At 61.8% G+C, this 104,058-nt stretch carries 114 protein-coding genes, 1 tRNA gene and 3 pseudogenes; 86 read left to right on the forward strand and 32 right to left on the reverse strand.

Translation table 11 applies throughout. The features are described 5' to 3' along the window. The 38 genes from NKI47_RS23950 to NKI47_RS24135 form a co-directional block, all read left to right on the forward strand. Positions 1–102, forward strand: a 102-nt coding sequence (locus tag NKI47_RS23950; protein ID WP_152536282.1) for an EF-Tu C-terminal domain-related protein, incomplete at its 5' end; no start/stop codon positions are given. A 63-nt stretch (positions 103–165) separates the two neighbouring features. Further along, a complete protein-coding gene (gene rpsJ, locus NKI47_RS23955; protein ID WP_006205468.1) occupies positions 166–474 on the forward strand; it encodes a 30S ribosomal protein S10 in 309 nt (102 codons plus the stop codon). A 96-nt stretch (positions 475–570) separates the two neighbouring features. Then, positions 571–1,299 (forward strand): 50S ribosomal protein L3, encoded by a 729-nt coding sequence (gene rplC / locus NKI47_RS23960; RefSeq protein ID WP_023675141.1) that lies wholly within the window; start codon positions 571–573, stop codon positions 1,297–1,299. After that, on the forward strand, positions 1,299–1,919 hold the full coding sequence (gene rplD / locus NKI47_RS23965) for a 50S ribosomal protein L4 (protein ID WP_023675140.1): 621 nt from the start codon (positions 1,299–1,301) through the stop codon (positions 1,917–1,919). The genes rplC and rplD overlap by 1 nt, the downstream gene beginning before the upstream one ends. Continuing rightward, a complete protein-coding gene (locus NKI47_RS23970) occupies positions 1,916–2,209 on the forward strand; it encodes a 50S ribosomal protein L23 (protein WP_023675139.1) in 294 nt (97 codons plus the stop codon). Before rplD ends, NKI47_RS23970 begins: the two co-directional genes overlap by 4 nt. 22 nt (positions 2,210–2,231) lie before the next feature. Continuing rightward, entirely contained in the window at positions 2,232–3,065 is an 834-nt protein-coding gene (rplB, locus tag NKI47_RS23975) for a 50S ribosomal protein L2 (protein ID WP_023675138.1), read from the forward strand. Between the two features lie 16 nt (positions 3,066–3,081). Continuing rightward, complete coding sequence (rpsS, locus tag NKI47_RS23980) at positions 3,082–3,360, forward strand: 30S ribosomal protein S19 (protein WP_006205463.1); 279 nt, start codon at positions 3,082–3,084, stop codon at positions 3,358–3,360. A 2-nt stretch (positions 3,361–3,362) separates the two neighbouring features. Beyond that, the gene (rplV, locus tag NKI47_RS23985) at positions 3,363–3,752 is read left to right on the forward strand and encodes a 50S ribosomal protein L22 (RefSeq protein ID WP_006205462.1); all 390 of its coding nucleotides are present in this window, start codon (positions 3,363–3,365) and stop codon (positions 3,750–3,752) included. Continuing rightward, the gene (gene rpsC, locus NKI47_RS23990; RefSeq protein ID WP_023675137.1) at positions 3,752–4,477 is read left to right on the forward strand and encodes a 30S ribosomal protein S3; all 726 of its coding nucleotides are present in this window, start codon (positions 3,752–3,754) and stop codon (positions 4,475–4,477) included. The genes rplV and rpsC overlap by 1 nt, the downstream gene beginning before the upstream one ends. 27 nt (positions 4,478–4,504) lie before the next feature. After that, positions 4,505–4,918, forward strand: coding sequence for a 50S ribosomal protein L16 (gene rplP / locus NKI47_RS23995; RefSeq protein ID WP_006205460.1), 414 nt, complete (start codon positions 4,505–4,507; stop codon positions 4,916–4,918). Between the two features lie 13 nt (positions 4,919–4,931). After that, entirely contained in the window at positions 4,932–5,132 is a 201-nt protein-coding gene (gene rpmC, locus NKI47_RS24000; protein WP_006205459.1) for a 50S ribosomal protein L29, read from the forward strand. An 11-nt stretch (positions 5,133–5,143) separates the two neighbouring features. After that, positions 5,144–5,383 carry a 30S ribosomal protein S17 gene (gene rpsQ / locus NKI47_RS24005; RefSeq protein WP_023675136.1) on the forward strand — a complete coding sequence of 80 codons (240 nt, stop codon included), beginning with the start codon at positions 5,144–5,146 and terminating at the stop codon, positions 5,381–5,383. A gap of 82 nt (positions 5,384–5,465) precedes the next feature. Beyond that, positions 5,466–5,834, forward strand: coding sequence for a 50S ribosomal protein L14 (gene rplN, locus NKI47_RS24010; RefSeq protein ID WP_006205457.1), 369 nt, complete (start codon positions 5,466–5,468; stop codon positions 5,832–5,834). Between the two features lie 12 nt (positions 5,835–5,846). Beyond that, entirely contained in the window at positions 5,847–6,161 is a 315-nt protein-coding gene (rplX, locus tag NKI47_RS24015; protein WP_254817150.1) for a 50S ribosomal protein L24, read from the forward strand. Then, positions 6,154–6,732 carry a 50S ribosomal protein L5 gene (gene rplE, locus NKI47_RS24020; RefSeq protein WP_008875670.1) on the forward strand — a complete coding sequence of 193 codons (579 nt, stop codon included), beginning with the start codon at positions 6,154–6,156 and terminating at the stop codon, positions 6,730–6,732. Before rplX ends, rplE begins: the two co-directional genes overlap by 8 nt. A gap of 26 nt (positions 6,733–6,758) precedes the next feature. Then, a complete protein-coding gene (rpsN, locus tag NKI47_RS24025; protein ID WP_023675134.1) occupies positions 6,759–7,064 on the forward strand; it encodes a 30S ribosomal protein S14 in 306 nt (101 codons plus the stop codon). 12 nt (positions 7,065–7,076) lie between these two features. Further along, on the forward strand, positions 7,077–7,475 hold the full coding sequence (rpsH, locus tag NKI47_RS24030; protein WP_006205453.1) for a 30S ribosomal protein S8: 399 nt from the start codon (positions 7,077–7,079) through the stop codon (positions 7,473–7,475). A gap of 89 nt (positions 7,476–7,564) precedes the next feature. Further along, positions 7,565–8,098, forward strand: a complete 534-nt coding sequence (gene rplF, locus NKI47_RS24035) for a 50S ribosomal protein L6 (RefSeq protein WP_352572482.1) — start codon at positions 7,565–7,567, stop codon at positions 8,096–8,098. An 84-nt stretch (positions 8,099–8,182) separates the two neighbouring features. Beyond that, the gene (gene rplR / locus NKI47_RS24040; RefSeq protein ID WP_023675132.1) at positions 8,183–8,542 is read left to right on the forward strand and encodes a 50S ribosomal protein L18; all 360 of its coding nucleotides are present in this window, start codon (positions 8,183–8,185) and stop codon (positions 8,540–8,542) included. A gap of 155 nt (positions 8,543–8,697) precedes the next feature. Continuing rightward, positions 8,698–9,261, forward strand: a complete 564-nt coding sequence (gene rpsE / locus NKI47_RS24045) for a 30S ribosomal protein S5 (RefSeq protein WP_006333394.1) — start codon at positions 8,698–8,700, stop codon at positions 9,259–9,261. A gap of 24 nt (positions 9,262–9,285) precedes the next feature. After that, positions 9,286–9,483, forward strand: a complete 198-nt coding sequence (gene rpmD, locus NKI47_RS24050) for a 50S ribosomal protein L30 (protein ID WP_006205449.1) — start codon at positions 9,286–9,288, stop codon at positions 9,481–9,483. Between the two features lie 22 nt (positions 9,484–9,505). Then, positions 9,506–9,979 carry a 50S ribosomal protein L15 gene (gene rplO / locus NKI47_RS24055; RefSeq protein ID WP_352572484.1) on the forward strand — a complete coding sequence of 158 codons (474 nt, stop codon included), beginning with the start codon at positions 9,506–9,508 and terminating at the stop codon, positions 9,977–9,979. Positions 9,980–10,170: 191 nt separating this feature from the next. After that, positions 10,171–11,511, forward strand: coding sequence for a preprotein translocase subunit SecY (secY, locus tag NKI47_RS24060; protein ID WP_023675130.1), 1,341 nt, complete (start codon positions 10,171–10,173; stop codon positions 11,509–11,511). After that, entirely contained in the window at positions 11,508–12,119 is a 612-nt protein-coding gene (locus NKI47_RS24065; RefSeq protein ID WP_352572486.1) for an adenylate kinase, read from the forward strand. Before secY ends, NKI47_RS24065 begins: the two co-directional genes overlap by 4 nt. Before the next feature lie 198 nt (positions 12,120–12,317). Next, entirely contained in the window at positions 12,318–12,686 is a 369-nt protein-coding gene (gene rpsM, locus NKI47_RS24070) for a 30S ribosomal protein S13 (protein ID WP_006205445.1), read from the forward strand. A 139-nt stretch (positions 12,687–12,825) separates the two neighbouring features. Continuing rightward, positions 12,826–13,215: a 30S ribosomal protein S11 gene (gene rpsK, locus NKI47_RS24075; protein WP_006205444.1), complete on the forward strand. Its 390-nt coding sequence runs from the start codon at positions 12,826–12,828 to the stop codon at positions 13,213–13,215. A gap of 104 nt (positions 13,216–13,319) precedes the next feature. Beyond that, the gene (locus NKI47_RS24080; protein WP_023675128.1) at positions 13,320–14,330 is read left to right on the forward strand and encodes a DNA-directed RNA polymerase subunit alpha; all 1,011 of its coding nucleotides are present in this window, start codon (positions 13,320–13,322) and stop codon (positions 14,328–14,330) included. A gap of 116 nt (positions 14,331–14,446) precedes the next feature. Next, on the forward strand, positions 14,447–14,878 hold the full coding sequence (gene rplQ, locus NKI47_RS24085; RefSeq protein WP_023675127.1) for a 50S ribosomal protein L17: 432 nt from the start codon (positions 14,447–14,449) through the stop codon (positions 14,876–14,878). A gap of 193 nt (positions 14,879–15,071) precedes the next feature. Beyond that, the gene (locus tag NKI47_RS24090) at positions 15,072–16,559 is read left to right on the forward strand and encodes a DegQ family serine endoprotease (protein ID WP_352593855.1); all 1,488 of its coding nucleotides are present in this window, start codon (positions 15,072–15,074) and stop codon (positions 16,557–16,559) included. A 43-nt stretch (positions 16,560–16,602) separates the two neighbouring features. Further along, entirely contained in the window at positions 16,603–17,913 is a 1,311-nt protein-coding gene (locus NKI47_RS24095; RefSeq protein ID WP_352593856.1) for a replication-associated recombination protein A, read from the forward strand. A gap of 136 nt (positions 17,914–18,049) precedes the next feature. Next, complete coding sequence (locus tag NKI47_RS24100; protein WP_352593857.1) at positions 18,050–18,880, forward strand: aspartyl/asparaginyl beta-hydroxylase domain-containing protein; 831 nt, start codon at positions 18,050–18,052, stop codon at positions 18,878–18,880. A 31-nt stretch (positions 18,881–18,911) separates the two neighbouring features. Then, positions 18,912–19,298 (forward strand): fluoride efflux transporter CrcB, encoded by a 387-nt coding sequence (crcB, locus tag NKI47_RS24105; RefSeq protein WP_352593858.1) that lies wholly within the window; start codon positions 18,912–18,914, stop codon positions 19,296–19,298. Positions 19,299–19,423: 125 nt separating this feature from the next. Then, positions 19,424–19,795, forward strand: a complete 372-nt coding sequence (gene crcB, locus NKI47_RS24110; RefSeq protein WP_245274632.1) for a fluoride efflux transporter CrcB — start codon at positions 19,424–19,426, stop codon at positions 19,793–19,795. Continuing rightward, on the forward strand, positions 19,792–20,130 hold the full coding sequence (locus NKI47_RS24115; RefSeq protein ID WP_254817158.1) for a DUF190 domain-containing protein: 339 nt from the start codon (positions 19,792–19,794) through the stop codon (positions 20,128–20,130). Before crcB (NKI47_RS24110) ends, NKI47_RS24115 begins: the two co-directional genes overlap by 4 nt. A 62-nt stretch (positions 20,131–20,192) precedes the next feature. Continuing rightward, positions 20,193–21,173, forward strand: a complete 981-nt coding sequence (locus NKI47_RS24120; protein WP_352593859.1) for an RluA family pseudouridine synthase — start codon at positions 20,193–20,195, stop codon at positions 21,171–21,173. Between the two features lie 68 nt (positions 21,174–21,241). Next, positions 21,242–22,099, forward strand: a complete 858-nt coding sequence (locus NKI47_RS24125) for a DMT family transporter (RefSeq protein ID WP_502898074.1) — start codon at positions 21,242–21,244, stop codon at positions 22,097–22,099. Positions 22,100–22,101: 2 nt separating this feature from the next. Next, complete coding sequence (locus NKI47_RS24130; RefSeq protein ID WP_352593861.1) at positions 22,102–22,893, forward strand: ATP12 family chaperone protein; 792 nt, start codon at positions 22,102–22,104, stop codon at positions 22,891–22,893. 187 nt (positions 22,894–23,080) lie between these two features. Continuing rightward, entirely contained in the window at positions 23,081–24,970 is a 1,890-nt protein-coding gene (locus NKI47_RS24135) for an MFS transporter (protein WP_352593862.1), read from the forward strand. Positions 24,971–25,055: 85 nt separating this feature from the next. Here NKI47_RS24135 and NKI47_RS24140 read toward each other — a convergent pair whose 3' ends face one another. Then, complete coding sequence (locus tag NKI47_RS24140; protein WP_352451032.1) at positions 25,056–25,250, reverse strand: DUF2735 domain-containing protein; 195 nt, start codon at positions 25,248–25,250, stop codon at positions 25,056–25,058. A 319-nt stretch (positions 25,251–25,569) separates the two neighbouring features. Here NKI47_RS24140 and NKI47_RS24145 point away from each other — a divergent pair, with 319 nt between their 5' ends. Next, complete coding sequence (locus NKI47_RS24145) at positions 25,570–26,610, forward strand: glutamine synthetase beta-grasp domain-containing protein (RefSeq protein ID WP_352451031.1); 1,041 nt, start codon at positions 25,570–25,572, stop codon at positions 26,608–26,610. A 115-nt stretch (positions 26,611–26,725) separates the two neighbouring features. Here NKI47_RS24145 and glnA read toward each other — a convergent pair whose 3' ends face one another. Together glnA and NKI47_RS24155 are read right to left on the reverse strand one after the other, a co-directional pair. Next, complete coding sequence (glnA, locus tag NKI47_RS24150) at positions 26,726–28,135, reverse strand: type I glutamate--ammonia ligase (protein ID WP_352577835.1); 1,410 nt, start codon at positions 28,133–28,135, stop codon at positions 26,726–26,728. A 54-nt stretch (positions 28,136–28,189) separates the two neighbouring features. Then, positions 28,190–28,528 carry a P-II family nitrogen regulator gene (locus tag NKI47_RS24155; protein WP_019857988.1) on the reverse strand — a complete coding sequence of 113 codons (339 nt, stop codon included), beginning with the start codon at positions 28,526–28,528 and terminating at the stop codon, positions 28,190–28,192. 354 nt (positions 28,529–28,882) lie between these two features. Here NKI47_RS24155 and NKI47_RS24160 point away from each other — a divergent pair, with 354 nt between their 5' ends. Continuing rightward, entirely contained in the window at positions 28,883–30,412 is a 1,530-nt protein-coding gene (locus tag NKI47_RS24160) for an NAD(P)H-hydrate dehydratase (protein ID WP_352593863.1), read from the forward strand. Then, positions 30,409–32,412, forward strand: coding sequence for a hypothetical protein (locus NKI47_RS24165; RefSeq protein ID WP_352593864.1), 2,004 nt, complete (start codon positions 30,409–30,411; stop codon positions 32,410–32,412). Before NKI47_RS24160 ends, NKI47_RS24165 begins: the two co-directional genes overlap by 4 nt. A gap of 44 nt (positions 32,413–32,456) precedes the next feature. Here the strand turns inward: NKI47_RS24165 and NKI47_RS24170 are convergent, their stop codons facing one another. Both NKI47_RS24170 and NKI47_RS24175 read right to left on the reverse strand, forming a co-directional pair. Further along, positions 32,457–33,527, reverse strand: a complete 1,071-nt coding sequence (locus tag NKI47_RS24170) for a M48 family metallopeptidase (protein ID WP_352593865.1) — start codon at positions 33,525–33,527, stop codon at positions 32,457–32,459. Between the two features lie 7 nt (positions 33,528–33,534). After that, on the reverse strand, positions 33,535–35,067 hold the full coding sequence (locus tag NKI47_RS24175) for an acyl-CoA carboxylase subunit beta (RefSeq protein WP_352593866.1): 1,533 nt from the start codon (positions 35,065–35,067) through the stop codon (positions 33,535–33,537). A gap of 387 nt (positions 35,068–35,454) precedes the next feature. Here NKI47_RS24175 and NKI47_RS24180 point away from each other — a divergent pair, with 387 nt between their 5' ends. Beyond that, positions 35,455–36,873 carry a DEAD/DEAH box helicase gene (locus NKI47_RS24180; protein WP_023675109.1) on the forward strand — a complete coding sequence of 473 codons (1,419 nt, stop codon included), beginning with the start codon at positions 35,455–35,457 and terminating at the stop codon, positions 36,871–36,873. 102 nt (positions 36,874–36,975) lie between these two features. On the opposite strand, the pseudogene NKI47_RS24185 reads toward NKI47_RS24180, so the two are convergent. Continuing rightward, positions 36,976–37,131 (reverse strand): annotated as a pseudogene (locus tag NKI47_RS24185) (alpha/beta hydrolase); the annotation flags it as partial. Between the two features lie 25 nt (positions 37,132–37,156). Continuing rightward, complete coding sequence (locus tag NKI47_RS24190) at positions 37,157–37,978, reverse strand: SDR family oxidoreductase (protein WP_352457508.1); 822 nt, start codon at positions 37,976–37,978, stop codon at positions 37,157–37,159. A 215-nt stretch (positions 37,979–38,193) separates the two neighbouring features. On the opposite strand from NKI47_RS24190, the gene NKI47_RS24195 reads away from it, so the two are divergent. The 6 genes from NKI47_RS24195 to NKI47_RS24220 all read left to right on the forward strand — a co-directional run bounded on the left by NKI47_RS24195 (position 38,194) and on the right by NKI47_RS24220 (position 42,929). After that, positions 38,194–39,228 (forward strand): cysteine synthase A, encoded by a 1,035-nt coding sequence (locus NKI47_RS24195; protein ID WP_023675106.1) that lies wholly within the window; start codon positions 38,194–38,196, stop codon positions 39,226–39,228. Continuing rightward, positions 39,228–39,971: an alanyl-tRNA editing protein gene (locus NKI47_RS24200; protein ID WP_023675105.1), complete on the forward strand. Its 744-nt coding sequence runs from the start codon at positions 39,228–39,230 to the stop codon at positions 39,969–39,971. Before NKI47_RS24195 ends, NKI47_RS24200 begins: the two co-directional genes overlap by 1 nt. A gap of 35 nt (positions 39,972–40,006) precedes the next feature. Beyond that, on the forward strand, positions 40,007–40,858 hold the full coding sequence (sseA, locus tag NKI47_RS24205) for a 3-mercaptopyruvate sulfurtransferase (protein ID WP_023675104.1): 852 nt from the start codon (positions 40,007–40,009) through the stop codon (positions 40,856–40,858). Between the two features lie 5 nt (positions 40,859–40,863). Next, positions 40,864–41,427 (forward strand): GNAT family N-acetyltransferase, encoded by a 564-nt coding sequence (locus NKI47_RS24210; RefSeq protein ID WP_023675103.1) that lies wholly within the window; start codon positions 40,864–40,866, stop codon positions 41,425–41,427. A gap of 150 nt (positions 41,428–41,577) precedes the next feature. Then, positions 41,578–42,384 (forward strand): 4-hydroxy-tetrahydrodipicolinate reductase, encoded by an 807-nt coding sequence (gene dapB / locus NKI47_RS24215; protein WP_023675102.1) that lies wholly within the window; start codon positions 41,578–41,580, stop codon positions 42,382–42,384. A gap of 77 nt (positions 42,385–42,461) precedes the next feature. Continuing rightward, a complete protein-coding gene (locus tag NKI47_RS24220; protein WP_023675101.1) occupies positions 42,462–42,929 on the forward strand; it encodes a DUF1203 domain-containing protein in 468 nt (155 codons plus the stop codon). A gap of 248 nt (positions 42,930–43,177) precedes the next feature. On the opposite strand, the gene ald is transcribed toward NKI47_RS24220, so the two are convergent. Continuing rightward, positions 43,178–44,293 carry an alanine dehydrogenase gene (ald, locus tag NKI47_RS24225; RefSeq protein ID WP_023675100.1) on the reverse strand — a complete coding sequence of 372 codons (1,116 nt, stop codon included), beginning with the start codon at positions 44,291–44,293 and terminating at the stop codon, positions 43,178–43,180. Positions 44,294–44,449: 156 nt separating this feature from the next. Here ald and NKI47_RS24230 point away from each other — a divergent pair, with 156 nt between their 5' ends. After that, a complete protein-coding gene (locus NKI47_RS24230) occupies positions 44,450–44,923 on the forward strand; it encodes an Lrp/AsnC family transcriptional regulator (RefSeq protein ID WP_023675099.1) in 474 nt (157 codons plus the stop codon). A 13-nt stretch (positions 44,924–44,936) separates the two neighbouring features. Here the strand turns inward: NKI47_RS24230 and NKI47_RS24235 are convergent, their stop codons facing one another. Continuing rightward, complete coding sequence (locus tag NKI47_RS24235) at positions 44,937–45,539, reverse strand: 5-formyltetrahydrofolate cyclo-ligase (protein ID WP_036238135.1); 603 nt, start codon at positions 45,537–45,539, stop codon at positions 44,937–44,939. A gap of 234 nt (positions 45,540–45,773) precedes the next feature. Here NKI47_RS24235 and NKI47_RS24240 point away from each other — a divergent pair, with 234 nt between their 5' ends. From NKI47_RS24240 to NKI47_RS24270, 7 genes and pseudogenes are all read left to right on the forward strand, one after another. Beyond that, a complete protein-coding gene (locus NKI47_RS24240) occupies positions 45,774–47,039 on the forward strand; it encodes an NAD(P)/FAD-dependent oxidoreductase (RefSeq protein WP_352593867.1) in 1,266 nt (421 codons plus the stop codon). Between the two features lie 131 nt (positions 47,040–47,170). Continuing rightward, positions 47,171–49,150 (forward strand): annotated as a pseudogene (locus tag NKI47_RS24245) (bifunctional 2',3'-cyclic-nucleotide 2'-phosphodiesterase/3'-nucleotidase). Positions 49,151–49,518: 368 nt separating this feature from the next. Further along, positions 49,519–49,653, forward strand: coding sequence for a hypothetical protein (locus NKI47_RS24250; protein ID WP_292655342.1), 135 nt, complete (start codon positions 49,519–49,521; stop codon positions 49,651–49,653). Between the two features lie 103 nt (positions 49,654–49,756). Further along, complete coding sequence (locus NKI47_RS24255) at positions 49,757–50,044, forward strand: Dabb family protein (protein WP_254817185.1); 288 nt, start codon at positions 49,757–49,759, stop codon at positions 50,042–50,044. Between the two features lie 96 nt (positions 50,045–50,140). Further along, a complete protein-coding gene (locus NKI47_RS24260; protein ID WP_352568594.1) occupies positions 50,141–51,028 on the forward strand; it encodes a VOC family protein in 888 nt (295 codons plus the stop codon). Beyond that, the gene (gene kdsA / locus NKI47_RS24265; protein WP_352568595.1) at positions 51,025–51,876 is read left to right on the forward strand and encodes a 3-deoxy-8-phosphooctulonate synthase; all 852 of its coding nucleotides are present in this window, start codon (positions 51,025–51,027) and stop codon (positions 51,874–51,876) included. Before NKI47_RS24260 ends, kdsA begins: the two co-directional genes overlap by 4 nt. Positions 51,877–51,998: 122 nt before the next feature. Further along, positions 51,999–52,364, forward strand: coding sequence for a PRC-barrel domain-containing protein (locus NKI47_RS24270; protein ID WP_023675091.1), 366 nt, complete (start codon positions 51,999–52,001; stop codon positions 52,362–52,364). Positions 52,365–52,440: 76 nt separating this feature from the next. On the opposite strand, the gene NKI47_RS24275 is transcribed toward NKI47_RS24270, so the two are convergent. Continuing rightward, positions 52,441–52,563: a hypothetical protein gene (locus tag NKI47_RS24275; protein WP_084642452.1), complete on the reverse strand. Its 123-nt coding sequence runs from the start codon at positions 52,561–52,563 to the stop codon at positions 52,441–52,443. 214 nt (positions 52,564–52,777) lie between these two features. On the opposite strand from NKI47_RS24275, the gene eno reads away from it, so the two are divergent. The 11 genes from eno to NKI47_RS24330 all read left to right on the forward strand — a co-directional run bounded on the left by eno (position 52,778) and on the right by NKI47_RS24330 (position 62,996). Then, positions 52,778–54,052, forward strand: coding sequence for a phosphopyruvate hydratase (eno, locus tag NKI47_RS24280; protein ID WP_352568598.1), 1,275 nt, complete (start codon positions 52,778–52,780; stop codon positions 54,050–54,052). Between the two features lie 135 nt (positions 54,053–54,187). Further along, a complete protein-coding gene (locus NKI47_RS24285; RefSeq protein ID WP_352523806.1) occupies positions 54,188–54,508 on the forward strand; it encodes an FtsB family cell division protein in 321 nt (106 codons plus the stop codon). A 170-nt stretch (positions 54,509–54,678) separates the two neighbouring features. Continuing rightward, positions 54,679–55,719 (forward strand): pyruvate dehydrogenase (acetyl-transferring) E1 component subunit alpha, encoded by a 1,041-nt coding sequence (pdhA, locus tag NKI47_RS24290; RefSeq protein ID WP_352568599.1) that lies wholly within the window; start codon positions 54,679–54,681, stop codon positions 55,717–55,719. 15 nt (positions 55,720–55,734) lie between these two features. After that, a complete protein-coding gene (locus tag NKI47_RS24295) occupies positions 55,735–57,138 on the forward strand; it encodes a pyruvate dehydrogenase complex E1 component subunit beta (RefSeq protein WP_352593868.1) in 1,404 nt (467 codons plus the stop codon). An 18-nt stretch (positions 57,139–57,156) separates the two neighbouring features. Beyond that, positions 57,157–58,533, forward strand: a complete 1,377-nt coding sequence (locus tag NKI47_RS24300) for a pyruvate dehydrogenase complex dihydrolipoamide acetyltransferase (RefSeq protein WP_352593869.1) — start codon at positions 57,157–57,159, stop codon at positions 58,531–58,533. 18 nt (positions 58,534–58,551) lie between these two features. Next, entirely contained in the window at positions 58,552–58,971 is a 420-nt protein-coding gene (locus NKI47_RS24305) for a hypothetical protein (RefSeq protein ID WP_023675084.1), read from the forward strand. Continuing rightward, positions 58,968–59,606, forward strand: a complete 639-nt coding sequence (locus tag NKI47_RS24310; RefSeq protein WP_023675083.1) for an SGNH/GDSL hydrolase family protein — start codon at positions 58,968–58,970, stop codon at positions 59,604–59,606. The genes NKI47_RS24305 and NKI47_RS24310 overlap by 4 nt, the downstream gene beginning before the upstream one ends. 11 nt (positions 59,607–59,617) lie before the next feature. Next, positions 59,618–61,063 (forward strand): dihydrolipoyl dehydrogenase, encoded by a 1,446-nt coding sequence (gene lpdA / locus NKI47_RS24315; RefSeq protein WP_023675082.1) that lies wholly within the window; start codon positions 59,618–59,620, stop codon positions 61,061–61,063. A gap of 98 nt (positions 61,064–61,161) precedes the next feature. Next, positions 61,162–61,419 carry a GlsB/YeaQ/YmgE family stress response membrane protein gene (locus NKI47_RS24320; RefSeq protein ID WP_023675081.1) on the forward strand — a complete coding sequence of 86 codons (258 nt, stop codon included), beginning with the start codon at positions 61,162–61,164 and terminating at the stop codon, positions 61,417–61,419. 137 nt (positions 61,420–61,556) lie between these two features. Beyond that, positions 61,557–62,522 (forward strand): lipoyl synthase, encoded by a 966-nt coding sequence (gene lipA, locus NKI47_RS24325; protein ID WP_023675080.1) that lies wholly within the window; start codon positions 61,557–61,559, stop codon positions 62,520–62,522. A 12-nt stretch (positions 62,523–62,534) separates the two neighbouring features. Then, positions 62,535–62,996, forward strand: a complete 462-nt coding sequence (locus NKI47_RS24330) for a type II toxin-antitoxin system RatA family toxin (RefSeq protein ID WP_352593870.1) — start codon at positions 62,535–62,537, stop codon at positions 62,994–62,996. On the opposite strand, the gene NKI47_RS24335 is transcribed toward NKI47_RS24330, so the two are convergent. Together NKI47_RS24335 and NKI47_RS24340 are read right to left on the reverse strand one after the other, a co-directional pair. Beyond that, complete coding sequence (locus tag NKI47_RS24335) at positions 62,972–63,481, reverse strand: CinA family protein (protein ID WP_352593871.1); 510 nt, start codon at positions 63,479–63,481, stop codon at positions 62,972–62,974. The genes NKI47_RS24330 and NKI47_RS24335 overlap by 25 nt on opposite strands. Further along, positions 63,478–64,698 carry a bifunctional 2-C-methyl-D-erythritol 4-phosphate cytidylyltransferase/2-C-methyl-D-erythritol 2,4-cyclodiphosphate synthase gene (locus NKI47_RS24340; RefSeq protein WP_352593872.1) on the reverse strand — a complete coding sequence of 407 codons (1,221 nt, stop codon included), beginning with the start codon at positions 64,696–64,698 and terminating at the stop codon, positions 63,478–63,480. The genes NKI47_RS24335 and NKI47_RS24340 overlap by 4 nt, the downstream gene beginning before the upstream one ends. A 181-nt stretch (positions 64,699–64,879) precedes the next feature. Here NKI47_RS24340 and dusB point away from each other — a divergent pair, with 181 nt between their 5' ends. The 8 genes from dusB (at position 64,880) to hflX (ending at position 75,001) form a co-directional block, all read left to right on the forward strand. After that, positions 64,880–65,905 carry a tRNA dihydrouridine synthase DusB gene (dusB, locus tag NKI47_RS24345; RefSeq protein ID WP_352593873.1) on the forward strand — a complete coding sequence of 342 codons (1,026 nt, stop codon included), beginning with the start codon at positions 64,880–64,882 and terminating at the stop codon, positions 65,903–65,905. After that, positions 65,902–67,044 carry a two-component system sensor histidine kinase NtrB gene (locus NKI47_RS24350; RefSeq protein ID WP_023675075.1) on the forward strand — a complete coding sequence of 381 codons (1,143 nt, stop codon included), beginning with the start codon at positions 65,902–65,904 and terminating at the stop codon, positions 67,042–67,044. The genes dusB and NKI47_RS24350 overlap by 4 nt, the downstream gene beginning before the upstream one ends. After that, positions 67,041–68,501 (forward strand): nitrogen regulation protein NR(I), encoded by a 1,461-nt coding sequence (gene ntrC / locus NKI47_RS24355; RefSeq protein WP_023675074.1) that lies wholly within the window; start codon positions 67,041–67,043, stop codon positions 68,499–68,501. Before NKI47_RS24350 ends, ntrC begins: the two co-directional genes overlap by 4 nt. Before the next feature lie 83 nt (positions 68,502–68,584). After that, the gene (locus NKI47_RS24360) at positions 68,585–70,915 is read left to right on the forward strand and encodes a sensor histidine kinase NtrY-like (RefSeq protein WP_502898073.1); all 2,331 of its coding nucleotides are present in this window, start codon (positions 68,585–68,587) and stop codon (positions 70,913–70,915) included. After that, complete coding sequence (gene ntrX / locus NKI47_RS24365) at positions 70,905–72,266, forward strand: nitrogen assimilation response regulator NtrX (protein WP_023675072.1); 1,362 nt, start codon at positions 70,905–70,907, stop codon at positions 72,264–72,266. Before NKI47_RS24360 ends, ntrX begins: the two co-directional genes overlap by 11 nt. A gap of 88 nt (positions 72,267–72,354) precedes the next feature. Continuing rightward, on the forward strand, positions 72,355–73,218 hold the full coding sequence (locus NKI47_RS24370) for a D-amino-acid transaminase (RefSeq protein WP_023675071.1): 864 nt from the start codon (positions 72,355–72,357) through the stop codon (positions 73,216–73,218). A 145-nt stretch (positions 73,219–73,363) separates the two neighbouring features. Next, positions 73,364–73,609: an RNA chaperone Hfq gene (gene hfq, locus NKI47_RS24375; protein ID WP_006202172.1), complete on the forward strand. Its 246-nt coding sequence runs from the start codon at positions 73,364–73,366 to the stop codon at positions 73,607–73,609. Further along, on the forward strand, positions 73,610–75,001 hold the full coding sequence (gene hflX / locus NKI47_RS24380) for a GTPase HflX (RefSeq protein ID WP_023675070.1): 1,392 nt from the start codon (positions 73,610–73,612) through the stop codon (positions 74,999–75,001). A gap of 6 nt (positions 75,002–75,007) precedes the next feature. Here hflX and mazG read toward each other — a convergent pair whose 3' ends face one another. Further along, positions 75,008–75,832 (reverse strand): nucleoside triphosphate pyrophosphohydrolase, encoded by an 825-nt coding sequence (gene mazG / locus NKI47_RS24385; protein ID WP_352593874.1) that lies wholly within the window; start codon positions 75,830–75,832, stop codon positions 75,008–75,010. 136 nt (positions 75,833–75,968) lie between these two features. Further along, entirely contained in the window at positions 75,969–77,153 is a 1,185-nt protein-coding gene (locus tag NKI47_RS24390; RefSeq protein ID WP_352593875.1) for an amino acid aminotransferase, read from the reverse strand. A gap of 218 nt (positions 77,154–77,371) precedes the next feature. Here NKI47_RS24390 and NKI47_RS24395 point away from each other — a divergent pair, with 218 nt between their 5' ends. Genes NKI47_RS24395 through NKI47_RS24410 form a run of 4 tightly spaced genes read left to right on the forward strand, consistent with a single transcriptional unit; the run spans position 77,372 to position 79,994 of the window. After that, the gene (locus tag NKI47_RS24395) at positions 77,372–77,905 is read left to right on the forward strand and encodes a sigma-70 family RNA polymerase sigma factor (RefSeq protein WP_502897431.1); all 534 of its coding nucleotides are present in this window, start codon (positions 77,372–77,374) and stop codon (positions 77,903–77,905) included. After that, a complete protein-coding gene (locus tag NKI47_RS24400; RefSeq protein ID WP_352471852.1) occupies positions 77,902–78,675 on the forward strand; it encodes an anti-sigma factor family protein in 774 nt (257 codons plus the stop codon). The genes NKI47_RS24395 and NKI47_RS24400 overlap by 4 nt, the downstream gene beginning before the upstream one ends. A gap of 24 nt (positions 78,676–78,699) precedes the next feature. After that, the gene (locus tag NKI47_RS24405; RefSeq protein WP_352593877.1) at positions 78,700–79,407 is read left to right on the forward strand and encodes a Bax inhibitor-1/YccA family protein; all 708 of its coding nucleotides are present in this window, start codon (positions 78,700–78,702) and stop codon (positions 79,405–79,407) included. Positions 79,408–79,430: 23 nt separating this feature from the next. Beyond that, positions 79,431–79,994, forward strand: a complete 564-nt coding sequence (locus NKI47_RS24410) for a DUF2076 domain-containing protein (RefSeq protein WP_245274627.1) — start codon at positions 79,431–79,433, stop codon at positions 79,992–79,994. Positions 79,995–80,151: 157 nt separating this feature from the next. Here NKI47_RS24410 and NKI47_RS24415 read toward each other — a convergent pair whose 3' ends face one another. From NKI47_RS24415 to NKI47_RS24455, 9 genes are all read right to left on the reverse strand, one after another. Beyond that, positions 80,152–80,742 (reverse strand): hypothetical protein, encoded by a 591-nt coding sequence (locus NKI47_RS24415; protein WP_352593878.1) that lies wholly within the window; start codon positions 80,740–80,742, stop codon positions 80,152–80,154. Between the two features lie 203 nt (positions 80,743–80,945). Beyond that, the gene (locus NKI47_RS24420; RefSeq protein ID WP_352593879.1) at positions 80,946–81,764 is read right to left on the reverse strand and encodes an MBL fold metallo-hydrolase; all 819 of its coding nucleotides are present in this window, start codon (positions 81,762–81,764) and stop codon (positions 80,946–80,948) included. Positions 81,765–81,767: 3 nt separating this feature from the next. Then, on the reverse strand, positions 81,768–82,562 hold the full coding sequence (locus NKI47_RS24425; protein ID WP_352593880.1) for a TatD family hydrolase: 795 nt from the start codon (positions 82,560–82,562) through the stop codon (positions 81,768–81,770). Next, positions 82,562–84,112, reverse strand: coding sequence for a methionine--tRNA ligase (metG, locus tag NKI47_RS24430; RefSeq protein ID WP_023675060.1), 1,551 nt, complete (start codon positions 84,110–84,112; stop codon positions 82,562–82,564). The genes NKI47_RS24425 and metG overlap by 1 nt, the downstream gene beginning before the upstream one ends. A 153-nt stretch (positions 84,113–84,265) precedes the next feature. After that, entirely contained in the window at positions 84,266–85,321 is a 1,056-nt protein-coding gene (locus NKI47_RS24435) for a DNA polymerase III subunit delta' (protein WP_352593881.1), read from the reverse strand. Next, positions 85,318–85,992, reverse strand: coding sequence for a dTMP kinase (gene tmk / locus NKI47_RS24440; RefSeq protein ID WP_352448921.1), 675 nt, complete (start codon positions 85,990–85,992; stop codon positions 85,318–85,320). Before tmk ends, NKI47_RS24435 begins: the two co-directional genes overlap by 4 nt. Before the next feature lie 64 nt (positions 85,993–86,056). After that, positions 86,057–87,187 carry a D-alanyl-D-alanine carboxypeptidase family protein gene (locus tag NKI47_RS24445; protein ID WP_352593887.1) on the reverse strand — a complete coding sequence of 377 codons (1,131 nt, stop codon included), beginning with the start codon at positions 87,185–87,187 and terminating at the stop codon, positions 86,057–86,059. Positions 87,188–87,297: 110 nt separating this feature from the next. After that, the gene (locus NKI47_RS24450; RefSeq protein WP_352593882.1) at positions 87,298–88,521 is read right to left on the reverse strand and encodes a septal ring lytic transglycosylase RlpA family protein; all 1,224 of its coding nucleotides are present in this window, start codon (positions 88,519–88,521) and stop codon (positions 87,298–87,300) included. Positions 88,522–88,794: 273 nt separating this feature from the next. After that, a complete protein-coding gene (locus NKI47_RS24455) occupies positions 88,795–89,679 on the reverse strand; it encodes a GNAT family N-acetyltransferase (protein ID WP_352593883.1) in 885 nt (294 codons plus the stop codon). Between the two features lie 307 nt (positions 89,680–89,986). Here NKI47_RS24455 and NKI47_RS24460 point away from each other — a divergent pair. From NKI47_RS24460 to rimO, 4 genes are all read left to right on the forward strand, one after another. Then, positions 89,987–90,076, forward strand: a tRNA-Ser gene (locus tag NKI47_RS24460). A 282-nt stretch (positions 90,077–90,358) separates the two neighbouring features. Next, on the forward strand, positions 90,359–90,766 hold the full coding sequence (locus NKI47_RS24465; RefSeq protein WP_352456770.1) for a DUF930 domain-containing protein: 408 nt from the start codon (positions 90,359–90,361) through the stop codon (positions 90,764–90,766). Between the two features lie 171 nt (positions 90,767–90,937). Further along, entirely contained in the window at positions 90,938–91,597 is a 660-nt protein-coding gene (locus NKI47_RS24470) for a TerC family protein (protein ID WP_352568620.1), read from the forward strand. 152 nt (positions 91,598–91,749) lie between these two features. Further along, positions 91,750–93,063, forward strand: coding sequence for a 30S ribosomal protein S12 methylthiotransferase RimO (rimO, locus tag NKI47_RS24475; RefSeq protein ID WP_352593884.1), 1,314 nt, complete (start codon positions 91,750–91,752; stop codon positions 93,061–93,063). A 63-nt stretch (positions 93,064–93,126) separates the two neighbouring features. Here the strand turns inward: rimO and NKI47_RS24480 are convergent, their stop codons facing one another. The 8 genes from NKI47_RS24480 to NKI47_RS24515 form a co-directional block, all read right to left on the reverse strand. Continuing rightward, on the reverse strand, positions 93,127–94,194 hold the full coding sequence (locus tag NKI47_RS24480; protein ID WP_352568622.1) for a BMP family ABC transporter substrate-binding protein: 1,068 nt from the start codon (positions 94,192–94,194) through the stop codon (positions 93,127–93,129). 47 nt (positions 94,195–94,241) lie between these two features. Next, complete coding sequence (locus NKI47_RS24485; RefSeq protein ID WP_352568623.1) at positions 94,242–95,216, reverse strand: ABC transporter permease; 975 nt, start codon at positions 95,214–95,216, stop codon at positions 94,242–94,244. Next, positions 95,216–96,328, reverse strand: a complete 1,113-nt coding sequence (locus NKI47_RS24490) for an ABC transporter permease (RefSeq protein ID WP_352568624.1) — start codon at positions 96,326–96,328, stop codon at positions 95,216–95,218. The genes NKI47_RS24485 and NKI47_RS24490 overlap by 1 nt, the downstream gene beginning before the upstream one ends. Further along, positions 96,325–97,917 (reverse strand): ABC transporter ATP-binding protein, encoded by a 1,593-nt coding sequence (locus NKI47_RS24495; protein ID WP_502893792.1) that lies wholly within the window; start codon positions 97,915–97,917, stop codon positions 96,325–96,327. Before NKI47_RS24495 ends, NKI47_RS24490 begins: the two co-directional genes overlap by 4 nt. Positions 97,918–98,069: 152 nt before the next feature. Then, positions 98,070–99,047: a quinone oxidoreductase family protein gene (locus tag NKI47_RS24500; protein ID WP_352456767.1), complete on the reverse strand. Its 978-nt coding sequence runs from the start codon at positions 99,045–99,047 to the stop codon at positions 98,070–98,072. An 18-nt stretch (positions 99,048–99,065) separates the two neighbouring features. Beyond that, entirely contained in the window at positions 99,066–99,842 is a 777-nt protein-coding gene (pcsA, locus tag NKI47_RS24505; RefSeq protein WP_502896505.1) for a phosphatidylcholine synthase, read from the reverse strand. 35 nt (positions 99,843–99,877) lie between these two features. Beyond that, on the reverse strand, positions 99,878–100,492 hold the full coding sequence (locus NKI47_RS24510) for a DUF1326 domain-containing protein (RefSeq protein ID WP_352471871.1): 615 nt from the start codon (positions 100,490–100,492) through the stop codon (positions 99,878–99,880). Between the two features lie 13 nt (positions 100,493–100,505). Next, on the reverse strand, positions 100,506–101,033 hold the full coding sequence (locus NKI47_RS24515) for a DUF2182 domain-containing protein (protein ID WP_352593885.1): 528 nt from the start codon (positions 101,031–101,033) through the stop codon (positions 100,506–100,508). 103 nt (positions 101,034–101,136) lie between these two features. On the opposite strand from NKI47_RS24515, the gene NKI47_RS24520 reads away from it, so the two are divergent. Together NKI47_RS24520 and hspQ are read left to right on the forward strand one after the other, a co-directional pair. Beyond that, positions 101,137–102,345 carry a UbiH/UbiF family hydroxylase gene (locus NKI47_RS24520; protein ID WP_352593886.1) on the forward strand — a complete coding sequence of 403 codons (1,209 nt, stop codon included), beginning with the start codon at positions 101,137–101,139 and terminating at the stop codon, positions 102,343–102,345. 221 nt (positions 102,346–102,566) lie between these two features. Next, a complete protein-coding gene (gene hspQ, locus NKI47_RS24525; protein ID WP_023675043.1) occupies positions 102,567–102,890 on the forward strand; it encodes a heat shock protein HspQ in 324 nt (107 codons plus the stop codon). A gap of 122 nt (positions 102,891–103,012) precedes the next feature. On the opposite strand, the gene NKI47_RS24530 is transcribed toward hspQ, so the two are convergent. Beyond that, positions 103,013–103,642, reverse strand: a complete 630-nt coding sequence (locus NKI47_RS24530) for an invasion associated locus B family protein (protein WP_023675042.1) — start codon at positions 103,640–103,642, stop codon at positions 103,013–103,015. 231 nt (positions 103,643–103,873) lie between these two features. On the opposite strand from NKI47_RS24530, the pseudogene NKI47_RS24535 reads away from it, so the two are divergent. After that, positions 103,874–104,058 (forward strand): annotated as a pseudogene (locus NKI47_RS24535) (ABC transporter substrate-binding protein); the annotation flags it as partial.

Below are 104,058 nucleotides of genomic sequence, written 5' to 3' on the forward strand. Positions count from 1 at the left end.
GAGCTGATCGTGCCGATCGCCATGGAAGAGAAGCTGCGCTTCGCCATCCGTGAAGGCGGCCGCACCGTCGGTGCCGGCATCGTCGTCACCATCAAAGAGTAATTTGGCCTTAAACCGATCTGTCGCGGGCGCTGCCCGCGCCGCGCCAGAACAAGGAAGTGACGCATGAACGGACAGAATATCCGCATCCGCCTGAAGGCGTTTGATCACCGGGTGCTCGACGCCTCGACACGGGAAATCGTGTCGACCGCCAAGCGCACCGGCGCCAACGTCCGCGGCCCCATTCCGCTGCCGACGCGGATCGAAAAGTTCACGGTCAACCGGTCGCCTCACGTCGACAAGAAGAGCCGCGAGCAGTTCGAGATGCGCACGCACAAGCGTCTGCTCGACATCGTCGACCCGACCCCGCAGACGGTCGATGCTTTGATGAAGCTCGACCTGGCCGCCGGTGTCGACGTCGAGATCAAGCTCTAAGGAACCAGAGGTCAGCGGGGCGACCCGCAACTCTGAAGGAACAAGAGGCGTGGAGGGGCGACAGCCCCGACAGGGAACTCTAAAGGAATTGAACCGATGCGTTCAGGTGTGATTGCAAAGAAGGTGGGAATGACCCGCATCTACAACGATGCCGGGGAACATGTTCCCGTCACTGTTCTCCAGATGGAGAACTGCCAGGTCGTGGCGCAGCGCACGCAGGAGAAGAACGGCTATACCGCCGTCCAGCTCGGCGTTGGCCTTGCCAAGGTGAAGAACACGTCGAAGGCGATGCGCGGCCATTTCGCGACCGCTTCCGTCGAGCCCAAGGCCAAGGTTGCCGAGTTCCGCGTCTCCGCCGACAACATGATCGACGTTGGCGCCGAGATCACCGTCGAGCACTTCGTCGTCGGCCAGAAGGTCGATGTGACGGGGACCACGATCGGCAAGGGCTTCCAGGGCGTCATCAAGCGGCACCACATGGGTGGCGGCCGCGCGACGCACGGCAACTCGGTGTCGCACCGTACACACGGCTCGACCGGCCAGCGCCAGGATCCGGGCAAGGTGTTCAAGGGCAAGCATATGGCCGGCCACATGGGTGACACCCGCGTCACCACGCAGAATGTCGAGGTCGTCTCGACCGACGCCGATCGCGGCCTGATCCTGATCCGCGGTGCGGTCCCGGGTTCGAAGGGTGCATGGATCCTGGTCCGCGACGCGGCCAAGGTGGCGCTTCCGGCCAATGCGCCGAAGCCCGCCGCGATCCGCGCCGTTGCGACTGACGGTGCCGCCACGAACGAGGCCCCGGCCACAGAGGGAGCGGAATAATGGACCTCAAGATTACAACGCTTGGCGGCAAGGACGCCGGCAAGCTGAAGCTCTCCGAAGAGATTTTTGGCCTTGATCCGCGTGAGGACATCCTGCAGCGCGTCGTGCGCTGGCAGCTTGCCAAGAAGCAGCAGGGCACCCACAAGGCCAAGGGTCGCGCGGAAATCGCCCGCACCGGCGCCAAGATGTACAAGCAGAAGGGTACTGGCCGCGCCCGTCACCATTCGGCTCGCGCTCCGCAGTTCCGCGGCGGCGGCAAGGCCCATGGCCCGGTCGTTCGCAGCCACGAGCACGATCTGCCGAAGAAGGTGCGTGCACTCGGCCTCAAGCATGCCCTGTCGGCCAAGGCCAAGAGCGCGTCGATCATCATCATCGACGAGCTGAAGCTGACCGAGGCCAAGACCAAGGCACTGATCGCGAATTTCGCGACGCTGGGCCTGAGCAACGCCCTGGTGATCGGCGGCGCCGAGCTTGACAAGAATTTCAAGCTGGCGGCGACCAACATCCCGAACATCGACGTGCTGCCCATCCAGGGCATCAACGTCTACGACATTCTGCGCCGCGGCACGCTGGTCCTTTCCAAGGCCGCCGTCGAGGCTCTCGAGGAGCGCTTCAAATGACCGACCTTCGTCATTACGACGTGATCGTCTCGCCGGCGATCACCGAAAAGTCGACCATGGCTTCCGAGCAGAACCAGGTCGTCTTCAATGTCGCCAAGAAGGCGTCGAAGCCGGAAATCAAGGCCGCCGTCGAAGCGCTGTTCGGCGTCAAGGTGATGGCCGTGAACACGCTTGTCCGCAAGGGCAAGATCAAGCGCTTCCGCGGCACGATCGGCCGCCAGAGCGACGTCAAGAAGGCGGTTGTGACGCTGGCCGAAGGCCAGTCGATCGACGTCGCGACGGGTCTCTGAGCAAGGTCGCGAGGACAGAACAATGGCACTGAAAAAATTCAACCCGGTAACGCCGAGCACCCGTCAGCTGGTCATCGTCGACCGCTCGGGCCTCTACAAGGGCAAGCCCGTCAAGGGCCTGACCGAAGGCCTGACCAAGTCGGGCGGCCGCAACAATTACGGCCGCATCACGGCCCGCTTCATCGGCGGCGGTCACAAGCGCACCTACCGTATCATCGACTTCAAGCGCCGCAAGTTCGACGTCGTCGGCACGGTCGAGCGTATCGAGTACGATCCGAACCGCACCGCCTTCATCGCGCTGATCAAGTATGACGATGGCGAGCTGTCCTACATCATCGCCCCGCAGCGTCTGGCTCCCGGCGACAAGATCGTGGCCGGTGAATCGGTCGACGTGAAGCCGGGCAACGCGATGCCGCTGGCTTCGATGCCGGTCGGCACGATCGTCCACAATATCGAGCTGAAGCCCGGCAAGGGCGCTCAGGTCGCCCGTTCGGCCGGCGGTTATGGCCAGCTCGTCGGCCGCGACCAGGGCATGGCGATCCTGCGCCTCAATTCGGGCGAGCAGCGTGTCGTCCACGGCTCCTGCATGGCCACTGTCGGCGCCGTGTCTAACCCGGACCACGGCAACATCAATGACGGCAAGGCAGGCCGCACCGTGTGGCGCGGCAAACGTCCGCACAATCGCGGCGTGACCATGAACCCGGTCGACCATCCACATGGCGGCGGCGAAGGCCGCACCTCGGGTGGCCGCCATCCGGTTTCGCCCTGGGGCAAGCCGACCAAGGGCAAGAAGACGCGGTCCAACAAGGCGACCGACAAGTTCATCCTGCGCTCGCGCCATCAGCGCAAGAGCTAAGAAGAGGTAACGCCAAGTGACTCGTTCGATTTGGAAAGGCCCCTTCATCGACGGCTACCTTCTGAAGAAGGTGGACAAGGTTCGTGAAGGTGGTCGCAATGAGGTGATCAAGATGTGGAGCCGTCGCTCCACCATCCTGCCGCAGTTCGTCGGCTTCACCTTCGGTGTCTACAACGGCCAGAAGCACGTTCCCGTCTCGGTGAACGAGGACATGGTCGGTCACAAGTTCGGTGAATTCGCTCCGACCCGGACCTATTACGGTCACGGCGCGGATAAGAAGGCGAAGAGGAAATAATCATGGGCAAGGCCAAAGCTCCGCGCAGGCTTGCTGACAACGAAGCGCGCGCCGTGTTGCGCACGATCCGTATCAGCCCGCAGAAGCTGAACCTGGTTGCCGCGTTGATCCGCGGCAAGAAGGTCGCGACAGCGCTTTCCGACCTCGAATTCTCGGCCAAGCGGATTTCCGGCACGGTCAAGAAGACGCTGGAATCGGCGATCGCCAACGCGGAAAACAACCACGACCTCGACGTCGATGCGCTGATCGTGGCGGAAGCCTATGTCGGCAAGTCGATCGTCATGAAGCGGTTCCATGCCCGTGGCCGTGGTCGCGCCAGCCGTATCGAGAAGCCGTTCTCGCACCTCACGATCGTCGTTCGTGAAGTCGAAGAAAAAGGGGAGGCCGCATAATGGGCCAGAAAGTCAATCCGATCGGTCTGCGTCTCGGCATCAACCGCACCTGGGATTCGCGCTGGTTCGCGAACACCGGCGAGTACGGCAAACTGCTGCACGAGGACATCAAGATCCGCAAATATCTTGAGAAGGAACTCAAGCAGGCTGCGATCTCGAAGGTCGTGATCGAGCGTCCGCACAAGAAGTGCCGCGTCACCATCCATGCGGCGCGTCCGGGCCTGATCATCGGCAAGAAGGGCGCCGACATCGAGAAGCTTCGCAAGAAGCTGATGGAGATGACCAAGTCCGAGACGCATCTGAACATCGTCGAAGTGCGCAAGCCGGAGATCGACGCGACCTTGGTCGCCCAGTCGATCGCCCAGCAGCTCGAGCGCCGCATCGCGTTCCGCCGCGCCATGAAGCGTGCCGTGCAGTCGGCGATGCGCCTCGGTGCCGAAGGCATCCGCATCAACTGCGCCGGCCGTCTCGGCGGCGCCGAGATCGCGCGCATGGAATGGTATCGTGAAGGCCGCGTGCCGCTGCATACGCTGCGTGCCGACGTCGACTACGGCACGGCCGAGGCGAATACGGCCTACGGCATCTGCGGCGTCAAGGTCTGGGTGTTCAAGGGCGAGATCCTCGAGCACGACCCGATGGCTTCGGAGCGCCGCGCCACCGAGGGCGATCATGCGCATGGCGGTGGTGGTGAGCGCGAACGCGGTCGCCGTCGCGAAAACGCGTAAGACATTTAGGAATTTGGAGTTAGAACGATGCTGCAGCCAAAGCGCACAAAGTTCCGCAAGCAGTTCAAGGGCCGCATCCACGGTACCGCCAAGGGCGGCACCAACCTGGATTTCGGTGGTTTCGGGCTGAAGGCGCTTGAGCCGAACCGCGTCACCGCGCGTGAGATCGAGGCGGCTCGCCGCGCGATCACCCGCGAGATGAAGCGTGCCGGCCGCGTGTGGATCCGTATCTTCCCGGACGTGCCGGTGACGTCGAAGCCGACCGAAGTCCGTATGGGTAAGGGCAAGGGCGCGGTCGACTACTGGGCGGCACGCGTCAAGCCGGGCCGCATCATGTTCGAGATCGACGGCGTCAACGAGGAAACCGCCCGTGAGGCGCTGCGTCTCGGCGCGGCCAAGCTCTCGGTCAGGACGCGCTTCGTACAGCGCATCGCAGAATAAGGACGGGCTGATCATGAAAGCCGAAGACATCCGGACCAAGACCCAGGACCAGCTGACCGACGACCTGGCCAGCCTGAAGAAGGAGCAGTTCAACCTGCGCTTCCAGAAGGCCACCGGCCAGCTTGAGAAGACCGCCCGCGTGAGGCAGGTCCGCAAGGACATTGCGCGTATCAAGACCATCGCTGCGGAAAAGTCCGCGGCCAAGAAGGCTTAAGGACGAAAACCATGCCAAAGCGCATTCTGCAGGGCACCGTCGTCAGCGACAAGAACGAGAAGACGGTTGTCGTCAAGGTCGAACGGCGCTTCACGCATCCCGTGATGAAGAAGACCGTGCGCATGACCAAGAAGTACAAGGCGCACGACGAGAACAACGCCCACAAGGTCGGCGATCAGGTGTTCATCCAGGAATCGAAGCCGATTTCCAAGGACAAGCGCTGGGTCGTGGTGTCTTCGGACCAGGCCTGATCAGGGCCAACGAAACGAATTTTGGACAGACCGGGGAGGGGTGAGAGACCCGTCCCGCTAGAAAAGAAGAAGGCGGCCAGTCATGATTCAGATGCAAACAAACCTCGACGTCGCGGATAATTCCGGCGCCCGTCGTGTCATGTGCATCAAGGTGCTGGGCGGCTCGAAGCGGAAATACGCTTCCGTGGGCGACATCATCGTGGTGTCGATCAAGGAAGCCATCCCGCGCGGCCGCGTCAAGAAGGGCGATGTGATGAAGGCGGTCGTGGTTCGCACGGCCAAGGACATCCGCCGCCCGGACGGCAGCGTGATCCGTTTCGACAAGAACGCAGCCGTTCTCGTCGACAACAAGAAAGAGCCGATCGGCACGCGTATCTTCGGACCGGTTCCGCGCGAACTCCGCGCCAAGAACCACATGAAGATCATCTCGCTCGCGCCTGAAGTGCTGTAAGGAGCCGGACCAATGCAAAAGATTAGAAAAGGCGACAAGGTCGTCGTGCTGGCCGGCAAGGACAAAGGCCGTTCGGGCGAAGTCCTTTCGGTACAGCCGAAGGATGACACCGCGCTGGTGCGCGGCGTCAACCTGATCCGTCGTCACCAGAAGCAGTCCCAGTCCCAAGAGGGCGGGATCATCACCAAGGAAGCGCCGATCCAGCTGTCGAACATCGCGCTGGCCGACCCCAAGGATGGCAAGCCGACCCGCGTCGGCTTCATCTTCCAGAAGGACGGCAAGAAGGTGCGCGTCGCCAAGCGCTCGGGAGAAGTCATCAATGGCTAAGGCTCAAACCAAGCAGGCAACTGCCCAGAACACGCCGCGCCTCAAGCAGGTCTACAACGAGACCATCCGCAAGGCGCTGCAGGAGCAGTTCGGCTACGAGAACGAGATGCAGGTTCCGCGCATCGACAAGATCGTGCTGAACATGGGCGTCGGCGAGGCGACTGGCGATTCGAAGAAGCCTTCGATCGCGGCGGAAGACCTTGCGATGATCGCCGGCCAGAAGGCCGTTGTCACCCGCGCTCGCAACTCGATCGCCGGCTTCAAGGTCCGCGAGAAGATGCCGATCGGCGCCAAGGTCACGCTACGCAAGGAACGCATGTACGAGTTCCTCGACCGCCTCGTGAACATCGCACTGCCGCGCGTCCGCGACTTTCGCGGACTTAATCCGAAGAGCTTCGATGGCCGTGGCAACTATGCCATGGGCATCAAGGAACACATCGTGTTTCCGGAGATCAACTACGACAAGGTTGATCAGATCTGGGGCATGGACGTCATCGTTTGTACGACTGCGAAGACGGACGACGAAGCCAGGGCATTGCTCAAGGCCTTCAACTTCCCCTTCCGCCAGTAACGGCAGCGAGAAAAGGAAAATCTGAAATGGCAAAGACCAGCTCAGTCGAGAAGAACAACAGGCGCCGCAAGCTTGCGGACCAGTTCGCTGCCAAGCGCAAGGTGCTCAAGGCGATCATCATGGATCAGTCCAAGCCGATGGAAGAGCGCTTCCGCGCCCAGCTGAAGCTTTCGGCGCTGCCGCGCAACTCGGCCAAGACCCGCATCCGCAACCGCTGCGAAGTCACCGGACGTCCGCGTGCCTATTATCGCAAGCTCAAAGTATCGCGTATCGCGCTTCGTGATCTCGGCAATAACGGCCAGATCCCGGGCCTGGTCAAGTCGAGCTGGTAAGGAGGACATAACATGTCATTGAGCGATCCTCTCGGCGATATGCTGACCCGCATCCGCAACGCGTATGGCCGCAAGAAGTCGAGCGTTTCGACGCCGGCCTCGCGCCTGCGTACCCGCGTCCTCGACGTGCTGAAGGCGGAAGGCTATATCCGCGACTACAGCCAGACCGACTTCGACAACGGCAAGTCCGAAATCGAGATCGAGCTGAAGTATTTCGATGGTGCGCCGGTGGTGCGCGAAATCGCTCGGGTCTCGAAGCCCGGCCGCCGCGTCTACGTTTCGGCCAAATCGATACCGCACGTCGCCAACGGCCTCGGCATCGCCATCCTTTCGACGCCGAAGGGCGTGATGGCCGACCACGAAGCGCGTGAACAGAATGTCGGCGGGGAAATCCTCTGCCAGATCTTCTGATCTGGTATGTGACCCGGTTGGAAACAGGCTTTCGGGATCTAGTCCCGAAAGCCGAGACCTGAAACAAGAGAAGTGACGAGGACAACAAAATGTCTCGTATTGGAAAGAAACCCGTTTCGCTGCCGCAGGGCGTGACCGCGACCGTCAACGGCCAGACCGTGACGGCGAAGGGTCCGAAGGGCGAGCTGAAGTTCGTGGTGAACGACGAAGTGCTGGTCAAGATGGAAGGCAGCGAGATCGCTGTCCAGCCGCGCGACCAGACCAAGACTGCCCGTTCCAAGTGGGGCATGTCACGCACGCAGATCGTCAACATCCTGCAGGGCGTCAAGGCCGGCTTCGAAAAGAAGCTCGAGATCACCGGCGTCGGCTATCGTGCCGCCATGCAAGGCAAGAACCTGCAGCTGGCGCTCGGCTTCAGCCATGACGTCGTCTACGAGACGCCGCAGGGCGTGACGATCTCGGTGCCGAAGCCGACGGAAATCACGGTGACCGGCATCGACAAGCAGCAGGTCGGCCAGGTCGCCGCCGAGATCCGCGAGTATCGTAGCCCCGAGCCCTACAAGGGCAAGGGCGTTCGCTATGCTGGCGAGAAGATCGTCCGCAAGGAAGGCAAGAAGAAGTAATTTTAACGCCGCGGGGAGCGGTCGCGGGAGGCTCGTCCTACCGCATATGGTTGCCCCCGTTTTTGAAGGCAAGGAACTGATATCATGGGCTCGAAAGAATCCACCCAACGCCGCGCCCAGCGCGTCCGCCGCCAGATCAAGAAGGTTGCCGGCGATCGTCCGCGCTTGTCGGTCCATCGCACGTCGAAGAACATCTATGTCCAGGTGATCGACGACGCCAAGGGCCACACCATCGCGGCTGCTTCGACGCTCGAGAAGGAGCTCAAGGGCTCGCTCAAGACCGGCGCCGACACCGCGGCTGCAGCTGCCATCGGAAAGCTGATCGCCGAACGCGCCTCGAAGGCCGGCGTCAAGGAAGTCGTCTTCGACCGCGGCGCCTATATCTACCACGGCCGCGTCAAGGCGCTGGCCGAGGCTGCCCGTGAAGGTGGTCTGAGCTTCTAGAGCATGATCCCGAACCGAAGGTCAGCGCAGCAAAAAGTTGCAGACTTTTCGGATAAGATCATGCGAAGGAAAAAAGAGTTTTCGCCCCCGGCGACCCGCAGAGGTGCCGGATATCATCATCAACCGTGCTTCCGGAAAAAAACAAGGAACAGGATATGGCACAGGAACGTAGGGATGGCGGCCGCGGCCGTGATCGCGAAGAGCGCGACGACGGCATGGTCGACAAGCTCGTCCACATCAACCGTGTCGCCAAAGTCGTCAAGGGCGGCCGGCGCTTCGGCTTTGCGGCACTTGTCGTCGTCGGCGACCAGAAGGGCCGCGTCGGCTTCGGCCACGGCAAGGCGCGCGAAGTGCCGGAGGCGATCCGCAAGGCGACCGAATCGGCCAAGCGCGACATGATCTTCGTGCCGCTGCGCTCAGGCCGCACGCTGCACCACGACGTCGAGGGACGCTGGGGCGCGGGACGCGTTCTGCTGCGCGCCGCCAAGCAAGGTACCGGCATCATCGCCGGCGGCCCGATGCGCGCCGTTTTCGAGACGCTCGGCATGCATGACGTGGTCGCCAAGTCGATGGGTTCTTCGAACCCCTACAACATGGTTCGCGCCACTTTCGACGCGCTGAAGAGCCAGATGCATCCGAAGGATGTGGCTGCCGCGCGCGGCATCAAGTATTCGACCCTTCAGGCCCGCCGCGGCACCGCCGTTGCGGCTGAAGAATAGTCGACGCTGACCAGGGATCTGACCATGGCCAAGAAAGCAACCAAGACCATCACCGTCGAGCAGATCGGTTCGCCGATCCGCCGGCCGAAGGAGCAGCGCGCAACGCTGGTCGGCCTCGGCCTCAACAAGATGCACAAGCAGCGCACGCTGGAGGATACGCCCTCGGTGCGCGGCATGATCGCTGCCGTCCAGCATCTCGTCCGCGTCGTGGACGAGGGCTGAGCCAGAGCGCAGGAGAACCCAGATGAAACTCAATGATCTGCGTGACAAGGACGGCGCGACGCACTCCAAGAAGCGTCTCGGCCGTGGCATCGGTTCCGGTTCGGGCAAGACCGCCGGTCGCGGCGTCAAGGGCCAGAAGGCGCGCTCCGGCGTCGCCGTCAACGGCTTCGAGGGTGGCCAGATGCCGCTCTACCGCCGCCTGCCGAAGCGCGGCTTCAACAATATCTTCGCCAAGAGCTTCACCGTCGTGTCGCTGGCCCGCATCCAGGCGGCGCTCGATGCCAAGAAGCTCGACGCTAAGACAGTTGTAACAGCCGAGGCGCTGGTTGCGGCAGGTGTCATCCGTCGCGTCAAGGACGGCGTGCGCATCCTTTCAGACGGCGACATCAAGGCCAAGCTTGCCTTCGAAGTGGCCGGAGCCTCCAAGGCCGCGATCGAGAAGATCGAAAAGGCCGGCGGCTCGGTGAAGCTGCCTGAGAAGGCAGCCGCCGAGTAACGGCAATTTGAAGCACGGCCGGCAAAGGTGGAATTCGGTTTTGCCTGCGGTCGTGCTTTGATCTGACAGATGTGGCGGCCGCATCAACGCGGCCGCTTGCATGTTTGCAGTCCGGAGCTTATCTCGTGAGCTTCGGTGACACGCGCCGCCTGAGCTGCGGGCATCGAGCGTGACCAAGCGGAGAATCAGGCATGGCTTCGGCTGCTGAACAACTAGCCTCGAATCTGAATTTTTCGGCCTTCGCCAAAGCCGAGGATCTGAAGAAGCGCATCTGGTTCACCATCGGCGCGCTGCTCGTCTACCGCCTTGGCACCTATATCCCGCTGCCCGGCATCAATCCCGACGCTTTCGCCCAGGCCTTCTCGTCGCAGAGCAAGGGCGTGCTCGGCATGTTCAACATGTTCGCCGGCGGCGCCGTGCAGCGCATGGCGATCTTTGCCCTCGGCATCATGCCCTATATCTCGGCCTCCATCATCATGCAGCTGATGACCTCGGTCATTCCGTCGCTGGAAGCGCTGAAGAAGGAAGGCGAGCAGGGCCGCAAGATCATCAACCAGTACACGCGCTACGGCACCGTGCTTCTGGCGCTGGTTCAGGCGTACGGCATTTCGGTCGGGCTTGAGGGCGGCAACGGCATCGTCAACGATCCCGGCATGTTCTTCCGCATCTCTACCGTCGTCACGCTGGTCGGCGGCACCATGTTCCTGATGTGGCTTGGCGAGCAGATCACTGCTCGCGGCATCGGCAACGGCATTTCGCTGATCATCTTCTCCGGCATCGTCGCCGGCCTGCCGCGCGCCATCTCCGGCACGCTGGAGCTTGGCCGCACCGGCGCCTTGTCGACCGGCCTGATCCTGGCGATCATCGTGCTGGCCATCATCGTCATCGCGCTGATCGTCTTCTTCGAGCGCGCCCAGCGCCGCCTGCTGATCCAGTATCCCAAGCGCCAGGTCGGCAATCGCATGTTCCAGGGCGATACCTCGCATCTGCCGCTGAAGCTTAACACCTCCGGCGTCATTCCGCCGATCTTCGCCTCGTCGCTGCTGCTGCTTCCGGCAACGGTTGCCGGCTTCTCGCAGACCACCAATATGCCTGCATGGGCCAGCACCATCCTGGCGGCGCTCGGCCACGGCCAGCCGCTCTATATGGCCTTCTACGCGGCGATGATCGTGTTCTTCGCCTTCTTCTATACGGCGATCGTCTTCAATCCGAAGGACACCGCCGACCAGCTCAAGAAGCATTCGGGCTTCATCCCGGGCTATCGTCCGGGCGAGCGCACTGCGGACTATATTGACTATGTGCTCACCCGCATCACCGTCGTCGGCGCCATTTATCTGGTGCTGGTGTGCCTGCTGCCCGAGTTCCTGATTTCAGCGACTGGCGTACCGTTCTACCTTGGTGGCACTTCGCTCCTGATCGTGGTCAGTGTAACGCTCGATACGGTGGCGCAGATTCAGGGTCACCTGATCGCGCACCAGTATGAGGGCCTGATCAAGAAGTCGAAGCTGCGCGGGGGGAAAAAGGCCAGATGAGGTTGATATTGCTTGGACCGCCGGGGGCGGGCAAGGGGACACAAGCACTAAGACTGGTAGAACGACACGGCATCCCACAGCTTTCCACGGGGGACATGCTGCGTGCTGCTGTCCAGGCTGGCACCGAAGTCGGCAAGCGCGCCAAGGCGGTGATGGACGCTGGCGAACTGGTGTCCGACGCTATCGTCAACGCCATCGTGGCCGAGCGCATCGATCAAGCTGATTGCGCAAACGGCTTCATCCTTGACGGGTATCCCCGAACTCTGGTGCAAGCGGACGCCGTTGAGGAAATGCTGTCGGATCGCGGACTGGAGCTAGACGCTGTCATCGAATTTGTCGTCGATGACAAGGCGCTGGTTGGCCGAATCGTCAAGCGCGCCGAAGACGCCAAGGCCGCAGGCCTGCCGGTGCGCAAGGACGACAGCCCAGCGGTGTTCGAGGAACGCTTGAGGGAATATTACAAGAAAACCTCGCCGCTGATCGGCTACTACTACGCCAAGGGCAAACTCAGGGGCGTCGATGGCATGGCCGACATCGATGCGGTGACGCAGCAGATCGAGGCGGTGCTCAGGGCGACGACCCGGACAGTCGGCCAGGCGGCCGGCTAGAGAATCGAATGATTGCGCTTGACTGGAGCGGTCCGCTGGGGTATGGCGGCCCGTCTTCCTATCAGGCATGAGGCTTGCTTGTCCGCAAGGGCAAGGCAGGCCGCTTTGAACTGGAAACTCCCGCAAGGGCCGGCCTCCACCGGACGCGGGGCAACTTGAAGCGCCGGCTCGTCCGGCCTATATGGAGAAGAGAAGAACATGGCTCGTATAGCCGGCGTCAATATTCCGACCAACAAGCGCGTCGTCATCGCGCTTCAATACATTCACGGCATTGGCAAGAAGTTCGCCCAGGAGATCGTCGACAAGGTCGGCATCCCGGCCGAGCGCCGCGTCAACCAGCTGACCGACGCGGAAGTGCTGCAGATCCGCGAGACCATCGACCGCGACTACCAGGTCGAGGGCGATCTGCGCCGCGAAGTGTCGATGAACATCAAGCGACTCATGGACCTCGGCTGCTACCGCGGCCTGCGTCACCGCCGCTCGCTGCCGGTTCGTGGTCAGCGCACGCATACCAATGCGCGCACCCGCAAGGGCCCGGCTAAGTCGATTGCCGGAAAGAAGAAGTAATTTAGGGCAGTAAGGGAGTAGGGCAGTAAGGCAATAGGAACGGCAGACATACTGCCCTACTGCCATATTCCCCTACTGCCTTCTCCCTGGTGGAGCCGCTGGCATTACGGCGGTGTAGAGATCAACTGAAAGGACCATCATGGCCAAGGAAGCCGCTCGTGTTCGCCGTCGCGAACGCAAGAACATCTCGTCGGGCGTTGCCCACGTCAATTCGACCTTCAACAACACGATGATCACCATCACCGACGCGCAGGGTAACTCGATTGCCTGGTCGTCGGCCGGAGCCCAGGGCTTCAAGGGATCGCGCAAGTCGACCCCGTTCGCTGCCCAGATGGCCGCAGAAGATGTTGCCAAGAAGGCCCAGGAACACGGCATGCGCATGCTCGAGGTCGAGGTCTGTGGACCCGGCTCCGGTCGTGAATCGGCGCTGCGCGCGCTGCAGGCTGCCGGCTTCACCATCACCTCGATCCGTGATGTGACGCCGATCCCGCACAATGGCTGCCGCCCGCGCAAGAAGCGCCGCGTCTAAAGAATTTACCGAACGCCGCGCGAGCGCCTCAAGGGCGCTCCTCCACGGCATTCCAGGTCGCCCGCCACGATTGGATGGTGGCGGGACAACGGAAGGAAAGCACTATGATCCAGAAAAATTGGCAAGAACTGATCAAGCCGAACAAGATCGAGTTCTCGTCGAAGAAGAAGACGCTGACCACGCTGGTCGCCGAGCCGCTCGAGCGCGGCTTCGGCCTCACCCTCGGCAACGCGCTGCGCCGCGTGCTTCTGTCTTCGCTGCGTGGCGCGGCTGTAACCGCCGTGCAGATCGACGGCGTTCTGCATGAATTCTCGTCCATCGCCGGCGTCCGCGAGGACGTGACCGACATCGTTTTGAACATCAAGGAAATCGCCATCCGCATGGAAGGCGACGGCCCCAAGCGCATGGTCGTCCGCAAGCAGGGACCGGGCGCGGTTCTCGCCGGCGACATCCAGACGGTCGGCGACGTCGAGATCCTCAATCCCGACCACGTCATCTGCACGCTGGACGAGGGCGCTGAAATCCGCATGGAATTCACCGTCGATACCGGCAAGGGCTATGTCCCGGCCGACCGTAACCGCGCCGAGGACGCGCCGATCGGGCTGATCCCCGTCGACAGCCTGTATTCGCCGGTCAAGAAGGTCTCCTACAAGGTCGAGAACACCCGCGAGGGCCAGGTTCTCGACTATGACAAGCTGACCATGACCATCGAGACCGACGGTTCGATTTCGGGCGAGGACGCGGTGGCCTTCGCCGCTCGCATCCTGCAGGACCAGCTCGGCCTGTTCGTCAATTTCGACGAGCCGCAGAAGGAAGTCGCCGCCGAACAGGTTACCGAGCTTGCCTTCAACCCGGCGCTGCTCAAGAAGGTCGACGAGCTCGAGCTTTCGGTGCGTTCGGCCAACTGCCTGAAGAACGACAACATCGTCTATATCGGCGACCTGATCCAGAAGACCGAAGCCGAGATGCTGCGCACCCCGAACTTCGGCCGCAAGTCGCTGAACGAGATCAAGGAAGTCCTGGCGGCGATGGGCCTGCATCTCGGCATGGAAGTGCCGGACTGGCCGCCGGAAAACATCGAAGACCTCGCCAAGCGTTACGAAGACCAATATTGAGCATGATCCCGAACCGAAGGTCAGCGCAGCAAAAAGTTGCAGACTTTTCGGACAAGATCATGCGGCTAACCAACTGGGGCTCAGGCCTCTTGAAACCGCAATGAAGGAGAAGAGCCATGCGCCACGGATTTAAGGGCCGCCGGTTCGCCCGCAGCATAAGCCATCGCAAGTCGATGTTTGCCAACCTTGCCGTGTCGCTTATCGAGCACGAGCAGATCCTCACCACGCTGCCGAAGGCGAAGGATTTGCGTCCGATCGTCGAGAAGCTGGTGACGCTCGGCAAGCGCGGCGACCTGCACGCCCGCCGCCAGGTTATTGCCCAGATCGGCAATGAAGGCGTCGTCAAGCGCCTGTTCGATACCATCGCGCCACGTTATGCCACCCGCAACGGCGGCTATCTGCGCATCATGAAGGCCGGCTTCCGACACGGTGATAACGCGGCAATGGCGGTCATCGAGTTCGTCGACCGCGACACCTCGGCCAAGGGCGCCGGCGATCGCGCCCGCATCGAGGCCGAAGGCACCGAAGAGGAAGCCGCAGCCGCATAAGGCTTGGTTTTTCTGAGAAGTTCAAAAGGGGCCTCCGGGCCCCTTTTTCTGTTTCCGAAGGTACCGGGCAGGGCTGGTAGGGGTTTTGTCACCGGTTTTTGCGGCGACTACCCAAAATAATCCGATTTCAGCGGCTTAGCCTTTCATTTTGCACAATCGTCAGGACAATGGCGCCCGACTTGGAGGATTCGGAATGCGCGTTAAACGGCTGTCCATTGTTCTGATCTGCGCCTTGATGGCGTTGGCCGTCGTGCCGGCGGCCAGGCACGCGCTGGCGGAGGAGGCCAAGCCAGATCCCGGTCTGTCCGACGTGCTAACCGATCTGCTGCATGGCGTCGAAGGCGAAAACGCCACTTCAGGCCCCGACAAGCGCGTGCCGTTCGGCCGCGAGGAGGTGCAACTGTCCTTCGCGCCGCTGGTCAAGCAGACGGCGCCGGCCGTGGTCAATGTCTACGCTTCGCAGACCGCCAAGGTGACGTCGCCCTTCGACGGCGATCCGTTCTTCGAGGAGTTCTTCGGCCGCTCGCAGCCGCGCGCGCAGTCTTCGCTCGGTTCGGGGGTGCTGGTCGATCCGACCGGTGTCGTGGTCACCAATTTCCACGTCGTCAAGGACGCTGACCAGGTCAAGGTCGCGACCGCCGACGGGCGCGAATTCGACAGCAAGGTGCTGCTCAAGGATGAGACGCTCGACCTCGCCGTGCTCAAGATTTCTTCTGACAAGCCGTTCCCGGTGATCGCCATCGGCGATTCCGACGCGCTCGAGGTCGGCGATCTGGTGCTGGCGATCGGCAATCCGTTCGGTGTCGGCCAGACCACCACCAGCGGCATCATTTCGGCGGTGGCGCGCAGCCATATCGGCGTCTCCGATTCCAGCTTCTTCATCCAGACCGACGCCGCCATCAACCCCGGCAATTCCGGTGGCGCGCTGGTCAACATGGGAGGGCAGCTGATCGGCATCAACACGGCGATCTATAGCCGTAGCGGCGGCTCGATCGGCATCGGCTTTGCCATCCCTTCGAACATGGTTCGCGCCTTCGCCGACGCGGCTAAGGCCGGGCTCGACTTCTTCGAGCGGCCGTATGCCGGTGCCGAGTTCGAGGCGGTGACGCCGCAGATTGCCGAATCGCTTGGCATCGACAAACCGACCGGTGCGCTGGTTTCTTCGGTCGAAGAGGCGGGACCCGCCGCCAAGGCAGGGCTCAAGCCGGGCGACGTGGTGCTGTCGCTCAACGGCAAGCCGGTCGAGAGCGTCGGGGCGCTGGACTACCGGATGGCGACGCTCTCGATTGGTACGAATGCCAGCTTCGGCGTTCTGAGCAAGGGTCAGCAGGTGACGATGGACATCGCGCTGGAACGGCCGCCTGAGGGCGCCAAAGCTGCGGAACTCACATTGCGCGGCCGCAGCCCGTTTTCCGGTGCCAAGGTTGCTGAACTGTCGCCACGGCTTGCCCAACGGCTCGGTCTGCGCACCGATGTCAAAGGCGTCACCGTGGTCGACATCAACCGCGATTCGCCTGCTGCCGATTTTGGCTTCCAGCCAGGCGACATCGTGCGTGAGGTCAATGGCCTGACGATCGACAAGGCGGCGACCCTGGAACAGGTAGCCCAGCAGGATACGCGCTGGTGGCGCTTTACCGTCGAGCGCGGCGGGCAGATACTGCGCCAGGTGTTGCGTTACTGAGCCCGAACGTCAGCATGATCGGGCTCCAGGCAGAAGAAGTTGCATGGCCGATCTGTTCAGTGTCGATGAACCGGAAAAGACGCCGCCCGGCAGGCCGCTGGCGGACCGTCTGCGCCCGAAGAACCTCGGCGAGGTCGTCGGCCAGGAGCATCTGACCGGATCCGACGGCGCGCTGACGCGGCTGATCGGCTCCGGCTCGCTCGGCTCGATGATCTTCTGGGGCCCGCCCGGCACCGGCAAGACCACGGTCGCACGGCTGCTTGCCGGCGAGACAAGCCTCGCCTTCGAACAGATCTCGGCGGTGTTTTCCGGCGTTGCCGACCTGAAGAAAGTGTTCGAGGCAGCGAAGCTGCGCCGCTCCAACGGCCGCCAGACACTGCTGTTCGTCGACGAGATCCATCGCTTCAACCGCACCCAGCAGGACAGTTTTCTGCCCGTGATGGAAGACGGCACCGTCGTGCTGGTCGGCGCCACCACCGAGAACCCGTCCTTCGAGCTTAACGCCGCGCTGTTGTCGCGCGCGCGTGTGCTGGTCTTCCACTCGCTCGGCGAGGACAGTATCGCCAAGCTGCTGGCGCGGGCCGAGGAGGCAGAGGGCAGGGCGCTGCCGCTCGATGAAGACGCGCGGGCGATGCTCATCCGCATGAGCGATGGCGACGGCCGCGCGGCATTGACGCTCGCCGAAGAGGTCTGGCGCGCAGCGAAATCAAAGGAGGTGTTCGGCGCCGAAGCCCTGCAGCGTATCGTCCAGCGCCGCGCGCCGATCTACGACAAGGGACAGGACGGCCACTACAATTTGATCTCCGCCTTGCACAAATCGGTGCGCGGCTCCGACCCCGATGCGGCACTCTACTATCTCGCCCGCATGTTCGACGCCGGCGAAGATCCGCTTTATCTCGGGCGCCGGTTGGTGCGCATGGCGATGGAGGATATCGGGCTGGCCGACCCGCAGGCGCTCGTCGTCGCTAACGCCGCCAAGGACGCCTATGACTATCTGGGCTCGCCCGAGGGCGAACTGGCCTTCGCCGAGGCGACCGTCTATCTCGCCACCGCGCCGAAATCCAATGCAGTTTATACCGCGTTCAAGGCCGCCACACAGGCGGCGAAGGAATTCGGTTCGCTGCTGCCGCCCAAGCACATTCTCAATGCGCCGACCAAGCTGATGAAACAGGAAGATTACGGCGCCGGCTATCGGTACGACCACGACGAGCCCGACGCTTTTTCCGGCCAGGACTATTTTCCGGAGAAGATGGGAAGGCAGACATTCTACAACCCGCCCGAGCGCGGCTTCGAGCGCGATATCAGGAAGCGGCTGGATTATTGGGCGAAGCTGCGCAGCGAGCGGGAAAAGTAGCTGCCAGTCGCACACTGGTGTGATCGCCGTTGTCTGGCGGGATAAAAAACCCTATCAAGATGCGCCTTCGGCCGGCGGACAGGCCAGAAACGTACCGACGATATTCAGAACGGAATCGCGCCTGGCGCGTGGAAAAATGACAAAAAAAACTCGCAAGACCCTCCGGAAGTTCGCCATAGCGATCCCGATGCTGGCGCTCGGCTTCTATTTCATTCCCATCCTGACGACAATTTTCATTGTCCTCGGCCTGATCGACGTGTTGCGCAACGACAACAAGAACTGGGCCCTGTTCAGTGGTTATTTCCTCGGCAACGGCATCTTCACCTGGCTGCTTTCGCCCTTCAATCTGCTGGTCGATCTGCTGTGCTACAGAAACCGCGGTGTCTGGAAACTGGACCAGTTTCCTCCGGACTATCAGCGTGAGGTCAACGAGGTTCTCGACGTCTTCAAGGCGCGCAAGGACGAGATCATCGCCGATATCGACGCCAATTTCGGCAGCAGCCGGCGCGGCATGTATGTCTACCAGTGGTACGGCAAGCACAAGATCGACAACGTCGCCGAATTCAACAAGGATTTCAAATATATCAAGACCATCGCCGTGTCGGTGTTCAGGGGCAAGGAATCGACCTCCTGGCATTTCGGACCGCTGCGGCTCAGCCTGCGCATTCTCTACAATCTTCTCCCGGTGAAGGCCGAGGTTTTCGTCGAGTGCAACAACGCCAGGAACTACTGGCACGACAATCCGCTCTATATTTTCGACGACACGCTGCTGCACCGCTCGGTCAACGAATATGATGGGCGCCGCTACTGCGTGTTCATGGACATCATCCGGCCATCGCCATTCCCCGGCCTGATCGCCGCTCTTCTCGCCATCGTTTCGGTCAGCGTCGAGCGCATCAATGCCATGTTCTACAAGAACTGGAAGATGATCGGCTCCAGCAAGCCGAAGAAGGCCGGAGCCGCCTGACACCGTGGTGTGACCGGCGCGAGGGAGCACGATGTATCATCTGTTGCTTGTCTGCCTTGGTGGCGCGATCGGTGCAATGGCCCGCTTCTTCCTGTCCGGCTTCGTCGCCCGCCGGGTCGGCGAGACCTTTCCCTGGGGCACTATGGCCGTCAACGTCTCGGGAGCGTTTGCAATCGGTGTCGTTGCGCATGCGGTGGCGCGCGACGGCATGCCCGCCATCTGGGCCTTTACCGTTACCGGCGGCCTCGGCTGCTACACCACGGTTTCTTCCTTCAGCCTGCAGACGCTGGCGCTGGCGCGCGAGGGCGAATGGCGGCGCGCCGGCGGAAATGTGCTGCTTTCGGTTTTTCTGAGCCTCGGCGGCGTGACGCTAGGCTTTGCTGCGGGAAGTCTTCTGATTGGCGGCGGGGCGCCGTGAGCGGCCCGCGGAAGCTCCGCCACGACGGGACGGACACTGCCGCGGCAGGGCATACGGCGCGCCTCATTGGCCGTCGCAGAACCAACGAAACGGTTCGGCTCTATGCGACCGTAGCCGCAGGCAGCATGATCGGCGGTGTGTTGCGGGCGCTTGCCTCATCGACGAGCACTGCCCTGTGGGGCGCTGGATTTCCCTTCGGCACGCTCCTCGTCAACATTGTTGGCTCGTTCCTCATCGGCTTCTACGCGACATTGACGGGACCGGATGGTCGCGTCTTCGCCGGTCCGCTGCAACGTCAATTCTTCATGGCCGGCTTCTGCGGCGGCCTGACGACCTTCTCCGCTTTCAGCCTTGAAACACTCACCCTCGCGCAAGGCGGGAGGCTTGTGGCGGCGGGACTCAATATCGCGATCTCCGTGGTGGCCTGGCTTGCCGCCGTCTGGCTTGGCCACATCTTTGCAGTTCGGCTCAACCGGCTGAGAGGGTCCAGGCAATGAAGATACCAACACAGGCACAATTGCTGCGCATATTTATCGGCGAAAACGACAAGGCAGATGGCCGTCCGCTGTATGAGGTTATCGTGCTGAGGGCCCGCGAAATGCAGATCGCCGGCGCGACCGTCCTGCGCGGCGCGATGGGGTTCGGCCATTCCAGCCGGCTTCACACCACGAAGATCCTCCGCCTATCGGAGGATCTGCCACTCGTCATCGAGATCGTCGATGACGAGGAAAAATTGGCCGCTTTCCTGCCCGTGCTTGAAACAATCATGACAAGTGGTTTGATTACGCTGGAGAAAGTTCAGGTTCTGCAATATGGAACCGACAACGAATAACCGAGTGAGATTGCGGGTACCGGCGAATGCCGTTGCATGCCTGCAAAACGGCGATTGGAATCATGGCAGGCGTTGAACAGATCACAGTGGACGCCGGCGAGGCGGGCATGCGGCTCGACCGCTGGTTCAAGAGCCATTTCCCCGGTCTCGGTTTCGGTCATCTGCAGAAGCTGCTGCGTTCCGGCCAGATCCGCGTCGACGGCGGCAGGGTGAAGGCCGATACCCGCGTCGAAGCCGGCCAGACGGTCCGAGTGCCCCCGCTCGAAGTCGACAAGAAAGGTGAAAGCCCGCTCACCGGTCATTCGATCCGCAACCAGGGCGACGCCGACGTTTTGGCAATGATGCTGATCCATGAGGACCCGAAGGTCTTCGTCTTCAACAAGCCGGCCGGCCTAGCGGTCCAGGGCGGCTCTGGCGTCACCCGCAATGTCGACGACATGCTGGAAGCCTGGCGCAACCAGAAGGGCGAGAAGCCGCGTCTGGTGCACCGGCTCGACCGCGACACGTCGGGTGTGCTGGTTGTCGCTCGTACAAGGCTCGCCGCCATGAAGCTCGCCGAAGCGTTCCGGGCGCGTGAGACGAAGAAAACCTACTGGGCGCTGGTCAAGGGCGTGCCGCCGAAGCGCGAGGACAAGATCTCGACCTGGCTGATCAAGGAACCGACGCCCGACGGCGATCGTGTGCGCATCGCCAAGCATGGCGAAAAGGGCGCCGATCACGCCGTGTCCTATTACCGCATCGTCGAGCAGGCGGCGCAGACGCTGTCCTGGCTGGAAATGGAACCCTATACCGGGCGCACCCACCAGCTTCGCGTCCATGCCGCCCATATCGGTTGCCCGATCATCGGCGACCCCAAATATTTCGAGGCCGACACCAATTGGGATTTTCCCGGCGGCATGCAGAACCGGCTGCATCTGCACGCGCGCCGCATCGTCATCCCGCATCCCGACAAGGGCTTTGTCGACGTCACCGCACCGATGCCGCCGCATATGCGCCAGAGCTGGAACCTGCTCGGTTTCGACGACGCGAGCGCGGAGGACTAGCGGCGGTGGGCGTCGCCACAGATACGCTCGACCGCCGTGACGCGGTCGATCTGGCGGCCGCCGCCATCATGGTTGGGCTGACCTTTTCCTGGGGACTGAACTACGTCGCCGCCAAGATCTCCTATGCCGACTACGATCCCGTTTTCCTGTCGATCGCACGGTCGGTCATCGGCGGCTTGTGTGTTTTCGGCTGGTGCCGCTGGCGCGGCATTGCGCTGTTCACGCCCGACAAGACCCTCGTCGCCGGCATTCTGGCAGGCGCGCTTTTCGGTCTCGAGTTCCTGTTCCTGTATGTCGGGCTCGAGCATACCACTGTCGTGCGCAACACCTTGCTGGTCAACACCATGCCGTTCTGGATGTTGGTCGGCGGTCATTTCCTGCTGGGCGAAAGCATCACGGCACGCAAGCTCGTTGGTCTTCTGCTCGCTTTCGCCGGACTGATCGCGGTGTTTTCAGACAAGCTTAGCGCCAGTGGCGGCGCGACGCTGAGCGGCGATTTGCTCAGTCTCGGTGCCGGCATTCTGTGGGCAGTGACCAATATCGTCATCAAGCGGTCGAAGCTGGTGACGGCCAGCGCCGAAAAGCTGCTGCTCTATCAGCTGGCCGGGGCCGCCGTCGTCGGCATTTTGGTGATGCCTTTTGCCGGGCCGCCCGTCCGCAACTTTACCGTCTTGCCAACCTTGGCTCTGCTGTTCCAGGCCGTGTACGTTGTCGCCTTCACCTATGTGCTGTGGTTCTGGCTGCTGCGGCGCTACCCTGCATCTGGACTGTCGAGCTTCACCTTCCTGTCGCCGGTGTTTGGTGTGCTGTGCGGCGCCGTGTTCTTGAACGAGCCGCTGACCGTTCGTATCTTCCTGGCACTCGCCCTGATCGCCGCCGGACTCATCATCGTCAACCGGCCGGCCCGAAAACAAAGTCCCGGATGAGCATGCGCGATATATTGAACGACCTCGAAGCTGGAAAGCAGCTCTCCGATCCGGACCCGGTGCGTCGCGCCCAGATCCAGATGAAGACGCCGCTGCCGAAGCGCTTCTACAAGACCGTCGCGGTAGCACCGGTCGAAGACGGTTTTGCCGTCCATCTCGATGGCAAGCCCGTCCGCACGCCGGCCAAGGCGCTGCTGGCGCTGCCGACCGAAAAGGCGGCTGCTCTCGTCGCCGAGGAATTCGCCGCACAGGAGGAGACCATCGACCCGGTGACGATGCCGGTGATGCGTCTGGTCAATACGGCAATCGATGGCGTCGCCAGTGATCCCCAGGCGGTGCTGGAGGATATCCTGCGCTTTGCCTCGTCCGACCTGCTCTGCTACCGCGCCGATGCGCCCCAAGGACTCGTCGACCGGCAGAACGAGCATTGGGATCCGGTCATCAACTGGGTGCGCAGCGCGCTCGGCGCCCGGTTCCATCTTGCCGAAGGCGTGATCCATGTCGAACAGCCGCGCGAGAGTATCGCGCTGCTTGGCCAGCATCTTGCCCAACGTGCCGATCCGCTGCGCCTTGCCGCCATCCACGTCATGACGTCGCTGACCGGATCGGCGCTGCTGGCGCTGGCCGTCGACTTCGGCGAGCTCGACGGCGAGGCGGCCTGGGCTGCCGGTCATGTCGACGAGGACTGGCAGGCCGAGCAATGGGGCCATGATGCCGAGGCCGTCGCGCACCGCGCGGCCCGGAAGCGCGACATGATGGCGGCAGTCACGCTGCTCGAAGCTCTCAAAGGCTGACCGCACCGTCGTTTCTATTTCGCACTGCACATTAGACCAAAGTCATAATCCCAAAGACGGTCTGCCTCTGGACGGCGCTTTCTGTCATTTTTTGCACTGGTGGCTGCACTGAGTCTGCGTTGCGAGGAAACGCGGACGATGACGCGCAGCATCGAGGACTGACGGAATCACACGGGAGGATACACTCATGGCAATGGCATCGACCGCCGGCAAAACAAGCCGCGGCATGACGCGCGAGGAGAAGAAGGTCATCTTCGCTTCCTCGCTCGGCACCGTTTTTGAATGGTACGATTTTTATCTCTACGGCTCGCTGGCAGTATTCATTGGTTCGACTTTTTTCAGTCCAACCATTCCGGAAGCGACGCGCAATATTTTCGCGCTGCTGGCGTTTGCCGCTGGCTTCCTCGTGCGCCCGTTCGGCGCATTGCTGTTCGGCCGCATCGGCGACCTTGTCGGCCGTAAATACACTTTCCTTGTCACCATGACGATCATGGGCCTGTCGACCTTCCTGGTCGGCTTGCTGCCTGGCTATGCGACTTTGGGCATCGCCGCTCCCGTGATCCTGATCATCTTGCGCATGTTGCAGGGCCTGGCGCTCGGCGGCGAGTATGGCGGTGCCGCCACCTATGTCGCCGAGCATGCACCCGACGATCGCCGCGGCTACTACACGTCGTGGATACAGACGACGGCAACGCTCGGCCTGTTCCTGTCGCTGATCGTCATCCTGATCGTCCAGGGGTCGATGACCAAGGAAACCTACGCCGCCTGGGGCTGGCGCATTCCGTTCATCGTTTCCTTCCTCCTCCTCGGCATTTCGATCTGGATCCGGCTGTCGCTTTCTGAATCGCCGACCTTCCAGCGCATGAAGGACGAAGGCAAAGGCTCCAAGGCGCCGCTGTCAGAAGCCTTCGGTCAGTGGAAGAACGCCAAGATCGCGCTGCTGGCGCTGCTCGGCCTCACAGCCGGTCAGGCCGTAGTTTGGTACAATGGCCAGTTCTACGCGCTGTTCTTCTTGCAGAACGTGCTCAAGGTCGATCCGCAATCGGTCAACATCATGATCGCGATTGCTCTGGCTGTTGGCTCGATCTTCTTCGTCGTGTTCGGCTGGCTCTCCGACAAGATCGGCCGCAAGCCGATTATCATGGCCGGCCTTGCACTGGCGATCGTCTGCACCTTCCCGTTGTTCAAGGCGCTGACCTGGGCAGCCAACCCGGCGCTCGCCACCGCGCAGCAGAACACCCGTGCGACGGTGACCGCGGCACCGGGAGACTGCAAGTTCCAGTTCAACCCGGTGGGCACGGCGAAGTTCACCACGTCCTGCGATATCGCCACCTCGTTTCTGACCAAGAACTCGGTGCCTTATGACGTAGTGGCCACGGCAGCGCCCGGCACTGCTGCGTCGGTCAAAATCGGCAACGAGACGGTTGAGTCGTATGACGCCACCGCAGCCGGCGATCAAGCCAAGGCCAAGGACGCTGTTTTCGCCAAGGCGGTAAACACGGCGCTTCAGGACGGCGGCTATCCGCTGAAACGGGCAGCGGCGAAGGTGCCGGATCAGAAGCTCGAAGCCTTCATCGCGGCCAATCCCGAACTGAAGCTCGATGCGGCCGCGATCCGCGCCGGCGAGAAGGCCATGGTTCCGGCCGACCAGGCGATCAAGGACAAGCTGCTGACTGCCGATGAGGCTGCGGGAGCTCCCGAGGTCACCGTCTACACCGTACCAGGCGGCGGTCCCTTTGCCATGTTCGCCGACCCGGCGGCGGTCAACTGGCCGATGACGATCGGCATCCTGCTCATCCTCGTGATCTTCGTCACGATGGTCTACGGGCCGATTGCCGCGATCCTGGTCGAGATGTTCCCGACCCGCATCCGCTACACCGGCATGTCGCTGCCCTACCATATCGGCAACGGCTGGTTCGGCGGGCTGCTGCCGGCGACGGTGTTCGCGCTCAGCGCCTACAAGGGCGATATCTACTACGGACTCTGGTACCCAGTGGTGATCGCGGCGATGTCGCTGATCATCGGCATGATCTTTGTCAGGGATACGCTCGGAACGGACCTGCACACCAAACAGTAGCCGGCCTGTCCGGTTCAAAGCAAAGCCCGGCGCGAGCGATCGCGCCGGGCTTTTCCAATCTATCGACTACATGGAGGGGAAGGGCTTAGCTCTTCCGATCCTGATTCGCTTCCTCGATCGCTGCCTCATGATACCAGGCACTTCCGAAATCCGTGCGGTTGCGCAACGAAGCAAGTTCTGCCGCGAACTTAGCCTTTCCGCTTAAATTTGAGGCAGAAGCGCGCGCTGCCACCGGGAACATCAGGATTTTGGCCGACTGACGAGTGGAAGTGATTTCCATTGTCGGTTTCCTTTCTTCGACAGAACCTTGCCGATTCAACCTTTCCCCAACATAGGTTCAGCAACGGAAATAGGCAACATGATTACGAAAAGATCAGTACTTGCACATTATATGTGCAAAATGTGCTTGTGGATGATCCGAACGCAGCATGACGGCGGACCAGCGATTTTGGGCGGATACAACCTCACTTTTGCCGCATCCGTCGCCGGCGAGAATGGCACACGAATTGCATTTTAGTAATCCGGCAGGTCGGCTGCTGGATAGGCCGGCTCGCCCCGGCGCCATCCAGGGTTCGGTGATCAAGCAACGAGAGGCTAGAATGACGAAATACAAGCTCGAGTACATTTGGCTCGATGGATACACCCCGGTTCCCAATCTCCGCGGAAAGACGCAGGTCAAGGACTACGCCGAGTTTCCGACGCTCGACCAGCTTCCGCTGTGGGGCTTCGACGGTTCTTCGACCATGCAGGCCGAGGGCCACAGCTCCGACTGCGTTTTGAAGCCGGTCGCCGTTTATCCCGATCCCGCCCGCACCAATGGCGCTCTCGTCATGTGCGAGGTCATGATGCCGGACGGAGTGACGCCGCATGCGTCCAACAAGCGCGCCACCATTCTCGACGACGAGGGCGCCTGGTTCGGCTTCGAGCAGGAATATTTCTTCTACAAGGACGGCCGCCCGCTCGGCTTCCCCGAGAGTGGCTATCCGGCGCCGCAAGGCCCGTACTATACCGGCGTCGGCTACAGCAATGTCGGCTCCGTCGCCAGGCAGATCGTCGAGGAGCATCTCGATCTTTGCCTTGCCGCCGGCATCAACCATGAAGGCATCAACGCCGAAGTGGCCAAGGGCCAGTGGGAATTCCAGATCTTCGGCAAGGGCTCCAAGAAGGCCGCCGACCAGATGTGGATGGCACGCTATTTGATGCAGCGCCTGACCGAGAAGTACGGCATCGATATCGAATATCATTGCAAGCCGCTCGGCGACACCGACTGGAACGGCTCCGGCATGCATGCCAACTTCTCGACCGCCTATATGCGCGAAGTCGGCGGCAAGGGCTATTTCGAGGCGCTGATGGCAGCCTTCGACAAAAACCTGATGGATCACATCGCCGTCTATGGGCCGGACAACGACAAGCGTTTGACCGGCAAGCACGAGACCGCGCCCTGGAACAGGTTCAGCTACGGCATCGCCGACCGCGGCGCCTCGATCCGCGTGCCGCATTCCTTTATCAATAACGGCTACAAGGGCTATCTCGAGGATCGCCGCCCGAACTCGCAGGGTGACCCCTACCAGATCGCCTCGCAGATATTGAAGACGATCGCCTCCGTCCCTACCAGCGCCGAAGTTTCGGCCGCGGCTTGAGCATTCGTCCCGGCGTAGACCTCAGGTCTGCGCCGTGACTTTCTCTCCAATCGCATCACAATAAAAAACCCCGGCGTCTCTGCCGGGGTTTTTTTGTTGGCTGCAACGATCTGGATCAGACCGAATAGTACATATCGTATTCGACCGGATGCGGCGTCATTTCGAAGCGCATCACCTCGGCCATCTTGAGCTCGATATAGCTGTCGATTTGGTCGTCGTCGAAGACGCCGCCGGCCTTAAGGAACCCGCGGTCCTTGTCGAGGCTCTGCAAAGCCTCGCGCAGCGAGCCGCAGACGGTCGGGATTTTCTTCAATTCCTTCGGCGGCAGGTCGTAGAGATCCTTGTCCATCGGCTGTCCCGGGTGGATCTTGTTTTTGATGCCGTCGAGGCCGGCCATCAGCATGGCGGCGAAGGCGAGATAGGGGTTGGCACCAGGATCGGGGAAGCGGACCTCGACGCGCTTGGATTTCGGCGACGAGCCGAACGGAATGCGGCACGAGGCCGAGCGGTTGCGTGCCGAATAGGCGAGCAGCACCGGCGCTTCATAGCCCGGCACCAGGCGCTTGTAGGAGTTGGTCAGCGGGTTGGTGAAGGCGTTGATCGCCTTCGCATGCTTGATGATGCCACCGATGTAGAACAGGCAGCTCTCGGACAGGCCGGCATATTCGTTGCCGGCAAAGGTCGGCTTGCCTTCCTTCCAGATCGACTGGTGGACGTGCATGCCCGAGCCGTTGTCGCCGAACACCGGCTTCGGCATGAAAGTGGCCGTCTTGCCATACGCATTGGCGACCTGGTGCACGACATATTTGTAGATCAGCATCTTGTCGGCGTTTCGGACCAGCGTGTCGAACTTGATGCCGAGCTCGTGCTGGGCGGCGGCCACTTCGTGATGGTGCTTTTCAACGCGCACGCCCATTTCGGCGAGCACGGTGAGCATTTCCGAGCGCATGTCCTGTGCCGAATCGATCGGCGGCACCGGGAAATAGCCGCCCTTGATGCGCGGCCGGTGACCGAGATTGCCGGTCTCGTAGTCGGTGTCGTCATTGGACGGCAGTTCGGTGGAATCCAGCCTGAAGCCGGTGTTGTAGGGATCGGCTTTGTACTTGACGTCGTCGAACACGAAGAACTCGGCTTCAGGACCGACGAAGATCTGGTCGCCGATGCCTTCGGCCTTCATGTAGGCCTCGGCTTTTTTAGCGGTGCCGCGCGGGTCGCGATTGTAGGACTCCCCGGAGATCGGATCGAGGATGTCGCACAGGATGACCATGGTCGACTGCGCGAAGAACGGGTCCATATGCACCGTATCGGAATCCGGCATCAGCACCATGTCGGACTCGTTGATCGCCTTCCAGCCTGCGATCGAGGAACCATCGAACATGACGCCATCGGCAAACATGTCTTCCTCGACCTCGACGACATCCATCGTAACGTGCTGCAGTTTGCCCTTCGGATCGGTGAAGCGCAGATCGACGAACTTAACGTCGTTGTCCTTGATCTGCTTCATGATGTCTTTGGCTGTCGTCATGTCCCTGCTTCCCTATGTGATGACGTTTTGAACATGGCCTTTTAACGGGAAAATTCAGACGGCGTCCATGCCGGTTTCGCCGGTGCGAATGCGCACCACTTCCTCGATATTGGAGACGAAGATCTTACCGTCGCCGATGCGGCCGGTCTGGGCCGCCTTGCGGATGGCTTCGATCGCGGCTTCGACCGCATCGTCGCCGAGCACGACCTCGATTTTCACCTTCGGCAGGAAGTCGACGACATATTCGGCGCCGCGATAAAGCTCGGTATGGCCCTTCTGGCGGCCAAACCCTTTGGCCTCGGTAACGGTGATACCTTGCAGGCCGGCCTCCTGAAGCGCTTCCTTCACTTCGTCTAGCTTGAACGGCTTGATGATCGCTTCGATCTTTTTCATGTAAAAAGTGGCCTCCACTGCCAAAAAAGACGGGTTGTGAGCCCCGCTTGCGCCTCAATCAAGCACGAACTGTGCCAATTGATGGGGTGCCGAACGGGCTCACATGATTTGGATACCATGCTACGCGGGAATGTACATTCGCGTCATTCCATGCGCCATGAACGCCGCGAGCCTACACACCGCCGGTCCCGTCGTCCGCACAAAAAATGGGCAGATCGGATATTTCATGGGCAGCTGCGCGCCGTCGTCCCGAACGATGTGCGCCGCCAAATTGCTTGGCGACCTTCGTTGTTTGCGTCGGATCAAAAACTGGACAATGCTTGGGAAAATGATGTGCATGTCGCCTGATATTCCATGAGCAATGAACTTCTGTCTCCGTCCGAAATGGCCGAGGCCGACCGGCTGGCGATTGCCGCTGGTCCGTTCGACGGCATCGGCCTGATGCGCAATGCCGGTGCTGCGGTTGCTGCCGTGGTACTCAAGCGCTACCCGAACGCAACGCGCGTCCACGTGCTTTGCGGCCCCGGCAACAATGGCGGCGACGGCTATGTCGTGGCGCGCATCCTTCGGGAGAGCGCCGTCGACGTCTCGGTATGGGCGTCCGGATCGCCTAAAGGAGGCAGCGATGCAGCAGTCGTTGCCTCGGAGTGTCCGGTTGAAGCTCGGCCGCTGTCGGATTTCGTTGCCGAGACGGGCTCGATCGTGGTCGATGCGCTTTACGGGGCGGGGCTGTCCAAGCCGCTTTCCGGCGACCCCGCCAAGGCGATCGACAATGTGGCGGAGTTGAATTTGCCGGTCGTCGCGGTCGACCTGCCGTCGGGCGTCTCCGGTGAGAGCGGCAATGTCCTCGGTCAGGCTTTCCACGCCCGAATCACCGTGACCTTTGCGCGAAAAAAGCCAGGCCATCTTTTGTTGCCGGGGCGCGAGCTGTGCGGCGAAATCGTGCTCGCTGATATCGGCATAAGCGACAGTGTTGTTGCGCAGCTTGAACCACGAACATTCGAGAACATTCCGGCGCTCTGGCTTGGCCGCTTTCCGGTTCCGGCCGTCGACGCCCATAAGTATAAACGCGGCCATGTCGGCGTCTTTTCCGGCGGGCCGTCGGCGACGGGTGCTGCGCGGCTGTCGGCGCTTGCCGCGGCCAGGAGCGGGGCAGGGGCCGTCACCTTGCTGTCGCCGGCGAACGCCATCCATGTGAACGCGGCGCATCTGACCTCGATCATGCTGCGCAAGCTAGACACTGTCGCGGATGTGGACGAATTCGTCGGCAGCCGCCGGCCATCGGCCTTCGTGCTCGGCCCGGGATTTGGCATTGGTGAGAAGACGCGCGAATTCGCCCTGGCCGTGCTGAATGGCGCCCATGGGCAGGGCGGCGGGATTGAGGGCTTGGTGCTCGACGCCGACGGCGTCACCTCGTTTCGCGACGCGCCGGATGCCCTGTTCGAAGCCGCCAGCCGGCCGAGCGCGCCGGCTCTGGTGATGACGCCGCATGACGGCGAATTCGCCAGGCTTTTTTCAGATATCGCCGAGGACAAGGACCTGTCCAAACTCGCCAAGGCACGCGCCGCAGCCGAACGGGCCAACGCCACTCTCGTCTACAAGGGTGCCGACACTGTGATTGCGGCCCCCGATGGCCGGGCAGCGATCAACGGCAATGGCGCGCCTTGGCTGGCCACCGCCGGTTCGGGCGACGTGCTGTCGGGTATCATCGCCGCGCTGCTGGCGCAGGGCATGCCGGCCTTTGAAGCGGCCTGTGCGGCAGTCTGGATCCATGCCGAGGCCGGCAGCCGTTTCGGGCCGGGGCTGATCGCCGAGGACCTGCCGCCGGCGCTAGTGCCGGTCCTGCGCGAGCTTATCGAAAGTCGCGGGATAGCTGCCGAATGAACCGCATGTTCACGCTGCTCGTTGCGATCGTCAGCGCCGTATTCATGGCGCAGGCTGCGAACGCCGAAACTCCGCTGACGATCGTCGACGACCCGGCCGTTCTCGCCGCCCTCGACAGCAACGGTTACGGGTTCGCCGGCATTTTCGGCGTCGATGGCAAGGGCGATTTGAAGACGCTTTATGACAAGGCTCCGGCCTATCACGCGATTGTCGAAACGATTGCAAGCGACGTCGCAGCATTGCGGGCCGAGATGAAGGCCGGCGGTCGGCCGCTCTACGAGGTGACCGACGGCAATGTTGGCCGTGTCATGGACATGCGCTGGCTGAGGACCGAGGCCGCACGCTTCCGCCTTGTCGGCGTGGTCAACCGGCTCGACCGGCGCGACTTCGCCGCGTTGCAAGGCGACACGAGTTGCGGCGAAGTGCGCTTCATCTATCGCCTCGCCTACAGCTTCAAGAAGAACGGCAAGGTTTTGGCCTCGCGCCTGCCGTTCAATTTCAGTGCCGTCTACAATGCCGCGCCGGATGCCGATGGCGGTTGTGTCGGCGTCGCCGGACGCTGGGCACCACAGCTCGACGAGAACGTCGATGCTGGGTGGCTGACCGGTGGCCCGCTGGAAATGTCGGCGCTCACCTTCAAGCAGCTCGAGCTCAATGCGCAAGTGGTGCGCTTCCCCTCCGGCCAGGAGACCGAATTCGGCGGGCAGGCTGCCTATCTCATGCGAATTTTCGGCATGGACGGAGCGGCTGCCAGCGAAAAGCCGCTGGAAAACACGCCCGATACGGTACGTCTCGCCGAAGACGCTGCGCTGAAAGCAAGACTTGCCGACTATGTCCGCACCAATGTCGCGGCGGTCGATCTCGGCGTCTACCAGATTCCCGAGGAATTCCTGGCAAGGAAGGTCATCTCTTGGTCGACCTTCGGCAGTGCGAGGCAGGCCAACCACCTGTTCACGCCACTGTTCCAGTCCGCGGATTTCGCTGGTGTCGATTTCTCTGCAATGAAGCTGGTGCGCACGCCGGAGGCACTGGTCGAGCGGCTGGACAACGGCGCCTGCCAGGGCTGCCATCAGGCGGGCTCGACCGCCGGCTTCCATTTCATCGGCCTCGACGACAAGACGACCTCGCCGCTCAACCGCATCGAGGTCGGCATCTCCCCGCATCTCCACGCCGACATCCCGCGCCGCGTCGCCTGGCTGCGCGCGACTGCCGACGGCAAGGAACCGAACCGCTTTCGCCCGTTATCGTTCGCGCCGCCGGCGACCTGGAACGATGCCGGCGAAATCGCCTATTCGCCGGCCGAGATGGCGATGCCGTGCCTGATGCCGGCGGATGCGGCCCGCTTCGGCGCGACCTGGCAATGCGGCGCCGGCACCGTCTGCACGCCGCTGGCGACCTCGTCCGGCGTACGCACCAAGCTGGCGCAATGCCTGTTGCCCAAGCACAGCGAAGACATGTTTTCCGGCCACCCCTGTTTAACGGGATCCATCGCGAGTAACCCGGCACAGCCTTTCAATGACCGGTATACCATCACCGGTCAGTTCGCGGCGTTCGCGCCAAGCATTTCGCGCGCCGCCTACACCTGCCGACCGCCGAAGATCGGTGTGCCGGCGGGTATCGCCTATCGCGGCTGCGACGACCGGGATCGCAGCTTTGCCGCCTTCAAGACGGGCAAGCCGATGCCGAACGAGATTTGCGGACTGGTCGGCGGCAAGAAATTCGACACCTGCGTGGCGACCAATAACTTCGACCAGTGCCTCGGCGGCGCCGTCAATCGCGGTAATCGTCCCGCCTGTTCGGCCGACCATTTCTGCCGCGAGGATTACATGTGCCAGTCGCTGCCGCCCGATACACCCGGTATCGGCAAAGTGAAGGGCATCGGCTTCTGCTCGCCGACTTATTTTATCTTCCAGATGCGCATCGACAATCACGCCACGCCATGGTCGGGCGCTGTCCGCGCGACGAGGGGGGCCGGGTTCGGAGCGGCGGAAGCGGAATAGCCTGCGCCGACTGCGCATTAGCCGCTATAGTTTCAGGTGGATAGCTATCGATCGAGATAGTCGGCGATCTTCGATGTCCATTCGCCGTCGAAATGGCGGACATGTTCGGCGACGATCTCATCGCTCAGCAGGCTCGACAAGGCGGAAACCAGAACTGGTTCTATCTCTGGAGCCGAGCTAAATCCAAGAGCAGTCAAACGTTCGGACCAGGGCGGATGATCCGCGCTTTCCTTATCTGGCGCGTCCCAGGCCTTTTGCGCATATTCTTGCAGGATGGGAAGCCTCGACAGGTGACTGGCGGCCGCCAGAACTCTTTCAAGTGGTGGACGAGGCGGTACCATGGTGCCAAGCAGTTCACGTTTAAGCGGAATATACACTTGGTCATCGAAGAACGCACTGGCAGCACCGATCAGCAGCAGGGCGCGCGCCGTTTCATATGCATCGCCGGACATCGCTGCATGACGATCTGCGTCAATTTCCGCCCGCCGCGACAACCGTATTTCTTCGCGCTCCAGCGTGCGCGACAGCGGGCCAAGCATCCAGTAGAACAGGCTGCCCGAAACGGTTTTTCCCGGTGGGGCGAAGTCGAAGATTAGATCGAAGCTCTTTTCGAGTTCGGCCAGGTTGAGCCCGCCATTTGTATCTTTATTTTTCAGATGGGCGTCCTCATGGGCCAAGATCGCCGCAAACCCCTTTTGGTCGGTCGCTGCGAGCAGCGGCAGGCCCACGGTGAGAATTGCCCTGCGACCAAGCAGGCCCAGAAACGGCCGCTCTTCACCGATACTGGCGTTGAGATCGTCGCTCAGGGTGATGCTCGTGCGGCTGGCGCGGTGTTTGCCGGCAATACTCTCCCAGACGGCCCACAATTTCGGGGCTGATTCCCGAGTAATCCCGTCCACCTTGCTGGGTCGAAAACCGGCGAACAATGTCCCGATCAACAGAACGATGGCCAGCATCGCGGCCGGGATTGCAACAACGCCAGTCGCGATGACAGCGAGCGGATAGCAATCGAGGAACCAGAACCACAGGAGTATTGGGCAAAACAGCGGCATGGCGAAGAGCAGGATGGCAAACCTGCCGAAACGCGCTCCTACATAGAGGACCAGGCGCGACATCAACCCCTCACAGCGGAATGTTGTCGTGCTTCTTCCAGGGGTTTTGCATATCCTTGTTGCGCAGCATCCTGAGCGCGCGGGCGATGCGGCGGCGGGTCGAATGCGGCATGATCACCTCGTCGACATAGCCACGCTCGGCGGCAACGAAGGGAGACAGGAAGCGATCCTCGTAAGCTTTTGTATGTGCCGCGATCTTTTCCGCGTCGCCGATGTCCTTGCGGTAGATGATCTCGACCGCGCCCCTGGCGCCCATCACCGCAATCTGCGCCGTTGGCCAGGCATAGTTCATGTCACCGCGCAAATGCTTTGACGCCATGACGTCATAGGCGCCGCCATAGGCCTTTCTGGTGATGACGGTGATCTTTGGCACCGTCGCTTCGGCATAGGCGAACAGAAGCTTGGCGCCGTGCTTGATCAACCCACCATATTCCTGCGCGGTGCGGGGCAGTAAGCCCGGCACGTCGACGAAGGTGACGATCGGGATCGAGAAGCAGTCGCAGAATCGCACGAAACGAGCCGCCTTGCGGCTGGCATCCGAATCGAGCACGCCGGCCAGCACCATCGGCTGGTTGGCGACGAAGCCGACGGTGCGGCCCTCGATACGGCCGAAGCCGGTGACGATGTTTTTCGCAAAATTCTGCTGGATCTCGAAGAAGTCACCCTCGTCGGCAACTTTAAGGATCAACTCTTTGATGTCGTAGGGTTTGTTGGCATTGTCGGGGATCAGCCTGTCGAGCGACAGATCGTGATCGGTGACCGACTGGTAGCATTCGATCTCGGGAATTTCCGCCGTGTTGGAAGCGGGCAGCAGATCGACCAGCCGGCGCATCTGCAGCAGCGCCTCGACGTCATTGTCGTAGGCTCCGTCGGCGATCGAGGACTTCGTCGTGTGGATAGAAGCGCCGCCGAGGCTTTCGGCGGTGACCGTCTCGTTGGTGACGGTCTTCACCACATCCGGCCCGGTGACGAACATGTAGGACGTTTCGCGAACCATGAAGATGAAGTCAGTCATCGCCGGCGAATAGACATCGCCGCCGGCGCAGGGGCCCATGATCAGTGAAATCTGCGGGATGACGCCAGAGGCCAGTACATTGCGCTGGAAGATCTCGGCATAGCCGCCGAGCGCCGCCACGCCTTCCTGGATGCGGGCGCCGCCGGCGTCGTAAAGGCCGATGATCGGCGCGCGGTTGCGCAGCGCCATCTCCTGCACCTTGACCACCTTTTCGGCATGCGCCTCGGACAGCGAGCCGCCGAACACGGTGAAATCCTTGGCGAAAAGATAGACCGGGCGACCGTTGACGGTGCCCCAGCCGGTAACGACGCCGTCGCCGGCGATCTTGGTTTTCTCCATGCCGAAATCGGTCGAGCGGTGCTCGACATACATGTCGAACTCCTCGAACGAGCCCTCGTCGAGAAAGACGTCTATGCGTTCGCGGGCGGTCAGCTTGCCCTTCTTGTGCTGGGCGTCGATGCGGGCCTGGCCGCCGCCCATGCGGGCGATCTCGCGGCGGCGCTCGAGTTCCTTCAGCACGTCCTTCATGACCGGTCCCCGAAACAGAAAGCTGGATTGTGGTAATCATGCCTGGGGGAGAGCGCAAGCGCCGCTTCCTCATGGCTTTTGTTGCGCTGCAACATCGGACCCCTTGCATTCCGAAGCGAACTGGGCCATATGCGGCCGTATAGGCGCTTGGGCCGGGATAATCCGGCCTTCTCGACGAATGAGACTGGTTGCGTCTGTTTTCCCTCTTCCCGACAGATCGGCAAGGTGGCGAAAAAGCCCCGTGGCATGAAGCCTGCGGGCACGACAGCGCAGCCGTGTGGACGATGACGTCCGCCCGCCTTGTCGTTTCATGACAATTTTCGACGGCAGGTTGCGCCCTGCCGCCATCGATGTTTGCGGCCAGAAGCCGCATGAAAGAAGAATATTTTGACCAATGAGAACATTTTGATCGGTAAGGACACTGGGGAACTGAACGGTTTCGCCGCACTTGGAATTACCGGCGCACTGCTCAAGGCCACCAATGCCGCCGGCTTTACCGATCCGAAGCCGATCCAGGCCCAGGCGATCCCGCCGCAGCTCGAAGGCCGCGACATTTTCGGCATCGCCCAGACCGGCTCGGGCAAGACGGCGGCGTTCGCGCTGCCGATCCTGTCGAAGATCATCGCACTTGGCACCAAGCGCCGGCCGAAGACGGCCCGCGCGCTGATCCTGGCGCCGACACGTGAACTCGCGGTGCAGATCGAGGAGATGATCAAGCTGCTCGCCAAGGGCGCGCATGTATCGACCGCGCTCGTGCTGGGCGGCGTCTCGCGCTTCAGCCAGGTGAAGAAGGTTGCGCCCGGCGTCGACATCCTGATCGCAACGCCCGGTCGGCTGACCGACCTTGTGCGTGAAGGCGACCTGATGCTTGCCGACACCAAATGGCTGGTGCTCGACGAAGGCGACCGCATGCTCGACATGGGCTTCATCAACGACGTGAAGCGCATCGCCAAGGCGACGGCGCCGGACCGTCAGACGGTGCTGTTCTCGGCGACTATGCCGGCCGAGATCGCCGAACTGGCGAAAGGCCTGCTGAAGAACCCGATCCGCGTCGAAGTCGCTCCTCACAGCACCGCGGCAGCCGAGATCGTGCAGGGTGTCGTCTTTGCCCGCACCAAGCAGAAGCGCCAGGTGCTGGCCAACATGCTTGCCGATGAGGCGATGAAGTCCGTCATCATCTTCTCGCGCACCAAGCATGGCGCCGACAGGGTGACCAAGGATCTCGAGCGCGACGGCTTCAAGGCCGCCGTCATCCACGGCAACAAGTCGCAGAATGCCCGTCAGAAGGCACTCAACGATTTCCGTGAGGGTTCGGTGCGCATTCTCGTGGCGACCGACATTGCGGCACGCGGCATCGACGTGCCCGGCATCAGCCATGTGGTGAATTTCGACCTGCCGGACGAGGCGGAGAGCTATGTCCACCGCATCGGCCGCACCGGCCGCAACGGCATGGACGGCATCGCCATCACACTCTGCGACCCGTCTGAAAACAGCAAGCTGCGTCAGGTCGAGCGCATCATCCGCACCAAGCTGCCGATCGTTGCCGACCATCTCGGCAGCCCCGATCCGCAGCGCAATCCCGCCGAGAAGAACGAGCGCAGCTTCGAACCGGCCAATGATCGCAACGACCGCAATGGCCGTCGCGACGGCAGGCGGCCCGGCGGCGCAAACAATGGCTTCGGCAAGAAGCGGTTCGGCGACAAGCCGGCCTTTGCGGGCGAGCGCAAGCCGGAAGGCGCCAAGCCCTTCAAGGGCAATAACAAGCGCCGCTTCGGCGGCAAGCGGCCAGCAGCGCGGGCCGCATAATCTGACCGTGTTGCGGTCGGCCAAGCCTGGCTTGGTCACACACGATTGAAGAGGGCGACCGGAGCGATGCTTCGGTCGCCCTCTTGCTTGGGGGCCTTTGGTTCACTTTACCACCGCCTCGATCCACACGACGATCCGCTGCGCGAGGAAAGCCGTGGTCGATGGCGACAGCGCGTCGCCGGCAATGACGTGGTTGTCCGGGTCGCCGGTATCGTCGGCCGGCATCAATTCATGTGCGGCGCCCCAGCGACCCGCAAGTACGATCGCTCGCCCATCACCGATCCTACTCGACTGGCGGCTTGCGGTCGAAATTCAGCGGCCGCGCATTCCAGCGGGTGACCGTGCTGATCACCCATCGGCAGAACGGCCTCGGCAGCATCCTGAGCAGCTTCAGCGTCCAACTCAGGCGGCGTGGGAAAGTGACTTCGAAGCCGCCGTATTCGATGCCTTGCGCGATGCGGCGCGAGGCCAGATTGACCGGCATCAAGCCCGGCATCGGCAGGAAGTTCTTTTCGGTCAGCCGCGTGTCGACAAAGCCCGGATTAATCACCTGGATGCGGACGTTCATCTTGTCGAAATCGTATTTCAGCGACTCGGCCAGGATATTGACCGCCGCCTTGGTGCCGCCATAGGCGGCGGTGGTGGGCCAGCCGAAATAGGCGGTAACCGAACCGATCAGCACGACATGGCCGCGCGAGCGCACGCGCATGCGTTCGATGACTGGCAGCAGGCCGTTGATGATGCCGAAATAATTGACTTCGAAAGACCGACGGAAATTGCGCGCCACAAGATCCTCGCCCGGCGTTGCGATATAGCTTCCAGCGTTGAACACTGCCAACACGATCGGACCGAGATCTTTCTCGATCGCTGCAACCGTCTTCGCCATGCGTTTTTCGTCGGTCACGTCGCAAGGATAGGCTGCGACACGGCCCGCCATCTGCGCCGTTTCGACGATGAGCGTATCGATCGGATGGTCATCTGGCGCAGTCACCGCGACGACATAGCCCCGAGCGGCAAGATCCTTGGCCAGCGAACGGCCGATACCGCTGCTGCCGCCCGTAATCCAGGCGACGCCATGCTTCGGATTGGCCCGATAGAGTGTCATGTTGCGCCCCGCCGGCTCTTCTTAGCCTGTGCTCTACCGGTGAAGAAATCGAATGAAAAGAGTGCTTTTCGGTACATGGTTGAAATGAATACCGGTCGGGCGCTCCTGGCTGCAGGAATTGCAGTGTGCGAAATGCGACTGGACCAGGCAAATTCTTGCCTTGAAACCGAAGCTTCGGGTTTCTAGGGTTTCGCCGCACCCACAAAGGAATCTCCATGCCCCGTTCTGTGATCGACGTGATCGGCAACACGCCCCTGATCCGCCTCAACAAGGCCTCGGAAGCAACCGGCTGCGAGATCCTGGGCAAGGCCGAATTCATGAATCCCGGGCAGTCGGTAAAGGACCGCGCCGGCCTGTTTATCATCCGCGATGCGGAGCAGCGCGGGCTGCTGCGGCCCGGCGGCGTCATCGTCGAGGGGACGGCCGGAAATACCGGCATCGGATTGACACTGGTTGCCAAGGCGCTCGGCTACCGCACGGTGATCGTCATTCCCGACACCCAGAGCCAGGAGAAGAAGGATACAATCAAACTGCTCGGCGCCGAGCTGATCGAAGTGCCCGCCGTGCCTTACAAGAACCCGAACAACTACGTGAAGCTGTCGGGCCGGCTGGCCGAGCAGATGGCGAAGAGTGAGCCGAACGGCGCGATCTGGGCCAACCAGTTCGACAATGTCGCCAACCGTGACGGCCATATCCGCACCACGGCCGAAGAAATCTGGAACCAGACCGACGGCAAGGTGGATGGTTTCGTGTCGGCGGTCGGTTCCGGCGGCACTCTGGCAGGCGTCGGTTTCGGGCTGAAGGCCAAAAACAACCAGGTCAAGATCGCGCTGGCCGATCCGCTGGGGGCAGCGCTCTATTCCTTCTACACCAGCGGCGAGCTGAAATCCGAGGGCAGTTCGATCACCGAAGGCATCGGGCAGGGGCGGATCACCGCCAACCTCCAAGGCTTTACACCCGATTTTGCCTTCCAGATCCCCGACGAGGACGCGCTGCCGATCGTATTCGACCTGATCCAGGAGGAGGGGCTTTGCGTTGGCGGTTCGACGGGCATCAACATTGCCGGCGCCATTCGCCTGGCGCGCGAGCTAGGCCCCGGCCACACCATCGTGACCATGCTTTGCGACTACGGCACGCGCTACCAGTCGAAGCTGTTCAATCCTGAATTCCTGCGCGAAAAGAAGCTGCCGGTGCCGGGGTGGATGGAGCAACAGAGCACGATTTCGGTACCGTTCGAAAGGGTTGCGTGATGGCGCACAAGACCGAAGCGCTGTTTCGTGACGACGCCTATCTGGGGACGGCCGACGCCACCGTCGTCGCAGTCAATGATCGCGGCGGTATCATTCTGGACCGGACGGTGTTTTACGCCACATCGGGCGGGCAGCCGGGCGACACCGGCAGCCTCGAACGCGCCGACGGCACCGGCATAGCGATTGCCGCTACGATCACCGGCGAAACCAAGGACGAGATCATCCATGTGCCGGCGCCGGAGCAGGCAGTTCCAAAGGTGGGCGAGCGCATGAGGCTCGCCATCGACTGGCCGCGGCGGCAGTTGCTGATGCGCATGCATTCTGCCTGCCACCTGCTTACCGTCGTCTGTCCGTTCCCGATCACCGGCGCCGCGGTTTCCGAGGACGACAGCCGTATCGATTTCGACATCCCGGACGCCGGCTTTACCAAGGAAGACGTGACGGCCAGACTGATGGAGCTGGTGCGAGCCGACCACCCGATCTTCACCCGGCTCATTTCCGACGAGGAACTGGCATCCAATCCGGGCCTGGTGAAATCCAAGAATGTGCGGCCCCCGGCCGGCACGGGAAGGATCCGATTGGTCTGCATCGGCGAGAACGCTTCGATCGACAGCCAGCCTTGCGGCGGCACCCATGTAAAGAGCACCAGCGAAATCGGCGAGATCCATATCGGCAAGATCGAGAAGAAGGGCCGCGAGAACCGGCGCTTCCGCATTCGCTTTGGTCCTATGCCGCCAGCCTGATATAGGACTGCGACGGACGGGACAGGAGAGAAAAGATGGCCGACGACAGTCCTTTCACCATCGATGCCGATTGGTTACAGAAGCGGCTCGGCGAACCCGGCCTGACGATTGTCGACGCGTCCTGGTATCTGCCGGCGCAAAAGCGTGACGCGCGCGCCGAGTACGACGTAGCGCATATTCCAGGTGCCCGCTTCCTCGACCAGGATGCGGTTTCGGACCCCGACGCGGCTCTGCCGCACACGCTGCCGTCGCCGCAGCATTTCGCGCAATATGTCGGCGCGATGGGTATTTCGGCCGATGACACGATTGTTGTCTATGACGGGCCAGGGTTCTTTTCTGCACCGCGCGCCTGGTGGTTGTTTCGCGTCATGGGCGTGTTCCAGGTCTATATACTCGACGGCGGCTTCGATCGTTGGAAAGCCGCCGGACGGCCGGTGACGGCGGAGCCGACGAAGATCGCGCCTTGCGTGTTTTATGCCAACTTCGATGCCGCCCGCGTCGCCAGCCTTGCCGACATGCGCCGGATCGTCGAGACGGGGGAGAGCCAGATCGCCGACGCGCGCTCGCCTGGCCGTTTTGCCGGCACCGAGCCGGAGCCGCGCCCCGGCATCCGCTCCGGCCATATGCCGGGCGCGCACAACGTGCCGTTTTCGGCGCTTTCGGAAAACGGCGAATTGTTGCCGAAGGACAGGCTGCGCAAAGTGATCGAAGGAGCCGGCATCGACCTGTCGAAGCCGGTCGTCACCTCCTGCGGGTCGGGCGTCACCGCGGCAGCCGTCACGCTAGCTTTGGAGACGCTTGGCCATGCCGACAACAGGCTTTATGACGGTTCATGGACCGAATGGGGCGGGCTTTCCGACACGCCTGTCGTGACGGGCAAGGACTGACGGTGATGGAAGACGGATCGCTGGAAGACATCGATGTCACCGTGACGTTTCTCGAAATGCATGTGCCGCCTGCCTATTCGCCGCCGCTGCCGTACAACCGCCAGATCGCGCTGCTCAAGACCAAAGACATTCCCCTGCATTTCTACCGCTATTTGATGGATCGGGTCGGCCGCAAATGGCACTGGGTCAATGTGTTGAGGCTGAGCGACGAGGAGCTTGCGGCGGGCATCCACCGCGAGGACCGCGACATCAGGGTGCTTTATCTGGATGGTGCGCCGGCGGGCTTCTTCGACCTCAAGCCGCATTTGCCGGAGGAAGTGGAACTCGCTTATTTCGGAATGATGGAGCACGCGACCGGGCAAGGCATCGGCCGCTGGTTCCTCGGTGCGGCAATCGCCGCGGCATGGTCGCACGGGCCAAGGCGGATAACCGTGCAGACCTGCACCCTCGATCACCCAGCAGCACTGCCGCTCTATCAAAAACTCGGCTTTACGCCAGTGGCGCAAAAAAAGGAGGTCGTACATCCGATGTCTTTTGCCGAGCGCGCGGCCAGCGTCATGCGGCCCTGATTTTCAGGCCCGTTCATCCGAGCTTCAGCTTGTCTTTGCAACGTCCCAGAGTCTCTGGATCAACACTCAAAGGTGAGCCCGACTTGAATGAGCTTGGCTCTTTCCATATCGCTATCGTCTAAAAACCGATGGGTGATGGAGGATCGCACGATGGCAATACGCGTGGTAATGGCCGGCGCGACCGGCTGGGTCGGCAAAGCGCTGGTTCCGGCGATCGGGGCGCAAGGCGACATGGCGCTGGCCGGGGCTGTATCACGCAGCGGCGCGGGGCAGGATTCCGGTCTGCTGGTTGGTATGCCGGCTAATGGTATTGCCGTTTCGGCCTCGCTGGCCGAGGCGCTGGAGGCGCCGTCGGACGTGCTGGTCGACTTCACCAAGCCGCATGTCGTGAAAGACCATGTGCTGCTCGCCATCGACAACGGGCGGCACACGGTGATCGGCACGTCGGGACTGGGAGCTGCCGACTATGCCGAGATCGACGCCGCGGCGCGCGCCAATGGCGTCGGCGTTGTTGCCGCTGGCAACTTTTCCATCACCGCCACGCTGATGAAGCGGTTTGCACTTATGGCGGCAAAATACGTGCCGGACGTCGAGGTCATCGATTATGCTAGTGCAAAGAAGCCCGACGCGCCCTCCGGAACCGCACGAGAGCTTGCTGAAGCGCTGGCCGACATCCGCAAGGCCTCAACGGCAAAGCCGGTCTCCGAGGTCTCCGGCGTGCCGGCCACACGCGGTGGTGCGGTCGGCGCAGGCGAGGGGGTGCAAGTGCACGCGCTTCGCCTGCCGTCCTACATCCTGTCCTGCGAGGCGCTGTTCGGTCTGCCAGACGAGCGGCTGACCATACGCCACGACGCCGGCTCGTCCGCGGCGCCTTACGTGGCGGGCACGCTGCTCGCCATCAGACGGGTACAGCAGATCAAAGGTCTGGTTCGTGGTCTCGAGGCGCTGATGGATTGATCCATTTCGGCAGGAATCGGGTGGGAAGCTCTGCCTTGCGAGCATAATTTCCGGTCGACGACACCGGAGATTTTGCCATGACGCTAAAATTCAAAGCCTTGCCAACCAATGCTGTCCGGGCACTTCAGCGCGGCGGGCCGGATGCTTATGGCTTGAAGCCAGAGCGGCAACTTTCGGATGGCGACGGCGTGCCTTGCCGTCATTGCTTGAAAAATATTGCTGTGGGAGAAGCCTATCTTGTTTTGGCCTATCGGCCTTTTCCGGAGCTGCAGCCTTATGCCGAAACGGGGCCGATCTTTCTGCATGCGAAAGAATGCGAACGCGCCGCCGAGGGGAAAATGCTTCCCGAAATGCTCGAAAGCAGCGATTACATTGTGCGCGGTTATGGCAAGGACGACCGCATCGTTTACGGCAGCGGCGGCGTCATTCCGACCGACGCAATTGCCGCACGGGCAGAGACGTTGTTCGAACGCGACGACATCGCTTACGTCCACATCCGCTCGGCGCGCAACAATTGCTATCAGTGCCGGATCGACCGCGCGTAACCGGACAGGCTGCACCGGCTTGGGGCTGTCGTACTCCCGTCGCATACAAGCGGTAGAAACACACTGTCGATCGATTTGCCGACCGCGGATGAACCGGCGGGAATTTTCGACAACCGAGGAAGCGGGGCTTTGGCTCCGCTTTTTTGTTGTCCGGTTATTCCGCGCGCCCGACACTTTTCAGTTTTTCGACATAAGAAAAAACCCGTCGGACGAATCCGACGGGCACTGGAGAGGCAGATTCGGACAGCTCAGGCGGCGAGAACGGCCTTCGGCTCGACCAGGTCGTAACCGAGCGCTTCGGCCACTGCGCGATTCGTGATCTTGCCCTTGTGGACGTTCAGCCCGTTGCGCAGATGGTGGTCGTCTACCAGCGCCTTGAGGCCCTTGTCGGCGAGCTGCAGGCCATAATGCAGCGTCGCATTATTGAGCGCGTGGGCCGAGGTGACCGGCACCGCACCCGGCATGTTGGCGACGCAATAGTGGATGACGCCATCGACCTCATAGGTCGGCTCGGCATGGGTGGTGGCGTGCGAGGTCTCGAAGCAGCCGCCCTGGTCGATGGCGACGTCGACCAGCACGGCGCCTTTCTTCATGCCCGACAGCATTTCGCGCGTCACCAGCTTGGGCGCTGCTGCCCCCGGGATCAGCACGGCGCCGACGACGATGTCAGCCGAAAAACATTCTTCCTCCAGCGCCTCGACGGTCGAGTAGCGGGTGTGGACGCGGCCGCCAAAGATGTCGTCGAGCTGACGCAGGCGCGGGATCGAGCGGTCAATGATGGTGACGTCGGCGCCAAGGCCGGCGGCCATCCGTGCAGCATGCAGGCCGACGACGCCGCCGCCGAGCACAGTGACCTTGCCGGGGAGCACGCCGGGCACGCCGCCAAGTAGCACGCCGCGGCCACCATTGGCCTTTTGCAGCGCCGTTGCGCCCGCCTGGATCGACAGGCGGCCGGCGACTTCCGACATCGGTGCTAGCAGCGGCAGACCGCCGCGCTCGTCGGTGACCGTCTCGTAGGCTATCGCGGTCACGCCGGAGGCCAGCAGGCCCTTGGTCTGCTCCGGATCCGGGGCAAGATGCAGATAGGTATAGAGGATCTGGCCGTCGCGGAGCTGAACCCATTCGTTGGGCTGCGGCTCCTTGACCTTCACGATCATGTCAGACTTGGCAAAAACGTCGGCGGCCGTTTTGGCAATCGTGGCGCCGGCGGCGCGATACGCGTTGTCATCGGCGCCGATGCCGGCGCCGGCGCCGGTCTCGATCAGCACTTCATGGCCATGCGCGACATATTCACGGACCGAACCCGGTGTCAGGCCGACGCGGTATTCATGGTTCTTGATTTCCCGGGGGCAACCGACGCGCATCTTTTTCTCCTGATCCGGCCCTTTGGGGCTCGTTCCCTGTCTAGAGATAGTGAACCACGAATCGTTCGGTAAGTGTTTGCGAATGCGCTTGCCAGAGAGGCCACTGTTCGATAATCGTTGCGCAAAACATTAGAATTATCGCAGGAACCCGCAAAAATGCCGCTCGACAGGATTGATATCGCCATTCTCGAGACGCTGCAGAAAGACGGGCGGATACCCAACGCAGCGCTCGCCGAGAAGGTTGGCCTGTCGCAGTCGGCCTGTTCGCGGCGGCTGGACAATCTGGAGAAATCCGGAACCATCCGCGGCTATCACGCACGGCTGTCCAACGCTGCACTTGGGCACCAGATGACGGCGATCGTACATATATCGCTGTCCGGGCAATTCGAGAAGACGTTGTCGGATTTCGAGGCAGCGATAAAGCGCTGCCCGAACGTCCTGTCCTGCCATTTGATGTCGGGCGAATATGACTACATCCTGCGCATCGCGGCAAAGGATCTCGTCGACTACGAACGCATCCACAAGGAGTGGCTGTCGGCAATGCCGCATGTGACGAAGATCAATTCGTCTTTTGCCTTGCGCGAAATCGTCGATCGCACGGCCGTGGGAATGAAGCCTGAACTCGCCTAGGCCCCGAACTCGCCTAGGTGTTGACTGCCTCGGTCACCACACGGTCCATCCGAATGTCGTGCGGCTGCGGGTAGATGGTGACGATGCGCTGCAGTTCGTAGCCGACGCCGATGACCAGCGGTTTGAAGGGCATCGCGGCAAGCGTGCGATCGAAGAAGCCGCCGCCATAACCCAGGCGAAACTGCCCGGGATCGATGCCGACGATCGGCGAAATGACGATGTCGGGCAACACCGGATCACCCTCGGCCGGTATCGGGATATTCCAGACGCCCTTCTCCAGCCGGTCTCCGTGGGTATAGGCGCGAAAGACAAGCGGCCGGTCTTTCTCGACGACGACGGGCAACGCCGTGCGCCCGCCCCGCGCGTTAACGGTTTCCATCCACGGGCGCAGGTCCGGCTCGCCGCGAAACGGCCAGTAGAGGCTGACCATGCGGCCGGCGATGTCGCCGATCACCGCGTCGAGCCCTTCGGCAATGCGCTGCGACATAGCTGCGCGCGTGTCGGCCGAAACGGCAAGGCGGGATACGATCAACCGCTCGCGCTCGGCCTTGCGCCAGCGCCTTACGTCGGTCCAGTCGGATAGCGGCGCTTGGAACTCCGGATCAAGCTCGTGCATAAAACAAGGCGGCGAGGCGTACTGCGCTGAGTCTTCATCTTCATTCCTAGCCATGCTTCACCTGCAATATACTGTTCCGACCAAGTCGTATCCGGGACGTAAGCTATATCCGGGAATGAGTCTGCAGCATGCGTATTCACGACATCAAGAGACGAGTCCCAGGCAGTTGCAGCGCAGGCATTGCTGCACTGCACAAGGATACTTACATCAGCCTTGGCGAGAGGGATGAGTGAGATGAACATAGCCAACCATCACGTCGTCGTCGTAGGCGCCGGTTTCGGCGGCCTCGAATTCACCCGCGCACTTGCCGGCGCGCCGGTGCGCATCACCATGATCGATAGGCGCAATCATCACCTCTTTCAGCCGCTGCTCTACCAGGTGGCGACGACGGCCCTGGCCACCTCCGAAGTGGCTTGGCCGATCCGCCATCTCCTGCGCAGGCGCAAGGACGTGACGACGCTGCTTGCCACTGTGACTGGCATCGACCGCACCGGCAAGCGGGTGCTGCTGCAGGACGGCGGCACGGTCGCTTACGACACGCTGGTGCTGGCCACCGGCGCGCGGCACGCCTATTTCGGCCATGACGAATGGGAGCCATTCGCCCCGGGCCTGAAGACGCTGGAGGACGCCACGACCATTCGACGGCGTATTCTTTTGGCTTTCGAGCAGGCCGAGCGGGAAACCGATCCCGCCAAGCGCCAGGCACTGCTGACGCTGGCGATCGTCGGCGGCGGGCCGACCGGCGTGGAATTGGCCGGCACGATTGCCGAACTGGCGCAGGACACGCTGCGCGGCGAGTTCCGCAACATCGACACGCGCGAGACGCGTGTGGTGCTGATTGAGGCCGGCGAACGCATCCTTGCCAATTTCGCGCCGGAACTCTCAAATTATGCAATGAAGGCGCTCGAACGGCTCGGCGTGACCGTCGAACTCGGCCGAGCGGTTACGCGCTGCGATGCTGAGGGTGTCGTCTTCGGCGACAGGCATTTGCCGGCCAGGACAATCCTGTGGGCGGCGGGCGTCGCCGCTTCGCCGGCCGCCGAATGGCTCGGCGCGGCAGCGGACCGCGCGGGCAGGGTGCTTGTCGAGCCCGACCTCACTGTACCGGGAAACCCGGAGATTTTCGTCATCGGTGACGCAGCGCACGTCCTGCGACCGGATGGCCGGCTGGTGCCGGGCGTCGCGCCCGCCGCCAAGCAGCAGGGACGGCACGTCGCCACGGCGATCAAGGCAAGGCTTTCCGGTGACGCGACACCGCGTCCTTTCAGCTACAGGCATGACGGCGATTTGGCGACGATAGGCAAGCGCGCGGCGGCCATCGATTTCGGCTGGATCAAGCTTACCGGCCGGCTTGCCTGGTGGCTGTGGGGCTTGGCGCATATTTACTTCCTGATCGGCTTTCGTAACCGGCTTGCGGTTTCCCTGAGTTGGCTATGGATCTACTTCACCGGTCAGCGCAGCGCGCGGCTGATCACGCAGGGCGACGACGATAAGGCCTGATTGTTCGCTGCCGGACATTCATCGGCGCGTCACCTCCTCTTGATGGAATCGGTTTCTGGACTCGGCTGGATTTCGGCGCGAAGCTTTGCTTCGGGCAAGACTTGTCACGTCGTGGAAGAAAGAGAAAACGAATGTCCCAATTGCGCCACCTCGTCCCACGCCGCGATTTCCTCGCCGGCCTCGCCGCCAGCGGAGCGCTGATTATGCTGCACCCGTTCTCCGCCCGGGCTCAAGCCAATCAGGCGCATCTGAGGATTATGGAGACGACCGACATCCACGTGAACGTGCTGCCTTACGACTACTACGCCGACAAAGCTAACGACACGATGGGGCTGTCGCGAACGGCATCATTGATTGAAGCCGTGCGCAAGGAAGCAACCAACGCGATGCTGATCGATAATGGCGACATTCTGCAAGGCAACCCGATGGGCGACTACATTGCCTACGAGAGGGGGATGAAGGACGGCGATCTGCATCCGGTCATGAAGGGCATGAACCTGCTCGGCTACGAATGCTCGACGCTCGGCAATCACGAGTTCAACTACGGCCTGTCGTTCATGGACAAGGTGCTGGCCGGTGCCAATTTCCCGTTTGTCTGCGCGAACCTGATCCGCGGCACGGAGCTCGCCGCGAACCCGCGCGACGACAAGCTTTATCTCAAGCCTTACGTCATCCTCGACAGGAAGATCAAAGACGGGTCGGGCGCCGAGCAACCGATCAGGATCGGCATCATCGGCTTCGTGCCGCCGCAGATCATGGTCTGGGACCTGAAAAATCTCGAGGGCAGCGTCAAGACGCGCGACATCGTCGAGGCGGCCAAAGCGTGAGTGCCGCAAATGAAGGAAGAAGGCGCCGACATCGTCATTGCGCTCTCCCATTCCGGCATCGACGTGAAGCAGGACGACATGATGGAGAATGCCTCCTTCTTCGTTGCTGGTGTCGAAGGTATCGACGCGGTGTTCACCGGCCACCAGCATCTGGTCTTCCCCGGTAAGAAGGACTTTCAGTCGCTGGAAGCCGTCGATACGGCGAAAGGCACGTTGCAAGGCAAGCCCGCCGTCATGGCCGGCTTCTGGGGCTCGCATATGGGGCTGATCGATCTGTTGCTGGAGCGCGACGGATCGACATGGAAAATCGTCTCGGCGACCTCTGAGGCCAGGCCTATCTTTGAGCGGGTCGACAAGACGAACAAGCCGACCGTCGCGGACGACCAGCGCATCGTCGACGCGCTCAAACAGGACCACGAGGCGACGCTCGCCTATGTGCGTCGGCCGGTCGGCAAAACCTCGGCGCCGCTCTATTCCTATTTTGCGCTGGTCGCCGACGATCCATCGGTGCAGATCGTCAGCCAGGCGCAGACCTGGTACTTGAAGGACATCCTGAAGAACACCGAGTGGAAGGATATGCCGCTGCTGTCGGCGGCGGCACCGTTTAAGGCGGGCGGGCGCAACGGCGCCGACTATTACACCGACGTGCCGGTGGGCGATATCGCCATAAAGAACGTCGCCGACCTCTATCTCTATCCAAACACGGTGCGCGCCGTCGAAATCACCGGGGCAGAGGTGAAGGAATGGCTGGAAATGTCGGCTGGCATCTTCAACCGGATCGAGCCCGGCAAAGCTGACCAGGCGCTCATCAACACCGACTTCCCGTCTTATAATTTCGACGTGATCGACGGCGTCACCTACAAGATCGATCTGTCGCAGCCACCGAAATATGATTCGAAGGGCGGGCTGGTGAATGCTGGCTCGACCCGCATCATTGACTTGATGTTCGACGGCAAACCAATTGATCCCAAGCGGAAATTCGTCGTCGCCACCAACAACTACCGAGCCGGCGGCGGCGGCAATTTCCCGGAGATCAATGCCTCGAAGATCATCTACGAAGCGCCCGACACCAACCGCGACGTGATCGTGCGCTATATCGTCAGCGAAGGCACCATCAACCCGTCGGCGGATGCCAACTGGTCGTTTGCGCCACTACCGGGAACCAGCGTCGTGTTCGAGACCGGCGCCAAGGCGAGAGAGTTTATTGCGCAAGTGAAGTCGCTGACGATCGAGCCGGCGGGCGAGGGCGAAGCGGGGTTTTCCAAGTACCGCATCACGCTTTGAGGCAAGGATTTGAGCGTCGGCTCGAAACTGTCTCAGCGTTAAGATACTGTGCCGATACGGCCAATCCGTTTGAGACAGGGGGCCTCTTCAAGCAGGTGGTGCGAAACGCCGCTTGACGGCAGGCATGACCAGATCCAGCGCGTCCGTCGAAATCCCACCGGAATAATCGTGTGGCAGTTGGTCGATCGAGGCGGGAAGCGGTCGTCGAAGCCGAGCGGGGTTATCTTTCCAAGGCGCCCTGCAGCGGTAGCGCCATTCTGGCCAGCAAGCATCGCAGCGGACAGACCAAAGGCCGTTAAATTCGGGGAGAGTCCCAGCAGGGCCGGAATCGCTATGGTTGCAACCGTCCATATGCGCTAGTTTTAGTCATGCGTTATGTCATCGTCATCACGACCGTCACCTTTTTCCTGATCTGGGACGGCATTTACAACCAAGGCCGCTACCTCGACAGGACGGTCAGGGAGGTGACCCGCATCGTGCACTATGTAACCAGCATGGTGTAGTTTCTCTTCGCTGCTACGGTTCGCAGACGCGACAAACCTGCCGATTGACGGCACGCTCCCGCTGACACAAAAGAACGCCGGTCCAACGGTCGAGGAGGCTGGGTTGATCCGGCATATCGTTTTCTTCAGCGCACGGCACAAAGCGGATGTCGAGGCAGTGCGCACGGGCCTCCTGGCGCTTGGCAAGATACCTCATTCGCGTCATTTCGAGGTAACGCTCAACACCAAGGTCGACCCGCTCTCGGATGAGATCGATGTGGTCGTCTACGCCGAGTTCGAGGACGAAGCGGCGCTCGCCGCCTACAAGGCGCATCCGCTCTATGCAGAGACGACCAGCCGGGTCAAACCTCTGCGCGAATTGCGTTATTCGGCCGACATCGTTGCAAGTTGACGAGCCGCCGTCCCCTACGGGCTGAGGTGGTCTTGCCGCTGAGACGTCGGCCAAGCCCTTGAACCATTTTCAGGAATGAGGCACATCGCGCGGGACATGACCGAGAACACCCCCGCAAGGCCTCATCCGCTCGATCACCTGGTGCTGCCGACAGCGAGCCTCGATGTTGCGCGGGCGCGCTTGACCTCGCTCGGCTTTACCGTTGCGCCGACAGGTATCCACCCTTTCGGAACGGAAAACTGCTGTGTCTTCCTCACCGACGGCACCTATCTCGAGCCGCTCGCTGTCGCCGACAGACAGACTGTGGCAACGGCGATCGCGAACCGCAATGTCTTTGTCGGGCGTGATCTCACTTATCGCGAAAAAAACGGCGATGAAGGATTTTCTGCCGTGGCGCTGGGCACCGACAGCGCCGCCGCGGACCACGCGCGCTTCATCGAAGCCGAACTGTCGGCGGGAGACATGCTCAGTTTTTCGCGCGCCTTCGCTGATGCGACAGGAAAGAGCGACACCGCATCGTTCAAGCTGGCCTTCGCGGCTACAGGCAAGACAACGGACGCTTTTCTCTTCGCCTGCGAGCGGATCAATGCGCCGAACGTCGACCGTACTGCGTTGCAGGCCCACGCCAATGGCGCAACCGGCATTGTCGAAATCGTGGCAGTCAGTGGCGAACCTTTCGAACAAGGCCATTTGATTTCGATCGTAGCCGGAATCGAGGCGCAGGGCGGCGGCACTGTCTATGAGTTGCCGAATGCCGTCGTGACCGTTCTGGATCCTGCAGCCTATTCGGCACGCTTTGGCATTCCTGCCGAGGCGCAATCTGAACTCCGCTTTGCTGGGATCGTCTTTTCGATTAGGCATGGCGATGCCGTCGCCAAGTTGCTTGCAGCCAATTCCGTCGAACACCACATGCGCGGCGGTGATACCATCGTGCCGCCGGCGCCAGGGCAGGGCGCAGCCTTCATTTTCCGGGAGATCGCATGAACAAGCTCAATCCCCTGATGCCGAACTCTTCCGTTGCGGTCGGCAAGGTCATTTTCGGCAACAGCGCGCCCCTGTCGCTGATCGCCGGTCCATGCCAGTTGGAATCGCGGCAGCACGCTTTCGACATGGCCGGTGCGCTAAAGGAACTGACCGAAAGGCTCGGCATTGGGCTCGTCTACAAGACCAGTTACGACAAGGCCAATCGCACCTCGCTTGGCGGCACGCGCGGTGCGGGACTTGAAGCGGCAATGCCGATCTTCGACGATTTGCGCAAGAATTTTTCGCTGCCGATCCTGACTGACGTCCATACCGAGGAACAATGCGCGATCGTCGCGCCGCATGTTGATATCCTGCAGATTCCTGCCTTCCTTAGCCGGCAGACCGATTTGCTGATTGCTGCGGCAAGAACCGGCAAGGTGGTCAATGTGAAGAAGGGGCAATTCCTCGCGCCGTGGGACATGAAGAACGTCGTCGCCAAGATCATCGGCTCCGGCAACGCCAATGTCTTGGTCACCGAGCGCGGCGCATCCTTTGGTTACAACACCCTGGTGTCCGACATGCGGGCGCTGCCGATCATGGCCGAGATCGGCGCGCCGGTGATTTTCGATGCCACCCATTCCGTGCAGCAGCCGGGTGGGCAGGGCGGTTCGTCTGGAGGTGACCGGCGCTTTGTCGAGACGCTGGCGCGCGCGGCCGTCGCGGTTGGCGTAGCCGGCGTCTTCATCGAGACGCACCAGGACCCCGACAACGCGCCTTCCGACGGTCCCAACATGGTGCCGCTGAAGGATCTTCCCGCATTGCTTGAACGGCTGATGGCGTTCGATCGCATCGCCAAAAGCGTGGGTTGAACCAGCAGTTGCGCCACAGCAGCGCGGCCAAGAAAACTTTGAAGAATTTCGAACCCGCCTGGAACCTTAGCCCGCGGCCCTCATTGTCAAAATCTAATGTCAACGACGACGAGGAGCACACCATGACGACCCAGACGGGACACACCGAAGCCATCGCCGCTTCGCGGGTTATCGGCACATCGGTCTACAATACGGAAGGCACTCATATCGGCGACATCGAGGACGTCATGCTCGACAAACTGTCGAACGGAATCATGTTTGCCGTGATCGGTTTTGGCGGATTTCTCGGCATCGGCGAGAAATACCACGCCATTCCGTGGGCAAGCCTAGACTATGATGAGAACAAGGGTGGCTATGTCGTGCCGTTCACCAAAGACCAGCTGATGGCCGCTCCTTCCTATTCGATCAACGAGCTGACCGGCGCCGACGGAGAGGCCGCGCGTGACGCCTCATACAACTACTACAAGGTCGAGCCTTACTGGCACTGACCTTACTGGCACTGACTAAGTCTCCTGGAATCAAAAAGGCCCCCGGAAATCGGGGGCCTTTCGATGTGGCGGGATGCTACTGCGCAATCTGCAGGGCCGGCAAAGGCGACGATCCCTGCGGGGGTTGCTGATTGTCGCACGACGTCAGGAACGCAGCCGCAATCAGGAACAAACTCACAATACCGCTCAACTGGGACATGGCGAAACTCCTCCTGTTTCGCCCCGCGCGACAACAGCCATAGACCAGAAACCGGCATGCGGCGCATGACAAATGATGACAGCGCTTCGTGCTTCGTGAATCCCAAGAGCGGCAATGGGCGCACGGGCAATATTTGCAAGTGCCCCGATTGCGTTTTGCAGCGCTTTGGCTAAGAGGTGCGCGACGCTTCAATCGATCAATCGGGGACATCGCAATGACGGCCATCATCGACATTGTCGGGCGTGAAATCCTGGACAGCCGCGGAAATCCGACCGTCGAGGTCGACGTCGTGCTCGAAGACGGCTCGATGGGTCGCGCCGCGGTGCCGTCCGGTGCCTCGACCGGCGCGCATGAGGCAGTCGAACTACGCGATGGCGGCCCCCGCTATCTCGGCAAGGGCGTGCTGACAGCGGTCGAGGCGGTGAACGGCGAGCTGTTCGAGGCGATCGGCGGCATGGAGGCGGAGAATCAGATCCATATCGACCAGACCATGATCGATCTCGATGGTACGGCCAACAAGAGCCGGCTCGGCGCCAATGCCATCCTCGGCGTGTCGCTGGCGGTGGCCAAGGCCGCGGCCGAAGCGGCCGACCTGCCGCTGTACCGTTATGTCGGCGGTACCAAAGCTCATGTGCTGCCGGTGCCTATGATGAACATCATCAATGGCGGCGCGCATGCCGACAACCCGATCGATTTCCAGGAATTCATGATCCTGCCGATCGGCGCGCCGACGCTGCGCGACGGCGTGCGCTGGGGCTCGGAGATCTTTCATACGCTGCGAAAGAAGTTGAAGGACGCCGGCCACAACACCAATGTCGGCGACGAGGGCGGCTTTGCCCCCAACCTGAAGAGCGCGCCGGCCGCGCTCGACTTCATCATGGAATCGATCGAGCAGGCTGGCTTCAAGCCCGGCGAGGAGGTTGCGCTAGGCCTCGACTGCGCGGCGACCGAATTCTTCAAGGATGGCAACTACGTCTATGAAGGCGAGAGGAAGACCCGCGACCCGAAGGCGCAGGCCAGATATCTGGCCAAACTCGCTGCCGACTACCCGATCATCACCATTGAGGACGGCTTGGCCGAGGATGACTGGGACGGCTGGAAAATGCTGACCGATCTCATCGGCAAGCAAACGCAGTTGGTTGGCGACGATCTGTTCGTCACCAACACGGCGCGGTTGCGCGACGGCATCCGCATGGGTGTCGCCAATTCGATCCTGGTCAAGGTCAACCAGATCGGCTCGCTTACCGAAACGCTCGACGCCGTCGAGACCGCGCACAAGGCCGGCTATACCGCGGTGATGTCGCACCGCTCGGGCGAGACCGAGGATTCGACCATCGCCGACCTCGCCGTTGCCACCAATTGCGGGCAGATCAAGACGGGCTCGCTGTCACGCTCGGATCGCATGGCCAAGTACAACCAGCTCATCCGCATCGAGGAGGAGCTCGGCAAGCAGGCGCGATATGCCGGCAAGTCCATCGTGAAAAGCTGATTTCCGAGAGAAAATCCGCGGCGGCGAGGGCGGGGACATTCCCGCCCTTTTTTGCTTCCTGGCTCTGAATCCAACAGTCTGTAACCGTCCATTAAGCACAATCGGGCGACAAAGGCGGCGCAGAGGATTCGGACCATGTGGACACGCCAGCACAAGCAAAGAAACACCGGCCGGCTTATCATCCCCTCGCTCTGCGTGGTGTTCCTGACCTATTTCGGCTTCCATGCCTATCATGGCGAGTTCGGCATCTATTCCAAGTATCGGCTCGAAGCCGAGACTGTCGAATTGCAGGGCAGGCTCGATGCCGTCAAGGCACGCCGGATCGACCTGGAGCGCCGCGTCCAGCTGATGCATGAGGGCACGCTCGAGAAGGACATGCTGGACGAGCAGGCGCGCAAGGCGCTTAATCTGTCCCATGCCGACGAGATCACCATCATGCTGCCGGCCGCAAGATAACTGGATTTCCGTTAATCGGCGATATTTGCAATGATTTTAATCGCTTAGATGCATGACAGCCATGCGTTTTCGGCATGGCGAAAGCCTTCCCTGCATGTTAGCCTGCCTCAAATCGGTGGGAGACTGATCTCCCTCGCTGTCCGCCAAGAGACGCCAACAGGGAGTGATGCATGGCCACCGCCGCCAGAAAAGCGCCTGCCAAATCCAAATCCGACGGCAAAACGCCGGGCCTTTCCACCCCAAAGCCTGTTGAATTCACCAAAGACCAGGAGCTTGCCGCCTACCGGCACATGCTGCTCATCCGCCGCTTCGAGGAAAAGGCCGGCCAGCTTTACGGCATGGGCTTCATCGGCGGTTTCTGCCATCTCTACATCGGCCAGGAAGCGGTCGTTACCGGCATGAAGATGGCGCTGATCGATGGCGACCAGATGATCACCGCCTATCGCGATCATGGCCATATGCTGGCCATGGAGTTGTCGCCGCGCGGCGTCATGGCCGAACTGACCGGGCGCCGTAGCGGCCTGTCCAGAGGCAAGGGCGGCTCCATGCACATGTTCTCCAAGGAGAAGCATTTTTACGGCGGCCACGGCATCGTCGGCGCGCAAGTGTCGCTCGGCACCGGCATTGCCTTCGCCAACCGCTATCGCGGCAACAACAATATGACGCTGACCTATTTCGGCGATGGCGCCGCGAATCAGGGCCAGGTCTACGAAAGCTTCAATATGGCCTCGCTGTGGAAGCTTCCGGTGGTCTATATCATCGAGAACAACCGCTATGCCATGGGCACCTCGGTCTCGCGCTCGTCGGCCGAGACGGATTTTTCGCATCGCGGCGCCTCCTTCAAGATTCCAGGCATCCAGGTCGACGGCATGGATGTGCGCGCCGTCAAGGCCGCCGGCGACCTCGCCGGCGAATGGTGCCGCGCCGGCAACGGGCCGCTCATTCTCGAAATGCAGACCTACCGCTACCGCGGCCATTCGATGTCGGATCCGGCAAAATATCGCTCCAAGGAAGAAGTGCAGAAAATGCGCTCCGAACGTGACCCGATCGAACAGGTCAAGGCACGCTTGCTCGACAAGAAATGGGCAAGCGAGGACGAGCTCAAGGCCATCGACAAGGAAGTCCGCGACGTTGTCGCCGACGCTGCAGAATTTGCCCAGAACGACGCGGAGCCGGATCCGTCCGAGCTCTGGACCGATATCGTACTTTAACGAGAGGGCAAGGACATGCCGATCGAAATTCTCATGCCCGCCCTCTCGCCGACCATGGAAGAGGGTAATGTTTCCAAGTGGTTGAAGAAAGAAGGCGACAAAGTCGCAGCCGGTGACGCCATTGCCGAGATCGAAACCGACAAGGCAACGATGGAAGTCGAAGCCGTCGATGAAGGCACACTTGCCAAGATCGTGGTTCCTGCCGGCACCGAAGGCGTCAAGGTCAACACGCTGATCGCTGTGCTGGCCCTCGATGGCGAAGACATCGACGAGGCGGGCGAAGGCATTGGCGAGGAGGCTGTCGAGTCGCAAGCGGCAGCGCCCGCGGCTGCTCCGGCCCCCGCGGCTGCTCCGGCCAAGAGCGAAGCGGTAACACCTGTTGCCGCCGCGCCCAGGCTGGAAATTGCCGCCGATCCGGACATCCCGGCCGGCACCGAAATGGTCTCGACCACGGTGCGTGAAGCCTTGCGCGATGCAATGGCTGAGGAAATGCGCCGCGACGGCGACGTCTTTGTCATGGGCGAGGAAGTCGCCGAGTACCAGGGCGCCTACAAGATCACACAGGGCCTGTTGCAGGAATTCGGTCCGAGACGCGTGGTCGACACGCCGATCACCGAGCACGGCTTTGCCGGCGTTGGTGTTGGCGCGGCGATGGCCGGCCTGAAGCCGATCGTCGAATTCATGACCTTCAACTTCGCCATGCAGGCGATCGACCAGATCATCAATTCAGCCGCCAAGACGCTCTACATGTCCGGCGGCCAGATGGGCGCCCCGATCGTCTTTCGCGGCCCGAACGGCGCTGCTGCCCGCGTCGCCGCGCAGCATTCGCAGTGCTATGCCGCCTGGTACAGCCATATTCCTGGATTGAAGGTGGTGATGCCTTATACCGCCGCCGACGCCAAGGGTCTGCTCAAGGCGGCGATCCGCGACCCGAACCCGGTCATCTTCCTCGAGAACGAAATCCTTTACGGCCACTCCTTCGACGTGCCGAAGATGGACGATTTCGTGCTGCCGATCGGCAAGGCGCGCATTCACAAATCCGGCAAGGACGTGACCATCGTCTCGTTCGGCATCGGCATGACCTACGCGCTCAAGGCGGAGGCGGAGTTGCGCGGCATGGGCATCGATGCCGAGATCATCGACTTGCGCACCATCCGCCCGCTCGACTTCGACACCATCGTCGCCTCGGTCAAAAAGACCAATCGCCTCGTGGTGGTCGAGGAAGGCTTTCCGCAGAACTCGGTCGGCGACCATATCGCCAATCAGGTCTCGCAGCGCGCCTTCGATTTCCTCGATGCACCGGTCATTACAATTGCCGGCAAGGACGTGCCGATGCCCTATGCGGCGAACCTCGAAAAGCTGGCGCTGCCCAATGTCGGCGAGGTCGTCGAGGCGGTCAAAGCCGTCACGTATCGCTGAGCAGGGCGGGAGGACAAAATGCCGATCAACATCACCATGCCGGCGCTGTCGCCCACAATGGAAGAGGGCAATCTTTCCAAGTGGCTGGTCAAGGAAGGCGATAAAGTTTCGCCCGGCGACGTGATTGCCGAGATCGAGACCGACAAGGCGACGATGGAAGTCGAAGCCGTCGACGAGGGCACGGTCGCCAAGCTGGTGGTTCCGGCCGGCACAGAAGGCGTCAAGGTCAATGCGCTGATCGCGGTGCTGGCTGCCGAGGGCGAGGATGCTGCTTCTGCCGCCAAAAGCGGTGATGGCGCTGCGCCGGCCAAGGCTGAGGCTCCGAAAGCGGAAGCCCCCAAAGCTGAAACATCAAAGCCCGAAGCGTCGAAGCAGGAGCCTGCCGCACCTGCGCCTAAGGCGGAAGCGGTGCCGGTCGCCAACGGCCACGCAAGCGGTGAGCGCATCTTCGCCTCGCCGCTGGCCCGGCGCATTGCCAGGGAAGCCGGCGTCGATGTCGCGGCGCTGACAGGCTCCGGCCCCCGCGGCCGCGTAGTAAAGGCCGATGTCGATGCCGCAATTTCCAGTGGCGGCGCCAAGGCGACACCAGCCGCAAAAGCGGCGCCCGCCGGCGCTCCGGCACCTGCGGCCGCAGCACCCAAGGCGATGTCGGACGAGCAGGTGCTCAAACTGTTTGCCGAAGGCTCCTACGAGCTGATCCCGCACGACAATATGCGCAAGACCATTGCGAGGCGGCTGGTCGAAGCCAAGACCACCATCCCGCATTTCTATCTGACGCTCGACTGCGAGCTCGACGCACTTCTGGCCCTGCGCACGCAGATCAATGCGGCCGCGCCGGTGAAGAAGACCGAGAAGGGCGAAACGCCGGCCTACAAGCTGTCGGTCAACGACATGGTCATCAAGGCTCTTGCCATGGCGCTGATGGCGGTTCCGGATGCCAATGCGTCGTGGACAGAAAACGCCATGATCAAACACAAGCACGCCGATGTCGGCGTTGCCGTATCGATCCCCGGCGGCCTGATCACCCCGATCATCCGGCGTGCTGACGAAAAGACGATGTCCGTCATCTCCAACGAGATGAAGGATCTTGCCGGCCGCGCCCGCAGCCGCAAGCTGAAGCCGGAAGAATATCAGGGCGGCACCACGGCGGTGTCCAATCTCGGCATGTTCGGCATCAAGGATTTTTCTGCCGTCATCAACCCGCCGCATGCGACGATCCTTGCGGTCGGCGCCGGCGAGCAACGCGCAGTGGTCAAGAACGGCGAGATCAAGATCGCCACAATCATGTCGGTGACGCTGTCGACCGATCACCGCGCCGTCGACGGTGCGCTCGGCGCCGAGCTGCTCGTCGCCTTCAAGCGTATGATCGAAAATCCAATGGGCATGCTGGTTTAAGAGAAGGGAAACAGGGCGGTGCGGAAATTCTTCACCAGCCTTTTTGCCTTCTTTCTTTCCGGTTTGGCCGGCGGATTGGTGGTGCAGTGGCTCGCCGTCGCCACCAAGGCCGACGTGGAGTACATCCTTGTATTCATGATCTCGGCTCTCGTCACCATCTTCGCGACGCTCGCATTCTTCATCGCACAATTCATGTCGGACCCACGACGGGCAACAAAACTGACCGCGACCATAGGGGTAGCATCTTTTGTGCTCGTTGGAGTTTCCCTGATCGGCTGGACTTTCTCCCAGCCGCCGGGCAAGCGCGAGTGGTCGGGCGATCTTCCTATCGTCGCCGGTCTCGTCCTGCCAGGCATCGCTACGGTGCTGGTCCAGTGGCTTTTCGTGCGCTGGCGATTGGCGCGCTCGCAACCAGGTTTCGGCGGGGCAGGCACATGAAGACGGTCCTCTGCTACGGCGATTCGCTTACCTGGGGCTATGACGCGGCAAACCTCGGCCGGCATCCGCTGGAAGATCGCTGGCCGAGCGTGCTGCAGGCGGCATTGGGCAGCGGCGTCGAGGTCATCGCCGAAGGCCTGAATGGCCGAACCACCGCCTTTGACGATCACTTGGCCGGAGCGGACCGCAATGGCGCAAGGCTGTTGCCAACAATCCTGACGACGCATGCGCCGATCGACTTGATCGTCATCATGCTCGGCGCCAACGATATGAAGCCGTGGATTCACGGTAATCCGGTCGCGGCCAAACAAGGTATGCAACGCCTGATCGATATCGTGCGCGGTCATGATTACCCGTTCGATTGGCCGGCGCCGCAGATCCTGATCGTCGCGCCGCCCGTAGTCAGCCGCACGGAAAACGCCGAGTTCAAGGAAATGTTCGCCGGCGGCGATGACGCGTCAAAGCGGCTGGCGCCGCAATATTCCGCCCTTGCCGACGAGGCCGGCTGCGGCTTCTTCGATGCCGGCACGGTGGCCAAAACCACGCCGCTCGACGGCGTCCACCTGGACGCGGAAAACACGCGGAACGTCGGGCAAGCGCTGGCGCCGCTCGTGCGCCTCATGTTGGAATTGTGAAGGAGAAAGCCGTGGCTGAGAACTACGACGTCATCATCATCGGCTCCGGCCCCGGCGGCTATGTCACTGCAGTGCGTTCGGCCCAGCTTGGCTTCAAGACGGCGATCGTCGAGCGCGAGCACTTGGGCGGCATCTGCCTCAACTGGGGCTGCATTCCGACCAAAGCGCTGCTGCGCTCCGCCGAGATCATGCACTATTCGGATCATCTGAAGGACTACGGCCTGAAGATCGATGGCAAGGTCGGCGTCGACACAGCCGCCGTCGTCGATCGCTCGCGAAAGGTCTCGCTGCGGCTCAACGGCGGCGTCGGCTTCCTGATGAAGAAGAACAAGGTCGACGTCATCTGGGGCGAAGCCAAGCTGACCAAACCTGGCGAGATCGTCGTGTCGAAATCGTCGAAGAAGCCGATGGAGCCGCAGCCGCCGGCGCCCAAGGGCGTCAAGGGCGAGGGCACCTATAGCGCCAAGCACATCATCCTGGCGACCGGCGCCAGGCCGCGCGCGCTGCCCGGCATCGAGCCTGACGGCAAGTTGATCTGGACCTATTTCGAGGCGATGGTGCCGAAAGAGATGCCGAAATCGCTGCTGGTGATGGGCTCGGGCGCCATCGGCATCGAGTTCGCCTCGTTCTACCGCACCATGGGCGCCGAGGTGACGGTGGTCGAACTGCTGCCGGCTGTGATGCCGGTCGAGGACGCCGAGGTCTCGAAATTCGCGCAGAAGCAGTTCGAGAAGCAGGGCATGAAGATCATCTTAGAAGCCAAGGTGACCAAGGTCGAGAAGGGCACTAACTCGGTCACCGCGCATGTCGAGATGAAGGACGGCAAGGTCGAGAAGATCACCGCCGACCGCATGATCTCGGCCGTCGGCGTACAGGGCAACATCGAGAATCTCGGCCTCGAGGCGCTCGGCGTGAAGACCGAACGCGGCTGCGTCGTCGTCGACGGCTACGGCAAGACCAACGTGCCCGGCATCTATGCCATCGGCGATGTCGCCGGACCGCCGATGCTCGCCCACAAGGCCGAGCATGAGGGCGTGGTGTGCGTGGAAAAGATCGCCAATTTCCCCGGCGTGCATGCCATTGACAAGCTGAAGATCCCGGGCTGCACCTATTGCAATCCGCAAGTCGCCTCGGTCGGACTGACGGAAGCCAAAGCGAACGCCGATGGCAAGGACATCCGCGTCGGCCGCTTCCAGTTCGCCGCAAACGGCAAGGCGATTGCGCTCGGCGAGGACCAAGGCTTCGTCAAGACCATTTTCGACAAGAAGACCGGCCAGTTGCTGGGTGCCCACATGGTCGGCGCAGAAGTAACCGAACTGATCCAGGGCTTCGTCGTGGCGATGAATCTGGAGACCACCGAGGAAGAGCTGATGCACACGATCTTCCCGCACCCGACGCTGTCGGAGATGATGAAGGAGAGTGTACTCGACGCCTATGGCCGCGCACTGAATGCATGATAAATTAGTTGGGCGAGTCTCACACGGAAGACACAAAGGAACTCGACGGCAGAGCAATTCGTTTCGCAGGCATCATCCATCATACAAGGAGAGGGCATATGGAAATGAACGGCGTGGGCTGGGTTGCAGCCATCATCATCGGCGGCCTGGCGGGATGGCTCGCCGAGATGGTCATGAAGAGCAATACCGGCATCCTCATGAACATCGTTCTCGGCATTGTCGGCGCAATCGTGTTGAATGCCATCTTGCAGGCCCTGAACATCGGCATCTTCGGCGTCGGCTGGATCGCCTATCTGATCACCGGCTTCATCGGTGCCTGCATTCTGATTGCGGTCGGACGACTGGTACGCCGCTAACCTCTGTCGGCACTTGCTATGCGAAAAAGGCCACCGCGGCATGCGTGATCGCGGCCTTTTTCTTTTCGCCGAAAAGTCCTAGATGACGTGGGTAGAGCGAGCGCTGGACAAGCGCTTGCCAATGAGCCGGGTTTCACATGGTCACCGTCCTCGACACGATTGCCAATGCGCCGCGCCTGCGGCATCCCGAAAAGGCGCACAAGCCGGATCAGGACGTACTGCGCAAGCCTGACTGGATCCGCGTCAAGGCGCCGATGTCGAAAGGCTATGCCGAGACGCGCGAAATCGTGAAGTCTCACAAACTGGTGACGGTTTGCGAAGAGGCGGGCTGCCCCAATATCGGCGAGTGCTGGGAGAAGAAGCACGCCACCTTCATGATCATGGGCGACATCTGCACGCGGGCCTGCGCCTTTTGCAATGTCGCCACCGGCATCCCGACCGCACTCGATCCCGACGAGCCGGCGCGTGTCGCGCATGCGGTCAAGCAAATGGGCTTGAGCCATGTCGTCATCACCTCCGTCGATCGCGACGATCTCGCCGATGGCGGGGCCCAGCATTTTGCCGATGTCATCCGTGCGATCAGGGCAGCAACCCCGTCGACGACGATCGAAATCCTGACGCCCGATTTCCTGCGCAAGGACGGTGCGCTGGAGATCGTCGTGGCGGCCAAGCCGGATGTTTTCAACCATAATCTCGAGACCGTGCCGTCTAACTATCTGACGGTTCGGCCGGGCGCGCGCTATTTCCACTCCATCAGGCTCTTGCAGCGGGTCAAGGAACTCGACCCCTCGATCTTCACCAAGTCCGGCATCATGGTCGGCCTTGGCGAGGAGCGGAACGAAATCCTGCAGCTGATGGACGATTTGCGTTCGGCCAATGTCGACTTCATGACCATCGGCCAATATCTGCAGCCGTCGAAGAAGCACCATCCGGTGATCCGCTTCGTCACGCCGGAGGAATTCAAGTCCTTTGAGACGATCGGCAGGACCAAGGGCTTCCTGCTGGTGGCGTCGAGCCCGCTGACGCGCTCGTCGCACCACGCCGGGGACGACTTTGCCAGGTTGCGCGCGGCGCGCGAAGCGTTTCTCAGGAAGTCCGCCTAACCCACTGGTTTCATGCCACAATTCGAAGCCCATCGCCGCGTTGCGCATACGCCGGAACAGATGTTCGCTCTGGTTGCCGATATCGAATCCTATCCGCAATTCCTGCCGCTTTGCGAGGCACTTACGGTTCGTTCGCGCAAGGAACGCAACGGACGCACCCTGCTCATCGCGGACATGAGCATCGGCTACAAGGCGATCCGCGAGACTTTCACCACGCAGGTGCTGCTGAAGCCTGACGAGAACGCCATCGACGTCAAATATATCGACGGCCCGTTCAAATATCTCAGCAATGTCTGGCGCTTCGACCCGGCGGACGGCGGCGGTTGCAACGTCTGTTTCTTTATCGACTATGAGTTCAAGAGCCGCATTCTGGGTGCGCTCATGGGAACCGTGTTCGACCGCGCCTTCCGCATGTTCTCCGAGGCGTTCGAGAAACGTGCCGAAATCATCTACGGCGCGCCATCGGCAGCCTGATCCGCGGCGAGCGCGCGTAGACCCAGTTCAAGCGCATGTCGGACCGTCTCCCGGCGGATGAAATCACGGCCCTTGTCGGCGAACAGCTGGCATTCGCTGACTACCGGCCGGCCAGCCACGGCAACGCCGAACCAGACCAGGCCGACAGGTTTTTCCGCAGAGCCGCCGTCCGGACCGGCGATGCCGGTCACCGCCAGGGCGAGCCCGGCCGGCGAATGCGTCAAGGCTCCGGCCGCCATCTCCACCGCAGTCTCGCGCGAGACCGCGCCGTGCGCCTCGAGCGTAGCGGCCGAGACGCCGAGCATCTCGGTCTTGGCCCGGTTGGAATAGGTGATGAAGCCGCGATCGACCACCGCGGAAGAGCCGGCGATGTCGGTCAGCGCGGCGATGATCATGCCGCCGGTGCAGCTCTCCGCCGTCGCCAGCATCATGCCGCGCTGCTGGCAGGCCTTAAGCAGGACATCTGCGAGACCGCTATTGCTCATTCAGGGACATCCCCTGGAAACACAACGCTGGCAGTCGCGATGGCCGCTATGCCTTCCTCACGGCCGACGAAGCCGAGCTTCTCATTGGTTGTCGCCTTGATCGAGATGCGATCGCGCGAAATTCGCAGCATTGCCGAAAGCGCTTCGGTCATGGCCTCGCGATGTGGGCCGACGCGCGGCGCCTCGCAGATCAGGGTGATGTCGGCGTTGGCAATGCGCCCGCCGCCCTCGCGCACCAGCTTCACCGCGTGTTCGACGAAGATGCGTGAAGCGGCCCCTTTCCACTGCGGGTCGGAGGGCGGGAAATGCGTGCCGATGTCACCGGCGCCGCAGGTGGCCAGCAGGGCGTCGGTCAAGGCGTGGAGACCGACATCGGCATCCGAATGGCCGGACAATTTCTTGCCGTGCGGAATAGCTACACCGCACAGGGTGACATGGTCGCCGGGCTCGAAGGCATGGACGTCATAGCCATTGCCGGTTCGGATGTCCGGAAAACGTGCCCCCCCGGAAAGCCGCTGATCCGCCATCGCAATATCCCTTGCCCAGGTCAGTTTGACATTGTCCGGCGAGCCGGGAACGATCTTCACCGGAATATGCGCCCATTCGGCGATTGCCGCATCGTCCGTGAAATCCGCTTTGCCCAGATGATGAGCCTTTTCGTGCGCAGCCAGGATCGGCCAGAACGGAAAGCCTTGCGGTGTCTGTGCGGCATGAAGCCCGGCCCTGGACACGGTTTCGCCGATCATGCCTTCGGCCGTTTCGCGCTTGAGCGTATCGGCAACGGGCAAGGCAGGCAGTGCTCCCTGGCGCTCGCCAATGGCGGCGATCGTGCGGTCTATCAGTTCCGCGTCGACAAACGGCCGAGCCGCATCATGGATCAGCACCCGGCCCGGCGCATGGCTTCTTAACGCCAGCAGTCCAAGCCGGACGGACTCCTGCCGTGACGTACCGCCGGTCACCGCGACGACACGGTCGGCGTTCGCACCCGCCGCACGGCGAAAAAGCGCGCCGTCGTCGGCATGGATAGCAACGACGACAGGTCCAATCTTCGGATGCATCAGAAAGGCGCCGAGCGTGCGTGCGATAACGGCGCCGCCGCCAATTTGCTGGTACTGCTTCGGCCCCTTGGCCTGTCCGGCGCGCGCGCCGCGGCCGGCGGCAACGATGACCACCGCGACCTTGTCGTCCGCAGCTTGCTTTTCGCTCACATCTCTCATGCCGAGACGCTTAGCGCATGATCCCGAAAAGTGGTATCGCTTTTGGAAGACCCAGGATTGATGCGGTGCGGCGATCCGTATTTTTCCCAAATGCGCCTTAATATCACGACATTGCGCGTTGCACATTGCCGTCGTTCTGGCTAGAGAATGTGCAGCAACCGAAGGTGCTTGGTTTTTGTGCATGCCTGATGTGACCAAATTGGCTTCGCCGCTGGATGTGGGTGGCGTGAGAATCCACAACCGCGTGTTTCTCGCGCCGATGTCGGGCATCACCGACGAACCGTTCCGGCAGCGCGCCCATGCGCATGGCGCCGGGCTGGTTGTTTCGGAAATGGTGGCGAGCGGGGAGCTTGCAAAGGGCAGGGCTGGCTCGGGCCTGCGCATCCGTCATTCCGGGCTGCCTGTCCACATGGTCCAGCTTGCCGGCCGTGAGGCGGTGCACATGGCCGAGGGCGCGCGAATCGCAGCCGGCGAAGGCGCCGACATCATCGACATCAATATGGGCTGTCCGGCCAAGAAGGTGACGGGCGGCTATGCCGGTTCGGCACTGATGCGAGACCTCGACCACGCGCTGTCGCTGATCGAAGCGGTACTCGGCGCGGTCGACGTGCCGGTCACGGTCAAGATGCGGCTCGGCTGGGACGAAGGCGCGCTCAACGCGCCGATGCTGGCGCGACGCGCTGAGCAGGCCGGGGTGATGATGGTGACGGTGCACGGCCGCACGCGTTGCCAGTTCTATCAGGGCACGGCCGACTGGCGTGCCATTGCACGCGTCAAGCAGGCCGTCTCGATCCCTGTGGTTGCCAATGGCGATGTCGGCTCGCTGGCAGAGGCTGCGTCGATCCTTGACCAGTCCGGCGCCGACGCGGTGATGATCGGCCGTGCGCACTATGGCGCGCCGTGGACCGCCGGCAGCATTGTAGCGGCCGCGCTGGCCGAGCCAGTATCCGGCATGCCGGAAAGCCCGCAAACGCTGTCCGACTACGTCATTGCCCATTACGAAGACATGCTGACGCTCTATGGCGTGGAAAGCGGATTGCGCCAGGCGCGCAAGCATCTCGGCTGGTATCTCGACCGCCACGCCGCCACAAGCGACGACCGGCGCAAGGCCATACTCACGTCTTTCGAGCCTGGGCGCGTCATTTCCTTGCTGCGCGACGCATTTTCAAGCGCTCCCGAAGCGGCGAACCTGCGGAGTGCGGCATGAACGCCACCGTCACACAGAGCACGGATATGGCGGACGCCGCGCATATTGTGCTCAACACCATTCGCCGGCCGGTGATCATGGTCGATCCGCAAGGCTTCATCACCTTCGCCAATGCCGATGCCGAGGATTTTTTCCGTTCGAGCGCCACGATGCTCGCGCGCAATACGCTGCACAAGCTCATTCCTTTCGGCAGTCCGCTGCTGACGCTTGTCGACCAGGTGCGCGAGCGCCGGGCGCCAGTCAACGAATACCGGGTGGACGTGTCGTCGCCGCGGCTCGGCATCGAGAAGGTGGTCGATCTCTACGTCGCGCCTGTGACGGAATTTCCAGGCTCCGTCGTGGTAATGTTCCAGGAACGCTCAATGGCCGACAAGATCGACCGGCAGATGACGCATCGCGGTGCGGCGCGCTCGGTCACCGGCCTTGCCGCGATGCTTGCCCATGAGATCAAGAACCCGCTGTCGGGCATTCGTGGTGCCGCGCAGCTGCTTGAACTGTCGGCGTCCGACGAGGATCGCGCACTGACCAGGCTGATCACCGACGAGACCGACCGCATTGTCTCGCTGGTCGACCGCATGGAGGTGTTTTCGGACGAGCGGCCGATCGACCGCTACCCTGTCAACATCCATGTCGTGCTCGACCATGTCAAGGCAATCGCCAAGAACGGTTTTGCCAAGCGGATCAAGATATTGGAGGATTATGATCCATCGTTGCCTCCGGTTTTTGCCAATCGCGACCAGCTCATCCAGGTGTTTCTCAATCTGGTAAAAAATGCCGCCGAGGCGATCGGCAGTGATCCGCAGGGCGAGATCATGCTGTCGACCGCCTTCCGCCCAGGCATCCGTGTTTCCGTGCCCGGAACGCAGGACCGCGTGTCGCTGCCATTGGAATTCTGCGTGCGTGACAACGGTTCGGGTGTTTCCGAGGATATCCTGCCGATCCTGTTCGATCCCTTCATCACCACTAAGCCGAACGGCTCCGGTCTCGGTCTGGCGCTGGTCGCAAAGATCGTCGGCGAGCATGGCGGCATCATTGAATGCGAATCGACCCCGCGCGGCACCACTTTCCGCATCCTGATGCCGGCGTGGAAAGAAACCCAGTTTGGCACCGACGACGACGGTGAAGGAGACCGCAAATGACCGTTCGCGGCAATATTCTCGTCGCCGACGACGATGCGGCCATCCGCACAGTCCTCAACCAGGCGCTTTCGCGCGTCGGCCACGACGTGCGTGTCACCTCCAACGCTTCGACGCTGTGGCGCTGGGTTGCGGCGGGCGAGGGCGATCTGGTTATCACCGACGTTGTCATGCCTGACGAGAACGCCTTCGACATGCTGCCGCGCATCAAGAAGGCGCGACCGGAACTGCCGGTCATCGTCATGAGTGCGCAGAACACGTTCATGACCGCGATCCGGGCCTCCGAAACCGGAGCCTATGAATATCTGCCGAAACCGTTCGACCTGACGGAGTTGCTCAACATCGTCAACCGCGCGCTTTCCGAACCGCGGCGGCCCAAGATCGATACGCGTGCCGACGAGCCGCCTGAAACGATGCCGCTGGTCGGCCGCTCGGCGGCCATGCAGGACATCTACCGCATGCTGGCGCGCATGATGCAGACCGACCTGACGGTCATGATCAGCGGAGAGTCGGGTACCGGCAAAGAGCTGGTGGCGCGCGCGCTGCATGAATACGGCCGCCGCCGAGGCGGTCCCTTCGTCGCCATCAACATGGCGGCGATCCCGCGCGACCTGATCGAATCGGAGTTGTTCGGGCACGAGAAGGGCGCCTTTACCGGCGCGCAGAACCGCTCCACCGGCCGTTTCGAGCAGGCCGAAGGCGGCACGCTCTTCCTCGACGAGATCGGCGACATGCCGATGGAAGCGCAGACGCGGCTGCTGCGTGTGTTGCAGCAGGGCGAATACACCACGGTCGGCGGCCGCACGCCGATCAAGACCGACGTGCGCATCGTCGCTGCCACCAACAAGGACCTGCGCACACTGATCAATCAGGGGCTTTTCCGCGAGGACCTGTTCTACCGCTTGAACGTTGTGCCGCTCAGGCTGCCGGCGCTGCGCGAGCGGTCGGAGGACATTCCGGACCTCGTCCGCCACTTCTTCAAGCTCGGCGCCAGTGAAGGCTTGCAGACCAAGCGCATTTCCACCGGCGGCATCGAGCTGATGAAGCGCTACCCATGGCCCGGTAATGTGCGCGAACTCGAAAACCTCATCCGCAGGCTGGCCGCACTGTATTCGCAGGACGAGATTTCCGCCGAGATCATCGAGGCGGAGTTGAAGACCGGCGAAAGGCCGGTCGTTCCAGGTGGCGGCAACCTCATTCCCGATGACCTTTCCATCGGCCAGGCGGTGGAGCATTTCCTGCAACGCTATTTTGCCTCGTTTGCCGGCGACTTGCCCCCGGCCGGGCTCTATCAGCGAATCCTCTCCGAGGTCGAATACCCGCTGGTCCTCGCCTCGATGACCGCAACGCGCGGTAACCAGATCAAGGCTGCGGAATTGCTGGGGCTCAACCGCAACACGCTGCGCAAAAAGATTCGCGAACTCGGCGTCAACGTCTACAAATCGTCCAGGCAGGTCTAGACGAATCCCTTTACGAGCGCTTTCCAGGGGATCGATTGCCGAAAGATTTCCGTCTCGGCCACACTTGTTGCATAATCGCCACAATGCGTTGCATACATCCGACGCAATCAATGGCTCTAGACGGCGACATGGCCCTGCACGCACCGACACTGAGCAAATCGCTTTTCAGCAATACGGGCGCGCGAGACGGTCGCCGGCTGCTTGCGCTGCCGGGCGTGATCGCCGTTGCCGGTGCGCTGGTGACGGCGGCGATCTCCTTCGCCATTCTGGTCGGCGCGACGCCGATCACGCCCGACGCGAGGACGACGCTGGCGCTGATTGCGCTTAATGCGGCGTTCGTCCTGTTTCTGATCTTGCTGGTCGGCCGCGAGGTGCATCGCATCCTGATGGCACGACGGCATGGCAAGGCTGCGTCGCGCCTGCATGTGCGCATAGTGGCGATGTTTGCGCTAGTCGCCGCCATCCCCGCGATCATGGTGGCGATCATCGCGTCGATCACGCTCGACATCGGCCTCGACCGCTGGTTCGAGATCCGCACCAAGACGATCGTCAATTCGTCGTTGTCGATCGCCGACGCCTATGTTCAGGAAAACGCGCGAAATCTTCAGGGCACGACGTTGTCGATGGCCTACGACCTCGACGCTTCCCGCACGCTCTACGGCCTCGATCGTACCGGTTTTCTCGACCTCATGAACAAGGAGGCGGTGGGACGCTCGCTGGCGCACGCAGCACTCATCAAGCCCGATGGTTCCTTCGTCATGAGCGCCAAGACCGACGCGGACTTTGCCATGCCGGAGCCGCCTGAGGGCGCCGTGGCAAGCGCTGCCGACGGCAAGCCGGTGCTGATAGAACCGCGCACCCGCAACATCATGGGTGCCATCGTCAAGCTGCGCGAGATCGACGGCCTCTATCTCTACACCATCCGCCTCGTCGATCCCGAGGTGATCAAGGCGCGGCAGATCGTCAAATCCAACACCGCCGAATATCGCGGTCTCGAAGACAATCGCCGCACCTCGCAAGTGGCTTTCGCGCTTCCCTATCTGTCGCTGACGCTGATCATCATCCTGTCCGCCATCTGGACCGGCATTGCGGTGGCCGACCGCCTGGTGCGGCCGATTCGTCAGCTCATCGGCGCGGCCGATGAGGTCGCTACCGGCAATCTCGACGTAGCCGTGCCTGTCCGCCCCTCCGACGGTGACGTCGCCTCGCTCGGCGACACCTTCAACAAGATGCTGATGGAGCTGAAATCGCAGCGCAACGAGATCCTGTCGGCCAAGGATTTGATCGACGAGCGGCGGCGCTTTTCGGAGGCGGTGCTTGCCGGCGTCACCGCCGGGGTCATCGGGGTCGATCCATATGGCATCGTCACCATCGTCAACCGTTCGGCCGAAACGATGCTGGCCATATCCGCCACGGCAGCGCTTGGGCAGAACCTTTCCGCCGTGCTGCCGCATGTCGGCCGCGTCTTCGAGATCGGCCGCAAATCGGGCAAGCCGGTCTATCGCGAACAGGTCACCTTCTATCGTGCCGGCACCGAACGGACCTTCAACGTGCAGATCACGATTGAAGCCGGCGACGACGGTTCGGAGGATAAATCCTACGTCGTGACAGTCGACGACATTACCGATCTGGTCCAGGCACAGCGTTCCTCTGCATGGGCCGACGTGGCGCGGCGCATCGCCCACGAGATCAAGAACCCGTTGACGCCGATCCAGCTTTCGGCCGAGCGCATCAAGCGCCGTTATGGCAAGGTCATCACCGAGGACCGTGAGGTTTTCGATCAATGCACCGACACCATCATCCGGCAAGTGGAGGACATCGGCCGCATGGTCGACGAGTTCTCGGCGTTCGCCCGCATGCCGAAACCGGAAATGAAGGCCATCGACCTGCGCGATTCGTTGCGCGAGGCCTCGTTCCTGGTCGAAGTGAGCCGCGCCGACATCACCTTCGAGCGCGTCTTCGGCAATGAGCCACTCAAAGGCACGTTCGACAGCCGGCTGATGGCGCAGGCGTTCGGCAACGTCATCAAGAATGCTGCCGAAGCCATCGACGGACTTGATGCAGAGGATCGTCCGCACGGCATAATCCGGATTCAAGCCGGGCGTCAGAATGGCGCGATTCGAATCGACGTCATCGACAACGGCAGGGGCTTGCCGCGCGAAAACCGGCAGCGCTTGCTCGAGCCTTACATGACGACACGCGAGAAAGGCACCGGGCTTGGCCTCGCTATCGTCAAGAAGATCGTGGAGGACCATGGCGGGCGACTCGAATTGCACGATGCACCAGCGGACTTCCACGATGGGCGGGGTGCAATGATCAGCATCATCCTGCCGGTTGCCGCCACCGTTCCGATACGCGGCGAGGGCAAGACGGAACACGAAAAAGAAACTGAAAAGGTCGGAAATGGCGTCTGATATTCTCATCGTCGATGACGAGGAAGACATCCGCGAACTCGTCGCCGGTATCCTGAGCGACGAAGGTCACGAAACACGCACGGCGTTTGATGCCGACAGCGCGCTGGCGGCGGTCGCCGACCGGGCACCCAGGCTGGTCTTCCTCGACATCTGGCTGCAGGGCTCGCGGCTCGATGGCCTGGCCTTGCTGGACGAGATCAAGACGATGCACCCGAACCTGCCGGTGGTGATGATCTCGGGCCATGGCAATATCGAAACGGCAGTCTCGGCCATTCGCCGCGGCGCCTATGATTTCATCGAAAAGCCATTCAAGGCCGACAGGCTGATCCTCATTGCCGAACGGGCGCTCGAAACCTCCAAATTGAGACGCGAGGTTTCGGATCTCAAGCTGCGCAGCGGCGAGACTTTCGACCTCATCGGCATGTCATCGGCAATGAGCCAATTGCGCCAGACCATCGAGCGCGTCGCGCCGACCAACAGCCGCGTCATGATTATCGGCCCCTCCGGCTCGGGCAAGGAACTGGCGGCGCGCGCCATCCACGCACTGTCGGCGCGCAAGAGTGCACCGTTTGTGACGCTGAGCGCCGCCAACATCACCCCAGAGCGTATGGAGATCGAGCTGTTCGGCACCGAATCGAACGGCGTCGAACGCAAGGTCGGCGCGCTGGAGGAAGCCCATCGCGGCATTCTCTACATCGATGAAGTGGCCGACATGCCGCGCGAGACGCAAAACAAGATCCTGCGCGTGTTGGTCGAACAGCAGTTCGAGCGGGTAGGGGGCACCAAGCGGGTCAAGGTCGACGTGCGCATCGTCTCGTCGACCTCGCAGAACCTGGAAGCCATGATCGCCGACGGCCGTTTCCGTGAGGACCTTTATCATCGCCTGGCCGTGGTTCCGGTCATGGTGCCGGGACTGGCCGAGCGTCGCGAGGACATTCCTTATCTGGTCGACAATTTCATGAAGCAGATCGCTCGCCAGGCCGGCATAAAGCCGCGCCGCATCGGCGACGACGCGCTGGCGGTGCTGCAGGCGCATAACTGGCCGGGCAACGTTCGCCAGTTGCGCAACAATGTCGAGCGGCTGATGATCCTGGCGCGCGGCGACGATGTCGATGCGCCGATCACCGCCGATCTCCTGCCTGCCGAGATCGGCGACGTCATGCCGCGCACTCCAAACAAATCCGATCAGCACATAATGGCGCTGCCGCTGCGGGAAGCGCGCGAACAATTCGAGAAGGACTATCTGATCGCCCAGATCAACCGTTTTGGCGGCAATATCTCGAAGACGGCAGAGTTTATCGGCATGGAACGCTCTGCATTGCACCGCAAGCTGAAGTCGCTGGGCGTCTGACAGCCAAACCAGTCGTGGCCCACCCAATTATCGGTTACGGCGGTCTTGGAATCGCATAAGAAAGCTGGACTTCTTTCAGGGATTAGCCATGCCGCGCATTGCGTATGTGAACGGGCGCTACGTCGCTCACGCCGAAGCTTCCGTGCATATCGAGGACCGTGGCTATCAATTCGCCGACGGCGTCTACGAGGTCTGCGAGGTGGCACGAGGCTTCATCGTCGACATGCCGCGCCATCTCGCCCGATTGAACCGCTCACTTGCCGAACTCTCGATCGATTGGCCGATCACGCGCGGCGTGCTGCCGCTCGTCATGCGCGAGGTGGTGCGCCGCAACCATGTCGTCGACGGCCTGGTCTATGTCCAGGTGACACGCGGCGTCGCCAGCCGCGAGTTTTTCTTCCCGCCGGCGGACACGAAGCCGTCGCTGGTGGTGACTGCCAAAAAAGCCGATCCTGCAGCTGCCGCGAAGCGGGCCGAGAGCGGGATCCGGGTTATCACGGTGCCGGAGAACCGGTGGGATCGGGTCGATATCAAGTCGGTCGGCCTGCTGCCGAACGTGCTGGCCAAGCAGAAAGCCAAGGAAGCCGGCGCTCAGGAGGCCTGGTTCGTCGATGTCGACGGCACCGTCAAGGAAGGTGGATCGTCGAACGCCTGGATCATCACCGGGGATGGCGTGCTGGTGACGCGGCCGGCCGAGCACGGCATCCTGCGCGGCATCACCCGTACGACGCTGTTCGACGTGGCCGCCAAGCTCGGCCTGAAGATCGAGGAGCGCGGTTTTTCGGTGGCCGAAGCCAAGGCCGCGCGCGAGGTTTTCATCAGCTCCGCGACCACGATTGCCATGCCGGTGGTGGCGATCGATGGCGCTCCCGTCGCCAACGGCCACCCGGGCTCGATAACAGTTTCATTACGGCAGGCCTTTTTTGACGTTGCGGAAAAAAGTCCAGCCTGATAACCGCACAGATGGAATGAACATCAATATATCTCGTTCTGCTTGTCGTTACTGACGGCAAGATGGTGTTTGCGTGCTTGACATGTGCCGGCTAATTTGGCGCATTGGCCTGCAAACCGAAGGGGATCGGCGAAAGACAAGAACAATGGCGGAACGATCGCAAAATCTTCAGGACCTGTTCCTGAATTCAGTTCGCAAGAGCAAAAATCCACTCACCATCTTTCTCATCAACGGCGTGAAGCTGACCGGCGTGGTCACTTCGTTCGACAATTTCTGCGTTCTGCTGCGTCGCGACGGCCATTCCCAGCTTGTCTACAAGCACGCTATTTCCACGATCATGCCGAGCCAGCCGGTTCAGATGTTCGATGGTGAGGAAAGCCAGGGCGCCTGATTGGCACGTGAGAAAGACGCGGACCGCAGCGTTCGCGGAAAACCAGCACATCAGACCGGGACAGAGGCCAACGGCCCGACCCGGGCGGTGGTTATCGTGCCGGTGCTTACCCGGCAGCCTCGTGGCGACGACGACACCAACCGCCCCCGCCTGAGCCGTTCCGCCGAGGCTCGTCGCGACGAGGCCGTCGGCCTCGCCAGCGCAATCGACCTCGACCTGGTCCACACGGCGGTGGTGACCGTCAACGATCCACGCCCGGCGACCTTGCTCGGCAGCGGCAAGGTGGCGGAGTTCGCTGAGATCGTCAAAGAGGGCCACGCGGAAGTGGTCATTGTCGATCATCCGCTGACCCCGGTACAGCAGCGCAACCTCGAAAAAGAGTTGAACGCCAAGGTGCTCGACCGCACCGGGCTGATCCTGGAGATTTTCGGCGAGCGCGCCCGCACCAAGGAAGGCACGCTGCAGGTCGATCTTGCCCATCTCAACTACCAGAAAGGCCGCCTTGTGCGGAGCTGGACCCACCTCGAGCGCCAGCGTGGCGGCGCCGGCTTTCTCGGCGGCCCTGGCGAGACCCAGATCGAGTCGGATCGGCGTGTGCTGCAGGACAAGATCACCAAGCTGAAGCACGAGCTCGAAACTGTGCGCCGCACCCGCGACCTGCACCGCGCCAAGCGCAAGAAGGTGCCATTTCCGGTGGTGGCGATCGTCGGCTACACCAATGCCGGCAAGTCGACTCTGTTCAACCGGATGACCGGAGCAGGGGTGCTGGCCGAAGACATGCTGTTTGCCACGCTCGACCCGACGCTGCGCCGCGTGCGCCTGCCGCACGGCACGCCGATCATCCTTTCCGATACGGTCGGCTTCATTTCCGACCTGCCAACGCATCTGGTCGCGGCCTTCAGGGCGACGCTGGAGGAAGTGGTCGAGGCAGACCTCGTCATTCATCTGCGCGACATCTCCGATCCCGATACGGCCGCGCAGGCCGAAGATGTCGAGCGCATCCTTGCCGATCTCGGCGTCGATGCCCGCGATAGCAAGCGCGTCATCGAAGTATGGAACAAGATCGACCGGCTCGACGAGGGCAACCGGGCGCGGCTGCTTGCCGATGGTGCTGACGGCAAGAAGGCACCGCCGATCGCCATATCGGCGGTAACCGGCGAGGGCATCGATGCGCTGAAGACGATCATCGAGACGATGATGTCGGGCGAACTGGAGACGTTCACCGTCACACTTAAGCCCGACCAACTCGGCGTCGTCGACTGGCTTTACCGCAACGGCGACATCGTCTCGCGCGACGACAATGAGGATGGCAGCGTGACCGTCGCGCTCAAGGCTACACACAGCGCTCGGCAGGAGATCGAAAGCCGATTGCGCCGTCAAAACAACGGGTAGAGGCGTTTACTTCGCGCTTTTTGCCTGCTGCCAGAGCGCTTCCATCTCGTCCAGCGTCGCCTCTTCGAGGCTGTTTCCCGACGCTTGCAGCGTCCGCTCGACATAGTGGAAGCGCGATCGGAATTTTTCGTTGGTGCCACTGAGTGCCGCTTCGGAATCAATTTTGAGGTGCCGGCCGAGATTGACGACCGCAAACAGCATGTCGCCGAACTCGTCCTTGATCGGCGCAGTGTCGCCTTTGGCCAGCGCCTCGCGTAGTTCGCCGATCTCCTCCTCGATTTTGTCGAGGATCGGCGCCGCCTCGCTCCAGTCGAAGCCGACGCGGGCGGCCTTTTCCTGCAGCTTGAGCGCCCGGGGCAGCGCGGGCAGGGCGACCGGCACGCTGTCGAGAAAGCCCTTGCCATGGTCTTCCGGGTCGAGCCCACGGGTGAGGCGAGCACTGCGCTTCTCCGCCTTTTCCTCTGCCTTGATCTTTTCCCACATGCCCTTGGCCATGCCGGCGCTGCGCGCCTTGTTGTCGCCGAAGACATGGGGGTGGCGGCGGATCATTTTTGTGGTGATGGCCTGGACTACATCGCCGAATGAAAATTCGCCGGCCTCCTCGGCCATTTGCGCGTGGTAGACCACTTGCAGCAGGAGATCGCCGAGTTCATCCCGCAGATCGTCGAGGTCGCCGCGCGCAATGGCGTCCGCCACTTCGTAGGCTTCCTCGATTGTGTATGGCGCGATTGTCGAAAAGTCCTGCTCGATATCCCACGGGCAACCGGTTTCCGGCGCCCGCAGCGCTGCCATGATCTCGATCAGTCGGGAAATGTCTTTCGAGGGTTTCATCTGGGAAACGCTATCCTGTACACGGCTGTGCGGCCAACGGCTTCAGCCGGTGAGGGCGCCTTGTCCACAGATGGGCCGCCAGACCATGATACGAAAGCGGAAGCCGGTTTCCGGAAGATCCTAGTTAGCAAAAGCATCAGTCGAGCACGGAGACTATCGCCTTGGCGAGCGCATCCATGCCGTCCTCGGGCAGGCCGGCAACGTTGATGCGGCTGTCGCCGACCATGTAGATGGCATGCTCGGCGCGCAGCCGCTCGACTTGCGCTTCCGACAGGCCAAGCCGGGAAAACATGCCGCGATGGCTGGCGACGAAATCGAAACGGTCGGAGTTGGACTGCCGCCGCAGCGCCTCGGCGAACTGGACGCGCAGCCGCAGCATGCGCAGCCGCATCTCTTCAAGCTCTGCCTCCCAGTCGGAACGCAATGCGGGGTCTTCAAGCACGATGCGCACCGCCGCCGCGCCGTGGTCCGGCGGCATCGAATACATGGCGCGCGCCGCCGACAGCATCTGGCCCATCGCCAAATCCGCCTGCGCGCCGGCTTTCGCCATGATCAGCGCTGCACCGACTCGGTCGCGATAGACGGCAAAGTTCTTCGAGCAGCTGGAGGCAACGACCATTTCCGGAACTTTTGCCGCCAGAAGGCGCAAGCCGGCGGCATCCACATCAAGTCCCTCGCCAAAGCCCTGATAGGCGATGTCGACAAAGGGCAGCAGGCCGCGCTCAACGACAAGATCGGCAATGGCAGCCCATTGCGAGATGTCTAGATTGGCGCCCGTCGGGTTATGGCAGCAGCCATGCAACAATACGACGTCGCCAGGATTCGCGGTTCTCAATGCATTCAGCATGTCGTCGAAGCGAACCGCACCAGAAGCAGCGTCGAAATAGGGATATTCGCGTGTCTGCAGGCCAGCGGCGCGCATCACCGGCATGTGGTTCGGCCATGTCGGATCCGACAGCCAGACCATCGCGTCGGTGCGGGTCCTTTTCAGCAGCTCTGCTACCAGCCGCAGCGCGCCGGAGCCGCCTGGCGCCTGCGCCGCACGAATGCGCGTCATGTCGGCGGCTGGGCCGAACACCAACCTGGCCATCGCCGCGTTGAAGGCGGTATCGCCGGCAAGGCCGAGATAGGTCTTGGTATCCTGGCCCTGCAGCAGCCGCTTTTCGGCTTCGCGCACCGCGCGCATCACCGGCGTCTTGCCGTCGCGATCCTTATAGACGCCGACCCCAAGATCGACCTTGTCGGGACGCGGGTCGGCGCGATAGAGGCCGATCAAGGCCAGGATCTTGTCGGCAGGCGCGGGCTGGAGATTTTCGAACATCGATAAGGTTCCGTTGGCGGCGGAGTGATACGCAAACCGGCCGTGCTTTGCCAGCAGTTTCATATGCGCCAACTCGGCGCCGGTTTGCCTCGAAGGCGGCCGATACTATCTGGCGGGCGAGAGCGGGCCCGATATCTCCCAGGACGAGAACGCGGCGAGCCGTAAGAAAATTTCGGGGAGAGCGGGATTAACATCCCGACCTGCTCCGTAAACAGGACATGAAACGGCCGATGCCACGCTTCGATATTCTGGGACAGCTCGGTTCGCTGCGCCGCTATGCACGCTCGCTGACGCGCGACAGCGCCGATGCAGAGGATCTGGTGCATGATGCGCTGGTGCGTGCCTATGAGCGACGCGGCAGCTTCCGCTCCGGCGGAAATCTTCGCGTATGGCTGCTGTCGATTGTCCATAATGCATTCATCGACGGTCTGCGGTCCCGCAAATCCGAAGCAATGCGCATCGAACAGGCCGGCTATCTCGCCGAGGCGAATGTCCAGGCTCCGCAGGAACATTCGGTCCGTCTGGCGCAGGTGCGCGAAGCGTTTTTCGAATTGCCGGAGGAGCAGCGTTCGGCGTTGCATCTCGTCGCCATCGAGGGGCTTAGCTACAGCCAGGCCGCTGAGGTGAGTGGCGTGCCGCTTGGCACGCTGATGTCGCGCATCGGCAGGGCGCGTGCGGCCCTGCGCGAGATGGAGGACGCGGTGCCGGCACGTACGAAAGGCCATCTGAAGATCGTCGGAGGTGGATCATGAACCAACTGCGCGATCCCGTCACCGACACCGATCTCGACGCCTATGTCGACGATCAGCTGGACGTTGCTCGTCGCATCGAGGTCGAGGCGTTCCTTTCGGCTCGCCCGGACGCGGCCGCGCGGGTAATGTCCGACCTGCGGATGCGTGACGAATTGCGCGTGGCGCTTGCCGGATCGAAAGGCATGGCGCGGCCCGCGACGGCCGATGCTGCACGGCGGCTGGAGCGGGGATTGGCGCGCGGCCGCGTCCTTGGTGCTTTGCAGCGAGCTGCGGCAGTCGCTGTCTTCGTCGCTGCCGGCTGGCTTGCGAACGGGCTCATCGGACCGATATCGGTGACGGAAGTCGTCGCTTCGACCCATCCGCCGGCCTATGTGGAGGACGCGGTCCGGGCGCACCGCACGACGCTCGTGCGCGAGGCGATGTCGTCGCAACCCGAAGCACCCGGCTACAATGCCGACGAAATCCGCGCCGCGACGGCGATCGTGATGCCATCGCTGCCAGCGGACTGGACGGTCCGTGACGTGCAGATCTATCCATCGCAATTCGGACCGAGCGTCGAGATGGCTGTCGAGACGAAAGAGATGGGGCTGGTCTCGTTGTTCGCGATCAGGCCCGGAACATTCGACGTCGTCAAGCCGACCGTCGTTCCCTCGGGCGAAGTTTCCTCGGCTTATTTCCAGATCGGCGAGGTCGCCTACGCGGTCGTCGGACGCAGCGATGTCGGCGGTCTCGATCGCACGGCCGAAGCGCTCGCCAAAACGCTTTACTGATCGACCTGCAAGAAGGAGAACCACATGAACAATCTCGGATATATCGGGGCCGGAGCCCGAGCCGGAGCCGTCTACGATGAAGGCCTGCGCCGGCACATGCTGCGCCTCTATAACTATATGGGCCTTGGCCTCGTCGTTACGGGCGTGATCGCGTTCGTGGTGGCTTCCACGCCCGCCCTTTACGTGCCGATCTTCTCCACACCGCTGAAATGGGTGGTGATGCTGGCCCCGCTGACCTTTGTGCTCTTGTTCTCGTTTCGGATGCAGGCGATGTCGGCAGGCGGCGCCCAGGCGATGTTCTGGGCATTCTGCGCGGTCATGGGCCTGTCGCTGGCTTCCGTGTTCCTGGTCTTTACCGGCACCAGCATCGCACGCACCTTCTTCATCGCCGCCACCATGTTCGGCGCGACCAGCCTTTACGGGTACACGACCAAACGCGACCTGACGCAGTTTTCGTCGTTCCTGATCATGGGCCTGATCGGCGTGGTGATCGCCAGCATCGTCAATATCTTCCTGGGCTCGACCGCGCTCCAATTCGCGATCTCTGTGATCGGCATCGCCGTCTTCATCGGCCTCACCGCCTGGGATACCCAGACGATCAAGGAGCAGTATGCGGAAAACTTCGGCGCGGAATCACAGCAGAAACTCGCTGTCTTCGGGGCATTCTCGCTCTATCTGAACTTCATCAACATCTTCCAACTGCTGTTGAACTTCACCGGCGAGCGCGAATAGCCGGCGTTGAACCAAGACCGGAGTTGGACATCCTGGACAGAAACGATCAGCAAGCGATCGGACAGCTCTTCGAGAAGTTGGCAAGCGCCGAGCGCCAGGCGCCGCCGCGCGATGCCGAAGCAGAGCGCTTCATCCAGGACCAGATCACCCAGCAGCCTGGGGCGCCATATTACATGGCCCAGACGATCGTGGTGCAGGAGCAGGCCCTGAACGCAGCTCAGGCGCGCATAGAAGAACTGGAGGAGCAGGCGCGGCAGCCGGCCGGCGGTGGACCGCTCAGCGGCTTCTTCGGCCGCAGCGGCGGCAGGCGCTCAGGCTCGGTTCCGCGGGTAGGGCGCACCGCCTCCGTTGCAACTGAAGGGCCGCAGGACACGCCACAACGGGCAGGCGGCGGTTTTCTTGCCGACGCCGCGCAGACCGCGATGGGCGTGGCGGGCGGCGTGCTGCTCGGCAACGCGATCGCCGGCGTGCTTGGCGGCAGCGAAGCGAAGGCAGCTGAACAGCCGACGCCGCAGCCGGACGAAGCCGATCAGGCAGGCGATTCCAGCTCCGATAATGGCGGTGACTTCGGTGATATGGAGTTCTGACGAGCGACCCAGCCTGTGCCTGTGCTGGCGCTGGTGACGATTGCGGGTCAGCATCGGCGAGGTGGCGAGGGCAACATCCGGGAAGCGAGCCCTCGCCGGCGGCTAATAGCCCAGGCGCTTCAGTTCAGCCTTGACCGCCGCGATCGTCCGCCGGCGGCTAATAGCCCAGGCGCTTCAGTTCAGCCTTGACCGCCGCGATCGTCTTGAAGCGGAAGTGCTTCGTTGCGCCGTCGCGCCAATGGCAGTCGCATGTGGTATCGAACTTCCGGCTCGCTTTCAATTGAGTCAGCGCCTTCTGGCCTGGCTTGGGGCCATCGAAGATGCGAACTTCGTAGAGCGTCCCTTCGACATCGTAGTGCATCTGAGCCCAGGAAAGTATCACGATCAGTTCCTTTGCCGGGTCGTGGTCGGCGTTGGCGAGGCCGAGCGCTATGTCCGGTGTGTCGCCCTCTTGTTCACCGATCGTGACCTGGATTGCGCGATATCTGTTGTCAGCTAGCCGTTGTAGCGCGACGAGTGGGCGTTCCGGATATTCCTCAGTAGTCTGGTAATCGACGAAGAGTGTCTGGAGGCCGTTCCAGCTCACGGCTGTGGTGTGCGGATCAGCATTGTCGGCGAACCCAACAACACGTTTGGCGAAAGCCAGGTCGTTCTCGCCTGGCGCACGATCAAAGTCCTGCGCTCGCGCGCCAGTGAGCGCGCAGGCGAGGGTGAGGGCAAGACTTGCAAGTAGCGGGAGTGTGTTCATGATTCCCAACCCTAGCATGCCCGTTGCCCCACAGCGCTGTTGCGAATGTCTAAGAGTGACCGGCCTGATCTCGCCGCCAACGGATGCTATAGGCGTAGTCGCATAAGATAGATTATGGAACTAGCTTGGCCGATTGGATGTGACGTGAAGATAGCACCTCGCGAGATCCAACTCGGGAACCCAGGCCGTAAAAACTTAGTCTTTCACGCTGATTCGTAAGGGATTTCGATCGTCATGCCGTCATAAGCAGGCTCGACGTTGGCCGGCGTCTCGGCCATTACCGTAGCGTAGTCGAGTGGCACATGCATATGCGTCAGCACCGCGTTCTTCGGCGCCAGTCTTTCGATCCAGCCAAGCGCCTGGCCAAGCGACAGATGGCTCGGATGGACGGTGTATTGCAGCGCGTCGATGACCAGCATGTCCAGCCCGCGCAAACGCTTGGCGGTCGCCTCCGGAAAGTCGCTGACGTCAGGGCAATAGGCCAGCCCGCCGATGCGGAAACCCAGCGAGGTGATGTCGCCATGGAGCTGCAGCAGCGGTTCGAGGGTGAGGGCGCCGCCCTCGCCTGCGATCACCACCGGCCTGTGGTGGTCGATGATATGGGCGTTGACGATCGGCGGATACGAACTGCCTTTCGGTGTTTCGAAACAGTAGCGGAACGCCTCGCGTAGGCGCGGCATGGTAGCCTGATCCGCATGGATGTCGATCCGGTGGCGCTGCTCGAGCACGAAGCCGCGCAAATCGTCGATGCCGTGGATATGGTCGGCATGCGGATGTGTATAGACCACCGCATCGATGCGCTTGACCGATGCCAGCAGCATCTGCTCGCGGAAATCCGGGCCGGTGTCGATGACGACCGTGGTCCGGGCGCCACTCGCCGCGATCCGCTCGACGAGCGCTGCGGTGCGCGTGCGCCGGTTCCGGGGGTTCGCGGGATCACAATTGCCCCAGTCGCCGGTGATGCGTGGCGTGCCCGGCGATGAGCCGCAGCCGAGGACGGTAAGACGTAACCGGTCGCTCATGCGTCAGGCGCCCGGCGCGCTCGGGCGCGGCATTTTCCTAAACAGCCGGAAGAAATTATCCGTGGTGATATTAGCGATCTCGGCCTCGCTGAAGCCGATCGTCTCGGCCAGCACCTTGGCTGTATGCGCGACATAGGCGGGCTCATTACGCTTACCGCGAAACGGGATTGGCGCAAGGTATGGCGCGTCGGTTTCGAGCAGCAGACGGTCGCGCGGCACATCGGCGGCGACGGCGCGCAGCTCGGCGGAGTTCTTGAAGGTCAGGATGCCGGAAAACGAGACGTAGCCGCCGAGCGCCACGCCGATCTCGGCCAGCCGGCGCCCCGACGAAAAACAGTGCAGGATGAAGGGGAAGGCGCCCTTCCCCGTTTCTTCTTCGAGGATATCAGCCATGTCGTCGTCGGCGTCGCGCGAATGGATGACCAGCGGCAGACCGGTCACGCGCGCCGCGGCGATGTGGGTGCGAAAGCCCTGCGCCTGTGCGTCGCGCGGCGCATGATCGTAGAAATAGTCGAGTCCGGCCTCGCCAATCGCCACCACTTTGCGATGAGCAGAGAGCCGCACCAGATCATCGACAGTGACATCAAGCTCTTCGGCCGCATTATGCGGATGGGTGCCGACCGAGCAATAGACCTCATCGAAAGTCTCTGCAATCTCAAGCACTTGGTTAAATCGCTTCACCCTCGTCGAGATCGTCACCATTCGGCCGATGCCGGCCGCTAGGGCGCGGGCGACAATGGCCGTCCGCTCTTCGGCGAAATCCGGAAAGTCGAGGTGGCAGTGACTGTCGACCAGCATCAGGCGTTCGCGTCCTGCTTTTCGTAACGCGGAAAGACCGCCTCCGGCGCGGGCAATGCCGTGCCGGGCACCAGCGCATAGTCGGCGTGGACATGCGCAAAGTCACGGTTGTCTGCCGGCACCGCCAGCAGGTCGAGCAGCTTAGCAGCCGATCCCGGAACAAAGGGCTGGCAGAGCAGCGTCACGCGCCGGACGACTTCGATCGTCGTCCACAGAACTGTCTTCATACGCTCTGGATCGCTTTTGCTTAGCGCCCAGGGTTGCTGAGAGGCGAAATAGCGGTCAGCTTCGGCCACCACTCCGAAGATCGCCGCCAGCGCCAAATGGATGCCCTGATCCGCCATCGCCTTTCGCGCGACGGCGAGTGCCCCCACCGCTTGGTCGAGGATGGCGCTGTCGGCTTCGGTCAGTTCGCCGCGCTTTGGCACCGCGCCGCTGCAGTTCTTGGCGACCATCTTCAGCGAGCGCTGCGCCAGGTTGCCGAGGCCATTGGCAAGGTCGGCATTGGTGCGGTTGACGATCGCATCATGGCTGTAGCTGCCGTCCTGGCCGAACGGCACTTCGCGCAGCAAGAAATAGCGCACCTGGTCGAGGCCGTAGTGCTCGATCATCGCGAACGGGTCGATGACGTTGCCGACCGACTTCGACATTTTCTCGCCGCGGTTGAACAAAAAACCATGCGCGAACACGCGCTTCGGCAATTCGATGCCAGCCGACATCAGGAAAGCCGGCCAGTAGACCGCGTGGAAGCGGACGATGTCCTTGCCGATGACGTGCGCGTTTGCCGGCCAGAACGACCATCTCTCATTGGCCGGATCCGGATAGCCGGCGGCGGTGATGTAGTTGGTCAAGGCGTCGACCCAGACATACATCACATGCTTCTCGTCGCCCGGCACCGGGATGCCCCAGTCGAACGTGGTGCGCGAGATCGATAGGTCCTTCAGGCCGGACCTGACGAAGCTCATCACCTCATTGCGCCTCTCGGCAGGACCGACGAAATCGGGCTGGTTTTCGTAAAGTGCAAGGAGCCTGTCCTGATAAGCCGACAGCCGGAAGAAGTAGCTCTCTTCCTCGACCCATTCGACCGGCGTCCCCTGCGGCCCATAGCGGACATTGTCGGCACGCACCTCGGTCTCTTCTTCGCCGTAATAGGCTTCGTCACGCACCGAGTACCAGCCGGCATAGCCGCCCTTATAGACGTCGCCATTGGCGGCCATCGCCTTCCAGATCGCCTGCGAGGCCTTGTAGTGCCGCTTTTCCGTGGTGCGGATGAAATCGTCGTTGGAGGCATCGAGCGCGACGGCCATGCGCTCGAAATCGGCCGAGTTGCGGTCTGCCAGCTCGCGCGCTGAAATACCTTCTCTCTTCGCCGTCTGCAGCATCTTTATGCCGTGCTCGTCGGTGCCGGTGAGAAAGAGCACGTCCTTACCGTCGAGCCGCTGGAAGCGGGCCAGCGCGTCGGTGGCAATCAACTCGTAGGCATGGCCGATATGCGGTTTGCCGTTCGGATAGGAAATAGCCGTCGTGACGTAGTATTTTTCGCGTGCCATGGATGAGCCGTCATGAATGTCTGAATGAAAGATGTCGCGGTGAGATATCGCATCGAAACGGCAATTGCCATCCGACGCCAATGTGGTGGCTTCGAAGTTCCTGCGATTGATTGGGATCAATACTCAGGGGCTTCAAAGCCACGCCAGCGGCCGTCACATTCGCATTGCAGAATTCAGGCGGTCGATCATGGTCAGGGCGTGCTGCTTTTTGTCGAGATTGTAGGTCTCGGTTTCAGATATAGCGTTCAAAGCCTCGTGCCAAGTATCCGACAGCGTTTTGGCCCGCGCGAGATCGCCGGCGAGCGCGGCCTGGCTGGCGCCGGCCGACAGCAGATCAAGCGCGCGGCGATTGAATATCTCGAACGGGATTGCCTGGTCGCGGCCGGCGACCGCCTCGGCAAGACGGTAGGCGCCTGCGACATCTATCTTCTTGGACATGACCAGGGCGTCGAGGGTGGCGGCGATTTCGAGCCCTCCATACTGCGTCAACAGGATCGCATTGCGCGCGCTGCCCCCTGCCCGCTCCGCCAGCGCCGCGCGCGCCCCAGGATCCTCCGGTGGCGGCGGCTCGATGCCTTCCAGAACCGTCATCAAGTTCTCGGCATCGAGCGGCGCCAACCGCACCATCTGGCAGCGCGACCGGATCGTCGGCAGCAGACTGCCCGGCGCATGGACGATGAGGATGAACAAGGTGCGCGCGGGTGGCTCTTCAAGATTCTTCAGCAAGGCATTGGCAGCATTGGTGTTCATGTCGTCGGCGGGATCGACGATAACCACCCGGTAGCTGCCGTCGTGCGAGGTCAGCGACAGAAAACGGCTGACCTTGCGGATTTCGTCGACCGTGACCACTGTCTTGAAGCTCTTGGTCTTGTCGTTCGCCGGGCGTGTAAGATGCAGCACCGAAGGATGCGCGCCGGTGGCGATCTGTCGAAACAGCGACGAAGCCGGATCTGGAACGGCAAGGCTTTCCGGCGCCTGCTCGAAGGCCGGGTGCTTCAACAGATGATGCGCCAGGTGAAAGGCCAGCGTCGCCTTGCCGATGCCAACCGGTCCGGCAAAGATCAGTGCGTGCGGCAGCTTTCCCGAGCGGTAAGCGGTGGCGAGCATGTTGGCCGCCTGCAGGTGACCGACAAGACGCGGCGTCTCGGATGGCTCGGGCACCCCGTCCAGCGTATCGTGCTGTTCGGGCGCGATGCGTTCGAAAATCATGCTGGCGCCGCCTGCCTTCTTTGTGCCGGCATCATCCTCTCGAGAGCCGCGAACACCGCGGCGGTAACGACATCCTCCACCGCATCTAGGTCGGCTGAGGCATCGACGACAACGCAGCGTTCGGGTTCAGCTGAGGCGATCGCGAGAAACGCCTCGCGCCGGCGTTGGTGGATGGCCAATGTTTCTTTCTCGAAGCGGTCCGGTCCGTCACTGCTGCCCCGCCGGGCGGTAGCGCGCCTCAGGCCCTCGGCGGGGTCGATGTCGAAGATCAGTGTCATGTCCGGCACCATGCCGTTGATGGCGACCTTCTCCAATGCGTCCATGAATGCCGGGTCGAGGCCGCCGGTCACGCCCTGGTAGACGCGCGAGGAATCCATGAAACGATCGCAAAGCACGACCGAACCGCGCTCGACTGCCGGCCGGATGACCTGTTCGACATGGTCGGAACGCGCAGCGGCGAAAAGCAGCGCTTCCATCTTGGGGCCGAACGGCTCGGCTGCGCCTGAAAGCAGGACATGCCTGACCGCCTCCGCGCCCGGCGAGCCACCCGGCTCACGTGTCACCAGCACATCGTATTTCTTGGCGCGCATCTTCTTTGCCAGCCGCTCGATCTGCGTCGACTTGCCTGCTCCTTCGCCGCCTTCAAAAGTGATGAAAAATCCGCGCGCCAAAGCCTTTGTCCATACTTCGGGGACCGTATAGTCCCGGCGGGAAAAAAGGTCCACCGCGACGGTGCTAACGCAGCCAGCCGACGGCCAGTTCCTTGGCGGCGTCGAGCGCGCGCTGCGGCAGCGAACCGACACCGATCGACTCGGCGGCAAACAGCGGCGTCTCCTGGCTCAGCGTATCGCCGATCCAGACGCGCAGCGTACCCACCGGCTGCCCCTCCTCCACCGGCGCTGCCACCGGTCCGTCATAGACGATCCTGGCGGTGAGCTTGTCGCGGTTGGTGATCGGCAGGAAGATCTGCACCGGTCCTTTTGCCTTTAACGCGACACCGGACTTGGCGCCGCCAAAGACCTGGGCTTCGCCAACCACTTCGTCCTTGGCGAATACTTCAGTCTTCTCGAAGGAGCGAACGCCCCAGTCGAGCAGCTTTCGCGCTTCCTCAGCACGCTCACGGTCGTTTGCCAGGCCGCTCATCGCCGCGATCACCCTTGTGCCGTTGTGGCTGACCGAGCCGACAATGCCGAACCCGGATTGCTCGCTGGCACCGACCGCGAGCCCGTCGGCGCCTATGTCCATGGCCAGTAGCGGATTGCGGTTCCTCTGGGAAATCTTGTTCCAGGTAAAATCCTTCTGGCCGTAATAGCGGTAGAGATCCGGGTAGTTGCGCCAGATATGCAGCGCCAGAAGCGCAAGTTCGCGAACGCTCGTTTGCTGCTCATCGGCCGGCAGACCGGTGGAATTGACGAAAGTCGATTTCTGCAAGCCGATCTGGCGGGCACGCCCGGTCATCTGCGCTGCGAAGTTTGCTTCGGACCCGGCCATCCCTTCAGCAATGACGATACAGCCGTCATTGGCCGCCTGCACGGTCACGCCCTGGATCAGGTCTTCCAGCCGGATCGTCGACTTGAGCTTGGCGAACATGGTCGATGTCCCCGAAGGAGCGCCGCCTTTGCGCCAGGCGTTCTCGCTCACCACGAAGGTATCATCGAGCGTCATGCGCCCTGATTTGATGGCGTCGAAAACCACTTCCATCGTCATCAGCTTGGCCAGCGAGGCCGGCGGAATCAACCTGTCGGCGTCCTTGGAAAACAGCACGGTTCCGGTTTCGGCATCGATCATGAAGGCCTGCGCGGCCTTGGTCTCGAAAAGCTGTGCTGAGGCCGGCGCAAGCGAGAGCAGCAGCAGGCCGAGCGCCATAAGCCCGGTGAAAGGGTGAAAAGATTTCATCAGGTTCGACCAGTGAGCCGGCGCTTTTGCAAGTTGGCAGAAGCTATCAGGCTTTTGCCTGGCGGATCAATCGACCGAGCTCAGTTGCGTACAGCAAGCGCATCCGGCGCACCATGCGACCACGCTGCCTGCAGCATCTCGTCCAGGCTGCCACGACCGTCGGCAAAGAGGTTGACCGAGTACCAGTCCTTGCCTTCAAGTTCCGAGCGCTGGATCTCGGTCTTGCCGAAGCTGGAAAGCTGGGCCGCCACACGCTCCGCTTCGGCGGCATTCTCGAACGAACCCGCCGCGACATAGTCCGTGGGCGACCCGGTTGGAGGAGCTTGCCGCTTCCACGATTGAAGAATTTCGGCGGGCGACATGCCGGCGCCATCCAGCTCGGCAAACGCGTTGGAGGCGCGTTGCACGCGCTCGTCCGCGTAAGACAGCGACGCCACGGTGAACGGCGATTGCGCCGGCAGGTTGATCTCCGGGCGCTCCGGCGCGATCGGGCCGAAATCGGGCAGTACAATGTCTCCCAAAGCAGATGCTTGCACTGCCATGACAGGCCCTGCATCGGATCCCTGCCCGGAATTCGTCAGCTGACCGGGGAACGGCACGGCAGCAGCGCTCACCGGCAGGCTTGGCGACGGCCCATTCATCGCGACCATGACACCGCTGGGCAGGCCGTCCGACGGATCCGGCGCCCTGTTGCCTGGACGATACGAAGCCACAAGATACTGCCCGTCATTGCCTTCGAGCGGCGCACGGCCGACATATTCGACCTTCACCTCGGCCGTACCGATGTTGGCATAATCGAGCATTTCAGCAGCGCGCTTCGACACATCGATGATGCGTCCATCATGATAGGGTCCGCGGTCGTTGACGCGCACGATCACCGAGCTGCCGGTCTTCATGTTGGTGACCCGCGCATAGCTCGGCAGCGGCATGGTCGGATGCGCCGCCGTCAGATCTGCCATGTCGTAGACTTCGCCGTTGGCGGTCAACCGGCCGTGGAAGGCCTCACCGTACCAGGATGCGAGGCCAACCTTGGCGTAACGTTTGTCTTCCTTCGGATAATACCACTTGCCGCGCACCTGATAGGGCTTGCCGAGCTGGTCGCGTCCGCGAGACGTCTTGAACATGACGCGCGGGCTGGCTTTCACGCCGTATTCGGCTTCGGAAAAATATTCCTTGGAGCGAGGTTTCTTGTTGACCATCGCCTTTTGCTGCGGCCCGGCACATGCTGCAAGAAAGGCTGCCGACAAAGCAAACAGCGCGAAAGCGGAAGCGCGACGAAGACGCGGGCGCGCCGTGGTCTGCATATTTTGATTATCCCCTATAGCATCGACGAAGGCACCGCAGCATGAACGTCAGCGATGCCAAAGCACCCACTCCAGAAACGCCGGCGACGCCCTACCCCAATCCTTTTTGTGCGCAGGAATTGTTTATCACCGTATTAACCGATTGTGGTCGGAACCGGGCGAGATTGTGGCACGGACCGCCTCGCTGATCGGCATGAAAATCATCGCTTATCGATCAGAAACGCCGTTCGTGGCGCACTTTGCCCCTGGCTTGGCGTGTCTGCGAGCGCAGATTCAGGGACCGAATATCACAAGTTCGGTGAACGTCAGATCTCCAGGTGCGGGTGGTCTGGGACCTTTGAAGTATTTCAGCCCCTTGTTGGGCCGGTACCATCCCACCAAACCTGGAATCGGCTCCTTGGCGTCGACAAAGCAAACCAGGATTCCGCTTCGCAAGAGAAAGCGCCCCATCGCACCGGCGCAGCGGCTCAAATCCGCAAGCGAGCGGCAATAGATGACCTGATGGCACTGGATAACACCGTGCAACATTCGGCGCGGCATCAATACCAGGGGGAACGCTGCTCCGTCGCAAATGCAGATCAACGACAGGCAGCCCAGCGCGGCGTGTTCCGAGAGTATGTACCTCTCACTCTCGGGCAGCATCGCCAATTCCGGGAGATCGGGACGCACTTCGACTACGCGACATGACCGCTGCGTCAAACTTAAAGCCGGCAAGAAGGTAAATTGTCCGCTGGAGAAGAGCCGAAAGCCTAGCGCCCGGTTGGCTTTCAATGTCGCTTGTGCCGGCGAAATGTTCGTGTAGGTCACGTCCTTCCGCTTGAGAACCGCCACAACCAACATGGCGCCATAAGGACGGAATTCTGCATCGACTGACCAGCTTGAAAGATTGCAGCGGATTTCGTCGCCCTCTGGCCCCTGGTAGCGAGCATAAAGGGTGAGCACAACGCCGACGATCCGACCGGCATGCTCCAAAACAAAGCCATATCGTGGGAACTCGGCAACCGCAGGACGCTGCGACAAACGGGTCAGAGCGTGTATCCAGTAACTCCGGTTACGCGCCGGAAAGCCCCTGCACAGACAATCAACCACTCCCTCCCAGTCGGTTTCGCGGATTGGTCTACAGCGAAGACCGGGCGGGAGAGCGCCAAGTACGGCCAAAATCAACTCCAGAATACGATTTACTTACATGTGCCTAATGCGCTCCACATATCAGCGCTCAACGATTAATAGTCCGTGCGGGTTTTAAAAACGATTTTCCACACTCAGCACAAACACAGCTCGCCATGACGCTGCTCACCGTCCTGGATCGCGCCGAAAGGTGCGGCCGCCACGGTTGACTTGGCGTTGAATGCGGCTTTACAGGAATGGAGCGCGAACCGGTCGGGGAACGTCCTGGTGCCAATCCGGTACCGACAGCTCGAACCCGCTCCTCTCGCGATATCCTAAGTGATTGAAAAATCACCTTGGAGGGATGGCCGAGCGGTTTAAGGCACCGGTCTTGAAAACCGGCGTGGGTGCAAGCCCACCGTGGGTTCGAATCCCACTCCCTCCGCCATATCCGGCCAATTTCTTCAATCCTGCAGGCATGACGTCGAGTTTTCCGCTCGTCGGATTCTCGACTGCCTGGGTCTAACAGGCCGGTCCGCTTCGGGGAGAACCGCCGCTCTGCCCCATGCAGCGCACCACCTCTCGCGTCGCTGAAATGCGACAGGTGCTGATCGTGGCAACGATACCAAAGTACCGGTGATACTATTGCGTAATCAACAACCTGCCACAAAGCGAAGACTGTCACCCGCCGCGCAGCCGCGCTTCGTCGGGTTGATTTCTCCGTCCGAATATGGTGCTTCTCCCGCCTATGAATAAACTATTTTCTGCGGTCCTCGCATGGACGATAGTGGCTTGGCCGGCCAGCGCAATGGACAGCGCATTGCGCGCCGGCCTGCTGAAACTCGATCCGCAAACCCGGCTGGAGCAGCGATGCGACGCCGAAATTCTCGACCGGATTACCCGCGACGACCACAAATACAAAGCCGATCGTGTCGTCGCCTACGCTTTTGCGACGCCCGAAATGGGCGCCGATGCGATCAAGAGCCCGGGTGCTGCGTTTCGCAGCAAGGGACAATGGTACCGGCTGAAATTCAAATGCGAGACAGCGCCGGACCATATGGAAGTCCTGCAGCTGCGCTACCGGATCGGTGATGAAATTCCGGAAAGCGACTGGCCCAAATACAACCTCTATAACTAGGCATTCGCGACCTGTGGCCGCATTTTGCCGGTGTTTCGGGCCGATCGTCGCAAACTCTGTATATTGCCGACCTTGTTCCAACCAGTCCCTTGACGCGCGGGAACCATACACGTTAGGCCCTCCAGGCATTCGACGCGAACAGTTGGCCAACCAGCAAGGAACTTCCAGTCGATGGAAATTTTCACTGCCGCGGGCTTCTCTGCCCTGCTCCAGGTCATCGCCATCGACCTCGTGCTTGCAGGCGATAACGCCATCGTCATCGGCTTGGCCGCGGCGGGCTTGCCGGTCGAGCAGCGCAAGAGAGCGATCCTCATCGGCGTGGTGGCGGCGACGGTGCTGCGTATCGGTTTTGCTGCGATCACCGTCACCCTGTTACAGATTGTCGGCCTGCTGCTGGCCGGCGGCATCTTGCTGCTGTGGGTGTGCTGGAAGATGTATCGCGAGCTGCGCACGTCGTATGCCGACGAGGTGGAGGCGACCGAAGCGCTGTCCAATTCCGATATCAACAGGGATGATATGGTGGCCGGCAAGGCGCGCAAGAAGACCTTGGGTCAGGCGGCATTGCAGATCGTCATCGCCGACGTGTCGATGTCGCTCGACAACGTACTGGCGGTCGCCGGCGCGGCGCGCGATCACTTCCAGGTGCTGGTGATAGGCCTCGTCCTGTCGATCGCGCTGATGGGCCTTGCCGCGAGCTTCATCGCCAAGCTGCTGCACCGCCATCGCTGGATCGCCTATATCGGCCTTTTGATCATCTTCTATGTCGCACTCGATATGATCTACCGGGGCGCGGTGGAAGTCTTGCCGCATGTCAGCAGTGCGGTGAGCTGACACGCCGACTCGAATTCTCATCGGTCGGCCTTTCAGCTTCGGCGAGCCTTCGGCGACGCTGGCGGTTGCGTTTCGCCGCAGCCGCTGCCCATACCAATGCCGCGACAAGTGTGATACTGCGCCGCCACTCCTGAAAATCCGGAAAAGCTTAGATGTCCGCCCCTCGCGTCAGTTTCGTCAGCCTTGGATGCCCGAAAGCCCTTGTGGATTCGGAGCGCATTATCACCCGCCTGCGCGCCGAAGGCTACGAGATCGCCCGCAAGCACGACGGCGCCGACCTGGTCGTCGTCAACACCTGTGGCTTCCTCGATTCGGCTCGCGATGAATCGCTCAACGCCATCGGCTCCGCACTTTCGGAGAATGGCAAAGTTATCGTCACCGGCTGCCTCGGCGCCGAGCCGGACGTCATCCGTGAAAGACATCCGAACGTCCTCGCCATCACCGGACCACAAGCTTATGAAAGCGTGATGGCGGCGGTGCATGAGGCTGCCCCCCCGAGCCATGATCCCCACATCGACCTTTTGCCGCCGCAAGGGGTCAAGCTCACGCCGCGCCACTATGCGTATCTCAAGATTTCGGAAGGCTGCAACAACCGCTGCACCTTCTGCATCATCCCGGCGCTGCGTGGCGACCTCGTATCGCGGCCGGCGGCCGACGTGTTGCGCGAAGCCGAGAAGCTGGCCAAGGCCGGGGTCAAGGAGATCCTCGTCATCTCGCAGGATACCAGCGCCTACGGCGTCGATATCAAATACCAGACCAGCATGTTCGGCGATCGCGAAGTGCGGGCGAAATTCCTCGATCTATCGGAAGAACTGGGCAAGCTCGGTGTCTGGGTGCGCATGCACTATGTCTATCCCTACCCGCATGTCGCAGACGTCATCCCACTGATGGCCGAAGGCAAGATCGTTCCCTATCTCGACATTCCGTTCCAGCACGCCTCGCCGCAGGTGCTGAAGAACATGCGCCGGCCCGCTCATGGCGAAAAGACGCTCGAGCGTATTCGCGGCTGGCGCGACATCTGCCCGGACCTTGCCATCCGCTCCACCTTCATCGTCGGCTTCCCCGGCGAGACGGATGACGATTTCGAGATGCTGCTCGACTGGCTGGACGAGGCCAAGATCGACCGCGCCGGCTGTTTCAAATACGAGCCGGTCAGAGGCGCCCGCTCCAACGAGCTCGGCCTCGAGCAAGTGCCGCAGGAGATCAAGGAAGCCCGCTGGCACCGCTTCATGCAGCGCCAGCAGAAGATTTCGGCAACGCAGCTAACCAAGAAAATTGGCAAGCGCCTGCCGGTCCTGATCGACGAGGCGCATGGCAATTCGGCCAAGGGCCGGACCAAATACGACGCGCCCGAAATCGACGGTTCGGTCCATATCCAGTCGCGGCGGCCACTGCGCGCCGGCGACATCGTCACGATTAAGATCGAGCGCGCCGACGCTTACGACCTTTACGGCTCAGCAGTCTGATATTCCGTCCAAAATGAAAAGGGCGCCGCGTGGCGCCCTTTCGTTCGATATGTTTCCGACCACCTACTGCGGCAGCTTGTCGTCGACGCCCTTCACGTAGAAATTCATGCCGAGCAACGTGGCGTCGTCGGCGACCTCGCCCTCCTTCAGCCAAGGTGTGCCGTCCTGCTTGGCGATCGGCCCGGTGAAGGGGTTCCAGCCGTCGGCGATCTTCTTGGTGGTGGCTTCGGCCATCGCCTTGACGTCGTCGGGCATGTTGGTGAACGGCGCCAGCTTGACGGCGCCGTCCTTAATGCCGAGCCAGACATTGTCGGGCTTCCAGGTGCCGTCGAGCGCCGCCTGGACGCGGCTGATGTAGTAGGGACCCCACTCGTCGGTCAGCGAGGTCAGCTGCGCGTGCGGCGCGAACTTGATCATGTCGGAGGACTGCCCGAAGCCGTGCAGCTTGCGCTCCTCCGCCACCTGCAAGGCAGCGGTCGAGTCGGTGTGCTGGACGATGATATCGGCGCCCTGGTCGAACAATGCCTTGGCAGCATCGGCCTCCTTGCCCGGATCGAACCAGGAGTTCACCCACACGATCTTCGCCTTGAAGTTCGGATTGATCGACTGTGCGCCGAGCATAAAGGAATTTATGCCCATCACCACTTCCGGGATCGGGAAGGAAACGATGTAGCCGGCGACGCCCGACTTCGATTGCTTGGCGGCGATCTGGCCAAGCACGTAGCGGCCTTCGTAGAAACGCGCATTGTAGATGCCGAGATTTTCGGCCGTCTTGTAGCCGGTGGCGTGCTCGAACATCACCTTGGGGAATTTCTTGGCGATCTTCACTTCCGGGTCCATGAAGCCGAAGGACGTGCCGAAAATGATCTTGCATCCCTCGCGCGCCAGGCGCTCGAAGGCGCGGTCGGCATCGGGGCCTTCGGAGACGTTTTCGAGATAGGCGGTCTCGACCTTGTCGCCGAGTGCCTTTTCCACCTCGAGGCGGCCTTGGTCGTGCTGGTAGGAGTAGCCGAAATCGCCGATCGGGCCGGTGTAGACCCAGCACGCCTTCAGCTTGTCCGCCGCCTGGGCTGATGCCGCCAGCGACAATGCGGCCGTCGTCGCCATCAGGGCAATAAGCAGTTTTTTCATTGTGTTACCTCTCTGAGTTAAGCCTTGGAGCTTCCGTCTTTTTGTTGTCAACGATCCGGAACGAATGGCTGGCCCAAGGAGGCCGGCGTGTTCATCATCGTCAAACGCTTGTTGCGCGAGATTAGAACGAGAACCACGACGGTTGCCAGATAGGGCAGCGAAGAAAGCAGTTGCGAGGGAAACGATTTTAAGAACGCAATTAACTTGTAGAGCAACCAGGGCGCGCCGACGAAGTCCTGCAGATTTATGGCTTGGACGTGAAGCTGGCCAACCCAGATCGCGCCGAAAATATAGGCGCCGGCCAGCACCCGCCATGGCCGCCAGGAGGCGAAGACGACCAGAGCCAGCGCGATCCAGCCGCGGCCGGCGGTCATGTTCTCCACCCATTGCGGTGTGTAGACCAGCGATAGGTGACCGCCGGCGAGGCCGGCACAAGCGCCGCCGAAAATCACTGAGAGATAGCGGTAGCGGATGACGTGGATGCCAAGCGCATGGGCGGATGCATGGCTGTCGCCGATCGAGCGCAGCGTGAGCCCGGTGCGGGTCTTGAACAGGAACCACATGACGGCGGCGGTCAGCGCGATCGAGATGTAGAAGATTGGATCCTGGCCGAACAGCAGCCTGCCAACGACCGGGATTGCGGTCAGGCCGGGAATATCGAGGTTTGGCAGCCTTTCGCCGGGCTGGCCGACAAAATTCGTTCCCATCATGCCGGAAAGGCCGAGGCCGAGCAGTGTCAGCGACAGGCCGGTGGCCACCTGATTGGTGGCCAGCGAGAGCGTCATGACGGCGAACAGCAGCGAGAACACTGCCCCCATGGTGATTGCCGCCAACAGCCCTATCCAAGGCGAGCCGGTGAGATAGCCGGCGCCGAAACCGCCGACGGCACCCATGATCATCATTCCTTCGACGCCGAGATTGAGCACACCCGAACGTTCGACCACCAGTTCGCCGATCGCCGCGATCAGCAGCGGCGTCGCCGCCGTCGCGATGGTCAAGAGGATGTTGACGGTGATGTCCATCAGCGGGCTTCCTCCAGCTTCGGCGCTGCCTTGAGCTTCGGCGCGGAAAAGCCGGTCAGGCGAATGCGGTAATGGATGAGCGTGTCGCAGCCGAGCACGAAGAACAAAAGCATGCCCTGGAACACGCGCGCCACCTTGTCGGAGATGCCGAGCGCGCTTTGCACTGCCTCGCCGCCCAGATAGGTCAGCGCCAGTACAAGGCCTGCGGCGACGATGCCGAGCGGATTGAGCCGGCCGAGAAATGCCACGATGATAGCGGTAAATCCGTAGCCGGGCGAGATCACCGGCTGCAATTGTCCGATGGCTCCCGAGACCTCCGAAATCCCTGCAAGTCCGGCCAGTGCGCCCGACAGCAGGAAGGCAAAGAAGACCATGCGGTTAAGGCCAAACCCGGCGAAGCGCCCTGCCCTCGGGCTTGAGCCGAGCACGCGGACCTCGAAGCCTTTCAGCATACGGCTCATCAGGATCCAGATCAGTATCGCCGCGATCAGCGCGAAGACAAATCCCCAGTTTGCCCGGCCGGATTCCGGGAGGAGTTCCGGCAGTATGGCCGAGTCGTTGAACTGGATGGTCTGCGGGAAACCGTGGCCCTGCGGATCGCGCCACGGCCCGCGTACGAGCCAATCGAGGAAGAGCTGGGCGACATAGACCAGCATCAGGCTGGTCAGGATCTCGTTGGTGTTGAAGCGCGTCTTCAGCAGTGCCGGGATTGCAGCATAGGCGGCCCCACCGACCATGCCGAGCAGAAGCATCAGCGGCAGCACCAATGGGCCTTCGAACTGCGGAAACAGCACGGGAATGATCGAGCCGACAATGCCGCCCAGGATGAACTGGCCTTCGGCGCCGATGTTCCAGATGTTGGCCTTGTAGCAGACCGACAGTCCGACCGCGATCAGGATCAGGGGGGCGGCCTTGATCGCCAGCTCATGCAGCTGCCAGACCTGGCTGATCGGTTCGATGAAGTAGATGCGGAACGCAGTCAACGGGTTGACGCCGAGCAGCGCGAACATGATGGCACCGGCAATGATCGTCAAAACGAAAGCGATGAAAGGCGAGAGTGCCGAAAACAGCATCGAGCGCTGCGGGCGTTTTACAAGTTCGAGGCGCATCAAGCCGTCTCCAGCGTATGTTCGGCATGCCCGGGTTCGGCGCCGCCCATCAGCAGCCCGATCTTCTCGAATGTCGCTTCAGCTATCGGCAGCGGCTTCGATAGTTCGCCATTGTGCATGACCGTGATCGCATCGGAAATCTCGAACAGCTCGTCGAGGTCCTGGCTGATCACCAGCACCGCCGAGCCGCTGCGTGCCAGTTCGATCAGCGCCTGGCGGATGTGGGCCGCCGCACCCGCGTCGACGCCCCAGGTCGGCTGATTGACCACCAAGACGCTCGGCCGGCGGTCGAGTTCGCGGCCGACGATGAATTTCTGCAGATTGCCGCCCGAAAGAGCCGCAGCTTCCGGATCCGGCGCGCTCTTGCGCACGTCCATCGCCTTTATGATGCGCTGGGCAGCGGTATGGATCGCATCGCCCTTGACCATTCCACCGGCGCCGACAAACATCTTGCCATCGGTGGCGTGGCGCGACAGAAGCAGGTTCTCCGAAAGCTTCATGCGCGGTGCTGCGCCATGGCCGAGCCGCTCTTCCGGGACGAAGGCAGCGCCCATCAGACGCCTGCCGGTGATGGTGAGGCCGCCGGCATCCTTGCCGCGGATGCGGACCGAGCCGGCATCCTGCTGCAGCACCTCGCCGGAAACGGATTCGAAGAATTCGCCCTGGCCGTTGCCGGCCACACCGGCAATGCCGATCACCTCGCCGGCGCGGACCTCGAGATTGATGTTCCTGAGCGGGATCGAGAACGGGGTCGCCGGCTTGCGGGTGAGTTCGCGGATTTGAAGCAGCACCGGCGCGGTCTCGATACCCTCGGCCGGCGCCCGCACCACGGCCAGCACCTCGTTGCCGACCATCATCCGCGCCAACGAAGACGCGGTTTCCTGGCGCGGATTGCAATGGCCGACCACCTTGCCGTGACGCAGCACGGTGGCGCGGTCGCAGATCCGTTTGACCTCTTCCAGCCGGTGCGAAATGTAGAGGATGGACTTTCCTTCCGAACGCAGCCGTTCGAGCGTCTCGAACAACTTATCGGCCTCCTGCGGCGTCAGCACCGAAGTTGGTTCGTCGAGGATGATGAGTTGCGGCGTCTGCAGCAGGCAGCGGATGATTTCGATACGCTGACGCTCGCCGACCGACAGATCACCGACCAGCGATAGCGGATCGAGAGGCAGGCCGTAACTGTAGGAGAGCGCCCTCGCCTTGGCCGCGATCGTGCTGATCGGCGAGCCGTCATCCAGCGACAGCGCGATGTTCTCCGCCGCCGTCAGCGCTTCGAACAGGGAAAAATGCTGGAAAACCATGCCGATGCCAAGCTTTTTTGCGGTGCCGGGGCTGGTGATCCTGACCGCCTGGCCATTCCAGAAAATCTCGCCGGAATTCGGTTCCAGCGATCCAAACAGCATTTTCACCAAGGTCGACTTGCCGGCGCCGTTCTCGCCAAGCAACGCATGGATCTCGCCCTTGGCGATGTTGAGATCGACATGGTCGCACGCCGTCAACGTGCCGAATATCTTTGTGAGGCCGCGAACCTCAAGCAAGTTTGCGCCGTCCTGATCTGCACTCACGGTGCCTCCATCTGGTTTGCCAGACATGTTCTGTGTTCCCGCAAGCATCGTATGCGCGGGCTGCTCTCTACGGTAAGCGCCTCACGACTTGAAAGAGCTTCAAGAATTTCAGCGGAAACTCAAGCGGTAAAGAGCAGTTCGCAAGAACGGCGGCGTCGGCGGCCCGAAACGGCGGGCGCCTAAGGGATAAGTATTGTTGTCCCGGTGGTCCTGCGCCCTTCGAGATCGGAATGCGCCTTGCCGGCCTCGCTGAGCGCGTAACGCTGGTTTATCTTGATCTTGACGGCGCCGCTGAGCACCACGTCGAACAAGGCGGCGGCGGAAACCTCGAGGTCTTCGCGCCTGGCATTATAGACGAACAGCGTCGGCCGCGTTGCGAACAGCGAGCCCTTCTGCGCCAGCAACGAGATGCTGAAGGGCGGGATCGGCCCAGACGATTGACCGAAGCTGACGAAAGTGCCGAGCGGCCGCAGGCAATCGAGCGAGGCTGGAAATGTGTCGTTGCCGACTGAATCGTAGACAACGTCGCATTTCTTGCCACCGGTGATAGCGGCAACGCCGGCCACGAAATCCTGTTCGCGATAGTTGATCACGTGGTCGAAGCCATGCGCCTTGGCGAGCTCGATCTTGTCGGTGGAACTCGCCGTGCCGATCACTGTCGCGCCGAGATGCTTGGCCCATTGGCCGAGGATCAGCCCGACACCGCCGGCCGCCGCATGAAACAGGATCGTGTCGCCGGCTTTCACCTTGAATGTACGGCGCAACAGATATTCGGCGGTCATGCCCTTTAGCATCATGGCTGCAGCCTGTTCGTCGCTGATGCCGTCCGGCACCTTCACCACGCGGTCGGCGGCGATCACGCGCTGCCCGGCATAGGCGCCGGTCGTCACGGCGTAGGCGATGCGATCGCCGGGTTTGAGCCAGTCGACATCCGAGCCGACATCCAAGACCACGCCGGCCGCCTCGCCGCCAGGGATCAGCGGAAATCCGCCCTGCGGCGGATAAAGGCCAGAGCGATAATAGACGTCGATGAAATTGAGACCGATCGCGGTATGCTTGACCAGGATCTGTCCCGAGCCCGGCTGCCCGGGATCGGCATCCTCATAGGTCAGGACCTCCGGGCCGCCATGGGCATGGATGCGGATCGCTTTGGACATTTTCTGGCTCTCTTGGGATCAGGCTTTCTTATCCGGCTTGGCGCCGAGATTTGGGAAGAACTGCATGATAGCGCCGATGCAGGCGAGGTAAAGCCCGGTGAACGTAATCCCGAACTTGATGAAATCGCTGACCTGCTCGCCCAGCACGCCGATCTGGTCGTAGAAGGAGGCAAGTGCGGCCTGCGCCAGCGCCAGCGCGCCGAAAGCGCACCAAAGCAGCGTCATGCCGAGATTGATTGGCCGCAGCCGCTTCACCCGCACCGGATGGATGAAATTGATCGGCACGAAGGTGAGAATGCCGGCCACCACGACCACGGCGAAAGAAACCCATTGTCCGGGCTCGATGACGAACAGCGTGAACACCACCATGTTCCAGACGACCGGAAAGCCCTTGAAGAAATTCTCCTTCGTCTTCATGCCGGTATCGGCATAGTAGATTGCGCTCGACACCACGATGATCGCCGCCGACAGGAACGACAGGCGCTCGCCCATGAAACCGCGCTGATAGAGCGCGAAGGCCGGAATCAACACGTAGGTCACGTAGTCGATGATGTTGTCGAGCAGTTCGCCCGACCAAGTCGGCAGGATTTCCTTGACATCGAGCTTCCTGGCGATCGGCCCGTCGATGCCGTCGACGAAAAGCGCCAGCCCCAGCCACCAGAACATCGCCGTCCAGCGCTGCTCGCTTGCTGCCACTAGCGACAGAAACGCCAGGAATGAGCCCGACGCGGTCAAGAGATGGACCGAGAACGCCCGCGCCTGAGGCCATGTGACTTTCTTCTTCGGCCGCGGAATCCGGTCGGCGATTTTCCTGGCCGTCGTCTTCTTGCTCACGGGCCCCGCCAGTCCAGCTTGCAGATTTCGGCCGAACGGCCAGCAAAGTTCCAGTTGCGGCCAAAGGCCCGCATTTTGCTCTTGTCGGATTTGGCGACGATGATTTCCGGCGCAATCCAGTATTCCGAATTGCTGATGACCGTATCCTTATCGCGATCCTTGCCGGTGATTGGCGTCACCGCACCATCGATGATCTTCGGTATCTGAAAGATGCGTGTTTTTTCACGCGTCTCGTAGGTGATCGGCACCTGCTCGGCGCCGAGGAACTGTCCGACCAGGATGGAGAGCAGCGATGTGGTTCCACCGGCCTTGCCGGTGAATATCTTCGTCAGTCCCTTCACAGCGTAAACCGAGGCGCGCTTGTCGATGAACAGGCCCGCCGTCCAGTTGCCGCGGCTCATATAACCGGGGATTTCCATGACCAGCCCAAGATTGAGACCGGACAGGTCGACCTCGCCGAAATGGCCGGCATCGATCCGGAACCCCGCCCAGGTTTGGCAATAGCCTTCCGTAGGCGGATGATTGCCGAGCGACAGAACGCAAGGGCAAAAAACCGTGCAATTGCAGGAAAGGATGAGCTCTCCCTTCATTGCCCAGTTTTGATCTGTCATCGAATTCTCCCCCTCATGCCGAGACTACTAGTAGCGCGGCTGCCCAGACAAGAAGTATCGCACCGCCCAGCCGCGTCGGCAGATTGCCTGCCGTCTGTTTTTCGACCAGGCTGAACAAGCCGATCAGCGCCATCCAGAACACGTTCATCACACCGACGGCAAACATTACCAGCATCAGCGCCCAGCAGCATCCAAGGCACCACAGGCCCTGCTCCATACCGAGCCGGAAAATGCGAATGGGCCTGGCGCTCCAGTTGGCGAACAGGACCGAGAACGGATTTCTGCACTTCTCCAGACAGGCTTCCTTCAGCCAGCTGAACTGATAGAGACCAGCGATCGACAGCGCGGCTGCTCCGGCAATTCCAAGCAGCGGATCGAGCATCTGCCCGGATGACACGAATGCATGGACTGCGAGCGTCAGGGCAAGGGCGATGCCCATGCCGGCAACGACGCTCACCGTCAGTCGAGGGCTGCGCGCAACGCTCGCCATCGCGCGGCCGGTGCCGTCGAGGTGGCTGAAATCGTCTTGTTGGCCGGTCATGGCAACCGAATGGGCCGAATCGCCGCGTTGATCAAGCCGCATCACCTGACCTATATGGACCAGCAGGTCGGACGGGCCTCACCTCGCAATTCGGAAGCCGAATTTGAACCATCGGGAAACAGCACGGATACTGGTCGCCGGCAGCGGCCCTGCGGGGCTGATCGCGGCGCTTGGCTTTGCCGAGGCGGGCTTTCCCGTGACGCTCGTCGGACCCGATGCAGCCGGCCCCGACGGCCGGACGACAGCCTTGATGAACCCTGCCCTGAAGATGTTCGAACGGCTAGGGATCTTCGACGGAATCAGGCCGCACGCAGCGCCGCTCAAGGTGATGCGTATCGTTGACGCAACCAACCGGCTGATCCGCAGCCCGACAGTGACCTTTCGCGCCAGCGAGATCAACGAAGAGCAATTCGGGCTGAACTTGCCCAACAGCGTTCTCAACCGCACGCTAGCCGAGGCTGTCGCGCATTCGGGCATCGAATGGCGAAAGTCAATGGTGGAGGCATGGCGCCTCGATGCCGACCATGCCCATGCCGTTCTCGCCGACGGCAGCGAGGTTGAGGCATCGTTGGCAGTTGCCGCCGATGGCCGTCAGTCGCCGGCCCGCGAGGCAGCCGGCATCCGCACCTCGATCCGATCCTATCCGCAGGCGGCGTTGGTGCTCAATTTCGGTCACCGCAGCGACCATGCCTTCACCTCGACCGAATTCCACACCGAGACCGGTCCGTTCACACAGGTTCCCCTGCCCGGCAACCGGTCCAGCCTTGTCTGGGTGCTCGAACCCGATATCGCCAAGGACCTTGCAGCACTCGACGACGCCGAGCTTTCGACGCGGGTCGAACAGCGGATGCAATCGATGTTGGGCCGCGTGTCGGTTGAGCCCGGCCGGCAGGTCTACCCCCTTTCAGCGGTGAGCCCGTGGCGGTTTGCGCATCGCCGCGTGGCACTTGTCGGTGAAGCCGCCCACGTGTTTCCTCCAATCGGCGCGCAAGGCCTCAATCTCGGCATCAGGGACATCGACGACCTGATTGGTGCCGCAAGCAGAAACCGCTCGGACCCGGGCGCCGCCAAGGCGCTTGCAGCCTATGATTTCAAGCGGCGGCCGGACATTCTGGCGCGCAGCAGCGCGGTCAACCTGCTCAACATGTCGTTGCTTTCCGACATGCTGCCGGCTCAGATGGTGCGCAGCGCTGGCCTTGGCGCGCTTGAGGGGTTTGCGCCGTTACGGGCGTTTTTCATGCGCGAGGGTCTTCGACCCGGCAGCGGTTTTGCGGCGTTTTTTGGCGGATTGCGAAAACCGGCTGAGCGATAGCGATCTTGGCCACCGCCCTTGATCCGCATCTCGCGATGCTCAACCCGGCAACAAGGGGATCGGGATTGAATTGACGCGGCGTCTGCGCCAAATAATGACGATGTCGACCTTAAGGTCTGGGCCAATCTTTGCCGGACCGGTGCGTAAGAATCTAAAGTCCTGGAGCGTTCCTTGCGTGTTCCAGGATGCGTGGCGTTCAAGAAGTTCAAGTGGTGAGTGCGATGAAGACAGCCAAATTCTCGATCGGACAGGTGGTTCGGCACCGGCTGTTTCCGTTCCGCGGCGTCATTTTCGACGTCGATCCGCAATTCGCCAATACTGACGAATGGTACGAGGCGATCCCCGCTGACGTGCGGCCGCGCAAGGACCAGCCTTTCTATCATCTGCTCGCCGAGAATTCCGAAACGGAATACATCGCCTATGTGTCCGAGCAGAATTTACTCGAGGACCGGTCGGGCGAACCGGTCCGGCATCCGCAGATTGGTGAAATGTTCGACAAGAAGCCGGACGGGCGCTACGAGCCGAAGCACCAATTGAGACATTGACTTAGTCGGAATCTGGCTGGACTGGGACAGGCTTGAGACATGGCCGGACCCGACAAACAGCCGGTCCAAACGAAAAAAGCGGGGCATGAACCCCGCTTTTTTATTCGTCCGAAACCCCTCGATCAGTTGGCGGCCTTCGCCTTTTCCTGCTCTTCCTTGAGCTTCTTGGCAAAGTCCTGATTGTTCTTGGCGACGAACTCCTGGAGCTTCTTCTGTCGGTCCTCGATGTCCGACTGCTGCAGCGGCGGGCCGTCGAAGGCGCCGCTGAAGCCGGTCAGCGCGATCTTGATCGGGTTCGGCTGGTTCTGGAAATTGACCGAGGTCAGCGTCAGGTTCGAACCTTTCTTGAAGGACGCGACGAGCTGATCGGTCAGCGGCACTTCCGCCACGCAGCGATCCGGAAAACAGATCACATAGTCGAGCTTCTGCGCCTTGCCGCCGTCGATCTGGAGGCCGATGCCGGGAGGAACGAGACGGCCGGTCGGAACCGTCACCTGGAACACCTTGCGGTTCACCTTGCCCTTCAATTCGATCAGGCTGACGCCGGTGATGAGCTGGCCGTTGCCGGCGGTGGTGATGTTCTGGACATTGCAGATGTCGACGTCTTCCTGCTTGGTGCAGGCCTTGAACCAGCCTTGCGGAATCTGCTGTTGCTGCTGCGCGGAAGCAGCGGGAATCCCGGCGCCCAGAATGCCGACCACGCCAGCGGCCATGACCGACAGGCGGTACGCGTTGCTGTTCAGGCTCGTCATGTCGTGCATTCCTCTCAAATGATCCCGGAACCGGCTTTTTTCATGCCGTGTGGTCCAGCTACCTGTTGCCGAAATGAGGCAACAGAATGACTTCGGACGGCGTGTTACACTGCAAGCGGTGCCGAATCCAGCCCGGGTCTCGCGAATCTTGGCCGAGGGATAGGCTCAAGGGGTTGGCCGGTGCACGACCGGCTCATGTATGCTGCGCATCGAATCGGGAAGGAGACGGTCATGGGCCGCGTTGTCGTTTGGCTGATCGCCGCAATCTTGTTTGTCGGCCTTTCCCTGCAGCCGGCCCTGTCGGAACCGGTGCACGCGCTTGCCATGCAGGGCGAGCCGGCGCTGCCGGCCGACTATGATCATTTCAACTACGTCAATCCCGACGCGCCGAAAGGCGGCAGCATTACCTATTGCGT

The organism is Mesorhizobium sp. M0633 (assembly GCF_040320645.1).
In the GTDB taxonomy this organism is placed as follows: Bacteria; Pseudomonadota; Alphaproteobacteria; order Rhizobiales; family Rhizobiaceae; genus Mesorhizobium.

Excerpts from the sequence above, each read along its gene's own strand:
- rpsJ (WP_006205468.1), top strand. The coding sequence starts at position 166 with ATGAACGGACAGAATATCCGCATCCGCCTGAAGGCGTTTGATCACCGG.
- rplC (WP_023675141.1), top strand. The coding sequence starts at position 571 with ATGCGTTCAGGTGTGATTGCAAAGAAGGTGGGAATGACCCGCATCTAC.
- rplD (WP_023675140.1), top strand. The coding sequence starts at position 1,299 with ATGGACCTCAAGATTACAACGCTTGGCGGCAAGGACGCCGGCAAGCTG.
- NKI47_RS23970 (WP_023675139.1), top strand. The coding sequence starts at position 1,916 with ATGACCGACCTTCGTCATTACGACGTGATCGTCTCGCCGGCGATCACC.
- rplB (WP_023675138.1), top strand. The coding sequence starts at position 2,232 with ATGGCACTGAAAAAATTCAACCCGGTAACGCCGAGCACCCGTCAGCTG.
- rplV (WP_006205462.1), top strand. The coding sequence starts at position 3,363 with ATGGGCAAGGCCAAAGCTCCGCGCAGGCTTGCTGACAACGAAGCGCGC.
- rpsC (WP_023675137.1), top strand. The coding sequence starts at position 3,752 with ATGGGCCAGAAAGTCAATCCGATCGGTCTGCGTCTCGGCATCAACCGC.
- rplP (WP_006205460.1), top strand. The coding sequence starts at position 4,505 with ATGCTGCAGCCAAAGCGCACAAAGTTCCGCAAGCAGTTCAAGGGCCGC.
- rpmC (WP_006205459.1), top strand. The coding sequence starts at position 4,932 with ATGAAAGCCGAAGACATCCGGACCAAGACCCAGGACCAGCTGACCGAC.
- rpsQ (WP_023675136.1), top strand. The coding sequence starts at position 5,144 with ATGCCAAAGCGCATTCTGCAGGGCACCGTCGTCAGCGACAAGAACGAG.
- rplN (WP_006205457.1), top strand. The coding sequence starts at position 5,466 with ATGATTCAGATGCAAACAAACCTCGACGTCGCGGATAATTCCGGCGCC.
- rplX (WP_254817150.1), top strand. The coding sequence starts at position 5,847 with ATGCAAAAGATTAGAAAAGGCGACAAGGTCGTCGTGCTGGCCGGCAAG.
- rplE (WP_008875670.1), top strand. The coding sequence starts at position 6,154 with ATGGCTAAGGCTCAAACCAAGCAGGCAACTGCCCAGAACACGCCGCGC.
- rpsN (WP_023675134.1), top strand. The coding sequence starts at position 6,759 with ATGGCAAAGACCAGCTCAGTCGAGAAGAACAACAGGCGCCGCAAGCTT.
- rpsH (WP_006205453.1), top strand. The coding sequence starts at position 7,077 with ATGTCATTGAGCGATCCTCTCGGCGATATGCTGACCCGCATCCGCAAC.
- rplF (WP_352572482.1), top strand. The coding sequence starts at position 7,565 with ATGTCTCGTATTGGAAAGAAACCCGTTTCGCTGCCGCAGGGCGTGACC.
- rplR (WP_023675132.1), top strand. The coding sequence starts at position 8,183 with ATGGGCTCGAAAGAATCCACCCAACGCCGCGCCCAGCGCGTCCGCCGC.
- rpsE (WP_006333394.1), top strand. The coding sequence starts at position 8,698 with ATGGCACAGGAACGTAGGGATGGCGGCCGCGGCCGTGATCGCGAAGAG.
- rpmD (WP_006205449.1), top strand. The coding sequence starts at position 9,286 with ATGGCCAAGAAAGCAACCAAGACCATCACCGTCGAGCAGATCGGTTCG.
- rplO (WP_352572484.1), top strand. The coding sequence starts at position 9,506 with ATGAAACTCAATGATCTGCGTGACAAGGACGGCGCGACGCACTCCAAG.
- secY (WP_023675130.1), top strand. The coding sequence starts at position 10,171 with ATGGCTTCGGCTGCTGAACAACTAGCCTCGAATCTGAATTTTTCGGCC.
- NKI47_RS24065 (WP_352572486.1), top strand. The coding sequence starts at position 11,508 with ATGAGGTTGATATTGCTTGGACCGCCGGGGGCGGGCAAGGGGACACAA.
- rpsM (WP_006205445.1), top strand. The coding sequence starts at position 12,318 with ATGGCTCGTATAGCCGGCGTCAATATTCCGACCAACAAGCGCGTCGTC.
- rpsK (WP_006205444.1), top strand. The coding sequence starts at position 12,826 with ATGGCCAAGGAAGCCGCTCGTGTTCGCCGTCGCGAACGCAAGAACATC.
- NKI47_RS24080 (WP_023675128.1), top strand. The coding sequence starts at position 13,320 with ATGATCCAGAAAAATTGGCAAGAACTGATCAAGCCGAACAAGATCGAG.
- rplQ (WP_023675127.1), top strand. The coding sequence starts at position 14,447 with ATGCGCCACGGATTTAAGGGCCGCCGGTTCGCCCGCAGCATAAGCCAT.
- NKI47_RS24090 (WP_352593855.1), top strand. The coding sequence starts at position 15,072 with ATGCGCGTTAAACGGCTGTCCATTGTTCTGATCTGCGCCTTGATGGCG.
- NKI47_RS24095 (WP_352593856.1), top strand. The coding sequence starts at position 16,603 with ATGGCCGATCTGTTCAGTGTCGATGAACCGGAAAAGACGCCGCCCGGC.
- NKI47_RS24100 (WP_352593857.1), top strand. The coding sequence starts at position 18,050 with ATGACAAAAAAAACTCGCAAGACCCTCCGGAAGTTCGCCATAGCGATC.
- crcB (WP_352593858.1), top strand. The coding sequence starts at position 18,912 with ATGTATCATCTGTTGCTTGTCTGCCTTGGTGGCGCGATCGGTGCAATG.
- crcB (WP_245274632.1), top strand. The coding sequence starts at position 19,424 with ATGATCGGCGGTGTGTTGCGGGCGCTTGCCTCATCGACGAGCACTGCC.
- NKI47_RS24115 (WP_254817158.1), top strand. The coding sequence starts at position 19,792 with ATGAAGATACCAACACAGGCACAATTGCTGCGCATATTTATCGGCGAA.
- NKI47_RS24120 (WP_352593859.1), top strand. The coding sequence starts at position 20,193 with ATGGCAGGCGTTGAACAGATCACAGTGGACGCCGGCGAGGCGGGCATG.
- NKI47_RS24125 (WP_502898074.1), top strand. The coding sequence starts at position 21,242 with ATGGTTGGGCTGACCTTTTCCTGGGGACTGAACTACGTCGCCGCCAAG.
- NKI47_RS24130 (WP_352593861.1), top strand. The coding sequence starts at position 22,102 with ATGCGCGATATATTGAACGACCTCGAAGCTGGAAAGCAGCTCTCCGAT.
- NKI47_RS24135 (WP_352593862.1), top strand. The coding sequence starts at position 23,081 with ATGGCAATGGCATCGACCGCCGGCAAAACAAGCCGCGGCATGACGCGC.
- NKI47_RS24140 (WP_352451032.1), bottom strand. The coding sequence starts at position 25,250 with ATGGAAATCACTTCCACTCGTCAGTCGGCCAAAATCCTGATGTTCCCG.
- NKI47_RS24145 (WP_352451031.1), top strand. The coding sequence starts at position 25,570 with ATGACGAAATACAAGCTCGAGTACATTTGGCTCGATGGATACACCCCG.
- glnA (WP_352577835.1), bottom strand. The coding sequence starts at position 28,135 with ATGACGACAGCCAAAGACATCATGAAGCAGATCAAGGACAACGACGTT.
- NKI47_RS24155 (WP_019857988.1), bottom strand. The coding sequence starts at position 28,528 with ATGAAAAAGATCGAAGCGATCATCAAGCCGTTCAAGCTAGACGAAGTG.
- NKI47_RS24160 (WP_352593863.1), top strand. The coding sequence starts at position 28,883 with ATGAGCAATGAACTTCTGTCTCCGTCCGAAATGGCCGAGGCCGACCGG.
- NKI47_RS24165 (WP_352593864.1), top strand. The coding sequence starts at position 30,409 with ATGAACCGCATGTTCACGCTGCTCGTTGCGATCGTCAGCGCCGTATTC.
- NKI47_RS24170 (WP_352593865.1), bottom strand. The coding sequence starts at position 33,527 with ATGTCGCGCCTGGTCCTCTATGTAGGAGCGCGTTTCGGCAGGTTTGCC.
- NKI47_RS24175 (WP_352593866.1), bottom strand. The coding sequence starts at position 35,067 with ATGAAGGACGTGCTGAAGGAACTCGAGCGCCGCCGCGAGATCGCCCGC.
- NKI47_RS24190 (WP_352457508.1), bottom strand. The coding sequence starts at position 37,978 with ATGACACTCTATCGGGCCAATCCGAAGCATGGCGTCGCCTGGATTACG.
- NKI47_RS24195 (WP_023675106.1), top strand. The coding sequence starts at position 38,194 with ATGCCCCGTTCTGTGATCGACGTGATCGGCAACACGCCCCTGATCCGC.
- NKI47_RS24200 (WP_023675105.1), top strand. The coding sequence starts at position 39,228 with ATGGCGCACAAGACCGAAGCGCTGTTTCGTGACGACGCCTATCTGGGG.
- sseA (WP_023675104.1), top strand. The coding sequence starts at position 40,007 with ATGGCCGACGACAGTCCTTTCACCATCGATGCCGATTGGTTACAGAAG.
- NKI47_RS24210 (WP_023675103.1), top strand. The coding sequence starts at position 40,864 with ATGGAAGACGGATCGCTGGAAGACATCGATGTCACCGTGACGTTTCTC.
- dapB (WP_023675102.1), top strand. The coding sequence starts at position 41,578 with ATGGCAATACGCGTGGTAATGGCCGGCGCGACCGGCTGGGTCGGCAAA.
- NKI47_RS24220 (WP_023675101.1), top strand. The coding sequence starts at position 42,462 with ATGACGCTAAAATTCAAAGCCTTGCCAACCAATGCTGTCCGGGCACTT.
- ald (WP_023675100.1), bottom strand. The coding sequence starts at position 44,293 with ATGCGCGTCGGTTGCCCCCGGGAAATCAAGAACCATGAATACCGCGTC.
- NKI47_RS24230 (WP_023675099.1), top strand. The coding sequence starts at position 44,450 with ATGCCGCTCGACAGGATTGATATCGCCATTCTCGAGACGCTGCAGAAA.
- NKI47_RS24235 (WP_036238135.1), bottom strand. The coding sequence starts at position 45,539 with ATGCACGAGCTTGATCCGGAGTTCCAAGCGCCGCTATCCGACTGGACC.
- NKI47_RS24240 (WP_352593867.1), top strand. The coding sequence starts at position 45,774 with ATGAACATAGCCAACCATCACGTCGTCGTCGTAGGCGCCGGTTTCGGC.
- NKI47_RS24250 (WP_292655342.1), top strand. The coding sequence starts at position 49,519 with ATGCGTTATGTCATCGTCATCACGACCGTCACCTTTTTCCTGATCTGG.
- NKI47_RS24260 (WP_352568594.1), top strand. The coding sequence starts at position 50,141 with ATGACCGAGAACACCCCCGCAAGGCCTCATCCGCTCGATCACCTGGTG.
- kdsA (WP_352568595.1), top strand. The coding sequence starts at position 51,025 with ATGAACAAGCTCAATCCCCTGATGCCGAACTCTTCCGTTGCGGTCGGC.
- NKI47_RS24270 (WP_023675091.1), top strand. The coding sequence starts at position 51,999 with ATGACGACCCAGACGGGACACACCGAAGCCATCGCCGCTTCGCGGGTT.
- NKI47_RS24275 (WP_084642452.1), bottom strand. The coding sequence starts at position 52,563 with ATGTCCCAGTTGAGCGGTATTGTGAGTTTGTTCCTGATTGCGGCTGCG.
- eno (WP_352568598.1), top strand. The coding sequence starts at position 52,778 with ATGACGGCCATCATCGACATTGTCGGGCGTGAAATCCTGGACAGCCGC.
- NKI47_RS24285 (WP_352523806.1), top strand. The coding sequence starts at position 54,188 with ATGTGGACACGCCAGCACAAGCAAAGAAACACCGGCCGGCTTATCATC.
- pdhA (WP_352568599.1), top strand. The coding sequence starts at position 54,679 with ATGGCCACCGCCGCCAGAAAAGCGCCTGCCAAATCCAAATCCGACGGC.
- NKI47_RS24295 (WP_352593868.1), top strand. The coding sequence starts at position 55,735 with ATGCCGATCGAAATTCTCATGCCCGCCCTCTCGCCGACCATGGAAGAG.
- NKI47_RS24300 (WP_352593869.1), top strand. The coding sequence starts at position 57,157 with ATGCCGATCAACATCACCATGCCGGCGCTGTCGCCCACAATGGAAGAG.
- NKI47_RS24310 (WP_023675083.1), top strand. The coding sequence starts at position 58,968 with ATGAAGACGGTCCTCTGCTACGGCGATTCGCTTACCTGGGGCTATGAC.
- NKI47_RS24320 (WP_023675081.1), top strand. The coding sequence starts at position 61,162 with ATGGAAATGAACGGCGTGGGCTGGGTTGCAGCCATCATCATCGGCGGC.
- lipA (WP_023675080.1), top strand. The coding sequence starts at position 61,557 with ATGGTCACCGTCCTCGACACGATTGCCAATGCGCCGCGCCTGCGGCAT.
- NKI47_RS24330 (WP_352593870.1), top strand. The coding sequence starts at position 62,535 with ATGCCACAATTCGAAGCCCATCGCCGCGTTGCGCATACGCCGGAACAG.
- NKI47_RS24335 (WP_352593871.1), bottom strand. The coding sequence starts at position 63,481 with ATGAGCAATAGCGGTCTCGCAGATGTCCTGCTTAAGGCCTGCCAGCAG.
- NKI47_RS24340 (WP_352593872.1), bottom strand. The coding sequence starts at position 64,698 with ATGAGAGATGTGAGCGAAAAGCAAGCTGCGGACGACAAGGTCGCGGTG.
- dusB (WP_352593873.1), top strand. The coding sequence starts at position 64,880 with ATGCCTGATGTGACCAAATTGGCTTCGCCGCTGGATGTGGGTGGCGTG.
- NKI47_RS24350 (WP_023675075.1), top strand. The coding sequence starts at position 65,902 with ATGAACGCCACCGTCACACAGAGCACGGATATGGCGGACGCCGCGCAT.
- ntrC (WP_023675074.1), top strand. The coding sequence starts at position 67,041 with ATGACCGTTCGCGGCAATATTCTCGTCGCCGACGACGATGCGGCCATC.
- NKI47_RS24360 (WP_502898073.1), top strand. The coding sequence starts at position 68,585 with ATGCGTTGCATACATCCGACGCAATCAATGGCTCTAGACGGCGACATG.
- ntrX (WP_023675072.1), top strand. The coding sequence starts at position 70,905 with ATGGCGTCTGATATTCTCATCGTCGATGACGAGGAAGACATCCGCGAA.
- NKI47_RS24370 (WP_023675071.1), top strand. The coding sequence starts at position 72,355 with ATGCCGCGCATTGCGTATGTGAACGGGCGCTACGTCGCTCACGCCGAA.
- hfq (WP_006202172.1), top strand. The coding sequence starts at position 73,364 with ATGGCGGAACGATCGCAAAATCTTCAGGACCTGTTCCTGAATTCAGTT.
- mazG (WP_352593874.1), bottom strand. The coding sequence starts at position 75,832 with ATGAAACCCTCGAAAGACATTTCCCGACTGATCGAGATCATGGCAGCG.
- NKI47_RS24390 (WP_352593875.1), bottom strand. The coding sequence starts at position 77,153 with ATGTTCGAAAATCTCCAGCCCGCGCCTGCCGACAAGATCCTGGCCTTG.
- NKI47_RS24395 (WP_502897431.1), top strand. The coding sequence starts at position 77,372 with ATGAAACGGCCGATGCCACGCTTCGATATTCTGGGACAGCTCGGTTCG.
- NKI47_RS24400 (WP_352471852.1), top strand. The coding sequence starts at position 77,902 with ATGAACCAACTGCGCGATCCCGTCACCGACACCGATCTCGACGCCTAT.
- NKI47_RS24405 (WP_352593877.1), top strand. The coding sequence starts at position 78,700 with ATGAACAATCTCGGATATATCGGGGCCGGAGCCCGAGCCGGAGCCGTC.
- NKI47_RS24415 (WP_352593878.1), bottom strand. The coding sequence starts at position 80,742 with ATGAACACACTCCCGCTACTTGCAAGTCTTGCCCTCACCCTCGCCTGC.
- NKI47_RS24420 (WP_352593879.1), bottom strand. The coding sequence starts at position 81,764 with ATGAGCGACCGGTTACGTCTTACCGTCCTCGGCTGCGGCTCATCGCCG.
- NKI47_RS24425 (WP_352593880.1), bottom strand. The coding sequence starts at position 82,562 with ATGCTGGTCGACAGTCACTGCCACCTCGACTTTCCGGATTTCGCCGAA.
- metG (WP_023675060.1), bottom strand. The coding sequence starts at position 84,112 with ATGGCACGCGAAAAATACTACGTCACGACGGCTATTTCCTATCCGAAC.
- NKI47_RS24435 (WP_352593881.1), bottom strand. The coding sequence starts at position 85,321 with ATGATTTTCGAACGCATCGCGCCCGAACAGCACGATACGCTGGACGGG.
- NKI47_RS24445 (WP_352593887.1), bottom strand. The coding sequence starts at position 87,187 with ATGGCGCTCGGCCTGCTGCTGCTCTCGCTTGCGCCGGCCTCAGCACAG.
- NKI47_RS24450 (WP_352593882.1), bottom strand. The coding sequence starts at position 88,521 with ATGCAGACCACGGCGCGCCCGCGTCTTCGTCGCGCTTCCGCTTTCGCG.
- NKI47_RS24465 (WP_352456770.1), top strand. The coding sequence starts at position 90,359 with ATGGTGCTTCTCCCGCCTATGAATAAACTATTTTCTGCGGTCCTCGCA.
- NKI47_RS24470 (WP_352568620.1), top strand. The coding sequence starts at position 90,938 with ATGGAAATTTTCACTGCCGCGGGCTTCTCTGCCCTGCTCCAGGTCATC.
- rimO (WP_352593884.1), top strand. The coding sequence starts at position 91,750 with ATGTCCGCCCCTCGCGTCAGTTTCGTCAGCCTTGGATGCCCGAAAGCC.
- NKI47_RS24480 (WP_352568622.1), bottom strand. The coding sequence starts at position 94,194 with ATGAAAAAACTGCTTATTGCCCTGATGGCGACGACGGCCGCATTGTCG.
- NKI47_RS24485 (WP_352568623.1), bottom strand. The coding sequence starts at position 95,216 with ATGGACATCACCGTCAACATCCTCTTGACCATCGCGACGGCGGCGACG.
- NKI47_RS24495 (WP_502893792.1), bottom strand. The coding sequence starts at position 97,917 with ATGTCTGGCAAACCAGATGGAGGCACCGTGAGTGCAGATCAGGACGGC.
- NKI47_RS24500 (WP_352456767.1), bottom strand. The coding sequence starts at position 99,047 with ATGTCCAAAGCGATCCGCATCCATGCCCATGGCGGCCCGGAGGTCCTG.
- NKI47_RS24510 (WP_352471871.1), bottom strand. The coding sequence starts at position 100,492 with ATGACAGATCAAAACTGGGCAATGAAGGGAGAGCTCATCCTTTCCTGC.
- NKI47_RS24515 (WP_352593885.1), bottom strand. The coding sequence starts at position 101,033 with ATGACCGGCCAACAAGACGATTTCAGCCACCTCGACGGCACCGGCCGC.
- hspQ (WP_023675043.1), top strand. The coding sequence starts at position 102,567 with ATGAAGACAGCCAAATTCTCGATCGGACAGGTGGTTCGGCACCGGCTG.
- NKI47_RS24530 (WP_023675042.1), bottom strand. The coding sequence starts at position 103,642 with ATGACGAGCCTGAACAGCAACGCGTACCGCCTGTCGGTCATGGCCGCT.